The following is an 85,218-nucleotide window of genomic DNA, read 5'->3' as shown; positions in this document are numbered from 1 at the left end:
TGAGAGTTCAGAGCGAGTGACAAAATTGTGTTCTAGGGATTGGGCAAGTGTGACCAGTTAATTTTCCAGTTTGGTATTACAAGGGATCAACCATTCTTTCAGTTATTCGCCTTGAATTAGTTTGCCAAAAAACGTTCTGAGTAGATCAACTTCTTATACTTATTGGTATGATATCGTCGTTTGCAAAATGACAGTTCAAGTCATTATGATGGAACACCGCTTACGCTTAGTGCGTAAGTCCCAGATATCAATGATATTGAACAGTTAGAATAACCAAAGACATATTTAGACTAGTATTGCAGCTTTAGTTACAAGTGCACTGAAAGCATACAAGACTATGCTGTTCGCAGCGGGTGTAGAGCATAGTCATCCGTAACCTCTGGATGCGCTGAAACTCTGAGTCGAACACCTGCTGATACTGATTGCTATTAGCGTGAATGCTTCTACATGACAGGCGTAACGAGCTCATTTTAGTTTATTACTGAATGAGTTGGTTTTTAAGGGTTATATAGTAGGTATTTGGCCTGTAAGTATAAAAGCCACCATTACTGATGGCTTTTATATGTTTGTTACTTAAGGCTTTAATTGGGTCTAGGTTGTTAATTTACGCCGAGAAAGCCTCCTGTTTGGTGTGCCCAAAGCTGCGCGTAGATCCCACCTAAATTGATTAACTCCTGATGACTTCCTTGCTCTAAAATTTTTCCGTCATCGAGCACGATTAATCGATCCATTGCCGCAATGGTTGATAGTCGATGAGCGATAGCAATAACGGTTTTTCCTTCCATTAGCTGATATAAACTTTCCTGAATTGCAGCTTCTACCTCAGAGTCTAGTGCCGATGTGGCTTCATCAAGTAGTAAAATTGGGGCGTTTTTAAGTAGAACTCGCGCGATGGCAATACGTTGACGCTGACCGCCTGAAAGCTTTACGCCTCGTTCGCCAACCTGCGCATCTAAGCCTTGGTTACCTTCAGGATCGCTCAAGTTTTGAATAAACTCATATGACTGGGAGCTTTTTATTGCTTGTTCAAGCTTGTCATCGCTGGCATCAGGATTGCCGTAGAGAATATTATCGCGGATAGATCTGTGTAATAGAGAGGTATCTTGGGTCACCATGCCTATATGCGCACGTAGTGAGTCCTGTTTGACCTGAGCAATATCCTGTTTATCGATGGTGATGCAACCGGACTCCACATCATGAAAACGCATAAGCAAGTTAACTAAAGTCGATTTCCCGGCACCTGAGCGGCCAACCAACCCGACTTTTTCGCCCGCTTTGATATGTAGATTTAACTCATCAATCACTCCACTATTTTCACCGTAGTGAAAACTGACATTATTAAAGTCGATAGCTCCTTTACTTACGTTTAGAGCTGGTGCATTCGTGATGTCATTGATATCGGTAGGCTTAGACAGCGTATTCATACCATCAGTAACTGTACCAATGTTCTCAAATAGTGAGCTTATTTCCCACATGATCCATTGCGACATACCGTTGAGCCTTAACGCTAAACTGATCGCAATCGCAATCGCGCCAACGGTAATCGCATCATCACTCCAAAGCCAAATAGATACAGCTGTAATAGCAAAGGCCAAAAGGTAATTGATAATCTGCACGCTCACGTTAATCCAGGTGACTAAACGCATCTGCCTATACACGGTATGAAGAAAGGATTTCATGCTGCTTTTAGCATACTCAGCTTCTTTTTGGGTGTGCGAGAACAGTTTTACCGTGGCGATGTTGGTGTAACTATCGACAATCCGTCCGGTCATTGTTGAGCGAGCATCAGCCTGCTCAGTTGACACTTTCTTGAGTTTAGGTAGAAACTTAAACTGTAGAGCAATATAAATAGCTAACCAAAGCAGCATAGGAACCATAAGTCGTAAGTCGGCCTTGGCTATCATTACGACCATAGAAGTGAAGTAAACCAAGATATAAACCAATACATCCAATAGCTTGGTAACCGTCTCTCTTACGGCTAAAGAGGTTTGCATCACTTTGGTCGCCACCCTGCCAGCAAAATCATTTTGGTAAAACGACACACTTTGTTTTAGCAAGTAACGGTGGGCCATCCATCGAATAGACATTGGGTAGTTGCCTAATAACCCTTGATAGACGATGAGCGCATGCAGTAACACCAGAGTCGGAATTACAATTAATACGAGCAGCGTCATCCCGAGTAATTTCATGCCTTCTTTTTCAAAAAGGGTATCGGGATCATTATTAATGAGCAGATCAACTAAATCGCCCATAAAGCCAAATAAAGACACTTCAAGAATGGCGAGTAGCGCGGTTAGAATCGACATTATAACCAGTGGAACTTCAAAGCCACGGGTGTAATGGCGGCAAAATGCATAGATCCCTTTAGGAGGCTGTTGTGGCTCCTCATCAGAGAAAGGCTCAACCCAAGACTCAAATCGTTTGAACATGTAGGTACTCAGTTAGGTGTTTTTTTGTTAGAAAAATATGAACAGTAGCTAAGTGTAAAGCTGAGGCATATATATGCAACCAATATTCAGTTCCGTTTTCCGCTAGTGATGACTAGGCTTGTTGCGTAAGATTACATTCATAAAACGATGTCTGGAATGTGGGATGCTAAATCACGACTGCAAGATTGAAAGAGATGCCTGTCGCAAGGCAAGGTTAGCTAGAGATCCTAGGTTTGATGGGCAGTTTTTTATTGGGGTGTTCACCACCAAAATATACTGTAGGCCAATTTGTCCTGCTGTGAGTCCAAAAGAAGAAAATGTACGCTATTTTGATTCAGCTCTCCAAGCCGCCAATGCTGGGTTAAGGCCCTGTTTACGCTGTCGCCCTGATAGCGCGCCGCACTCTTATGCCTGGAAGGGTACACAAACTACCCTAGAGCGGGCAAAGGCTATTATCGATGCTGGCGAACTCTCAGGCTATGATGGCCTTAGTGTAGAGACTCTAGCCGAGCGATTAGGGATTAGCAGTCGCTACCTCAGAAAACTGTTTAGCGAGAAAATGGGGATATCAGTTAAAGGGTATAGCCAATACCGGCAACTGATGTTTGCCAAGCAACTTTTACATCAAACCCAGTTGAGTATCACTCAAGTTGCATTTGCTGCGGGCTTTAATAGTGTTCGACGCTTCAATGAAGCATTTATGCAAGCTTTACAATTAACGCCTTCAGCGCTGAGAAAAACGTCCGTAAAAATGACACCGCCTGATGGAACGCAAGAACAAGGACAGATCGTATTGCGGTTGTTGCTCAGCTATCGACCACCTCTTGCTTGGCAGCAACAGCATAGTTTTTATAAGGTTCGTGCTGTAGAACAGATGGAGTGGCTTGAAGATGAATATAGTTATGGACGGAGTTTCACCTTAAATGGAGTTAGCGGTTACTTCAATGCCAAGGTTGATACAAAGGCGAATTTGTTTGGTGTCGATATCGTATTAGAAAATGAATCAGGCCTTTCACAGCTTAGTTTAATTATTAGTAGCATTCGTAGGGTATTGGACTTAAATGCTAACGTGCTCGAGATTGACAGTGTGCTTGCATCCCTTGACCTTCTTGGAAATCAGATGATACCGGGGTTACGTCTACCTGGGGTATGGTCAACATTTGAAGCTGGCTGCCGAGCAGTATTAGGCCAGCAGGTAAGCATAACGCAAGCCTCTAAGTTACTAAATCAGTTAGTACTTGCCTGCGGGGAGAAGCGCTTAATTGGCGCAAAACAAGTGATACTATTTCCGTTACCCGAGACGATAGCAACAGCTGAGTTAAACGAGCTAAACATGCCTAGAGCCAGAAAGAAGGCGCTCAATGCACTAGGCCAGTTTGTAAGTGAGCACCCTGAAGCTGATATTGAACAATGGTTGTCGATAAAAGGGGTCGGACCATGGACCGTTGCCTATGCCAAAATGCGCGGCTTGAGTTATCCAGATATTTTACTGTGTGGCGATCTTGTCGTTAAAAAACGCATGCAGAGCCTTTATGCTGCAAGGGAAGACAAGCGATTAATATCAAAAGACTATGATGAGTTAATTCAAGCGCTCACTCAAAATGTTGCTCCATGGGGCAGTTATCTTACATTTCAGCTTTGGAACCTTTCATGAATACACTTTTACTGCCGTTAGCTAAGTTGAATTTTAAATCTGAATTTGGCGTACTCTCTCTGTGCGCTAATGCAGAAGGACTCACCCACGTTAACTTTATTCCACAGCAAGGGGATGATTGGCTATCGCGGGAAGTTAACACTAGTCAGTCACTAATTGATGCATGTGATAGTCATGGTTTAGCCAAACAACACCTGTTACAGGCTAAGCTTGAGCTGACGGAGTACTTTGCAAGCACGCGGCGTCAATTTAACGTTAAACTGGCCCCTAGGGGGACAGTGTTTCAATGCCAGGTTTGGCACGCATTAAGTGAGCTTGAATACGGTGAAAGCTGCAGTTACGCCGACATTGCCAGTCGGATTAATCGTCCAAAAGCGGTGAGGGCGGTGGGCACCGCAAACGGAGCGAATCCGATTGCTATTATTGTGCCTTGTCATAGAGTCATTGGTAAAAATGGTGCACTCACTGGATATGCTTACGGCATCGATCTTAAACAGAAATTACTGACACTAGAAGGCTTAGCTTAAAGGGGACTTGTGTGATACAAGGCGTTTTAATGTGTATTAACAATACCTACTTTTAAAATGTCAGCGCTTGTAAGCGTAAAATCAGATCAAAAATAAGCTTTTAAGTGGATATTAGCGTAGAATAAGCGCCTTATTTTTGATTAGGCGTTTACCCGTACATTATGACTCAGTCAGCATCTTCAACAGACCAAGCAGCAACTCCAACTGTGACTAGTAACTCGACTCACAGTGACTTTTCTCAACTAGGGCTCATGCCTGAGTTGCTCGAAACGCTTAAATTGCTGAGTTATACAAGGCCTACGGCTATTCAGTCACATACTATCCCCGCAGTGTTAAACGGCAAAGATGTGCTTGGCGGAGCAATAACAGGTTCTGGTAAAACGGCCGCTTTTGCGCTGCCAATTATCCAAAAAATTGCCCAAGCAAAACCGCGCTCTAAAGAGGGTAACTACGTCTCTAGCCTAATCTTAGTGCCTACGCGTGAGTTAGCTCAGCAAGTCAGCGACAGCTTTATGCGCTATTCCCAGCTAATTAAGCCTAACCTAAAAACGCTAGCGGTATATGGTGGCGTATCAACCAACACTCAAATGTTAAGCCTACGTGGTGGTGCAGATATTTTAGTTGCAACACCGGGTCGACTCATTGACTTAATCTCGAGTAATGCCCTAAAGCTTGATAAGACTCAGACTTTAGTATTGGATGAAGCCGACCGCATGTTGAGCTTAGGTTTTACCGATGAACTTAATGAATTATTGGCTAAGTTGCCGGCCAAGAAACAGACGTTACTGTTTTCAGCGACATTCCCAGAAGAAGTGCGCGAACTTACCCAATCACTACTGAGTAATCCCGTTGAAGTTCAGTTACAGGGTGAAGAAGAAAGTACCTTAGTTCAACGTGTTATTACTGTGAATCGTAATCGCAAAACGGCCTTGCTCGCTGAACTAATCAAACAAAATGACTGGCAACAGGTGCTTATTTTTGCCAGTGCAAAATACAGCTGTAATCGATTGGCTCAAAAACTTGAAAACGCGGGTATTACTGTCGAAGTGTTTCATAGTGACAAAGGCCAAGGTGCACGAAATAGAGTACTTGAAGGCTTTAAAACTGGCGATATTCGCGTGCTTATTGCAACCGATATTGCTGCCCGTGGTATTGATATTGAAAAGCTGCCTATTGTGATCAATTTTGAACTACCTAGAAGTCCTGCTGATTATATGCATCGTATTGGTCGAAGTGGCCGTGCAGGTGAGGCTGGTCTGGCCATGAGCTTGATTGCACACGATGAATATCAACACTTTAAGTTGATTGAAAAGAAAAACAAGCTGAGATTAGAGCGCGAGCAAATCCCAGGTTTTGAAGCTGATTTAGAGGCGCCTATTGACTGTCCTTCACGTGAAGAAAAGCCGATGGCAAAACCAGCAGGTACAGGTAAGAAAAGTCGTAAGAAGTTACCAAAGGCTAATGCAGACCTTTGGTCAAAGAAGTCTTGAACATAGCGATATAGATAACAAGTGATTTCGCTAGCGGGAACATCACTAAAAGGACTCTCAATGAGTCCTTTTTTAACACTGAAAATTAGGATTTTGTGGTATAGCGCTATTTTTAGTCATGTATCACCTCGTACAGCAATAAAGCGATAGCGTAGTATTTCGACATTAGGTATTCTCTGGTCGATTTATGTCGCTTGAAACTCATAATTTATTTAGGAAACACTATGCAGCACCTATTTTGGTTAGTTGAGGGACAAATTGCAGGACGCAGTGGGCCGAATAAAGATCCATGGGATCTTGCGCAATTAAAAGCATCAGGTATCGAAGCTGTCTTATCTGTAAATAACGGTGAGGAATGCAATCAAGATGAGTTTGTCACATTAGGGCTAGACTATCTATGCGTGCCATTTTCTCGCAATATTCCGCCACAAGCAGAAGATCTAGACTATTGTGTCGAACAGGTGCCTAAAGCTCTCGCATTTATTCGAGAGTGCGAGGCGCAAGAAAAAGCAGTACTTATTCATTGCCGATCGGGTAAAGATAGAACGGGCCTTATTATGGCCTACTACCTTATGGATAATGGAGCTGCACCTTTGCATGCGGTTAGTCAAGTTAGGGCTGTGCGCGATATTGCATTTAGCTCAGAGGGTTGGGATCAGTTTGCATTTGATGTGCTTTATGCGTTACAAGATTAATTAAGACTTCGCAATTGAATAAAAGAATGCAAATGGATTGCAGACACTTATTTTTAAAAATCGTTTTATTGTGGGCAGCTGTAGTAGGGTTAGTTGGCTGCCAATCTTCTCCTATTTTTCCTGAAAAACCGATATCGACCAAGCTTGCAGCCCAAGATGAGTGGCCCTTGGTTGAATATGTCGCTGACGATGTTGCAGCTCATCCAGATCAAACGGGTGTTATACCGCTGACAGACGGGGTTGATGCTTTTATCGCGCGGTTGGCTTTAGTCAACGCTGCTAAAGCAAGCATCGATATACAGTATTATATTTACCGCTCGGATGACGCTGGACGACTTCTCACTTGGCACTTAATTGAGGCGGCGCAGCGTGGTGTAAGAGTACGTATTTTACTCGACGACATGGCAATTAAAAACGCCGACGAAGCATTAGTGATGCTGGCTGATCATGAAAACATCCAAGTACGATTGTATAACCCTTCATTTGAGCGAAAATTCCGAAATATTGCCTTTGTCGCTGGGTTTTCTAGGCTGAACCATCGTATGCACAATAAGTCACTAACGGTTGATAACACCATTAGTGTGGTGGGGGGGCGTAACATTGGTAATGAGTATTTTTCTAACGATACCGATGTTGAATTTGGTGATTTTGATTTAATGGCCATAGGTGCTGCGGTAGAGGAAGTGTCGGATCAATTTGACCTTTATTGGAACGCACCACTTACAGTTGAAATCAATGCCCTCAGTTCCCATCGTGTGACTGAACAAGAGATTGCTAAAGCACTATCATTGGTTGAAGCAGAAAAAGCCGCCTATAGCACTAATCCTTATATTGGCAGATTATTAAACAGTGAGCTGATAACAAAGATGGCAAACCGCTCATTGCCATGGTTTTGGGGGACTGCAAAGTTGGTTTATGACCAACCAGATAAGCAGAATCATCAATTGGATTCTGATAATATCCTGTCTGATCTTGGGGCTTTTTTAGAACAAGCAACAGATGAGGTATTAATTGTTTCCCCTTATTTTGTGCCAACGCGAGCGGGGACTCAAAGTATTATCGAGTCGATTAAGAAAGGGGTTGATATTACGGTGTTAACCAATAGCTTAGCCGCAACAGATGTGTTAGCCGTTCATGCGGGTTATCGTCAGTATCGGCAACAGCTGTTAGCTGCGGGGGTTAAAATATTTGAGGTCAAAGCCAATCCGGATGTGAAAAAGACCAGTAGCTGGAGCGGTAGTTCTAAAAGTAGCTTGCATGCTAAAACCTTTGTAACAGATAAGCGTTCTATTTTTGTTGGCTCCTTTAATTTTGATCCACGTTCAGCATGGTTGAATACTGAAATGGGGCTTATTATCGACAACAAGTCGTTAGCGACAAGCATCGTCGATGGTATTGAGGCAAGCCTAGTTAAAAACACCTACCGATTAGGGATAGAAGATCAACAAATTGTCTGGTTTGATGATTTTAATCAACGAAAAATATATGCTGAGCCAGATGCAGGCCTTTGGCGTATATTTCTAGTGGACTGTATCGCATTATTGCCTATTGAATCACAGCTTTAATTGTTTGCTCTGCGTGATTAGGCTAGAGTTTGTTTCATTGAGTTTAAGAATGAGTGGCTGCATAACAAATGAATGCAATAAGTAATAATAAAGTAAAGAGCAAGGCAAGCCAGTCACAAGGTTTACTCCTGTTTCAATTGTCGATGACTCAGTTGTTTGCATTAGGCACTCTGAAAATTCGAGAGTTAGTTCCCTATAGCCCTTTAAGCGCCATTCCGCATTCTCATCCTACAATCTTGGGCGCTGCGACGATTAGAGGAGCGACCATACCGATCATTGATATGGCAGCGGCAGTCGGTTATCGACCTATTTCGCAAGAAGAATTGAAAGACAGCTATATTATTATTACTGATTGCCAAAGAATGGTGATCGGTTTTTTAGTGCGTGCAATCGATAAGATTATAGAATGCAACTGGCGTGACATTGAAAAGCCACCCAGCAATTTAGGAAAAAATGCCTATCTGACAGGCGTGACCAAAATAGAAGGTAAATTGGTACAACTACTCGATGTGGAGCTCTTACTGTCTAAAGTTTTTCCTGCCAGTCCAGAAACAAGTCGAGCTATGCTGACTGATATACAGCGCGAATATTTAAAACCGCTCAATATTCTATTGGTTGATGACTCTAAAGTAGCGCGGAAACAGCTGAGTGATGCATTAGACAGTATCAATATTCCTTATCAGGTTACAGCTGATGGCCGAGATGCATTAATGATTATGGAGCAGGCCGAGCGAGACAATCGAGCCGTCGATATTTTAGTCAGCGATATTGAAATGCCTGGACTAGATGGTTATGAACTGGCGTTTGAAGTGAAGAACAATCCAGCTATTGCCCCCGCCTATATTATCTTGCACACCTCACTTTCTAGCGAGATCAGCGTCAGTCAGGCTCATCAAGTGGGAGCTAATGAGGCGCTAACAAAGTTTTGTGCTCATGAGTTGATTGACGCCATGCTGCGCGGGGCAGAAAAAGCCTTGGACAAGGCCAATCATTAGCACCTTATTAGCAATTTGTTAATCATGAGTAATATCCGAGTCTATTTGGCTGGCAAAGGTGGACAATAGTTGTCACATCCGATACAAACTGTGTAGAAGGGAGATTAATTTTATTTAAGGTTTTACCAGTAAGCCTTAAATAAAATTGCGACATACTATAAAAATGACAGGTTAACTAATGAATCAAAAAACATCCTTGTTTGCCCGTTTGGCAGACGGTAGTTTAGTGCTACAAATTCTCGTGGGTATTATTGCAGGTGCTGTTTTAGCCACCGTATCAAAAAGCGGTGCAGAGAGTGTGGCCTTTTTAGGTGAGCTATTTGTTGGTGCTTTAAAAGCGATAGCACCTATTTTAGTTTTTATCTTGGTGGCGGCATCGATTGCTAACCAAAAGAAAAATGCCAAAACGAATATGCGACCGATTGTGGTTTTATATCTATTAGGCACCTTTTCTGCGGCAGTTACTGCTGTGTTGATGAGCTTTTTGTTTCCTACCACGTTGGCATTATCATTAGACGCGGCTCAGGCATCACCACCAGAAGGCATTGGTGAGGTGATCCATACCTTATTGTTTAAGCTTGTTGATAATCCAGTTAACGCGCTGATGACAGGTAACTATATCGGTATTCTTGCTTGGGGCGTAGGCTTAGGTTTAGCACTGCATCACGCTACGGATTCTACCAAGCAAGTGTTTGCGGATGTTAGCCACGGTGTTTCTCAAATGGTGCGCTTCATTATTCGTTTAGCACCTATCGGCATTTTTGGTCTTGTATCTGCAACATTTGCGACTACAGGTTTTAGTGCTATCGCTGGTTATATGCACTTACTACTCGTGCTGCTTGGCGCCATGGCTATTATGGCGTTAATTATTAATCCTGCGATTGTGTATTTTAAAATACGCCGTAACCCATATCCTTTGGTATTTACTTGTCTGCGAGAAAGTGGCGTGACCGCATTCTTTACCCGCTCAAGTGCTGCAAACATTCCGGTAAATATGGCGTTGTGTGAAAAGCTAAAGCTGCATGAAGATACGTATTCTGTTTCTATTCCGTTAGGCGCGACCATTAACATGGGCGGTGCTGCGATCACGATTACGATTTTGACGCTGGCAGCAGCTAACACGATGGGAATTCAAGTTGATCTACTCACTGCTATCTTGTTGAGTGTGGTTGCGGGCGTTTCAGCTTGTGGTGCATCGGGTGTTGCCGGTGGCTCACTGCTACTTATTCCATTGGCATGTAGCTTGTTTGGTATTTCTAATGACGTTGCTATGCAGGTGGTTGCAGTCGGATTTATCATTGGCGTTATTCAAGATTCAGCAGAGACAGGCTTAAACAGCTCTACTGACGTTATCTTTACTGCTGCAGCTTGTGAAGCGGCAGAGCGCAAAGAAAACGCATAAATACACCGTTTAGCATTAAAGCAAAAGCCCGTTCATAGAGATGAACGGGCTTTTTTGTGGTTAATTGTCTTGTTCTGGAATGTGGTAAATAAACTTTATGGGCTTATGCACCAATGATCCCAAGTGGCTTGCCGGTTTGCCATGTCCCACGAGTGAAATCTGGGAAGTTAACCGAATTACTGCGGTTATTGACGGACTCCTCACTCAGAATATTGACCACTGACCATGAGGCGCCATCATAAACGTCTTGATCTAATGGCTCGGCATTTCTTAAGCAATACACCATGCGCCAAAGCATTAAGAAGTCCATACCGCCATGACCACCGTTGCGCTTAGCTTCTTCTCCCATACGCAGCCATAAAGGGTGGTCATACTTAGCGTACCACTTTTGCATATCCATATCCCACTGGTGATAACTGCCAGAGCCCCCTTCCTCTATTGCTATTCGGTTAGGGAAGCCTGCAAACACGCCATTAGTGCCTTGAATGAGGTTATGGCGACTATAGGGACGTGGAGTGGTAGTATCGTGCTGTACCATGATGGTACGGCCTTTAACCGTTTTGATAAGTGAAGTATTGATATCGCCATTGATGTAGCTAAGTTGATTGCGTTCATGATCCGCTGAAAATTCACGCTTAGCATATTGTGCACGACCTAAGGCGGGGGAACTCATTGAAGTCATGTAATCAAATCTGTCACCGCGGTTGATATTCATATATTGGGAAACAGGCCCTAAACCGTGTGTGGGATACAAGTTGCCGTTACGTTTAGTGTGCCAATAGGTTCGCCATGAGCCAGTTTTTTGATCAATTTCTTTCATCTGCCAACGCAGTTCATGGATATAAGCAGCTTCGGCGTGTAACAGTTCACCAAACAAGCCCTGACGCACCATATTGAGCACCATGAGCTCATCTCTACCATAGTTAACGTTTTCCATCATCATGCAGTTCTTTTGGCTACGCTCTGCTGTATCGACGATTTGCCAGCACTCTTCAACAGTAAGCGCTAATGGCACCTCAACAAAAGCATGTTTACCGCTTTCCATCGTATGGATGGCCATAGGAGCGTGCCACTTCCATGGGGTTGAGATGATGACAATATCGATATCATCACGACTTAATAACGCTTTATAAGCATGTTCACTACCAGTGTATTGAGCGGGTTTAGGCAATCCTTGGGCGTCAATAAATGCGATAGATTTATCTAGTACTTGTTGATCAATATCGCATATGGCTTTGATCTCTACGCCATTGATATGACAAAAATGCTTTACATGACCAGAGCCACGTTGGCCGACGCCAATAAAACCCACTCTAACCGTGTCCATTTTAGGGACCACCAAGCCCATTATAGACTGTGCATTAGCGGGTTTCTTTTGTACTGCGTGAGCGCTGGATAGTGGTAGTTGGGAGGTGATCAATCCTGCTGCGGTGAAGCCTGCAGTTTTTAAAAACAGTCGGCGATTAAATGTCATTTCCACTCCTGTAGTATTGTTATTAATTCTTCAACAAGAGCATAAAGTTATATCAGATTTGGTTTGGAAAAGGTTAAAAACTGATGAGGGGTCATTTGTGCTTGTCTTTTTATGCGTATTTACTAAAGTAATGCATAGAAAGTGATTTATATCGCGTTTTTAATTTTTTAGTGCGATACACTTTATGTTAAAAGGTAGCAGTAACCTTGTGATTGCTTTCTTTGTTTATACTTGATTTAGTAAACAAAAATATTACAAATGCTTTTTAAGGGAGAAAACTAGCAGATGACTCTTGTACGCAATAAGACAGATGAAGTTATTCAAATTGAGAAAGAGGCAAAACTCAAAGAGATGGAAATGTCGGTAGTTGAGAAGCGTAAACGTTTATCTTGGCGAGAGGATGAACTCAATACTCGTGAGGTTGTTGGCCGTTGGATAGATGAAAGGCCTTTGCTAGGAGACAATATAACCCTTTATAAGCAGTCGGGTAGGTATTACCTAGAGACTTGGTATCTTGATGGTTGCCACAGTTTAGATGAAATGACCTCAGAATAAACTGAAGAAGGCATCAAACTTGAAGATAAGGGCGGCAATATTTTTGGTGAATATTTCATGTTTACTGAAGGTAAAGACCTTAAATTTTGTAATTCAAGCAACTGTTATTACACGGCTAAAGTTAATTTAGAAGCGGTATAGAGTTAACACTGCAGCTTTTTGGTCCGGGCAGTTTAATAAAATCAAAAAGGGGCATAAGCCCCTTTTTAGTTTTCAGCCTGAAACCTCTCTCCTGAAATCTACCTCAGAAGGTGATTCTTTTACTCACTAATTTACCGCGGTAGAGAAAGGATGCGCACTGCTAAATAGCATAGATTTACCTGAGTAAGGGTGAGTAAAGCTTAAGCTTTGTGCGTGTAGCTGGAGTCTCTTTGCTGCTTTGATGACGTGCTCATCACCATAGAAATCATCCCCTAAAATGGCATGCCCAAGTGCGAGCATATGCACACGTAATTGATGGGTTCTACCTGTGACGGGTTTTAGCTCAACTAAACTACTTGCAGTCTTTTGAGCCAGCAGTTTGTAATGGGTAATAGCAGATTTACCCGAAGCACTGAGAATCTGTTTAGGCGGGTTGAGTTTATCTGCTGCGATAGCAAGATCAATCACACCTCTTTGCAGGTTCAGTACGCCATCAACTTCTGCTATATAGGTTTTTTGAGTTTGTCTATTTTGAAATTGGGTTTTAAGGCTCGACTCTGCTTTTTTATTACGTGCAAATACCATGATACCTGATGTTGCACAGTCCAAACGATGCACCAATATGGCGTCTTTAAAGCGCTGTTGCAGTCGAGTGAGTGCACAATCGTGGGTGTATTCAGCGATCCCAGGATTAGAAAGTAAGCCTGATGGCTTATTGATAACAATAATATCTCGGTCGATATAGCGGATATCTAACCAAGGAATACTGGGGGGCTGATAGCTAAAAATTTGCATGAGTTCTCCTATTGCGGCGCAATTCTAGCAAATTTGTTCAGCTGAAGCATCGGCTTAATATGATTTATTAATCAGGATTGGATAGGAAGGGGGCATACATTCGAGTGCCATTGCACCCGAATGTAATGATATCGGCTTAGCCTATAAGTATGGAGTACTTAGCGTGTTTTTATAAATACTCAGGCGGGGTATTACGTGTCCACAGACGGCTATAGGCCATCAATTGTGGGTAAAAGGTGCGAAAAGCGATTTCAATTTCGGTGTCGAGCTTTTTAACACTGTCTAGGGCACCGTTAAAAATTTCAGGTTTGGAAACGCGTTTAGCCACTGAGCTGATAGTTTGATTTAGGCCGTTACGAGTCTGATAGGCGACGAGCCAGTTCTCGGAACGGATCTTTGGGGCAATAGCAACGAGCTGCTCGGGTAAATCACGACATTCATCAATGTCTTTATAAGCTTTAACTGCAAATTCTTCGAGGCTTTGATGATGGTATTCGTCCCAGTATTTAGCCAGCATATGGTCAAAACTTAGATCGATAAGGATAGGTGCAGCACGGGTTAACGATTTAGGAAATAGCGATAGCAACTCTTTAGTGATTTCGTGGCTATCGGTTAGCTGATCAATTTGGCGGTGTAGCCATATCCCTTGTTGAAGATGTTTTGGGAAGTGCTCAATGCTGCCTTTAGCAAAATCTCCGGCAATATTGGCAGCCAATGAGGTTTGGCTATTATCTGCTAAGTGCAGGTGTGCAAGGAAGTTCATATTTTATACTTGGTAATACGCATACTTCACGTTATCATGCGCGGTGATGCTAAGGAAATCCTTTCTCGATAAGTTTACATATAAACGCGAGATTTAGGTGTTCTTTAAAGGATGCGCATCATTTTAATGTTATATACCCATCAATTAAACGGTTTGAGGATCAAGGATGATGTGGAACTGGTTAACCCAAAAGCTTGTGAAGAATGATCAAGTTAGACGTAAAAAAGTCAAAATTGATATTCCTTATGCACAGCACAGTTATCGAATTGAAGATTTTGACGTGAAATCGTCGGCTGATGTGACTAAAGAGCAGCCGAGTAAACTAAAATCATTCAATTAAAAATCAAACTTTACTTCTGTAAACGCGCATATTGACGGTTTTTTGAGGTCGGATTGTTGATCTTCTTTTGCTCTGGCCATAGACTAGCGGCCGATTTAGACACAGTTGAGACTTTCCATGCGCGTTGCAGATTTTTCTTTTGAACTCCCTGACGAGTTAATTGCCCGTTACCCTACGGCCGAACGAACAGCGTCCCGGTTATTGTCACTTGATGGTAATAGCGGCGAGCTAGCCGATCTACAGTTCACCGATATTTTAGATCAAGTCAGCTCTGGCGACTTAATGGTCTTTAATAATACTCGAGTGATCCCTGCACGTATGTTTGGTCAAAAGCAATCTGGTGGAAAACTCGAGATCTTAGTTGAGCGTATGCTCGATGATAAGCGAGTGTTAGCCCATGTTCGCTGCTCTAAGTCACCTAAAGTAGATTCGATTATCTGCCTAGATGGTGGATATGAAATGATCATGGTCGCAAGACATGACGCCTTATTCGAACTCGAGTTACAAAGCGATAAAACGATTTTAGAAGTGCTCGAAGAAGTCGGACACATGCCGTTGCCGCCTTATATCGATAGACCTGATGAAGACGCGGATAAAGAGCGTTATCAAACCGTTTATAATCAAAATCCGGGCGCCGTTGCGGCTCCAACTGCGGGGTTACATTTTGACGATGTAATGCTGGCCAAGTTAAAAGACAAAGGCGTCAATACTGCGTTTGTTACTTTGCATGTTGGCGCGGGTACTTTCCAGCCTGTGCGCGTAGATAATATCCTTGACCATAAAATGCATTCTGAATGGGCAGAAGTGCCGCAGAACGTAGTGGACTTAATTGCTGAAACGAAAGCGCGTGGCAATCGTATAATTGCAGTGGGTACAACATCGGTGCGCTCACTTGAAAGTGCAGCGAAGGCTTCTCAAGGCGAGTTACAGCCATTTAGTGGCGACACCGATATCTTTATCTACCCTGGATACCAGTTCCAAGTGGTCGATGCGATGGTGACAAACTTTCACCTGCCAGAGTCGACACTGATTATGTTACTGAGTGCTTTTGCCGGCTTTGATGAGGTAAAAAACGCCTATCAACACGCGATTGCTCAAAAATACCGCTTCTTTAGCTATGGTGACGCCATGTTTGTGACCAAAAAAGCGAACTAATTATCCAAATTGCTTTAAAATACCCAGTTCATATTAATGAAGTGGGTATTTTTTTATCTGCAGATTTAATGCATATTTTGGCATTTTAGGGTTGATACTGAATTGTTTGCCCTTATGTTTGTCATAGTCTTAGACTCAATACTTGAGTTAACTCAGGTCAGACTGTTTATCTGGCGAGGTGAAAAATGAAATTTGAATTAGATACAACTCAAGGCCGCGCGCGTCGTGGTCGCTTGATTTTTGAACGCGGTACGGTTGAAACGCCTGCATTCATGCCTGTTGGTACTTATGGCACTGTGAAGGGCATGACTCCTGAAGAAGTGCGTGAGACTGGCGCAGACATTCTACTAGGTAATACATTCCATCTTTGGCTACGTCCAGGTGAAGAGATCATGCGTAAGCATGGCGATCTTCACGACTTCATGAACTGGCAACGTCCTATTCTGACTGACTCTGGCGGATTCCAAGTATTTAGCTTGGGTGATATCCGTAAGATCACAGAAGAAGGCGTGCATTTCCGTTCACCAATTAATGGTGAAAAGATTTTCTTAGATCCAGAAAAGTCGATGCAAATTCAAGACTCATTAGGCAGTGATGTGGTAATGATTTTTGACGAATGTACCCCGTACCCAGCAACAGAGGACGAAGCGCGTAAATCGATGCAGATGTCACTTCGTTGGGCGCAGCGTTCACGCGATGAGTTTGACAGACTTGAAAACCCGAACTCTTTGTTCGGTATTATTCAAGGCGGTGTGTATGAAGACCTGCGTGACGAAAGCTTAAACGGCTTAGTCGATATTGGTTTTGATGGATACGCTGTTGGTGGCTTAGCAGTTGGCGAGCCTAAGGAAGACATGCACCGTATTCTTGAGCATGTTTGTCCAAAAATTCCAGCTGATAAGCCTCGCTACTTGATGGGGGTCGGTAAACCAGAAGATTTAGTTGAAGGCGTACGCCGCGGTGTAGACATGTTCGATTGTGTTATGCCAACGCGAAATGCTCGAAATGGTCATCTGTTTACCAGTGAAGGGGTTATTAAGATCCGTAATGCACGTCATCGTGATGACACTTCACCACTCGATGATAAGTGTGATTGTTATACCTGTAAGAATTATTCTCGGGCATACCTTTACCACTTAGATCGTTGTAATGAAATTTTGGGTGCTCGATTAAACACCATTCATAACCTTCGCTATTACCAAAGATTGATGGAAGGTTTGCGTGGCGCTATCGAGACAGGTACATTAGACGCCTTTGTTACGGAATTCTATACCAGCCAAGGTCGAGAAGTACCTGAAGTTCCTGAATTATCCGATTAATTTTTACTCAGACAATAAGAAGAGAATACTATGTTTATTTCAAACGCATATGCAGCTGATGCACCTGTTGGCGGCGCTGGTGGCACAATGGAATTGATTTTCATGTTGGTCATTTTCGGCCTGATTTTTTACTTCATGATTTTCCGTCCACAGTCAAAGCGTGTTAAAGAGCACAAGAACCTAATGAGCTCGTTGAGCAAAGGTGATGAAGTGCTAACCAGCGGTGGTATTTTAGGTAAGATCGCTAAGATCAGTGATGAAAACGATTACGTTTTGTTGACTATCAACGAAACCAGCGAAATCACGATTAAGAAGGATTATATTGCGGCCGTATTGCCAAAAGGCTCTATTAAGTCACTTTAAGCCAAGAGGGCAATGGCGTGTTGAATAAATACCCGATGTGGAAAAACCTGATGGTGATAGTCATTATCGCCATCGGTGCATTCTATGCGATCCCAAACCTTTACGGTGAAGACCATGCTGTTCAAGTGGTTGCAACCCGAGGGGCTGAGGTCTCAGCGTCGACTATGTCGACAGTAAATGATGTATTAAAGAGCAAAGGAATCGCTGTTAAGCGTTCTGAGCTTGAAAATGGTCAGTTGTTAGTACGCGTCAATAATGGTGAAGAGCAATTAATTGCTAAAGAAGCGATTAGCGATGCACTAGGCGACAAGTTCACCGTAGCCTTAAACCTAGCTCCAGCTACACCTGAGTGGTTAGAAGCTATGGGCGGTTCGCCTATGAAACTAGGTCTGGATCTGCGCGGTGGTGTTCACTTTTTAATGGAAGTGGATATGGGTGAAGCGATTCGTAAGATGACCGAAGCCAAAGTTGCAGACTTCAGAACTGATTTACGAGCTGAGAAAATTCGCTACGCGGGTATTCGTGATGGCGCCAAAGGCATCGAGATTAAGTTCCGCGATGCAGAGACATTAGCTAAAGCTGAGCGCTTTCTAAAGTCTCGCAGCAATGACATGGTCTTCCAAGACAAGACTGTCAATGATGACTATTTCCTTGTTGCAAATCCAAGTGAAGCTTATTTAAAGCAAGTTAAAGAAGAAGCACTGCAGCAAAACATCACTACACTGCGTAACCGTGTCAATGAGTTGGGTGTAGCTGAACCTGTTGTGCAGCGTCAAGGTGCTGAACGAATTATTGTTGAGTTACCCGGTGTTCAAGATACTGCGCGTGCAAAAGAGATTTTGAGCGCGACAGCATCGATTGAATTCCACATGGTTGATGAAAAAGCTGACGTTCAAGCTGCTATGAGCGGCCGAGTACCTGCAGGTTCTGAGCTTTATCAGCGCCGCAGCGGCGGTCCAGTGGTATTGAAGAAAGCGGTTATGTTGACCGGTGATCATATTCAAGGTGCACAACCAAGCTTTGACGAGTACAGTCGCCCACAAGTTGCTATTAATTTAGATGCTAAAGGCGGTTCAATTTTCTCAAACGTGACCAAAGATAACATCGGTAAGCCGATGGCAACGCTATTTATCGAGTATAAAGATACCGGTGAAAAGAATGCCGATGGTAGCGTTAAGATGAAGAAGATTGAGGAAGTCATTTCGGTCGCTACTATTCAAGCACGTCTTGGTCGTAACTTCGTTATCACAGGTCTAGAGCATGCAGAAGCACAGAACTTAGCGCTATTGCTACGTGCTGGTGCACTTATTGCCCCTGTTTATATCGTTGAAGAACGTACAATTGGTCCAAGCTTGGGTAAGGAAAACATCGAAAATGGTATGCAAGCCATGATCTGGGGTATGGCAGTAGTGCTTATCTTCATGTTGGTTTACTACCGTGGTTTTGGCTTAATTGCTAACTTAGCATTGACGGCTAACTTAGTGATGGTCGTTGGTGTTATGTCAATGATCCCTGGTGCGGTGCTAACACTGCCTGGTATTGCCGGTATGGTATTAACCGTTGGTATGGCGGTTGACGGTAACGTACTTATTTACGAGCGTATTCGTGAAGAGCTACGTAACGGCCGTAGCGTCCAGCAAGCGATTCATGAAGGATACGGCAACGCATTCTCTACCATTGCTGATGCTAACATTACTACCTTTATGACAGCACTTATCTTATTTGCTGTGGGTACAGGTGCAGTGAAAGGCTTCGCGGTGACCCTAATGATCGGTATCGCCACTTCTATGTTTACTTCTATCGTGGGTACTCGTTCAATTGTGAACGCGATCTGGGGTGGTAAACGCGTGAAGAAACTGTCTATTTAAGGGGAAGTTGATAATGTTACAGATTTTAAATGTTAAAGGCACAGTCAACTTTTTACGCCATGCACTTCCTATCAGTATTTTCTCTGCTGTATTAGTGCTAGGTTCGCTTGCGACCTTAGCGACAAAAGGTATTAACTGGGGTCTTGATTTCACCGGTGGTACCGTTGTTGAGCTTGAGTTTTCTAAGCCAGCTGATTTAAATGCGATTCGTACTAATCTTTCTAGTGAAGCCGTGGGCGGCGCAGTGGTGCAGAACTTTGGTTCTAGCCGAGACATACTTATTCGCCTCCCTGTAAAAGACGACTTTAAGAGCGAAGATCAAGTTAATGACGTAATGGATGCAGTGACTCAACTGGATCCATCTGTTATTCAAAAGCGCGTTGAGTTTGTAGGCCCTCAAGTGGGTAAAGAGCTTGCAGAACAGGGCGGCCTAGCGGTTTTAGTTGCCTTGATATGTATTCTTATTTACGTTTCTTTCCGATTCGAGTGGCGTTTAGCACTTGGCTCGGTAGCGGCACTTGCGCACGATGTTATTGTCACTTTAGGTGTGTTCTCTATACTTCAGTTGGAATTTGACTTAACAGTATTAGCGGGCTTGCTAACGGTTGTGGGTTACTCTCTGAACGATACGATTGTGGTATTTGACCGTATTCGTGAGAACTTCCTCAAGCTGCGTAAAAGTACGCCAGAAGAAGTGGTTAATATCTCAATCACTCAAACAATGAGTCGTACCATTATTACAACGGGTACAACATTAGTTGTGGTTGTAGCGCTGTTTCTTAAAGGCGGTACTATGATCCATGGCTTCGCAACTGCATTGCTGATGGGCATTTTCGTCGGTACATTCTCGTCAATCTACGTGGCGAGCTTCTTAGCGATCAAGCTAGGCATTAATCGTGAACACATGATGCCTGTTGAAATCGAAAAAGAAGGTGCTGATCAAGACGCATTGATGCCTTAATCTTTACGTCTGTGAAGAAGCCACCAGTTAGGTGGCTTTTTTTATGTCATATTTATAATACCAATAGCATATTTAGTACGATTTTCATAAGACATTGGTAGCGTGAAAAACTACGCAATAACGTTTAGTTAAGTATTTTCTGCTGTTCGAAAAAGCAGCGCTCGACAGGCTTGATGATTTAGCGTTAGCATGTAAACCTATTTTATAAATAGCGCTTATAGCGTCTTAACCTTAAATTTGCCAAATAGAGCAATAGTTGTAGGAAATAACATGGAAGAGCAAACACGTTTAGTTGCAGCAGGGAACCTGCTTGAGGCTCATACTTGGAAAGGTATGCTCGAATCGAGTGGTATACAAGTTGAGTTAAAAGGAGAAGCGCTATTGGGTGGTGTTGGCGAATTACCAACGGGCATTCAAAATGTTGAGCTGTGGGTTGCACAGAGTCAGTATGAAAATGCTAAGGCTCAAATGGCCTCACTCAATGCACAATGTCCAACATGGAAATGTGTCAATTGTCATGAAATTAATGAATCAAGTTTCGAACTCTGCTGGAATTGCAGCGCCGAACGCAGTGAGAAATACAGTTAATGAAACATAATCCGGCATTCTTAGCCTTAGTGCAAAGTATTTTACCCCACATTACCGAAGTGAGCGTTGAGCAATACCAATCGATGGCTGGCTGGGTGTTACTTGATGTTCGAGAAGACTCAGAGTGGCAACAAGGGCGGTTACCTAATTCGCAGCATCTAGGGCGTGGGATTATCGAGAGAGATATTGAAACGCGTTTTTCCGATAAGCAAACGCCACTGGTATTATATTGTGGTGGTGGCTACCGCTCGGCGTTAGCCGCGAACAACCTTCAAGTTATGGGTTATTCGAAAGTGGTATCGTTAGCGGGTGGTTATAAAGCTTGGCTTGAGCGACAATTGCCGATAGAACACGACTAATTAAGTTGTAAAAAAAATCAGTTGTAAACTATCTAAAGGTGCTGCTCATAAATGCAATATTTTCCGCTATTTGTCGATACTCAATCGCTTAAAGTTTTGATAGTTGGTGCTGGCGACGTTGCTAGCCGTAAGCTTGATTTACTGACTCGAACTGAAGCAAGTATTAACGTCATTGCAACCGAGGCCTGTCAAGATACGCTAAATTATGCACAGAGTAAGCGCATTAGCCTTGCGCTTAGAGCCGTTAATGATGCAGACATTACAGACTGTGATTTAGTTTATCTTTGTACTGCCGATACTGAGCTCAACGAACGCCTTGCTGAAATCGCTAAGGCGCAAGGGATCTGGGCTAATGTTGTCGACAACCCTAAGTTTTGTCGTTTTATTACCCCCTCAATCGTCGACCGAGGGCGCTTACAAATCGCCATCAGTACGGCGGGCGCTGCGCCTGTGTATGCCAGAGAATTAAGGGCGCGGCTAGAGTCTTGGCTGCCGCTCTCTATTACGCCGCTATTTGACTTTATTGCTGAGCGCCGTCAAGAAGTGCAACACCGGTTGCCTGTTTTTAAGCAAAGGCGCATTTTTTGGGAACAGTTTTTTAATCGCAATGGGTCACGTTTTGATGCGAAAACCGAAAGTCACTACGAAACAAGTTTTTCCATGGAGTCGACAGTAGGGGAGTTATTACTCATTGATAGCAGTACGCCAGCTCATTTGCTACCTATTGGCGCCATGCCATATCTACAAAAAATCGAAGTGACATATTCTACACAGGCACTGCCGTTTGAACTTAATGAGTTATTAAGAAGAGACGCCAGTGTGAGTGATGTGTTTAACGATGAATCAATCGCGTTGCAATTGACAAAAGGTGAGTCATGTTTGGTTTATGGCGACATTGATGAAATTCGCCATTTGGCTAAACAATTTCCTGCCGCTAAGTATTTACAGCCTGGCAGTTTTTAACTTTGTTTACTAACAGTCTCAGCCGACTTTGCTCGCTGAGACTGTTCGCGTTCTTATGTTAGCCATTTAAATGGGAAATGAACATTAGTGGCATGATGATGTGTCGCTAGTACTAATTTAAGGTAAACTTGGCGCAAATCCTTTTGTGAAACACTTTCAATGGCCAAAAAAGCTACCGTATATAAAATCGCAATTCAAATCGCTGATATGGATCGTGGCTACTATCAAGATCATCAATTAACTGTTGCACAGCACCCGTCAGAAACCGATGAGCGTATGATGGTCAGATTGCTTGCTTTTGCCATGAATGCCAGTGACTCACTGACATTTAGTAAAGGGCTGTGCGTTGATGATGAGCCTGAGCTTTGGGATAAGTCTTTGTCTGATGAAATCAACCTATGGGTTGAGTTTGGGCAAAGTGATGAAAAATGGTTACGTAAAGCTTGCGGCCGCGCTAAAGAAGTTCAACTGATCACTTATGGTGGTCGTAGCGTGCCGATCTGGTGGAAACAAAATGAAGTGGCATTTGAGCGTTACGACAACTTAACCGTCTGGAATATTCCAGAAGAGTCAGTTAAAGCGATGGGGCAGTTGGTTGGGCGTAATATGTCTTTGCAGTTTAATATTTGTGAAGGTCAAATTTGGATCTCTGATAACGATAACAGCGTGCTAGTTGAGCCTGAATTACTAAAAGGCCATAAGTAAGCTTACTTATACTGTCTCAGTGTTATCGAGTGCCCCAAGCTATAGGTATAAAAAAGCCAGTCACTTGACTGGCTTTTTTATACCTATAGCTTAAATTCGATTCAGATTAGGCCTCTTCAGCTGTAATCTCAATTTCACCTTTGCCTTTGGTTTTTACAATAATCAAACCGGCAATGATCAAGGTTGATACAATACCTGCAACAGTCGAGATAGTCATAGGAAGACCTGCCCCTAGAGTTGGCGAGCTTAGTAAGAAGCTAATCACAACTGTGGTCATAAATATCGCTGGAGCAGTACAGATCCAGTGGAATTTATTATGACGAAGTAGATAAGCTGAAGCTGTCCATAACATCATAACGGCAGTGGCTTGGTTTGCTACACCGAAGTAGCGCCAAATAACACCAAAGTCGACTTGAGTCAGCAAAGCGCCAGCTGCAAACAATGGGATAGCAAACATTAAACGCTTTGGCAGTTCTGTTTGTGGCATCTTGAAAAACTCAGCCAAGATCAGACGTGCGCTACGGAAGGCTGTGTCACCAGAGGTAATCGGTAATACGATAACGCCTAATACTGCTAAGAATCCACCTACTGCGCCTAGAAGACCAGTTGACGCTTCATAAACCACGTTTGCAGGGTTACCCGCCATGCCAGCGTTTAGACCTTCAACACCCCCGAAGAATGATAATGCAATTGCACACCAGATCAGCGCGATAATACCTTCACCAATCATGGCGCCAAAAAACACGAAGCGGCCATTTGATTCGTTTTCAACACAGCGCGCCATTAGCGGTGACTGCGTTGCGTGGAAACCTGAAATAGCGCCACAAGCGATGGTAATAAACAGTGCAGGCCATAATGGCATATCGTTCGGGTTAAGGTTAGTTAGGAAGTCACCCACTTCAACGCCAGGTAATAAGCTGTGTTCGCTTGAAACGATTAATGCGATTGTCAGGCCGACAGACATAAACACTAATAGCGCACCAAAGAACGGGTATAAGCGACCAATAATCTTGTCTACTGGAACGATAGTTGCGATTAAATAATAGAAGAAGATGATGCCAACGAAAATGCTCAAATCCCAGCCTGTCAGCTTAGCTAAAAGTCCCGCAGGCGCTGAGATAAATACCACACCAACTAAAAGTAGTAAGATAATCGCAAACACGTTCATAAAGTGCTTAGCACCTTTACCTAGGTATTTACCGGCAAGGCTTGGTACTGACTCACCATTATTGCGAACTGATAGCATACCTGAAAAGTAATCGTGTACGGCACCTGCAAAAATACAACCGAGTACAATCCAAAGCATTGCCGCGGGGCCATAAAGAGCACCTAAGATAGGGCCAAAGATTGGGCCTACACCTGCAATATTGAGTAACTGAATAAGGTAAACTTTACCTTTTGACATAGGCACATAATCAACACCGTCAGTCTTGGTAAACGCAGGGGTTTGACGCTTTGCATTGATGCCAAACACTTTTTCGACAAATGCACCATAAATAAAATAGCCACCGATCAACAGACCGACACACAGAAAAAACCAGGTCATAATATTAACTCGCTCAACGTAGAATGGCTCGGAGTGTAAACATATTTATGACTTCAGAAAGTGGCAAATGGCTAAGCGGTCAAATAGCTAAGGTTAGCGGTAATATGCTGACCTTAGCGGTTGAACTTTTTATCTCTATTGTACGGAAGTGCTATTTATCTCAAGGCCTATTGAAAACCAAATAGTTGTTTTAGCTGCTTTAAATAGCGCCTTGATACAGGAACTTTGGCGCCTGAGCGTGTAGTGACTTCAGCGCCAGCTTCTTGGATTTCGATTTCAGCAATGGCTGATGGGGCAATTAAATACTGTCTGTGGCAGTAGAGTAATGAGGTTTTTTCGGCTAACACTCTTAATGTCATATGGGTATGAACAAGCTCATTGGCTGTCGCAACATGGACTCCGCTCATATCGCTGTAAATATACTGCACAGAATCTGTTGCAACGACCTTTAATTTGTTACCGCAAAAACAAGGAATATGCTCAAGTTTCTCACTGGCAATTGGGCTCAGTTGTTTTGGTGTCAGATCTTTACGTAATCGTGCCAAGGTATTAATAAAGCGAGTATCATCAATCGGCTTTAACAAGTAATCAAAGGCCTGCTTTTCGAAGGCTGTGATGGCATATTCATCAAAAGCCGTTACAAATACGATTCTAGGAAGATCATCGGGGTCGAGCATCGCTGCGAGTTCAAGCCCAGAGATTTTAGGCATTTGAATATCTAAGAAGACCAGCTGTGGCTTTAATTTGGTTATGGCTTGTATCGCCTCTACGGCGTTACTACATTGAGCTAATATTTCAAAGTCTGGTTCATTCTCAAGGAGTATCGCCAGCTCATCTCTGGCATAGGGTTCATCGTCGACTATGATGCAGCTAATCATGGTTTATGCTCCTATTATCGGTAGATGAATACTGATAGTTGTGAATTTATTGGGCTCAAACTGAGCGTTAATACCAAACTGTGCGCCAAACATATTTTGAATACGTTTATCGACAATATTCATGCCTAAACCTTCGCTATTGGTTTTTGGCTGATAAAGCCCTGCATTATCTGTGACTGACAGTAGGATGGTGTCATCAGCTAATCGCTCACCTGTTACAGTGATCACACCCGGCTCCAGCATGTTTGAAGTGCCATGTTTTACCGCATTCTCAATAATGGGCTGTAGGGTAAAAGCTGGGAGCTTGTGATGGAGCAAAGGCTCTGGAATATCGATGTTAACTGTCAGCTTATCGATAAAACGCGCTTTCTCAATGGTTAAGTACGAATCGATGTGCTCAAGTTCATCGGCGATACTAATTAGCCCAGTAGTCCGCTTTAGATTGATCCGTAAAAACTGAGATAGATTTTGGATCAATTGGCGCGCCGTAGCGGGATCGCGGCGAATGATGGCTGCGATGGTATTTAATGCATTGAATAAAAAGTGCGGATTAACTTGTGCTTGTAAGAGTTTTAGTTCCGACTGAACTAATAGGTTTTGCTGCGCAGCAAAGCGCCCATAAAGGATCTGGTTTGATAATAGTCGTCCTAAGCCTTCGCCTAGGGTTCGGTTGATATTTAAAAATAGCTTCTTCTTGGGCTCATAAAGTTTGATCGTGCCGATAACTTTAGCATCAGATCTTAGTGGGATCACCAAGCAGGAACCTAGTTGGCAGTTGCCGGAAATAGAACATGAATAGGGCATGTTGACGCCATCTGCAAACATAACTTTGTCTTGCTCAATGGCATCTTGAGTCATTTTTGAAGAGATGGGGGTGCCAGCGATATGATGGTCATCGCCTATGCCGATAAAAGCTAGCAATTTATCGGTATCGGTAATCGCCACTGCACCAACTTGTGTTTCCTGTTTTACTATCTGTGCGACTTGTTTACTGGTTTCTTCATTAAAGCCAGTCGATAGAATACCTACGCTTCGTTCTGCAATGCGCAGAGATTGAGTTGAAAAAACCGATGACATCTTGTCGTACATGGCTTTTTGATCGCGGATAATACTCATAAATAATGCCGCGCCAATTGAATTGATAAGTAACATTGGCAGTGCAATTTGTTCAACCAGTATCCATGCATCACCAAATGGCTTTGCTACCGATAAAATAACCAACATCTGCATTACTTCAGCGGCAAACGTAATGATGCACACCATTAATGGAGAGTAGATTAATTCTTGATGGCCTATCTTGCGTAAATAATAGCTAAAAAGTCCCGCGGATAAACCCTCTAGTGTAGTTGATATGGCACATGCTAAGTCGGTAAAACCGCCCATACTGTAACGGTGTAAGCCGCCAGTGAGGCCAACGAGAAAGCCTGTTACTGGCCCACCGAGTAAGCCACCCAACACGGCACCCATCGCTCGGGTATTAGCAATAGCATCATTAGTTTGCTCACCAAAGTAGGTAGCCATGATGCAAAAGCCTGAGAAAATGAAGTAGATATAGACTTTGTGAGGTAAACGAGTCGCCGCTTCGGTGAAGACTTTAAATAAGGGCGTTTTACTCACAAGGTAGACAATAACCATATACAGGCTCATCTGTTGTGTAAGTAACAAAATTAGCGACATGAAAGACTCACTTTAAATAGTAATGTGATTTTAGCTACAGAGGCTGGGTTATTATTGATGTCCCTGCCGCGGGCTAGTTTACGCGGTTTATGCAAAATCAAATACTCAATATAATGTGCACTAAGCCTATTTTTCTACAAAAATTTAGTTGTAATGGCGTGAGTGCAAAGTAGGTCAAAGTTTTGTTATCTCAGATAGCGTATAAAGTGCTTAATATATACATCTTAATGTAGAGGCAATATGTCAGGATCTATTCATGGTCACCAAGTAATGGAGCTAATGCTTGCTCACGGTCAATCATTAACGAAAGAAGCGCTTAAAGCACTTATGCACAAAGAGTTTGGTGAGCAGGTTCATTATCATACATGCTCGGCTCAAGAGATGAATGCTGATGAATTAATTGCTTTTCTTGAGAAGAAGGGCAAGTTTATTCATTCTGAAAACGGTATAGAAACAGCTGCTGATAGGATTTGTAATCACTAGCTCTATGCTTTGAATAGACATTACATACTAAAAAGCCTGCTTATGCAGGCTTTTTAGTATGTAATACCGATTATTCGAGTGCGGTCACAATGGTTTACGCTTTGCTTTCACCACGCGCACTCTTCAACCCATAGAGCTAAAATAACTGCAAAGCAACGTGAAAATGGCCATTATCTAAAGGCTGACAACGGCATACTTGACCCTTAATGGCATTTTCATTGTCTTTATCGTTATTAAAAGTAATAGCGATTAATGTACCAGTAGGCATCGCTTGCTGGCATTGAAGTCGGGCACCGTTTCGAGATAAATCGATGCAAATTGCCTCGGACGGCTTAGTTACAACGGTAACGTCGCTCTGCAGTGTAATAACGACTTTTTCGTTTTCCATATCAACCCGTGCAGAGTTGCGTCTCTCTTCCCGATAGCTTTCCATTTCTGCTCATCCTTTACCGCGTAGTTATGCCTCATCTTAAAGGGGACAATGAGATAATTAAAGTGATTATTACTAAGATGCTGTGAGACAAAGGGGGATGCTATACAAGATAGACGGCGATTAAAAAGATAACCGCAGCGGTTGTTGGGTGTTTTTATACTGATAGGTACTATTAGCGTTGACTGCTGATTAAATGTTACGTTAACGAGTCATTTGATGAAAGAATACCCGAAGCGTGGCTTCGGGCATGTGTATTATAAGTCGTCTTCTTTACGACGTGGGTAGGGCAATTTGAGCTGGCCCCATCGAATAATGATAACCGTTGCGGCAAGTATTAATGTGGCGACGGCAATACCCACAATTCTCCAATCATCCATGGCCTTCATATCTAAGATTAGATAACGGGCTAGTGCAACAATGGCAATATACAATGGCATACGGATGGGCAATTTACCTGATTCAGCGTAATGCGACACCATTGCCAATACTTCGAGATAAATAAACAACAATAATAGGTCGGCAAGTGCTACGGCACCAACCTCAAAGATGTGTTTAATTTCTTGGCCAATTGCCACAACGGTGGCGATTGCGATAATGATTAATACGAGATGTTCAATGGCTTTGATGCTTGTAATGCCATATTTTCGATACATTTTATCCATGATGCTCCCTAATGCAGTCGTTTGATAAAGGGTATCAGCAAATCAAAGAAATGTGACATTATCAATGTGACGTCATTCACAATTGCGTTTGAAAAACTTATTGGTTCTTCCCACTCAGTCACAGGCTGCTGTCAACTTCATAACAACTGCTATATTAACGAAGCTATTTAGTAAACATAGCAGCAAAATGGGTACACATGTCGTTGTTGTTATAGTGTTTGGGAAATAGCCTGCAGACGCTTTAATTCGCGGCGAAAAATGGGCATAAAAAAACCGCCTTAAAAAAGACGGTTTTTATTACCAACTTAAGATGAATTAACGCTTAAGTGCTTCGCTCAATAGTGGGCGGAATGTCTTAACAAGTGCAGTGGTCGTCTTTGGAGTACCAGCAACAATGTTACCTGACACTAGGTAGTTGTGGTTACCAGTAAAGTCAGTAACAGTACCGCCAGCTTCACGTACGATTAGATCGCCAGCAGCGATATCCCATGGCTTAAGACCAATTTCAAAGAAACCATCTAAACGGCCAGCAGCAAGGTATGCAAGATCAAGTGCTGCAGAACCGCCACGACGTAGGTCAGCAGACTGAGCAAATACAGCTGCAAACAGCTTCATGTAAGTTTCAGTGTGTTGCTTAGCTTTGAATGGGAAACCAGTACCAATAATAGTTTCGCTTAATTCATTGTTCTTAACACGGATGCGGAAATCGTTAAGTTTAGCGAATTTACCACGAACAGCAGAGAACAACTCGTCACGAATAGGATCGTAAACAACAGCGACTTCGGTTTTACCTTTAAACTGCATCGCGATAGATACAGCAAAGTGAGGAATACCTCTTACGAAGTTATTAGTGCCATCCAGAGGGTCAACAATCCATACGTAATCTTTATTAGTTCCTTTGTTCTCACCAGTCTCTTCACCAATAATAGTGTGGTCTGGGTAAGCTTTGCGGATCTGATACGTGATTGCAGCTTCAGCTTCCTTGTCTACGTTAGTTACGTAGTCGTTAACACCTTTCGAGGTGACTTCTATACGGTCTAGTTCCGCATAGGCGCGGACAATAGTTTGGCCGGCAGCGCGAGCAGCGCGCACAGCAATGGTATGCATTGGAAGCATTGCAAATCCCCTGGATGTAAAAGAACGGATATAAATTATCGGAGGCGGATTATACCCGATTTGACGGTTATATCAAATGCTGATTTTTGTATAAGCAAAATGAGTCGCTTGTGGTAACATTCTTTCACGTGTTCTCTCAGAAAAATAAGTAGTTTCATGCTCAGCAATATTCGCGTCGTTCTTGTCGGTACTTCCCACCCAGGGAATATAGGTTCTACAGCCCGTGCTATGAAAACCATGGGGTTATCCACTTTATATCTTGCTGAGCCAAAGGTTGAGCCAGATGGTCATTCGATCGCGTTAGCGGCTGGTGCATCGGATATTCTAAAGCATGCGATTACCGTAGGCTCAGTAGAAGAAGCCATTGCAGATTGTAGCTTAGTGATTGCAACAAGTGCTCGTAGCCGTACCTTAGACTGGCCGATGCTTGAGCCACGTGAAGCGGGTGAGAAATTAGTCGGCTCAGCATTAACCGGCCCTGTAGCTATCGTATTTGGACGTGAAAATAACGGCCTAACGAATGAAGAGCTACAGCGCTGTGATTATCATGTTGCTATTCCTGCTAACCCAGAATACACCTCATTGAATCTGGCACAAGCAGTGCAGATTATCTGTTATGAGGCACGGGTAGCCCATCTTGCGCAAGTGCAAAGTAGCGCAGAGCCTGTTCAAACTGTTGATAGTGAGGACACTCTAGTTGATTTTCCATCATCAAAAGAGCGTGAAAACTTCTATGAGCACTTAGAAAATACATTACTAGCCACTAACTTTATTGTTAAAAACCATCCTGGCCATGTAATGATGAAGTTACGTCGTTTATTTAGCCGTACGCGTATTGAGCGTCAAGAGATGAACATCTTGCGCGGGATATTGACCTCGATTGATAAAGTCGTTGCCAAAAATGAGACCAAAGATAAGTAAACAGCGTTAAGCAAAGGAAGTAGCTAAATGGGTGTTATCGCAAGATTGAAAGACGACATAGCCTCTATTTACCATAGAGATCCTGCAGCAAACGGGACGATTGAAATTTTATTCAATTACCCGGGAATGCAGGCAATTTGGATCCACAGGGTGAGCCATAAACTCTGGGTCAGAAATTGGCGACTTTCGGCGCGATGTTTATCCACTTTCTCTCGATGGTTAACGGGTGTAGAAATACACCCTGGAGCGACCATTGGTGATCGCTTCTTTATTGATCATGGTATGGGAGTTGTGATTGGTGAAACGGCTAATATTGGCAACGACTGTACGCTATACCATGGGGTAACGTTAGGTGGTACAACTTGGCAATCAGGTAAGCGCCACCCAACTTTAGGTAATAATGTGGTGATCGGTGCGGGGGCTAAGGTCTTAGGACCTATCACTATGAATGACGGCGCACGCGTTGGTTCCAATTCTGTAGTGGTTAAAGATGTTCCTGCTGATACCACAGTGGTGGGAATTCCTGGCCGCGTCGTTGCGTCGCCATCCGCTCAGTCTAAAGAGACATCCCAGCGCCGCACTGAAATGGCTAAAAAGTATGGTTTCGATGCCTACGCGGTATCGCCAGATAATCCTGATCCGGTTGCTAATGCTATTGGTCAAATGTTAGATCATATGCATTTGATGGACTCTAAAGTTCAAGAAGTCTGCCAGGCTGTACAAACTTTGGGCGGAAGCGTCTGTACTGAAAAATTACCAGAGCTTGATGTGGAAGATTTTAATGATGCAGAAATTGCGGCAGCGCAGAAGCGTCAGAAGTCTTTAGATGAGTTTGATCCCATTATCTAGAATAATGTGCGTTTAAAATCTTAAATGTCATTGAATCTTGCCTAATAAACAGGTTAAATACCCCAGCAAAATGACGGGGTATTTAGTTCCTGTCATGATCCTATTAATACTTGACCAAATTACTAGGCTTTATACTTGACTAAAACAGTCAGGTATGTTGAAATTAGTCTATGCTTTTTTGGGAGACGTAGTAGCATGAAACTTACATCGAAAGGTCGGTACGCAGTAACTGCAATGTTAGACGTTGCCATGCATTCAACTAATGGTCCTGTGCCATTGGCCGATATTTCCGAGCGTCAAGGGATCTCTCTATCTTACCTCGAACAACTCTTTGCAAAACTCAGAAAAAATGGTTTGGTTTCTAGTGTCCGTGGACCTGGTGGTGGATATCGCCTAGGTACAGATGCTTGCGACATTTCCGTTGGAATGGTTGTACGTGCGGTTGATGAGTCCGTCGATGCAACGCGCTGCCAAGGTCAAGGTAATTGCCAGAGTGGAACCCGATGTTTAACCCATTCGCTTTGGGGAGATTTAAGCAATCAGATCTCTGATTTCTTAAATGGCATATCGTTAGCAGGATTGATGCATAAAAGAGATGTGCAGTTTATCTCCGTTAAACAAGATAAATTGCAGCAGGAGCAAAGACTAAGCATTTAGCCGTCTTTGTTATGAATATAAAAATTATTTTTTGTACGTTGTAAGTGGTCTCTACTCGAGGCTACAAAGTACGGAGTGTGTGATGAAGCTACCTATTTATTTAGATTATGCTGCGACGACGCCAGTTGACCCTCGCGTTGCAGAGAAAATGATGCAGTGCCTGACAATGGACGGCATTTTCGGTAATCCAGCGTCTCGTTCTCACCGTTACGGTTGGCAAGCTGAAGAGGCTGTTGATATTGCTCGTAACCAAGTCGCTGATTTGATTAACGCTGATCCACGTGAAATCGTGTTTACTTCAGGTGCGACTGAGTCTGACAACCTAGCAATTAAAGGTGTTGCTCACTTCTATCATAAGAAGGGTAAACACATCATCACCAGCAAGACTGAACACAAAGCCGTGTTAGATACTTGCCGCCAACTTGAGCGTGAAGGTTACGAAGTGACTTACCTTCAACCTGAGCCAAGTGGTCTAATTCCAGTTGCTATGATTGAAGCCGCTATGCGTGAAGACACTATTTTAGTGAGTATCATGCAAGTGAATAACGAAATCGGTGTGATTCAAGATATCGATGCAATTGGTGAGCTTTGCCGTTCACGTAAAATTATATTCCACGTTGATGCAGCGCAAAGCGCGGGTAAATTACCTATCGACGTGCAAACGACTAAAGTCGATTTGATGTCTATTTCTGGTCACAAAATGTATGGCCCTAAAGGTATTGGCGCACTTTATGTCAGCCGTAAACCTCGTATCCGTCTAGAAGCGGCTATGCATGGTGGTGGACATGAGCGTGGTATGCGTAGTGGTACACTTGCGACTCATCAAATTGTGGGTATGGGTGAAGCAGCAGCCGTTGCTAAAGCCGATATGGATGTGGATAACCAGCGTATTCGTCGCTTACGTGACAAACTATGGAATGGTATCAATCATATTGAAGAAACCTATATCAATGGTGATATGGAAAACAGATATTGCGGTAGCCTAAATGTGAGTTTCAACTTCGTTGAAGGTGAATCATTGATGATGGCGCTAAAAGATTTAGCTGTATCGTCTGGATCAGCCTGTACTTCTGCAAGCTTAGAGCCAAGCTATGTTCTACGTGCTCTAGGACTTAATGATGAAATGGCTCATAGCTCAATTCGATTCTCAATCGGGCGTTTTACAACTGATGAAGAAATCGACCATGCAATAGAAACGATTAAAGAATCTATTGGTAATTTAAGGGAAATGTCGCCGCTTTGGGAAATGTTCAAAGACGGTATCGATCTGGACTCAGTCCAGTGGGCACATCACTAACCTTAACTTAATTCACGAATAGATAAATTGGAGTAGTATCATGGCTTATAGCGAAAAAGTAATCGATCATTATGAAAACCCGCGTAACGTTGGCTCATTTGATAAAAACGACCCTTCAGTTGTGACCGGAATGGTCGGTGCACCAGCTTGTGGTGACGTAATGAAGCTGCAACTGCGCATCGACGACAACGGTATTATCGAAGACGCTAAGTTCAAAACTTACGGTTGCGGCAGCGCGATAGCTTCTAGCTCACTAGTAACAGAGTGGGTAAAAGGCAAAACCGTTGATGAAGCGTTAGCGATTAAGAATACTGATATTGCAGAAGAGCTTGCTTTACCACCAGTCAAAATCCATTGTTCTATCTTGGCTGAAGATGCGATTAAAGCCGCTCTAGATGAGTACAAAACAAAGCAATCTAAGTAATACCTGGAGTTAAGATGGCAATTAGTATCACTCCCGCTGCGGCTGAACGTGTTAGAAGTTTTTTAACCAGCCGTGGCAAAGGTTTAGGCTTACGTCTAGGGCTTAAGACATCAGGCTGCTCTGGTATGGCATACGTACTGGAGTTTGTTGATGACCTGAATGACGACGATGAGCTCTATGATATCGATGGTGTGAAAATCATCATCGATGCCAAAAGCTTTATCTATCTTCAAGGGATTGAGTTGGACTTTGTTAAAGAAGGTCTAAACGAAGGTTTCCAATTTAATAACCCTAATGCGAAAGGTGAATGTGGCTGCGGTGAGAGTTTTACCGTATAAGCTATTAAAAGTTAAACTATGAATTATTTCGAGCTGTTTAGTTTACTTCCTTCCTATGATGTCGACACCGCCTTACTTGCAGAACGCTATCGCGATCTGCAAAGGGCGGTTCATCCCGACAAATTTGCTAACGCAAGTGAGCAAGATAAACGTCTTTCTGTGCAGCGCACAGCGCAAATCAATGATGCTTTTCAAACACTCAAGAACCCCATTCAAAGAGCTGAGCACTTGCTTGCATTGAAAGGGCTAGAGTTAAGTCACGAGTCTACAACATTAAAAGATACCCAATTTTTAATGCAACAGATGGAGTGGCGAGAATCACTTGAAGACATTAGCCATAGTAATAATCCAGATGACGAGATCGCCGCGCTTTACGACTCTTTTGAGCAATACGCGAAACAGATCACAGCAGACCTAAAAGTGATGCTGGTGAGTGATCTTGAAGCTGACCATTTGCAGGCAGCAGATCAAATTCGTAAACTCAAGTTTATGGCAAAATTACAAGACGAGTTGACCAGAATTGAAGACGCGTTCTTAGATTAGTCAGCTGGGTTAATTTTATAATATTGTTGGCTCAAGTTGTTGAGCCAACATTTTTTTAAGTTGGATATATATGGCACTTTTGCAGATAGCAGAGCCTGGACAGAGCGCTGCTCCCCACCAACATCGTCTCGCTGTTGGAATAGATTTAGGCACCACTAACTCACTTGTTGCTGCGGTACGTAGCGGCGTGGCGAATACGTTACCAGACGAAGATTCACAGCATTCATTGCCTTCTGTCGTCCGTTATACCCAAGAGGCTGTGATGGTAGGGCGCGAAGCTGAAGCTTTTTCAGCTCAAGATCCGCAAAATACCATAGTGTCAGTAAAACGTTTTATGGGACGTAGTCTCGACGATATTCAATCGGGCGAGCAATCATTTGCTTATTCTTTTGAAGCAAGCGATAACGGCTTACCGATTTTTGTGACCCCTCAAGGTAAAGTTAATCCTGTCCAAGTCTCTGCAGAGATTTTAAAGCCGCTGGTTGCGCGTGCAGAGTCGACACTTGGTGGTACCCTAGAAGGCGTGGTGATCACTGTTCCTGCATATTTTGATGATGCGCAGCGCCAAGGTACTAAAGATGCTGCATCGCTCACAGGCGTTAAAGTATTACGTCTGTTGAATGAGCCTACCGCGGCAGCAATTGCTTACGGCTTAGACAGTGGTCAAGAGGGGGTGATTGCGGTTTATGATCTCGGTGGTGGTACATTTGATATCTCAATTTTACGTTTAAACAAAGGCGTATTTGAGGTGTTGGCAACGGGTGGTGACTCAGCATTGGGTGGTGATGATTTTGATCATCTTTTGCAGGCTTACTTTATCGCGCAGTGGCAGTTATCTGATATTAGCGCAAGCTTAAACCGTAAACTGCAGATCGAAGCACGCCGCGTTAAAGAGGCGCTAACAGAGTCTGATACAACCCAGGCAACAGTGACTGATGATCAGGGACAAGGGCTTTCTTTGACTGTTACTCGTGAGCAGTTTGACAGCTTGATTAGTCAATTAGTTAAGAAAACCGTCAGCAGCTGTCGCCGTGCACTACGTGATGCTGGCGTCAGCAGCGATGAAGTGCTGGAAACTGTGATGGTTGGTGGCTCTACTCGCGTACCTTTGGTGCGCAAAGAAGTTGCAAGCTTTATGGGGAAAACGCCGTTAACCTCTATTGATCCCGACCGCGTCGTTGCGATTGGCGCAGCTATTCAAGCTGATATTTTGGTCGGTAATAAGCCTGAATCAGACCTATTACTGCTCGATGTTATTCCGTTATCACTGGGTATCGAAACCATGGGCGGATTAGTGGAAAAGGTGGTTTCACGTAATACCACTATTCCGGTCGCTCGAGCACAAGAGTTTACAACGTTTAAAGACGGTCAAACGGCGATGGCATTCCACGTGGTACAAGGGGAGCGAGAGTTAGTGGCAGATTGCCGTTCACTTGCTAGATTTACCCTTAAAGGTATTCCACCTCTTGCTGCAGGTGCTGCGCATATTCGGGTGACCTTTCAAGTTGATGCGGACGGCTTACTTAGCGTGACGGCTATGGAAAAATCAACGGGTGTAAAAACCACGATACAAGTTAAGCCATCATTTGGCCTAAGTGATCAAGAAATTGGCAGCATGCTAAAAGACTCAATGGCAAACGCCAAAGATGACATTACACGTCGCATGCTGGCTGAAAAACAAGTAGAAGCGGCTCGCGTTCTTGAGTCATTGAGTTCAGCTCTAAATAAAGACAGCGACTTATTGACTACAGATGAACGTGAAGTGATTCAAGCCAATATGGCCTTGTTGGCTCAGGTAGCTAGCGAAGGCGATGCTGACGCGATAGAAGCCGCTATCGAAACACTAGATACAGCGACGCAGGACTTTGCTGCTAAGCGTATGGATAATTCAATACGACTCGCTCTAAAAGGGCAGTCGGTTGACAATATATAGGTAAGGTTATGCCACAAATTGTATTTTTACCCCATCAAGAGTTATGCCCAGACGGAGCTGTAGTTGAAGCAAACGAAGGCGAAACCGTTTTAGATGTTGCACTGCGCAACGGTATTCATATCGAACACGCATGTGAGAAATCGTGCGCTTGCACGACTTGCCACGTAGTGATCCGTGAAGGCTTTGACGAACTTGAAGAAAGTGATGAGCTTGAAGATGACATGCTTGATAAAGCATGGGGCTTAGAGCCTGAAAGCCGTCTTTCTTGCCAAGCAAAAGTGCCTGCTTCAGATATCGTCGTCGATATTCCTAAATACACGATTAATATGGTTAGCGAAGGTTAGTCCCGCTAACAATCGATATTAAAAATATGTATTTATTAAAAGCCAGTAGCGAGCTACTGGCTTTTTTGTTTCTGAGTTTTAGTGCTTCATATGCAGGGTTAACAAGCTTAAAACCTAGCTCAACTATGCTTTCACTCATTGCGCGCAGCATTGTGCTTTATGTTCTCTACATAGATTAAGGCGTGTTCTCTATTTATGGTGCTCAGGTGCTGCGAATGGCATTTATGCCCGCTTATATCGATTTAGGAAGCTAAGTAACGCGTTAGCCGTTACCGAGGGTGCAAAAGCCGAGGAGCAATGCATGACCTTACACAGCAGTCCAAAATATCGATGAGCGAACACATCTTTATAAGGATAGGTATTATACTGATGATATGACTGTTGAAAGGAGAGCGACAATGAAGCTTAAATGGATAGATTCTTTAGAGATTGCACTGTATTTGATTGATAAGTATCCCGATGTTGATCCTGAGACGGTCCGCTTCACGGATCTCAATGAATGGGTGTTAGCTTTAGACTGTTTTGATGATGATCCTAACCATTGTAACGAGCGTGTGCTTGAAGCTATTCAGGCCAATTGGATAGCAGAAAAATGAGACGAATTGTCTCAAGAATTGTAGAAAGTGTGATCTAAGTCGTATCTGCTTGGGTTGGTGGCTACAAAGGTACTTAGCTTTGATCCGTATCAAATGTATTCTCATAATTTGCTTTAATTTAGAACAGTGCTCGTAATTGAGTTGGCGCAAGTCACGAAATTAAACAAATTATAAAAAGGGATGTTAGCATGCGTAAGTTACTATTATTAACAGCAATAATTTTATCACCAATGACAGTTTTTGCTCATGAAGGTCATGGCGGGGTAGGCCTTTTCCATCATTTTATGGATTTAGCACCTGCATTGGGATTATTAGCCGTGATTGCGGCTGGCTTCATTTGGGTTAAAAGGCGTAAGTAACCGTCCCTAGTGCGACTGGTTAAAGACGTTAGCCAGTCGCTTTAAAGATGCTAATTTATTCAAGTTATTAGGTTAAGCACGCGCAAAAGTGTGACGCAGTCGCTTGTTCTTAATTTCGATACAAGACTTATCTCAACAAGATAGCTGCTTAAGGGTAGGCAATAGGCCTATAATTTCGTATAATCCGCGCGAAAATTAAAACCCCCTATACATAAGAAGGAAGCTTTTCATGGCTATCGAACGTACTTTTTCTATCATTAAGCCTGATGCTGTTGCAAAAAATCACATTGGCGCTATCTACAACCGTTTTGAAACGGCTGGCCTGAAAATCATCGCTTCTAAAATGGTACACCTAAGCAAAGAGCAAGCTGAAGGTTTCTACGCTGAGCACAGTGAGCGTCCTTTCTTTGGTGCACTAGTTGCATTCATGACTTCTGGTCCTATCATGGTCCAAACTCTTGAAGGCGAGAACGCTGTTCTAGCACACCGTGAAATCTTAGGTGCTACAAATCCAGCTGAAGCGGCTGAAGGCACTATTCGTGCTGATTTCGCAGAAAGCATCGATGAGAACGCTGCTCATGGTTCTGACTCAGTTGCATCTGCTGAGCGTGAAGTTGCTTACTTCTTCAGCACTGAAGAGTTATGCCCACGCACTCGTTAATTCGAACGCGTACATAAAGGAGCCTTAAGGCTCCTTTTTTTTGCCTACTAAAACTAAGTAGGGCTTAATATAATACCCATTCGCTGTAGTAGTTTATCCCTTTCTTTTGTTAACCATCTTGTTTAACTTCTTACTTGTTACTTCATCGCTTTTAGTCATTCATCGATGCGACGCGTTTCCTGACTCCCTAAGTATAAACGACATACTTTAGGTCTCGGTAAATAATCGTCTAATTAATAAAGTGTGTTTATTAACCAATAAATTCGCAAGTCGGGTAGGTTTAGTTTGTTTTTTGTTAAATAACACATTTAAATAACACTGATTTAAATTAAACTTTAGATACATGATGAATTAATTGTTAATTATATGTGATTTTTTGGTGTGAATATTTTTGTTTTGCTATTGCTTTAAATAACAGCGGTCAAAGTCCGAGTTTTAGTGTTTTAAGCCTTATTATGTTGTTTTTGTCTTCAGTTTTGATTTATTTTTGAGCGGTTGCATAATGTTTACCGTTAATAACTCGTTAACATTTGAAATGGTGGTTGATACATGTTCTTATCAAAACTAGTACGCATCAAAATTATTCTAAAGCACTGTTTTTGCTTGTTTTTAATTGCTTTCTATTTGTATATTTAAGTATGCTTGTATCAATTGATATCATTCGCGTTATTTTTATGTAATGACTATTGACTTAAAGGTTAAATTTTAACAGTATTTACTGCGAAGTAATTAACTTCCTTTTAAAGAATAATAAATATATCAGTTTCAGTTTTTAACATTCTGGGATTTGAGGGGATAAATATGAACTCAGTAACCTTAACCGCAAAAGCAATACGTCGTAGCTTTATTGCAGCAGCAGCGACAAGTGTAGCCTTATCTGGATTTGCATTTGCAGAAGAAGCGACAACAGATGATAAAGTAGAACGAATCGAAGTAACCGGTTCGCGTATCCAACGAACAGATATGGAAACAGCTTCACCAGTAACTATTTTTAGTGCAGAAGATATCGATAAAACAGGTTTTTCTACTGTTGCCGAGTTTTTGCGTACGACCGCGGCTTCAGGCGGATTTAATGAGTCCTCTACCTTAAGTCAAGCAGCTGGTGCTTCATCGGTTGGTTTACGTGGATTCTCCCCTGATTACACTTTGATTTTGCTAAATGGTCGACGTTTGCCTAAAAATGCTGCTGGTGGCATCTTTACTGACGTAAACCAGTTACCTATTGCAGCGGTATCACGCATTGAGGTTTTACCAGATGGTGCTTCAGCTATCTACGGCTCTGATGCGGTGGCGGGCGTAATTAACATTATTACAAAAACAGATTTTGAAGGCTTAGATTTTTCAGCTCGTTATGGTGCTGCAATTGAGCACATGGATGCTGATGAAGCAAACTTTTCGATAGTGGCGGGAGCCTCTAATGAAAAAAGTAATATTTTATTTGCTGCTGAATATTTCGAGCGTAAAGCTATCCAAGCTACAGATCGTGAATTTGGTAGTACGGCTAACATTCCTGGTAAAGTAGGTGGCAATGGCCAGTCAACTTGGGGCATTCCAGGGTTTACTGCTATTTATGGTAATGAAGGAACTGTTTCTGCTTCTCAAGGAAGCGCACCTTGGTCTGACTGTCCTGCTGATGATGTGCTAAGTAATGGGCGTTGTGCTTATGATTTTGCACCTTTGTATCAAATCCAGCCTGATTCAGACCGCCAGTCTATTTTTACTTCAATTAACCACGAGTTTACGGATGCATTGAAGTTTGACGGCCAATTTCGTTACTCACGCGCTTATACGCGCACTTCAAATGCTCCATCACCTGGTGCCGTAGAGGTAACAAATAGCCCATATCTGAATGATTTCTTAATGAATGACAGATATAAAGATGATCAGGCTACTGGCCAGCAAGTGATTGATGAAATTGCAGCTGGGGAAGCAAGTGTATATGTTGGTCGTCGCTATTTGGATTTTCCAAATCGCGAAAAAGATAATACCAATGAAACTTTTGAGTCTGTGGTTGGGTTAAATTACGATATTGACGATAACTGGTTCTTAGATTATGACCTAGGTTTCTCGCGCTTGACTAACCGTCAGGTTGGCGCAGCAGGTCAGTTATTAATCGAGGGGGTTGAAGAGGCATTTTCTAATGGTACTCTTAATCCATTTATAATTAATGATTGCTCCTCAGATGAGCTAGCTGAAGTTTGTCAAGATTTGCAAGCATCAATTCACCGTACTGGTGAATTCAAGATGACTTTCTCATCACTGGTTTTATCTGGAATGACACCATTTGAATTATGGGGTGGAGACATTGGACTTGCAACTGGTTTAGATTATCGTAAAGAGGAGTATTCAGATCGCTCAGATCCTGCTTCGGTAGCAGGTCAAGTAATTGGTGGCGCGGGTTCTAATGGTGGCGGCAACTCGACCAATTATGCAGGCTTTGCTGAAGTATCATTACCTATTTTAGATAATATGGAAGTGAATCTAGCTGTTCGTTATGATAAAGCTGACTGGGAAGTTAATGATGATGCTAAAACTACCTATTCAGCAAAAGTTGCTTATACACCAATTGATGATTTGTTACTGCGTGCTAGTTACGGTACAGGCTTCAAAGCACCAAGCCTAGATAGTTTGTATTTAAATGAATCATCTGGTGTGCAATTTGCTGTAGACACTAAATTGTGTAATGAAGCTGGCAATAATCCTGACAGTGTTGATTGTAAGCGCTTAGAGCTAAACTCTAAATCAGGTGGTAACGTAGACTTAGAGTCTGAAACTTCAACTTCTTATAATATTGGTGCTGTTTATCAGCTTACAGACGACTTGTCTTTCTCTATTGACTATTGGTCACTGACTGTAGATAACATCATAGGTAGCTTGAGTATCCAGGAAATTTTGGATGCAGAGGCACAGGGTGAATTAACCGACTTAGTTGTACGTAACTCTCAAGGTCGTTTAGATGATTCAGCCCGTACAGGTTATGTTCAGACAAACTTGCAAAACTTAACTGAACAAAGTGCCGCAGGTTTAACTTATGATTTACAATATTCAGGAGACTTTTCATTTGGCGGTATCAGTGCCGTTTTACGTGCGGAGCAGTATCTGTCATATAAAACACAATCTTCAGCTGTACAGCCTCTGTGTGATTGGGCCGAAGATGATGCTATGGAGAAGTGGCGTTTAAACGGTAATGTGTCTTATGAAGTTGGTAATCTTGAAACTACTTTGAATGCGCGTTGGTTACAAGGTTATGATCAATATGAGAAGCGTAATACTGCGAATAATTCTTGTCAGTTAGTTGGATGGTACGATACAGGCTCAGAGCTAGATGCAAATGGTGATTTAGTTGATGCAGGTGATCCGCAACATGTGGCTAGTTATGTGCAGTTTGACCTAACAAGTGTTTATTATATTAATGAGCACAACAAGGTAACTGTGGGGATCCGTAATCTACTTGATCGTCAGCCATCATTTAGCGACCCATACAGCTGGCCTTTCTATGACCAAGGTACATACGACAACATCGGTCGTTTTGCTTACCTTCAATATGATGTTAGCTTTTAAGTTGTAAAATCAAGATCTATAAGTTAATAGAGCGGATTTAATATTGTTTAATTTAAGCAGAAAGTGAGTGTTTAAAATAATGGTTTAAAGCTTAAAAATCCAGTGCAGACTTTGTTTGTACTGGATTTTTTTATGGCTTGCTACTTGAAGGAGCCAAAATACACAATGGGGTGAGTTATCCCTATGGCTTCTATGACATCATAGGTTTTGATGTATAGCGTCATGACATTCTAAGTGTTCGCTATTACCTTCGAGATAACAAAAAACCTCCTTAATTAGGAGGTTTTTTTATGGCTGGCTTTTGGTAATACTAGCCAGTGACTTATCCCGCTATGTTAGTGGTTAAGTCTGAGTTCTTGCCTATGTTGGCGGCTAAAGTGGCCGCTGCAATCGATACAGCGCTGCTCTAAAGGATCTCTGGCTAATTGCTCAGCTTCGATTTGACTTTCACAATCGCTACACACACCGTACAAGCCTATTTCAAGCTGACAACGAGCGGCATCTAGGCGCATCAACTTAAAAAATAATGGATGATCGCATAAGTGAACCTCTGTCATTATTTGAATGAGTTCACAAAGAGAATAATTATGCTGGTCCATTAGCGTGGCTTGCATCTCGGGGAGTGCACCAATCTTGACTCTTAGTTCCGATTCTATATCGGATAAGGTTTGTTTGACTTGGTTTGTACTCACTTAGGTTGCCTACAATTATTGACTTTAAGGCTAGTTAGTCTAAACATGCAGTCATATTTCGTCATGATAGAGATCAATTCCGCGCTATATTTTGCTATTTTTGTGGCGTAAATAGCACTTAACATTGATCTAGTCAGGTAGTTTGGCGCGAGCGAGCTTCAGCACTTGAATGATTTCTTCTGCATTTTTAAAGACTCTAAGCTCTCGAAATAGTTCGTCAGCTTCACTATATTGACGATTTAAATAGCCAAACCATTGCTTGATCCGAGCAGGATAATAGGTGCTTTTTCTGCCTTCTAATTCACGGTCAGTGTATTCAAGCATAAGATCGAGTGATTGCTGCCAAGTATAAGGTTTATCGCCTTTTATACTCGCGGCCAAATTAGGTAGCGATATTGCGCCGCGTCCAACCATGATGCTGTCGCAACCAGTGACGTCCATGCACCGCTGTGCATCTTGCTGGTTCCAGATCTCACCGTTTGCAATAACTGGGATCGGTAACTTAGCATTTATATCTGCAATATATTCCCAGTAAGCTGGTGGCTTATAACCATCAACTTTACTCCGAGCATGCACTGCAAGTTCACTCGCCCCAGCTTCATAAATGGCTAAAGCATTTTCCATATACAGTGACTTATCGTTAAAACCGAGGCGTATTTTAGCTGTAACAGGTTGCTCATTGGGCACCGCATCACGCATGGCTTTAACGACGTTATAAAGCTGTTCAGGGTATTGCAACATGACCGCACCGCCATTGCTGCGGTTGACCATTTTAGCTGGGCAGCCAAAGTTCACATCAACCCCTCTTGAACCAAGCTCTACGGCTCTGATGGCATTTTCCGCCATCCAACCTGGTTCTTGTCCAAGTAATTGAACACGAACGGGCGTCCCAGAGAGTGTTTGCCCGCCTGAATGTAATTCAGGGCAGAGACGATAAAAGACCTTTTCCGGTAAAAGTTGGTCCACGACGCGGACAAATTCTGTGACCATAAGATCATAAGGGTTGATTGCTGAGAGGATCTCTCGCATTAAATCGTCAACAACGCCTTCCATAGGCGCCAAAATTATTCGCACTGACTTGTCCAACATATCGATATTTCGAGGCGCTGCATTCTACCTCATACCCAACAGTCATCCAAATAGACAGGCTATTTTTATCGGAGATAAAAGCACGATTATTCCGTGTCGCACATAATGTTAACGGCTTGTTGTCGTGGTCGTGAGCTTTATTTGTTAAATATTTTAAGTGAAATTACTGATAAAAAAGCGTTAAGCATCGCAATATCAATTGATTTCATCATGCTAATTATTTGCACTATCAGCTTTTATGGGTCATAAATGTGATAGTTGTAGTAAAAATGAAATTATATTGTTGGTTGGCAGGTCTAGTTAAGCAAGCCAGCAAAATGCTTTGTTGGTAACCAATACAAAATTGAGTAAGTAAAAGGATTAAATTATGAAATTAGTAAATAAAACTGCAATCACTGTCGCTGTAGGTGCTGTTGTAATGGGAAGTGCACTAACTGCTAGTGTACAAGCAAGTCCATTTGGTTATAGTGAAATGCAAGCTGGTTACCAACTGCTAGAAGGCGAAGGTAAGTGCGGTGAAGGTAAATGTGGCGCCGAGAAGAAAAATGCCAAAGAGGGCAAATGCGGTGAAGGTAAGTGTGGCGGCGACAAAATGAAAGCCAAAGAAGGCAAGTGTGGCGCTGACAAAATGAAAGCCAAAGAAGGCAAGTGTGGTGAAGGTAAGTGTGGCGCTGACAAAATGAAAGCCAAAGAAGGCAAGTGCGGTGAAGGTAAATGTGGCGGCGACAAAATGAAAGCCAAAGAAGGTAAGTGCGGCGCTGACAAAAAAGCCAAAGAAGGCAAGTGCGGCGGGGATAAGTAATCTGCAATCGGCATAAACACCATAGATATAAATAATTCCGGGTCAGCAGTTGCTGGCCCTATTTGTTAATGAAAACCTATAGTAGGCGCGCAGTATGACAAATAGCAATGAGGTGAATAAGGGGCAAGTTGGCTTAGGTCTTAGACGAGAAATGTTGGACGAGTTTTGTCAAGGAGTGCCAAGTGAAATCAATTTTTTTGAGGTCGCACCAGAAAACTGGATGACTCTAGGGGGCAAGTTTGGCCGTCAATTTAGAGAGCTTACCGAAAGACATGAGTTTTACTGCCACGGTTTATCACTTTCTATCGGCAGTCCGGCGCCATTAGATCTGCAGTTTGTTAAAAACGTCAAAGACTTTTTAGATTTACATCAAATCAAGACCTACTCAGAACACTTAAGCTATTGCTCCGGCAGCGGCCATATGTATGACTTAATGCCTATCCCATTTACGTCTGAAGCCGTTATGCATGTGGCTAAAAGGGTTAAGCAAGTAGAGGACATTATTGAAAGACCTTTAATATTGGAAAATGTTTCTTTTTATGCTGCTCCTGGCGCTGAAATGTCTGAGGCTGAATTTGTCTTAGCTGTTATGCAAGAGGCTGATTGTAAAATGCTACTCGACGTCAATAATATTTACGTTAACTCTATCAACCATCGTTATGACGCTGTTGAATTTTTAAAAGCCATGCCTACCGAACGAATAGCCTATCTACATATTGCAGGGCACTATGAAGAGGCTGAAGATCTTATTGTAGACACTCATGGCGCGGATATTGTCGATCCGGTGTGGAAGTTACTTGATGCCTGCCATGAGTGTCATGGAGTTTACCCAACCCTACTCGAACGAGATTTTAATATTCCACAAACCAATGAGCTGTTACTCGAGATTAATCAAATTCATGATTATCAAAATCGGCATATTGCCAGCTTAAAAAGGAGCGCTTAATGAGCTTTCTCGACGTACAGAAAAACTTCATGGATTACATTAAAGATCCGTCTCAGCCGCTTCCTAACGGTATTGAAGTTCGTCGAATGAAAATATATCGAGAGTTATTTTTTAATAATGTTGATGGCTTTGTGTCAAATGCATTTCCAGTACTAAAAAGCCTTTATAAAGAAGAAGATTGGTTAGCTATAGTGCAAAACTTTTTTGTTACTCACGACTGTCATAGCCCCATTTTTATTGAGATAGCTCAAGAGTTTTTGTTATTCCTGCAAACGGAATACAAAACGACAAAAATCGATCCGCCGTTTATGTTGGAGTTGGCCCATTACGAGTGGTTAGAATTAGTGGTCGCAGTCGCTCAAGATAATCACGAGCATAAGCTGATTAACCTCACTAAACAAAATTTAGAAGCCATCAATCTTAGTGTGTCATCTACGGCTAAAATTGCGCAGTATGCATATGATGTACAAAATATTAGTCCTGACTATCGCCCCAAATCTCCAAGTAAAGCACCGCAGTTTTTCTGTATCTATCGAGATCTCGATGAAGAGGTCTGTTTTTTACAATTAAATCCGTTAACTGCACAAGTGCTTGCTTATATGTCGCAACATACTAATCTTGGTTACACTGAACTGGTGGATTGGCTCGTACAAACATTCACTCATATCGACGCTGATGCCTTAAAGGCTGGGTGTTTACAGCTACTCACAGATCTGAGTCAGAAAGGTATTATTAAACAATTTATTGGTAAATAGGCTTTCTATTAGTGTGATCCACATCTATAATGATTTTGAAAATTGATCTAGATCAATAAATATCGTCAGCAATAATAAGTAGAGGAAGTCATGAGTCAGCCGTTTAAAGACCCATTCAATATTTTTTATTTCATTATTTTTATTCTTGTACTGTTGATCCCAACATTACCGGCTACCCTATCTTGGTTAATGGTCTTGGGCTTAAATTAATCCGCCTTTAAGCCAAGCTCAGGTATACTAGCCACTCAAGTCGAGTGGCTTTTTGGTTTTTTAGGGTAGGTTAATGGCGTTAAAACGTGGCTTTTTTCTGATTATCGGACTTTGTAGTCTAGTCTTAGGGCTATTAGGTATATTGCTACCTTTATTGCCAACAGTGCCGTTTATTTTGTTGGCTGCTTATTGTTTTGCGCGTTCAAGCGACAGACTATATCAGTGGCTAATGAGTCACCCTTGGTTTGCCGATGCACTTAAAAATTGGCAGGCTCAAGGTGCTATTCGTAAAAGCTTAAAGAAAAAGGCATACCTAGTCAGCAGCCTCAGTTTTGTTACTAGCATTGTTATCGTACCGCTAATTTGGGTGAAAGTGATGCTGGCTTGCCTTGGAGCCGGGTTAATTATTTACCTGAGAAGCATCCCTGAAATTGACGGGTGATAGTGCACTGTGTTGGCTCATCATCTTGAAATTTAAGCGCTATTATCGCTCTCTTGCAGAGGTATTTCTCCTTCAGGACAATTGAATGGCAAAATTGCCTAGATTGAGATTACACTTCTGGCGTTAGTAGGTTGCAACTCGCTATAAAGCGGCTTAAGCTTGATGCCGATTTTTACACTTCGATGACATCGATACCGGTTTATTCCAATTGGGACTGGGGATGTCTGCAAACTAAAGTAGATTAAGTAAAGAATTATGGTAATGAATACTGACAGCTTGGCACTAATAAAGAACAGCATTAAAACCATCCCTAACTACCCTAAAGAAGGGATCCTGTTTAGAGATGTGACTAGCTTATTAGAAGATCCACAAGCCTATAAACTCACCATTGGACTTTTAGTGGAGCACTATAAAGATCAAGGTTTTACTAAGGTTGTCGGTACCGAAGCGCGCGGCTTCTTATTTGGCGCACCTTTGGCTCTAGAATTAGGTATTGGTTTTGTCCCTGTACGTAAGCCTGGTAAATTACCAAGAGAAACGATTTCAGAAAGCTACGAGCTTGAATACGGTCATGACGTGTTAGAGATCCATGTAGATGCCATTACTGCTGACGATAAAGTATTGGTTATTGATGACCTACTTGCTACAGGCGGTACAATTGAAGCGACAGTGAAACTGATCCGCAACTTAGGTGGCTCGGTTAATGATGCTGCTTTTGTTATTTCATTACCAGATCTAGGTGGTGAAGAGCGCCTAAAGGCAATGGATCTTAATCTAGTAAGCCTTTGTGAGTTTGAAGGCGAATAAACCATTCTATCTCAGTGATAAATGATGGTTTTAAAGAATAGACAACGTTGTTTATTCTTTATCTTAAAAGGTGAATTTATCACCGCAAAATCGCTCCTCAGTCGCTTGAGATAGCATGTAAAAGCGTTGCATGCTATTGTTCAACGATGTCGAGGAGCGTGCTCCCGAAACCGTATTCATGACACGTTGGGGAGTTCCATGTCATATCAGGTGTTGGCCAGAAAATGGCGCCCTGCCACATTCGAGCAAATGGTTGGTCAGTCGCATGTTTTGCATGCCTTAACTAATGCGCTCACTCAGCAAAGATTACATCATGCCTATCTGTTTTCCGGTACACGCGGTGTCGGTAAAACCAGTCTTGCACGTCTTTTTGCTAAAGGCTTAAATTGTGAGCAAGGCGTAACCGCAACACCCTGCGGTAAGTGTTCCGCTTGTGTTGAAATTGCCGAAGGGCGTTTTGTAGACTTGATAGAGGTCGATGCGGCATCAAGAACGAAAGTTGATGATACCCGAGAGTTGCTAGATAACGTGCAGTACAGGCCGAGTCGTGGTCGCTATAAAGTGTACCTTATTGATGAAGTACACATGTTATCGCGTAGCAGTTTTAATGCACTGCTAAAAACTCTTGAAGAGCCCCCAGAGCATGTAAAATTCCTATTAGCGACAACGGATCCTCAGCGCTTACCAGTGACAGTGCTTTCTCGTTGCTTGCAATTTAACTTGAAGAGTTTGACTCAAGATGAAATAGCCACTCAGCTAAAGCATATATTGACCCAAGAGCAATTTAGTTTTGAAGATGCAGCATTAACTCTGCTCGCTAAAGCGGCTAATGGCAGTATGCGTGATGCATTAAGCCTGACGGATCAAGCGATTGCATTTGGCGCAGGCCAAGTAAAGCTTGAGCAAGTGCAAACGATGCTCGGTAGTATCGACGAAAAGCATGTTCTAGCCTTGCTAGAAGCATTGGCTAAAGCCGATATTATGGATTTGATGCAAGTGACGGCCAAAGTGTTGTCATTTGGCGCTGACCCTGAAGAGGTACTTCGCAGCTTACTAGAGCTTCTGCACCAAATTACATTGACACAGTTTGCACCTGCAGCTGCGCAAATGTCTTTATATAGTGAGCAAATCAGTGCGTTTGCTCAGCAATTATCCGCAGAACAAGTTCAACTATATTACCAGTTGTTATTAACGGGTCGTAAAGACTTGCCCCATGCGCCAGATCCTAAGTCCGGACTCGAGATGGCGTTACTTCGTGCCGTCACTTTCGTACCCGAAAAGCCTGTGACTCGCTGGGCCGTAGCGACTAAGTCTGATATTGCATTGCCAGAGGTAAACACATCATCTGTGCAAGTTACCAATAAGCCTGCCGTTACGACAGATACGACTCATCAAGCTGTAACTCAGCATGCGCCAGAGCCTGAAAATAGCGCTGCCGGTAGAGTTACCGACAGTGAAGTCGCTCCAGTTAAAGTAGATGGTGTTCCTGCTGCGGATGTATCTACAGCTCAAACGAACAATGAGCATCAAGGACCCGCTGACCAGAGCTCACAAGCGTCAACGGCTAAACATGCTGTTGCTGACATGCAGGATGAGCAGCTTGATAGCTTAAATAGTGAAATGGCAGTCATCATGAGCCAGGCTGAAGGGCAGGGCTTTAAAGATGCTACAGAGCAAGTACTGCCTGGCGAGCAGTCAAGCATTCAACCTGATCCTCAATTAAAGACTCCATCAAGCAGTCATTCAGATACTCATTCAGACAGTCAGGCAAATGCACAAGACAATGTGGCGCAAAGTGGCTCACATCAAGCTCAAGTTGCACAAACTAGGCTACCTGATGATGCTGTTCAACATGCCTCTGAACAGGGTGATGTAGAACAAGCTGACGATGATCTCGCCTCATATGCTGATTATGCAGGCGCTTATGGTCACAGTGAGGATGGCGAAGATAACGATTATGGTTTTGAGCATGCCTCATCAAGTTATCAAACAGAACTAACTAGCCAGAATGCAAATCAGTTTGAAAGTCACACCAGTGAAGCGCAGTTAGCCCAATCACCAACATTACCAGAGCAAAATGCTGGAAGTGCTGATCCTACGGGAAGTGATGATATCTTGGATGCGGTCTTAGCAGCCCGAGCGACATTACTTGAGGGACTAGGAGAGGATGAACCTAAGGAGGAATCCTCAAAAAAGTCCTTAGAAGGTCGTAAACCTTTTACGCCTCCAGTAAGAAAGCAGCCTGCTGTTAAGGAGAGCGAAATCAGCTCGCAGCAGAGCCCAGAATCAAGTGAAGGCCAGAATTTAGCTGGCACAGAGGCCAAATCAGAGGTGATTGACCGGCCGCCATGGGAAGAGCCACATGAGCAAGACACTTGCGCGCGATTTGATGAGCCAAATGCAATAGCCCAAGCTGACAGTGAGATAAAGACAACGGATGAAGGTCAAACTCAAGAGGTTGTCGCTAAGCGAGAAGAGGTGAGCGCGATACAAACGGCACTTGATTCATCTCCTGTTCAGGATGCTGAGCTAAACTTACCAACATTACCCAGTGGTGAGCTAACGGGCAATGTGGTCGATTTGAAATGGTATCGGTTTATGTCAGAGCTTGAAGTTGGCGGCCGAGTGCGGCAGCTAGCAGTCAACTCTGTGTGTCATCAGTTTGAACAGCCGTTATCATTACTGCTTAAGCCAGATCAGAAGCATTTAGGCGCTGACATCGCGATTAAACAGCTTGAAGAGGCGATGACAAATGCCTTAGGTGAGCCGTGTAGTATCAGTGTGTCGGTAGGGGTGGACAATGATAGAGAAACCCCGCTTGAGGTGAGAAGACGCTTTCATAAAGAAATTTTAATCCAAGCGCATCATGATTTAATGACCGATGATAACGTGCGTTGGCTTACGCAAAATATGGGCGCACAGATGACGGCTGACTCGTTAACCTATGAACCAGAGTTGCTGGTTCAGAAGGGGAAACTGATTGAGTTGATCAATATTGCGAACTTTAAGCGGTTAACTGAGTCATAATTTTACAATTGAATTTCAGCTTTCATTGCTAATCACTGTTTTTTTAGTAAGATTAGCCCACTTTATTTGTTGTGATACATAATAGAAGAGAATTAGAGTATGTTTGGAAAAGGCGGTATGGGCAACTTGATGAAGCAAGCCCAGATGATGCAAGACAAAATGGCTAAAGTGCAAGAAGAGATCGCACGTATGGAAGTGACTGGCGAAGCCGGTGCTGGCCTAGTTAAAGTCACCATGACAGGCTCTCACAGCGTACGTAAAGTCGATATCGATGCAAGCCTGCTTGAAGACGACAAAGAGATGCTAGAAGATCTTATCGCTGCAGCTTGTAATGACGCCGCTCGCCGCGTTGAAGAGAATCAAAAAGAGAAAATGGCTGAAGTGACTGGCGGTATGCAACTACCACCAGGCATTAAGATGCCGTTCTAAGTTTAAACTGCTGTTTTAATGATGCTTTTGCGCCATTAAATTGGAGGGGCTAACGAATAGTTAGTAGCCAAATCCAAGCGATTAAAAACAAAAAAAGCTCAAGCAATTTGCTTGAGCTTTTTTGTATCCGTATTTAATTCATCAATTAAAATCAGATATCACAGTTACAATTGCTATAAACTCTATACTTTCAATTGGCTACATTATGTGACCTTGCGACATAAGCCGCTATGTGTCAGACTTCGCTCGATTTATTTCCTTTATAAATGCATCATTTTGAATGCTTTTTACTTGTAGACTTGGATAGATAGCGTGAAAGAAAAACTCAAAGGGCTGGGATTTTCCTTAGTCATATTCTTCGTCATTTTCATCTTTAATGCGCTATTTGGCGCACCGCCTATCGCCCTGAGTGGTATTGAAAAATACCCTGAAAAAGTCACAGTGGAAGAGGCGCGCGAGCTCGGTTTTATGTTGTTTAACACTAAGCGCTATCCAGAGGCGAGAGCATTTTTTACGCCTTCTGCGCAGTTAGGTGATGTTGGTAGCCAGTTATCGCTAGGAACACTCTATTTTTACGATTTGACTACTGCTAACAATTACCAGCAGGCGTATCGTTGGTTTAGTCAAAATAGCGATAATGCTTTTGCTCAATACTATTTAAGCTTGTTATACCACTTCGGCTATTACGTACCTCAAAGCCAATTAAAATCCCTATTTTGGCTTGAAAAATCTGCAGCATATTCTTTCCCCGCTGCTCAACATAATTTGGCTGTGTATTATTTTAATCTAGGTGATTATAGCCAAGCTTACCTATGGGGACTTTATGCTAGAAGTAATGATTTTTCCCAATCTCGAAGCCTAGTCAAGCAAGCTATAGAGCACCTAACCCCCCAAGAAAAAGCGAATGCTGACCAGCACTATAGAAATTCGAAGGGTCAACATGAATGGAATGACGACAATGTTCAGGTTGGCGCATTGCTAGAACAGGTATTTTAATCATGAAGATAAGTTCGCTTTCACTGGAGTTCGCCAGTGGTCAGATTCAACAGATGGGGGCGGTGACTAGCCGCACCACATTAAAGCATCGACTCAAAGAGATACGAGACACGGTTATCTTTGACGAGCCGGCACCTGATGGCGAGCAAGTTAAAGGGGATCATTTAGCAGAGGCACTTACTATGCCTATGCTGATAGTTCTGGCTCAGGTTAAAGGCAGTGAGATCACCTTTACTTATGATCTTTTGAGTAAGGAAGAGGGCTTATTAGCGCTGTATTATACCAATGCTAAGGGAGGGCGGGAGCGTCAAAAGGAGTTTGGCTTTGTGAGCCTTAGTGAGCTTGAATCGCATCTACAGCGACTGTTGAGCGAGAGTGAGCACAAGTTTGTCGAATACTATTTCCCGAAGCAAACATGTGTTAATCGGGCTGTAAAAATCTTAGGCATCGCCTACATAACTGCCGCTTGTCTAGGCTTGTTATCGTTTATCTTTTTCTCCGATTTAATCTGGCATGACGATATGTTTCACTCCGCCTATATCGCTGCTGGCGTCACTTATGTCATTACTTTGCCCATATTGCTGCTTAAGGCCTTGTCGCAGGAAGGCAGAGAGCGTGCAGAGCAAGTCGGCCAGAGCACTACTAAACAAGTGTTTGGCATATTAGTGGGTAATATAGTCTTGAGCTTTGCACTGGTTGCTGCTGGCTGTAATTTATGGCACGTTATCAACGCCAAGCCCGCAGAGCTAGACATTACTTTTTCTGATAAAAACCAAGATTATTGGGGAAAAAACTGTAAGGGCGGCGTCAATATCGAACACTTCTCAGGGGCTGTTTGCTTGGAGGATAGATCTTATTGGAAGATTATTCATCCCGGTATGCGAGCTGTTGCACTGGGAGAGTCATCGGTGATCGCTTTTAAGGTGAAGGCCATAGAGCTTAAATAGTCACAGTTAAGACCAGTAGGGCATTTATTTTCAGCTCATGCTTGAAAGAAAGGCCTATAGGGATATATTTATGGCTTTTGCTAAAGCACGATAGAAAGCTCCCTGCTAGAGAGTCTGATTTGCAACAGATAGTAAAGCCACCTTCTTTAGAAAGTGTATTCTTTATTTAGTCTGCACTTTTCACTTTTCCCTAAGTTATTATAGGCCCTTCAAAACTGCTTCATCAGCGTATCAGACTTGTGATTCAAGTCTTGATGGATAAGCGCTTATTAGCGATATCAGCTACCTCACACGGTTTAATTTATCTGTTAGAACCGCTACTTTTATTTTAAATCTGCTTTTAATCAATTCAGTTCATGAAAATGCTTTCTATGCATTTCGCCTATGGTTCAAACATCTGCTTTATATATTCAAAGCCAAATAACTAATTGAAAATGTTTAGTTTGTAAGTATATTTGGTTTTTTGTTTAGCGCCCTTTTTTAGCGTAGCATTATCCTGTGATGTTGCGCATTGGTAATCGCCTTGTTTGTTTTTAGGTTGTTAATGTTGCTACGTGTATACTGGTATGATAGGTTGACTGCATGATGTCGGGATAGCTAGAGATTAGTTGCACTAGAATTTATCGATTCAAAGGTTAGTTACATCAGAAACAGTTGCACATTGAATTAAAACTATAAAACTCAGAGAGGGAAGTTATGAATACCAATCAAAGGATGTTTTGCCGCAGCGCACTGTCATTATGTATTGCTGGATTATTTAGTTCTGCAGCTATAGCAAATGACGCGGAGCAAGAAAGTGACAACGTTGAACGAATTGCTGTAACGGGTTCAAACATTTTTAACGGTTCCGCTAACGCTTCATCATCATCGCCGATTACTGAAATAGGAAGAGACAGCATTGAAGGAGTGGCGGCAATATCTCTTGGTGATGTATTAAATAAAGTCCCTTCCGTGACTGCATCGATTAATGGTTCAAGTGATAATGTTTCTCTTGGTGGCGCAGGTAGTAACGTTGGTGTTTCGACTACTTCACTTCGTAACTTAGGCACTGCTCGAACCTTAGTATTAGTGAATGGTCGTCGTTATGTCTCAGGAGTTTCTGCAAATACAGGTTATGGTGTTGATTTAAACTCGATCCCGCCAGCGATTATTGAGCGCGTAGATGTACTAACTGGCGGGCAATCTGCTATTTACGGCTCTGATGCCATTGCAGGTGTTATTAATATTATCACTAAACAGAATTACGAAGGTTTGGAAATTAATGCTTTTGCGGCCGATTCTTCTGAAGGGGGAGCAGAGAGGCAGAACATTGACTTTACCTATGGTCAGAACTTTGATGAAGGAAATGCATGGGTTTCTGTAGGCTACTCCAATCAAGAGGCTTTAAACTCGTCAGAAAGAGACTTTTCCAGATATGAAATGAGATTTCTTGATACCAATGGTGATGGCATCAGGGACTCTATAGCTAGACGAGATGGCCCTGGTCATGTTGATGGAGCATCACTCGGTTATGGTGATCTAAAAATATTTGGCAATGGGGACCTATTTAATACCAATCAGCCTTTGCTTGACGGCAATTTCCAACCTATGGGCGAATCTGACTGGGATAATCAACATGCTAATCGTACTTTAGTTACCCCGTTCCAACGCTTCAATGTCGCTTCCGGGATGAGTTTCGATGTATCTGAAAATTCAGATTTAAAAGTAGAGCTAAACTACTCACAGACAAAAGCCAGTGTTGATTTAGAAGAAGCGCCAATTGACGTTGTAAACAATATCTTTAGAAAAGGAGATGGTGGTACTACAGGTATCGATGTAGCAACGAGTCCCTTCTTCGTAGGCAGTAGTGCTGGACAGCAGCTTCTTGCTGTCATGGGTGATAATACTTCTCTTGATGGTGTATCGACGAATAGACGTACCTATGAGTTTGGTAATCGATCAACTGAAAATCACCGTGAGACTTTTCGCATTGCAGGTAGCTATAACTATTATTTTGATAATGATTTGGACTGGAAAACGAGTGCTACTTATGGCATCACTTCGCAACAACAGCAAAATAGCGGTGACTTTAGTATCCCTCATATGCAACAGGCTGTGACGATTGAAGACGATGGCAATGGTGGTTATCAGTGTGCCGATGAAATAGCTAGAATTTACGGTTGTTTACCTGTGAATCCATTTGGTACTACTGACAGTTTGGCAGGCCAAGCCGGGATTGTCGGATTTTCTGATGAAGCAATGAAGTATCTTGCTGTTAGCACTGGTCAAACGGGTAAAGTTGAACAATTTGTTATTAACAGTGTTGTATCTGGAGAGTTAGATTTATCTGTTGGTCACGATAATATGGGATTTGCTGCAGGTCTTGAATACCGTAAAGAGTCCGCAGTTGAAAACCCAGATAGTTTTCGTCAGTTAGGCATTACACGCGAAGGCGCGGTGCAACCTATTGACGGTAGTTTTGATGTCGCCGAAGTTTTTGGTGAGCTTTATATTCCTGTTGCTGATTGGCTCAATGTTAGCCTTGCGGGCAGAGTGGGAGATTATTCAACAATTGGCACGACTTCAACATATCGTTTAGGTCTTGATGCTCCAATTAATGATGTAATTCGTCTTCGTGGTAGCCAATCTAGCTCTGTTCGAGCGCCGAATATCAACGATATATTCTCTACCGGTACCACCAGTGTTGCTAACCCAACGATTGATGTTTGTAATGGAGCGAGCCGTTCAGGGACGTCGAATAGAGATGTTAACTGTAGTTCTATTTCGGCTATTGCAAACCGAATGGCTACCGACCCAAGTGGTGAATATGTATTGGTAGGCTCTGAAACCAATAATACACTTGTATTACAAAGCGGCTCACCAGATTTAGAAGAAGAAACTGCAGATTCATTAACTTTAGGTTTTGTTGTTACACCACTGGATAACCTTTACGTTTCACTCGATTATTATGATATTGAAATTGAAAATGGAATAACGACAATTTCACCAGATATTATGGTTGAGCGTTGTTATGATGCTGACCCATCAGAATTCGATGCAAGCTGTGGTGGGAAGGTGATTAGGGATGTTAAAGATGGACCTATTTTAAATATTTATTCAACGTCGATTAACGCTGATACTATTTCAACTAATGGTGTTGATTTAGAGATTTCTTATTCACTAGAAAATTTGAATTTGAATTTTATGGCTAACTACCTTGGTGAGTATGAGATTGATACTCCTACTGGTAAAATTGATAATCTAGGTAAAACATTATTTCCTGAGTTCCGTTATACGATGAATGCATCATATAACATTACAGAAGCCTTCAACCTTTATGGTCAGCTGACATATCGTTCTGAAACTAAAGGCGTACTTGGTGAAACAACATTATCTGATGATCTTAATACCATGGATGCGGTTTACTATGTTGACCTAAGAGCTAGTTACCAAATAAATGATGCTGTTAATGTTTATCTTGGTTCAAATAACTTATTTGATGAGCAGCCAGATATTCAGGCGACGAGTGCGGCAGTCGGTACCAATACCACACCTCAAGCTTACGATGTCATTGGCCGTCAAATCTTTGCTGGTGTTAAATTGACATTCTAATAGCTGAGAAAGGCATGCGATTTTTATAATAATAAATGCCTTGTTGCCGGTGTAATGTCCTAAAACCTAATCAATATTGATTAGGTTTTATTTTACTTAAATGTTAAGGAGTCCCGCTTGAAGCTTACTAAGTTATTTTTTCTACTCATGCTGTTTGTAGTCCTTGCCTGTGGGCAAGTGTTGGCAGTGGAAAGTAAAGCTAAAGCAATAATTCAAGCCAAGGTGAGTTGGGTAAAAGCTGGGCAGCTACCTGCTCCTAAAGGTTTTAATGAATCTATTGGTATTGCAGGTGCCTATAGTGCATTTGTCGGCAATTATCTTGTGGTTGCTGGAGGGGCTAACTTTCCTAGTGGCCATCCTTTTTTTGATAAGGGGATTAAGCAGTATTATTCAGATATTTTTGTCTTTGATACCGCAAATAATCAATTTGAGCTAGTAGCTCATGGGCACTTACCCTCCGCAAGAGGGCATGGTGCAACTGTAGTTGTTGGCAATAGTCTTTATCTTGTTGGAGGTAAAAATAACGTTCAAGCCTTCGACTCTATTCTAAAGCTGACCTTGGATGATAATTTACAGCCATTGGTTACAGCTGTTAATCAATTGCCTTTTACTTGGGATTCTGGCGCGGCGGCCTGGCAAGACGACTCACTGTTTTTATTTGCCGGTAAGCATAACGGCGTAGTGAGTAATTCTGTGTGTCAGTTTTCTTTGAAGCATCAAAAATGCATTAATAAAGATAAGATAGCACCAATCCCTGGACTTGCGAGAGCCGATTTTCCTGCAATACAGCATCAGAAACAATTTTATGTATTTGGTGGTGCCAATCTGCAGGTAGGAAAAGGACGTTATATTTTGACCGACGCTTATGCGTTTGAATTTGAAACATTAAGCTGGAGAACACTTACACCTATTACGGTTAAAGACCAACCCTATTCTGTCGTGGGTGGTGGGGTTGCGGTGATTAATGATGAGCAATTAATTTTACTTGGTGGTGTAAACAGGCAAGTGTTTAACGATGCTATTTTTCAATTGACCACGAGTTCAAAGGATAGGCTATCAAAGTTTAAACAATACTATTTTGCTTTGAATGAACAAGAGGTTAATTTTAGCCGCCAACAGCTTATTTATGATCTCAATAAAGATAACTGGTCAACCTTAAGTAAGGAAGTGCCTTTTACTGGTGGAGCAGGCCCCCTTGCAGTGTCGCAGAAAGATAACCAAATATATTGGATCTCTGGCGAGATAAGGCCGGTTATCCGGACACCTAATGTCTATCAAGCCACAGTCGAACCTGTTCAATAGAGCCGTCGCCTATTTCCCTATCTCGTTTAGTATATTGATATTTATAAGCAGAGTCTTGAGTTGAGACTCGCTTATATCCCCAATCAGCTAAACCAATAATCGCTTAAATTAGTTAAAAGCTTTCTAATAATGGGTTACCTATTTGCACCTTATCTGAAGGTGTAATTTGTAATTGACCTCCCTGTACCTAGCTATATTTGCTCCTATGACTATCATCACTGATCATCTGGTTATACTGTTATACCATAAAGTTCTTGTCTGATTTTTGTGCGCATGTTTGTATTAGTGGTGTGACAGGTTGATATGTGAAACCGTGGGTCAGATATTTGAGTCGCTATTACAGGACTTACTGAGTTCGCGTAAGACTTCAATAAGATAAGAACATGGGTACTTAAGCTGTTTGTAGCGTTAAAGTGGTTCAGGATGTATAGCGTGAGTAAAGGCACCTTTAGATTATCAGCCACTTATTGCTGGCTTTGTCATGGATAACACTTAATTTATAAAGGTGACATTATGCTGAGAACAATTAGATTAACAGCGCTATTTATTGCTTTATGCTCCATGGGCTTTAGTCGTGGATATGCGCAAGCAAACACATTGGTCGCAAATTTTGATGCGATGCATGAAACAAGCCCAGCGAGCCAAGGTTGGAGTGATTTCCTTTCGGGGCAAGCTACGGGAACAGTAGTACAAGATTTAAATGCCGCAAGTTGGAAGTCAACGGGAAGCAGCGGCAGAGCGCAATGGAATATGCTTCCAACTACCGAGCTTAATAATGAGGCTAGTCTAAAAGGTTGGCGAATGAGCTGGACTAGTCGCGTTGAGTCTGGCGGCTATATCACTGATTACTACGCAAATGGTGCTTTACGTTTTCTACCAATATTGAGTATTAGTGCGTCGGGAGATTTAGTCGTAAACCTAGTTGGGGGAGGAGAACATACATTAGTTTCAGGAACGGGAGCGGATAGCTATCATCAATACGTGGTTGAGTATGATCCACTTACTCAACTTGCTAGTTTCAGCTTTGATGGAGTGATAATTGATGCTGCCTGGGTTGGCGAGGCCAGCAATCAAAATATGCTTGCGTGGGGAAATGGTTCATCAAATATTAATGGTGTTGCTTATTATAGAGCTGTCGCCTTTGAGACGCTCAGCGAAACAGTGCCTGAAGAAGCTAAGATTATTGCAACGTGGGACTCATCTGGGATCACTTTTGATGGCGAAAGCCAATTTAAATCGGTTGATACCGAACTTGCATCTGTACAGCAACTGACCCGAGGTAGCATATTTACCAAGTTTAAAGCCACGGGCACAACTGCAACTCTTTTTAGTGCTTCTAATTCAGCCGAAGGTTCAAGTGAGTTTGCGATACTAATTAACGGTGATGGCACATTACGGGTGCATGCTCGAGAAAACGGCAGTTTTGTCAATGACTCAAAAACCGTCACCACATACAATAATAATCAAGATCACAAAGCACTGATTATGGTGGATGCAAACGGTACCCAAATCTATGTAGATGGCCGGTTAGCATTCAGTGGTAATGCAACGAGCTTTCTTGGCGCCATTGCGGGGTTAGATAGCATGAGTATTGGCCGTAACCATGATAACAATGGTGGCCAATGGTATTTCAGCGGCACCATTGATGAAACCCGTATTTATGACAATGTACTGACTGCAAAACAAGCTGAGGACATCACTCGGTTATCGACTGTGGTGGCGACTTTTGATAGTAACCTCAATACTGATCCTGCTTTGGCTGGCTGGACAAATGATAGTGCGGACTCAGGCGCAGGTAGTTTAGTTAATGAACAAGGTCAAGCTGCTTGGCAGGCTAGTGGTATCAACGGCCGAGCCGAGTGGGAAGTACAGCCGAGCGTGCAAGTTAATCGAGATGCGACAACCTTAGGCTGGAAAATGACCACCATGAGTCGAATCGTGTCGGGCAGTGCTATTTCTGATTATTATGCAAACGGTAATAAACGCTTTTTGGCTTTACTAAATATCAATGGCAATGGTGATTTAGTCGCAACGTTGGAGGGAGGCAGTAGTCATACATTAGTGCCAATGACTGGTGCAGATAAGTACCATACCTATGAAGTGATTTACGATGTTGAAACGAGCTTAGCGACGTTTTATTTTGACGGTAATGCAATCGAAACTTGGGCTGGTTCCGCTACCAGTCAGAATGTCATAGTGTGGGGTAATGGCTCTTCTGGCACAAATGGTGTTGCCAATTACCGTTATGTCAACTTTGAGACCTTTGGTAGTGGTCCGGCTATCTTTGAAAGTATTGTTTTTCAAGGAGGTCAAGAAGGCGATGATGGTATGAGTCATTATCGAATACCTTCCATGGTCCAATCTGCAGATGGCTCAATACTGGCGTTTATTGAAGGCCGTCCAAGTGGTGGAGATCCTGGGCAGGTGGGTCAGATTAACATTTCTTTAAAACGTTCAATTGATAACGGACGTAGCTGGCTACCTGTGCAGATTATTCATCAAGATCCAGCGTTTGATTATTCAGATCCCCGTCCATTTGTTGATAAATCGACAAATACGGTTTATGTGTTTTATGTTCAGTGGCCAGACTTATGTGCGCAAAATGGCAACTGTGTCGCCCCAGGTGATGCCAACTATTTGTACTATAGAAAAAGTATTGATAATGGACTGACATGGTCAGCCGCAGTAGATGTCACTTCGCAAGTTAAAGATCCGACTTGGCGCTCAATAAACCCAGGTCCAGGACAAGGGATCCAATTGCAATGGCAGACTTTAGCTCAAGGTGATCACAATGGCAGAATGATTTTTCCAGCCATAGTGCGTGCTGGTAATAGCCTGTTTTATGTTGCGACAGTGTTTAGTGACGACAATGGATTAACTTGGCATAAAGGTGAGTTTACACCTGTTTCTGGACCGACCGAAGCTGATATGGTTGAGCTTAATGATGGAACATTATTATTGTCCGCTCGCAATGATGGGGGCGCCGCAGGTACTCGTTATCACTTCTTGAGTCATGATGGCGGGATCACATGGACGCAAACAAGTCATGACTTGGCTGTTTCTAAGGTTGATATTGGGCTCACTCGATTTTCAGCGATAAGAGCGGGAGATGCTGAAGATCTTATCATTGCTACTGCGCCGATAGGTACAGCATCAGGTCCTAATCGTAATAACTTGGGGATTTGGATCAGTACCGATGAAGGGGCTAATTTTGGCACTCCTCATCAATTAGTTTATGGCATGAGTGCCTATTCTGATGTGGTAAGGTTAAATGACGGCTCTATTGGTGTGATTTATGAGGCGACGGGAAGCACGCTGTTGAAGTTTATAAACTTTGAGTTAACCAGCCTTGAGCGGCAGTAAGCTGGCTGCTTTTACTGTGCTATCCATGGCAGTGAAGCTATGACTATGTATGTGTCGCTATGAAATAGAAACCTAGACTGTTAGCCATGAGTATGGCTAACAGTTTACATTTCGAGCCGTTAAGCTAAGGCGTCGATTTCATCTGCTATAAGCTGTTTGATAACCGCCCAGTGAGACTCTTGCCAGTCCCCCTCATGGGGTAACATCGAGAAATGGTCTGCATTTGCTATACTAATTTGCTTTATATCTTGGCTTGTTTGGTCTTTATAGCGCTTGAGCTGAGCAATTTTGACACAGGTGTCGAGCTCACCATGCACTAATGTTAAGTTAAGGTGCATTGCGGGTAAGTCGCTTGGGTTGCATGCTTGGTAACGCTCAGGAAAATCTTTTACCGTTCCTCCCATTAGCCTATGTATTTGCTGAGGCTGTTCAAGATCATCTGCTGCGGTTAAATCTAGTATGCCGCTAATAGAAATAACGTTTCGAATAGCAAGTGCTTGTGGGCTGAAGAGGGGACTGCTTTGAGATATCTTCGTTCTAGAAGCCGCCCAAGTTGCCAAATGTCCGCCAGCAGAATGCCCGATTAATAGGATCCGGCTTAAGTCCAAACCTTCGTCAAGGCTAATATGTTGAAGCATGTCTATGCCTGCTGCAATATCCTTAAATGTTGCGGGCCATGGCGCCTTGATATTATCGCCGACACTATCCATGCGACGATATTCTAAGTTCCATATTGCGACATTAAAGCCTTGCAAGTAATCAACAATTGCACTGGTAGCATATGTTTCAAGAGTATGATTATCCTTCCAATAACCACCATGAATCACGATAACAACAGCTGTTAGTTTCTCTTTATGACTCGGTGTATAAAGGTGGGCAAACTGTTGACTATCAATACCATAATACACTTTTTTTAGCTGATGCTTATTCATAGTCTTGTATTGATGTGGTTGATAATTGTTCAACGGTATAATAGGTGTACCAAAGGGTCAATGTTTAATGAAAGTAAACCCAAAGTTTACTTTTGCTATCGATGATGCATCTATTTTGGATAATTGTGTATACATTCATAGCACCACTGGTATGATAGCTAGATAGGTATAAAACTTGTTAGGTGCTAAAGGAACTTCGAATGCCAATTACTATTAAACGTCCTGTTGAACGAAAAAAACTTTCAGAAACCGTTGAAGAAGAATTGGAACAGATGATACGCCAAGGTGAAATAGCCGAAGGTGAAGCGCTGCCGTCTGAAAGAGAGTTAATGGCGGCATTTGGAGTGGGCAGGCCTTCAATTCGCGATGCCTTGTCAGCACTTGCACGCAAAGGCTTAGTTAAAATTAGCAGCGGTGAACGAACTCGTGTGAGTAGACCTTCTCCTGAAACCATTATTTCTGAGCTATCTGGAATGTCAAAAGACTTTCTATCGCAGCCTAACGGATTGCAATATTTTGATCAGCTAAGAAGCTTCTTTGAATCGAGCTTAGTGCGCCATGCGGCTGAGTTTGCAACAAGTGAACAAATTGAAGAGTTAGAAAAAGCGGTCGCATTAAATGGCAAAGCAATAGATAACGAAAGCCAATTTAAAAAAACCGATATCTATTTTCACCATGTCATAGCATCAATACCTGGTAATCCCATTTTTTTGGCCATTCACCAAGCGCTAGTTGATTGGGTTATTGATGCTAGACCGGCTAAAACCAACGTTAAAGAGTTAAACGCTAAAAGCCATCAAGACCATGTCGATATTTTAGAATGCATTAAAAATCGTGATGTAGAGGGAGCGGATAAAAAGTTAACTCAACACATACAATATGTATTTGATAAGTATTACGATTAGTAGAGAAATATTTTCATGCTCAAGCAGTCTTTTCAGTAAAGGCTGCTTATCTATTTTTGAGCTTAATTAAAACATGAATTATTCATTCTAAGGGCTATCTTACGATAGCCCTTTTTTATTGCGCGCAGTTTGAGCGCTTTTGAAAATCGAAGCGCGAGGTTGCTTTAGCGTTAAATTAATTGTTGTTTTTTGTGGCCCTGATGTTTCCATGGTGGTATAACAGGTATACAGCTAACCACTAATATTTGAAACATATGACCAACAAACTAATAAAGTTAGCATTCTGTTTGATGTTAATGATGCCGCTACTTGCCGTCGCTGAAACGTTTGTCAGCTGGCAAAAGATCGAGACGGAGCTCTCTGGACCATTTCGTTTAGGTGCTGGTGCGTTCATAGGTGAGCAAGGTGAGCATGTTATTATCTCCTCTGGGTTGGAGTTTGAGCCGTTCACTCAATCGTTCACTCAAGAGCAACCATTAATCGTTGAAAACATGCTGCTAACCGCTAAGCAATCTCAGCTTGTTTATATTGTTACCGCCGATAGTGCAGTGGTACCGACTTCTTTATCGGCGAACGATGGCAATAGAGCCTATGCGGCTACTGCTCCTTTTGCTGGGGGGACACTTGTTATTGGTGGCATTAATGCGCAGCAAGCATCGAATCGAGTCAATCTACTGGTATGGCAACAGAGCGCTTCTGTATTAGAGAGTTTTTTATTACCGCCACTCCCCGTCGCCGTAAAATCGCCATCAGCTGTCATTGTCGAAAACACTGTGTATGTATTAACGGTGATGGATGCAAATAACCAGTTTTTCGCTTTGGATTTGAGCGCGTTAACAGCAGGTAAAAATTTGCTTTCAAACAATCAATTTGATTTTGAACGCTTCGCAGCCAAGAGCGCTTGGCGCGCTTTACCTGCATTACCAAGTGAAAGTACCACTTATCAAAATGGTGTGCAGTTAGCGGTTCAAAATGATGGCAGTGGTGAAAAAATATATGCGATAGGGGGCTATCGTCTATTAAACCAAGAGCCGAATTCAAGCCATATTCCTCTGCCCTTAACGGCTTTTTGGAAGTTTAATCCAGCCATTGAAACTCTCGCTAATCAATGGCAAAAACTCGGCGACATTTCAGAGACGAATAATGACTTTAATCAGCAAGTAAATAGCCTGGCAACATTCGGCCATTCACACATACTCGCCTTTACCGATAAGGGCGATACTTTAGCATTTAATGCGATAACTAATAGTTGGACGCAATATTTAACGGCGAATGATAATCGCAATACTCCAGCCGATTTTAGTGGCGGGATCACTGAAAGCACCATGACTGCAAACGGTTATGTTTATGCACTAAGCCCTAGTCTTGATAACCGCTCTGCATCTACATTATGGCAAGCATCATTAAAGCGACCAGCTAAGGATTTTGGTTGGATCAACATGACGGTACTAGTGACATATTTAGTATTTGTCGTTTTGGTTGGCTTGTTCTTCGTTTTCAAAAATAGAACCACTAATGATTATTTTCGTGGTGGTCAATCGATTCCTTGGTGGGCCGCTGCTTGCTCAATTTATGCCACCATGTTGAGTTCGTTAACTTACGTTGCGTTACCCGCGGTGGTTTTTCAGAGCAACTGGCTATTGTTATTGGGGATCTGGATGATCATTGCTGTCGCCCCTATTGCGATTTATGTTGCTATGCCGTTTTTCCGTCAGATTGATGCAACGAGCGCCTACGAATACCTTTCAAAACGCTTCAATATGAGCGTCAGATTATTTGCTAGTGGTTTATTTACGCTATTCCATGTAGGACGCATGGGTATTGTTATGGCACTTACTGCATTAGCTTTGTCTGCTGTTACGCCGTTATCTCCGAGTGAGAGCGTATTGATAATGGGAGTTCTTTGTCTCATCTATTGCACTATGGGTGGAATTGAGGCAGTGATTTGGACTGATACCTTACAAACCATAGTGTTACTTATTGGTGCAGTGCTGTGCTTTATCGTCATCATTGCAGGGTTAGACGGAGGTATGGCTGAGTTTATTAGTATTGGTCTTACGGATAATAAATTTACCATGGTGGATGTTGATTTTAGCCTCGATAGCATAACTACCTTGTCTATTTGGGTCGTTGTAATTGGTGGTATTGGCCAGAATCTATCAAGTTATACGGCAGATCAAGCCGTAGTGCAGCGTTACATGGTGACTAAGAACCCGAAAGAAGCCAGTCGTTCTATCTGGGCAAATGCCATTATTGCCGCGCCTGCAGCGCTATTGTTTTTTTGTATTGGTACTGGGCTGTATGCGTTTTACCAAACCCATCCTGAGAAGTTAGATCCTACGATTCAAATAGATCAAATATTCCCTACCTTTATCGCGACAGAGCTGCCCGTGGGGCTAGCTGGCTTAATTGTGGCCGGGATATTCGCCGCCGCACAATCCACAGTTTCAACTAGCATGAACTCCATTGCCACGACTCTTGTGACTGACTTTATACGCCCCTTTAATTTGGTAAAAACAGAGCAAGGCTATATGAGCGCCGCACGTTGGCTGACGTTTATTATGGGCGTATTGGGAACCTTAGCGGGCCTTATCTTTATTGACCCTGAAATTCGCTCCTTAATGGAGGCATATTTTAAGATCATAGGCATGTTTATGGGGGCGTTAGGAGGTTTATTTGTGCTGGGAGCATTGACTAAAAAGGCTAATTCATTTGGCGCGATAGTCGGAATTTTAGCTGGCGTTGCAACCATGGTTTCAGCTTGGCAGTTGGGATGGGCGAATGGTTACTTGTACGCCACGATAGGAATCGTGTCTTGTCTAGTGTTTGGCTACCTTGCCAGCTTACTGACACAAAACATGAAAGCCGCGAATAAAGACTTAACTGGGTTAACACTCTACACAATGGACTCAGTCGCCATCAAACCATCGTAAATATTAGGCTTTAACAAGGGGATATGTCAGTGGTAAATAGAGAGTTAGAAAAGCAATTATTATTGTCGTTGAAGCACTCTTTGATTGTTTCTTGTCAGCCAGTAGATGATGGTCCGATGGACAAGGTTGAGCACGTTGTGGCTATGGCGCAGGCTGCCGTGAAAGGTGGAGCCAAAGGGCTAAGAATCGAAGGAGTCGAGAATGTACGAGCGGTGGCCAAGGTAAGCCCTGTGCCAATTGTCGGAATTATAAAAAGAGATTTAGCTGATAGCGCTGTGCGTATCACGCCATATGTTGATGATGTCAATGCGCTAGCAAAGGCTGGCGCAAGTATTATTGCATTTGATGGAACAGACAGGAGCCGCCCTGCATCAATGTTACAGCTATTAGAGGCAATCCACATGGCAGGTTGTGTTGCTATGGCAGATTGTGCTGACTATGAGGTTGGCATAATGCTGGCTCAACATGGTTGTACTTTTATTGGCAGTACATTGTCTGGTTACACCGATAACTCAGCCCCTCCTTTTGAGCCTGATTATAACTTGGTGAGCCGCTGGGTAAGTCAGGGGCTGAATGTAATTGCAGAAGGGCGTTATAACTCACCAGAGCGGGCAGCATGTGCCATAGGGCTTGGCGCGTTTTCAGTTACTGTTGGATCCGCAATTACGCGTGTGGAACACATTACTCAGTGGTTTGTGGCTGGCGTTGAAGCGGGCGGTAATACCAGTGTAGTGGCAAGTGAAAATGCCCAAGACGGTATAGGAGCCTTGGCTACATGATTATCGCAATTGATGTTGGCGGCACCAAGATATCGGCTGCGTTAATCAAGGGGACTAAAGTCATTGAACTCAGGAAAGTTGATTCAATTATCCATCAAGACTTAGCTAACCTTGCAAGTTACCTTGTTAACTTATGTGAAGGTTGGGCAGAGCAGGCATTTACGATTGCGGTAGCCTGTACTGGGCTTGTGGGAGCAGAGCTAGTTAACTTTTTATCTGCAAACGATTCGCTACCGCTAAAGCAGCAACTTGAAATAGGCTTTGGTTTACCTGTTGTTATGTTAAACGATGCTGCCGCTGCAGCCTGGGCTGAATATACCTTAAGGCCTGATAGGTCAGACAATACTTTGGCCTACATTACCGTTTCAACCGGTGTGGGTGGTGGCATTGTTCAAAATGGCAAGTTAGTGATGGCTGATGATGGATTTTGTGCGCACATTGGGCATATGTCAGTGAGTCGGTCAGGTTTGCCTGCAATTGAGTGTCATTGTGGCAGGTTTAACTGTGTCGAGGCCCTATCTTCAGGGACGGCTATCGCTAATCAAGCGTCAACTATTTTAAATAAAGGTGTTAGCTGCAAAACCGTTTTTAATGAGCATTTATCCCATCCAGAAATAGCCCAGCTACTAGAGCAGGCAACTGATACCATTGTTGAGCTTATCGCTAACATTAGAGCCTTAACAGGAACGCGTATCGTGGTGTTAGGCGGCAGTGTCGGCTCTACAAACTTATTCCAAGAGCGAATAAAAACCAAATTAAGGGCACTTCCAAAAATCTACCACGTCGAACTCGTTGCCCCTGTCTCTGGAGAGCATGCCGACCTTATTGGTGCAGCTTTGTATGCCGATTCGGTAATTGGTTGTGATTAATAGATGCCAGTGTTTTACCTTGATATTGGAATTGATATGCAAGTAATTATTTTAGATACCCCAGAGCAAGTTGCCGAAAAGTCAGCGCAATGGGTAACAGAAGTCATTAAACAAAAGCCTGCGGCAGTTTTAGGTTTAGCTACCGGAAGCACGCCAATTAGTCTATATGAGCTTCTGGTGGAGCAATATCGACATGGCGACTTAAGCTTTGCCGATATCACCACATTTAATCTTGATGAGTACCACAATATTGCGGCTGAGAATCCTCAAAGTTACCGTACTTTTATGCAAAAGCATTTATTTGGTCATGTTGATATTGCGCCTAGTCGGACGTATTTACCTACATGTAGCTCAGAGCAAAATCCTCGCCTCCAAGGCGAAGCGTATGAGCAAAAGATAAAAGATAAAGGTGGAATCGATCTGCAAATATTGGGCATAGGTGCAAATGGTCATATAGGTTTTAACGAGCCAACATCGAGTCTGTCATCACGCACCAGAATAAAAACTTTAACCAAGCAAACGTTAACAGATAACAGCCGTTTATTTGGTCAAGGTGAATTTCAACCAACAATGGCTATGACTATGGGGATTGCCACTATTTTAGAAGCTAGTTATGTGTTGTTGATGGCTACAGGAAAAAATAAAGCGTCGGCAGTGAAGCAAATGATCACCGGACCATTAAATGCCATGTGTCCTGCATCAGCGTTACAGTTACATCAGCATGCGATTATTCTTATCGATAAGGCCGCCGCTAGCGAGCTAACTGAGCAAGATTACTTTTTGTGGGCCGATAAAGAGCAGCAAAAAGTGACTGATAGTCACGGACTATTAACAATGTGCTAGCCTGTTTGCGACAGTTAATTTAAGTGCTTCTTTACAAAGCCATATTGTTTAATATGGCTTTTTTATTGCCACAAAATAAGAATAATCAATCGAAAGCGAGTCAACTGTATGAGTTTAAAGAAGGGGATAAATCAATTTTAAATTGAGTTGCTATAGATAAAGAAAAACCATCATCAAGATGATGATGGTTTGATATATAGTGCATTAAATGCGACCTCACTATAAAACACTTAAAATATTGGTGTTTTGCTATATATCGAAAGTCTAAGGAAATCTAGGTGTTAACGAGTTCGGCTTACTATTACTTATTGGGTTGGCCAAATGGGGTGGTTAAAGCTACCGACTTGGCCTTTAAACATAAAAAATAAGCGATAGCATCAGCATCATGCGTTATGAAGCTGTATGCTCCATAAAGCCGGCGGCTTTCATTTGCACGATGACCTCCTCTTTTTCTTGTGGTGATAGAGCTCTAATTGGCAAGCGAGGATCGCCAACATCAATCCCATGTAGTTGCATCGCCGCTTTCCCTGCCGCGACTCCGCCATATTGCACAAGAGGTCGAATAAGGCCAATAACCTTATTCATTAAGTGAGTGACAGTTTGTTGCTCTCCTTTGTTAAACGCATCAATTATGTCCAAATACAACGAGGCTGCGTAATTATAGGTGCTACCAACAGCGCCGATAGCGCCTACAGCGAGCCCGCCTGGCAGTGACTCATCGACACCAAATGGAATATCGAATTTACCATTGGCTACTCGCTTACAGCGCTGAAACTCATATAAGTCGACATGGTTAAATTTTATACCTGCAAGGTTATCAATGACTTTATCTGCTTTGATAAGAAACTGTTCCATATCAAACATGACATTCGACATTCCTGAGTGGTAGTAATAAAAAGCTTTACTTGGCGCCGCGGCCGCGACGGTTGCGCAGTATTTGACAAGGCAATCGACTGAACTGGGTTTAAAAAAGCAAGGTGCAATAACGGATGTTGCAAATACATCAAGAGTGTCGGCGTGCTTAGTTAGCTCTAGCGTGTCAACAATGGATAGGGCACCAGTATGAACTGTAATACTTAGTTTACCTTGTGCGGCATTAACCCAGCGCTCTGCTACCGCTTTTCGCTCATTGACGGAGCAATTGAGGCCTTCGCCTGTTGTGCCGCAAATATAAACACCTTTAACATTTTGTTTGATGAGCAGTGCGGCAATTTGATCGATAACAGGCAGATTAACATCACCATTAATATCAAATGGAGTATGCGGTGCTGCGATTAATCCAGTTAGTTTTTTCATGGTAATCCTTTATTTAAATTAAAATATTTGTTTGCCATCAATCCATGTTTGGTTTACGTGTAAACTTGTTTGGTTTACGTGTAAACTTGTTTGGTTACTCTTTTCAAGTACGGTGAAGTCTGCATTAGCGCCTATTGCAAGTAATTGCGTGGCTGTATTAATGCCGAGAAAGTCTGCTGGATACACACTTGCCATTCTTAGAGACTCTTCTAGTGAAATATCTAGCATAGTTTGGGCGTTGTTGACCGCCGTTATCATATCTAATGCAGAGCCTGCTAATTGACCTGTTTGGCTGGTTAACTTATTAGTGCTGAGTTGTATTTGATGACCATCAAACTCAAATGTTTGTTGGTTGCTACCAATGGTAGACATTGCATCAGTCACTAACATCATTTTTCCATTGCTTTTAACTTTGGTAGCAAGCTTTGCCGTTGCAGGGTGCACGTGATGGCCGTCTAAGATAAGGCCACACCAGCTCTTTTTATCAAGAAGCGCAGCGCCTAGCATATTGGGGTCTCGGGATGTGAGTGGCGACATAGCATTAAATAGATGAGTAAACCCGATTGCGCCAGCATCGAGCGCTGCTTGAGTGAGTTCAAAGCTTGCATTTGAGTGGCCTAAACATACTTTAACATTGTGTGCTATCAGCGATTTTACTTGCTCTGTTGTCACACACTCTGGTGCGATGGTGACCACTTTTATACCTAGGTCGTTACGGCAATACACTGCCATTTCTTGATCACTTAGGGCCCTTATGTGCTGGCTATTGTGGATCCCTTTTTTGGGCTCGCTGATATGAGGTCCTTCAAAGTGAACACCTATAACGCCTGGAAGCCGTTTTTTAATGGCGTCAGCGATAGTATTTGCGGCATTGTTTAATGTAGTTAAATCACTGGTAATTAGCGTTGGAAGTAACCCAGTGGTGCCATAACGACTGTGGGCATGCACCATAGCTTCGAGAGCCGTTAAGTGAGTTTGCTGATTAAACAAATAGCCGCCACCACCATTAACTTGAACGTCAATAAAGCCTGGGGTTAATAATCCTGAAATTTTGAATTCTTTTGCGTTGTTTACGCTATCAAAAGCAATCACTTTACCATCTTGGAAAGTGATTGGCTGATCTTCCAAGATCTCTCTACCATTAAATACTTGCTCGGCTATCACTGTCGTAATCATGATTTATTAGGCTCTATTGCTGAAGACAATCCCACTTGATGCGGTTCTATGATCCGGCGCTGAGTGAGTGTAAGGTTAGCCAGTTGCGCTACCTGTCATAACAGGTATCTCGTCAACCTGTTATACCAATGTACCAGTTGTTTGTTTTTTGTCAAAGAAAAGTTTCGTGTTGATGTGGCTTATGCTTGTTGGGGAGTGAATTGCGCACGAGTCTATTTTGGATTGATGTTATCTCTGTGAGGGTCAAACCCGCAGGCTGATTAGTTAAATTAGATATTGATGTGCAAGCTGTGATGCTATTGAGGCATAGCAGTACTAGCTATGCAAACGAATGTCCATAAACAAAATTGCATCTATACTTACATGGTGGTGTAATAGGTATACCTGTTAGGTTTTTATTATGATAAGGAAAACGATTGATGGAATATATTGTTGGCGCATATGCTACTGCTCCTTCGGCTGCAGGTTGGGAGCCTGAGCTTGAGACACAGTATTATCAACATTTAAAGTCAGAAGAAAACATTATTGGTATTGAACATCCTTTTGTCGGTAAGTTACATCCTTATGATGATGAATGGTTTTTAAGTAATGTCAGTAAGGACTGGCAGTTTGTATTTACCTCTATTCCAGGAGTGATGGGACAGTTAGCGAGTAATCCCCACTTCGGTATAGCGTCAACAAATGAAGCCGGTAGACAAGCCGCATTAGTTTTTTATCAGCAGGCTCAACAAGCGATTATTACATTAAATAATCATCTTGGACGGGAGGCGGTAAGTTTTCTTAAGATTCATACGGCTCCCAAAATATCAAAAAATTCAACATCGTCTGTTACAGCCTTACAATATTCATTAGAGACAATGTTGTCGTGGGATTGGCACGGAGCAAAACTGGTTATTGAGCATTGTGATGCCTATATAGAAGGCCAAGATGCAGAAAAAGGATTTATGCGTTTAGAAGATGAGATCTCGGCTGCACAATACGTTAATAGTAAACTACAGAGTGACCTAGGTATTAGTATTAATTGGGGGCGTTCGGCAATTGAGGCTCGCAGTACTAACGGACCTTTACAGCACATTGAATTGGCTAAGCAGAGCGGATTACTGAAAGGCATTATATTTTCGGGAGCCAGTGATATTGAAGGGCCGTATGGCAAGTGGAAGGATACCCACATGCCTCCTGCTAAAGATCTCTATATTCCAAGTTATGCCGAAGGTTCATTATTGACCTTTAAAGAGATCGCAAATTCATTGCAGGCGTGTCAACCGCACAGCTTGAGCTTTATCGGCGGTAAAATTTCTTTGCAACCAAACCGAGCCGATGTTGAGCAACGTGTTTCATATATAAAAAGTTTACTGACCTTGTTGGATCATGCTTTAGAACCAAATGGAACGTCAGTTTCTTAAAATGGGACTAGGAGCTGTTAGATTTCTAATTAAAGTTAAGTGTTTTTAACGGCAAATTTAGCCGTGAAGCGGTGGGGATTTTAGAGAGTATGTCTGGTTTTATTTAACGTGAAATCACGCTCAAATTCAGGCTTTCTATGTTAACATCCCCAACCAATCTATTTAGCAAAGCTTTTTCCTTTGGCTATTTAATTCAATTTTAGAGGTGTGCAGCACCTTGTTATGCGGAACGTTAAATGAAATTTAGTCCACTCGTTGATGAGCTCATTCAGTCACTTCGTTGTTTACCTGGTGTTGGCCCTAAATCAGCCCAAAGAATGGCGTTTCAGCTGTTAGAGCGTGACCGTAAAGCGGGATCTAAACTTGCTGACTCGCTAGCTAAAGCGATGTCAGATGTCGGACATTGTCAGTCATGTCGTACTTTCACCGAGGAAACTTACTGCCCAATTTGTGTCAGTACAAAGCGTGGTCATTCAGATGTGATTTGCGTAGTTGAAACTCCTGCGGATGTGTTGGCAATTGAGGCTGGCGGTCATTTTTCTGGGCGATACTTTGTCTTATTAGGGCACTTATCTCCGCTTGACGGTGTTGGCCCTGAAGAGTTAGGGCTGGCGCTACTTGAGCAGCATTTAGCGTCAGGTGATATCAATGAGCTTATTTTAGCGACTAATCCCACTGTTGAAGGTGACGCCACTGCGCACTATATCGCCGATATGGCAAAGCGTCACCAACTAACCGTTAGCCGAATTGCCCATGGTGTACCCGTCGGCGGTGAGCTGGAGTATGTTGATAGCACCACGTTAGCGCTTTCTTTTAACGGACGTTTGCCGATTTAATGTTTGTGTGCTTTGCATGATGAAGTGCATATAAAAAACGCAATTAAACCCAGTCAACGCATTGTCGCAGACTGGTTTTTTTTTGTGCAATTGAAACCAATGCAGCATTTCTCCCTTGAAAAGCCATTTTATAGCCCCATCTTATTTGTAAGCTTTATTTAAACTGATTTTTAAAGGGAACATTTCATGTCACAACAAGAGACGCACGGCTTTCAAACTGAAGTCAAACAACTACTGCATTTGATGATCCACTCTTTGTACTCGAATAAAGAGATCTTTTTGCGTGAGTTGGTATCTAACGCGGCAGACGCGGCAGATAAGCTACGCTATGAAGCCCTTACAAACGATGATCTTTATGGCGGTGATGGCGAACTACGGGTTCGCATTAGCACCGATAAAGAGAAAGGTACCGTAACGATTGAAGATAACGGTATTGGTATGACGCGCGATGGTGTGATTGAACACTTAGGCACAATCGCCAAGTCAGGCACCGCAGATTTTTTCAAAAACCTTTCAGGTGACGAATCAAAAGATTCACAGTTAATTGGTCAGTTTGGTGTTGGTTTCTACTCAGCTTTTATTGTTGCTGATCGTGTAACTGTACGCACTCGCGCTGCAGGTCATAGCGTTGATGAAGCGGTACTTTGGGAGTCTGCGGGTGAAGGTGACTTTACCGTTGAGACTATCTCTAAGCAAAACCGTGGTACTGAAATCACATTACATCTGCGTGCAGATGAGCAAGAGTTTGCAGATGACCATCGCCTACGTTCAATCATCACTAAGTACTCAGATCATATCTCTGTACCGGTAGAGATGTATGAAGAAGGCACGCCTGCGGTTGAAGCAACAGAAGAGGGCGCTGAAGCAACGCCAGCAGTTGAAGGTAGCTGGAAGCCTATCAACAAAGCGACAGCACTTTGGACTCGTAACAAGAGCGATGTGTCAGAGGAAGAGTACAAAGAGTTTTACAAATACCTTTCTCATGATTTTGCTGACCCATTACTTTGGAGTCACAACCGTGTAGAAGGTAAGCAAGAATACACGAGTTTACTTTATGTTCCGGCTAAAGCGCCTTGGGATATGTGGAATCGCGATCGTAAACATGGTCTAAAGCTGTTTGTGCAACGTGTATTTGTGATGGACGATGCAGAGCAGTTTATGCCAAGTTACTTACGTTTTGTGCAGGGCCTTATCGACTCAAACGACTTACCTCTGAACGTATCTCGTGAGATTTTACAAGATAATAAAGTCACCACGGCACTGCGCACTGCTGTAACTAAGCGTGTACTGGGCATGCTTGAAAAGCTTGCTAAGAATGATGCTGAAAAATATCAGTCTTTTTGGACCGAATTTGGCCAAGTGCTAAAAGAAGGCCCAGCTGAAGATTTTGCTAACAAAGAACGTATCGCTGGCCTATTACGTTTTGCATCGACGCATACCGGTGAAGCGACTGCCAATGTATCACTGGCAGATTATGTTGAACGTATGAAAGAAGGTCAGTCTAAGATCTATTTCATTGTCGCCGACAGCTATGAAGCTGCTGCAAACAGCCCACACCTTGAATTACTGCGTAAGAAGGGCATCGAAGTGCTGTTGATGTCAGAGCGTATCGATGAGTGGTTGATTAATCACTTAACTGAATTTGACGGTAAGAAGTTACATTCAGTTACACGTGGTGATCTTGAACTGGGTGAGCTTGAAGATGCGGGTGAGAAAGAAGCACAAGAGAAACTTGAAACTGAGTCAGAAGGCTTAGTTAAGCGCGTTAAAGACAGCTTAGGTGATAAAGTGTCTGCGGTTAAAGTGACGACCCGCCTAACTGATACTCCTGCATGTGTGGTTGCTGGTGAAGGCGAGATGTCAACGCAAATGATTAAGCTTATGCAAGCAGCAGGGCAAGATGTACCTGAGTCTAAGCCAACATTTGAGCTAAACCCTGAGCACCCTCTAGTAGCACGTTTAAATGACGAGCAAGACGAGCAGCAATTTGCACAGTGGTCAGAGCTATTATTACAGCAAGCATTGTTGTCGGAAAAAGGCAGCCTAGCTGACCCATCTGCGTTTATTAAGCTAATGAACCAAATGCTACTAGCTAACGTTAAGTAATTAGCAGCTATGATTAAAGAGGCAGTAACACTGCCTCTTTTTTATGGTCCAGATTGGTATAAGTTCAGGCGAAAGCTAAAGGAAAGTTATGGAATCGATTCTAGAACTGACTAAAGAAAATATTCAACAAGTAGTCGATGCTTCGATGGAGCAGGTCGTTGTGATGGCCTTTTGGGCGAGTCAAAGCCCTGAGAGCTTAGCCTTGATGCAGACCCTTGAGAATATTGCACAGCAGCAAGCGGGCCGTTTTGTACTCGCTAAAGTTAACTGTGAAACAGAAATGGAAATTGCTAATTATTTCCAGATCCAAAGTTTGCCAACCACCCTAGTTTTGCATGAAGGTAAACCGGTTGATGGTTTTGCTGGTGTACAAGAAGCGCCGCAAATATTAGAGATGCTAGATAAGCATCTACCCGCTGAGTGGCAACTTAAGCTTAATCAAGCACGTGTATTTTTAGCCGAGCAAAATGCCATTGGCGCTTTGCCTTTGTTAAAAGAGGCGTATAGCGACAAGCAACTGCCAGAAATCGCGTTAGCATTAGCCGATGTTTATCTGTCACTGGGTGTACTTGAAGATGCTCAAGGTTTACTCGACTCTGTAGGCCTGGCTGATCAAGACAGTTATTATCAAAGTCTAAAGGCAAAGTTAGCCTTAGCGTTAGATGCTGCCGATACGCCCGAGATTAGGAAGCTGCAACAAGATGTAGACAATGCCCCTGATAACTTAGCCTTAGCAGTTGAGTTAGCGAAAGCATTGCATCAAGCAGGACGTAACGATGAAGCATTAGCTTTGTTGTTTGCACCGCTGCAAAAAGATGTTTCCGCATTAGATGGCAAGGTAAAGGGACTTTTTTTAGAGATTTTAACCGCGTTAGGGCAAGGCAATAGCTTAGCTAATCAATACAGACGCAAACTCTACACTTTACTTTACTGATTGGTGATGGTTGACCTTTCACGGTTACTTTTGCCGCTGTTTATTGGCTATTTGATAAGGTAAAGGTTATGCCGCTTAGCCATTCTCCACATATAGCCTATAACGCAGTAAAATAGCCAAGAAGCGCGGCGCTTCAATCGTTCTATTGCTGCGTTACACGCTTTTTGCTTAGCTAGCTAATCATCATTGTTTATGCTTTGCACTAAAACGATTGGATCCGAACAAAAGCTAAGCTCGAAAGATTAACAGCCCTAGTATCAAAGATTTTTATTATGACTGATGCTAAAGTCGAATGAAAATAGCTTCAAAATAGCGGCTATTTATGCGAAGATCGCCGCCCTAAACATAACAATACCCATCGACTAGACAGCTTTTTGCTTATTCTAGGCGGATGTTGGTATCACAGTGCGAAATTAAGAGGAAGATTCAGATGCGCATTATGCTATTAGGTGCCCCAGGTGCCGGTAAAGGTACCCAAGCCCAATTCATCATGGAAAAGTACGGTATTCCTCAAATTTCAACAGGCGACATGCTACGTGCAGCGGTAAAAGCGGGCACTCCACTTGGCTTAGAAGCTAAGAAAGTCATGGACGCTGGCCAGTTGGTTTCTGATGAGCTAATCATTGGCTTAGTAAAAGAGCGTGTAGCACAAGATGATTGTGCTAAAGGTTTCCTATTAGACGGCTTCCCACGCACTATTCCGCAAGCAGATGCTATGGCTTCAAGCGGTATTGCACTTGATCACGTGATTGAAATCGACGTGCCTGACGAAGAGATCGTTAAGCGCATGAGCGGTCGTCGTGTTCATTCTGGTTCTGGCCGTGTTTACCACATCGTTTTTAATCAACCAAAGGTTGAAGGTAAAGATGACGTAACTGGTGAAGATTTAGCAATCCGTCCTGACGATGAAGAGTCTACAGTACGTAAGCGTCTTGATATTTATCACGAGCAAACTAAGCCATTAGTAGAATACTACGGCGCAATTGCAGCTAAAGGTGACGTGACTTATAACAAGTTTGACGGCACTCAGTCTGTAGCGACTGTTAGCGAAGAGATCGTTACGGTTCTTGGCTAAAAACAACGCTTACAGAGTATAAAAAATACTCGAGTAAATATGTGTTTATGAGCTAGTTCTCATATTTGAAAAAGCCCATTTAAATGGGCTTTTTTTATGCGTTTTGCAGTGATAGCCTGACGTGAATATCTTACTAAAAAGAGAATTCATGTGAGTGACTCTGTGCCTCCATTTGGCGTGTTGTTAGTAAACTTAGGTACGCCTGATTCACCAACTGCTGCTGATGTTAAAAAATTCCTAAAACAGTTTTTAAGTGACCCTCGCGTGGTCGATTTATCACCGTGGATCTGGAAGCCGATTTTAAACTGCATCATATTGAACACCCGCCCGTCAAAAGTCGCTAAACTCTATCAATCTATTTGGTGGGAAGATGGCTCGCCACTAATGGTGATAAGCCAGAAACAGCGCGATAAACTCAAGATGTTATTAAAAGAGACGCTTGGACAATCTATTCCTGTTGAATTAGGCATGAGTTATGGCAATCCATCACTGCAGACAGGCCTTGATAACTTAACGTCTCAAGGCGTTGATAAGGTTTTCGTTCTGCCGCTTTACGCTCAATATTCCTGCTCTACTGTTGCGCCGGTCTATGATGCGCTAGCCGAGCTATTAAAAGCTGAGCGTAATATCCCAGAAATGCGTATGAATAAGCAGTACTTTGATCATCCCGCCTATATCCAAGCCTTAGCGCAGTCGGTTAAAAACCATTGGCAGGCCAAAGGCCAGGCAGAAGTGTTATTGATGTCGTTTCATGGCGTACCGCTGCGCTACGTGACCGAAGGCGACCCTTATCAACAGCAATGCCAACGAACCGCTGAACTGTTGGCTGAACAACTTGAATTAACTGCAGAGCAATGGCGAGTTTGTTTTCAATCGCAATTTGGAAAAGAGCAATGGATCTCTCCAGCAACTGATCAGTTATTAGAGGACTTACCCAAGCAAGGGATAAAATCAGTGGATATTATGTGCCCAGCATTCTCTTGTGATTGCTTGGAAACACTCGAAGAGATCGCTGAAGAAGGCAAAGAGGCGTTTCTGTCTGCTGGTGGTGAACGTTACGAGTTTATTGCTTGTTTGAATGATTCAGAGCAACATATTCAACTATTAGCCCAAATTGTTCAAAAACAAACTCAAGGTTGGCATTAATTTCTGCTGTATTGGGTGATTTCAGCTAGCGAAAGAGGAGGGTTGTGGTAAAATCGCCCACCTTTTCGTGCATCTAGCCTTTTGAATCTATCTTATAGGCTTGGTTTTTGACTAGGCTATAACGTTGAAGACAAAATTTTTATCGCGTTAGTCGCTAGAAGTGCAGAGTTTGTTTATTCGAATTAGAATAAACAACTTGAGATAACTTACCCGTTTTAATTTATATTTTGCATGGATGCCGAATGAAAGAGAGCTCTATATGAAGTTTCCAGGTCAGCGTAAGTCTAAACACTATTTTCCCGTTAAAAATCGTGATCCTCTGCTTGCGCAGTTGATCCAACAGCCTCTGCCAATTTCAACCTACATCTCTGGTATCGATCAGACGCTTGTAGATATTGAGGCGAAAGTGGAAGATGAGCTATTGACTCGATATGAGTTACCTAAAGGCAACTCAACTTTAATCGATGATGATAGAGCACACGCGCTTTATACCGAGTTGAAACAACAAGAGCTTATCAGTGACGAGTTCGCGGGTGGCACCATTGGTAATACGGTTCATAACTATTCTATTTTAGCTGACGACCGCTCAGTACTGTTTGGCGTTATGAGCCAAAACATTGAAATTGGCAGTTATGCTTATCGTTACCTGTGTAATACCTCTTCTAAAGTCGATTTGAACTACCTTCAGCCAGTCGCTGGCCCAATTGGTCGTTGCTTCACGCTGATCTCTGAGTGCGGCGAGCGTACTTTTGCTATCAGCAAAGGCTCAATGGACAAAATGACGCCGGAATATATCGATAAAGAAGTGGTTCAAGGTGGCTCTGCGTTGATCTTAACCGCGTATTTGATGCGCGCAAGTGGTGACGATCAGATCACTGACGCGGCAATGACGGCGATTAACTATGCTAAAGAAGCTGAAGTGCCTGTGGTGTTAACGCTTGGTACGCGTTTCCTCATTGAAGAAGATCCTAAATGGTGGCAGGAGTTCATTAACGAACATGTGACCATTTTGGCGATGAATGAAGATGAAGGTGAAGCGTTAACTGGCTTTAGCGATCCACTGCAAGCCAGTGAAGCAGCGCTTGAGTGGTGTGACATGGTGTTAACAACGGCGGGTCCTTTAGGGCTTTATACCGCGGGTTACACTGAAGATTCTGAAAAGCGCGAAACCAGCCACACTCTGCTACCGGGCTCTATTCCAGAGTTTAACCGTTATGAGTTTTCACGTCCTAAATTAAAAGTAGATTGTGAATCACCATTAAAGGTGTACGCACATATTTCACCTTATATGGGCGGCCCAGAAATTATTCGTAATACTAACGGCGCCGGTGATGGTGCATTAGCGGCGCTATTGCATGATTTAGCGTCTAACACTTTCCATAAGACCAATGTGCCAGGTTCGAGCAAGCACAAGCGTGATGGCCTGTGTTATTCGTCGTTCTCGCAAATTTGTAAGTACGCAAACCGCGTTGCTTATGAAGTACTCGCGCAGCATAGCCCAAGACTTTCTCGCGGCTTACCAGAGCGTGAAGATAGCTTAGAAGAGTCGTACTGGGAAAGATAAGCACAGCGGCCTTTATGGCCTAATAGCGACATCTTTTTGAAAGGCATAACTTGGTTAATTCGAGTTATGCCTTTTTTGAATCTATCATTTTAATTTAAACAATTAATGATATGAGCGAATACATTAAGAATGTACCGGTAGACTGTATGGTTGGCGGCGTACCTTCGAGAGGATTAAAGAAACTCAATTCTACTGAGCAATCGCTGTAGCTAATGGGCCAGCATTGGCAATGCTATGCCGTAAAGGTTGCAACCTGACGAGTTAGCCAGTAAATAGAAAGTAAAAAGGCATCCATTAGGATTAATGCTATTCGGATAAGCCTATATCCCGCGATTCGATTAAAGGCTTACAATGAAAGAACCCAGCTTTCACTGGGTTCTTTGCTTTTAAACGTTTTAGAATATTAGCTAATTTCTCATTTTACGCTTAAACGATCGGCATTGATCCGTTAGGCTACCTTTTTAGGTTGAACGAATATGTTTATTTGTTCAACTTCATTTCTTCAGCGTGTACCTGAGCGTTAAAGCCTGGAGCGACTTTACCCGCTTGAGTATCGTTGAAGATGTCTTCATTAAACTCGTTTTCAGATTTGGCTATCACGACAGTCGCAACAGTATCACCAGTGACGTTAACCGCAGTACGGACCATATCAAGCAATCTATCCACACCAATAATCAATGCGATACCTTCAACAGGAAGGCCTACTTGGTTTAGTACCATAGCAAGCATGATTAGACCCACACCAGGCACACCAGCAGTACCGATAGAGGCAAGGGTTGCTGTTACCACAACCATAGCGTAATCGGTGATGGTTAGCTCGATACCAAATACTTGAGCAATAAAGACGGTTGCAACACCTTGCATAATTGCGGTGCCATCCATGTTAATGGTCGCACCTAGTGGCAAGGTGAAAGAGGCAATCTTATTGTCAACGCCCATACGGTGCTCTGCAGTCTCAATCGTCACAGGCAATGTGGCATTTGAACTTGCCGTACTGAAGGCAAATAGCTGTACGTCGCGGATTTTACGGATAAAGGTGAATGGATTAAGTCCCGAGAATACTTTAAGCAACACAGGGTAAACAACAAACGCATGGATAAGTAATACGCCAAGTACTACGAAGAAGTATTTAACCACGCTACCAAAGGTTTCCATGCCCAGTGTTAGAGCAAGTTTTGCCATCAAGGCAAACACACCATATGGAGCAAGCTGCATGATTAGCGTAACAACACGCATGATCACTTCGTTAAGGTCGTTAAACAGCGCTGCAACACGTGCGCCACGCTCGCCAATATGCGAGATAGCAAAACCGAAGATCACCGCAAATATGATGATCTGCAGCATATTACCTTCACTCATTGCATGCAGTGGGTTAGTGGGGACAAGGTTAATCAGTACATCTGAAAGGCTTGGTGCCTGTTTGACATCAAACTGCATGCCTTCAGTGACCATACTGGCGTTACCTGGGTGGACTGCAATAGCCACTAAAATGGCCATTGAAAGTGCAATCGCAGTGGTAAACAAGTAAAACGCGATGGTTTTGCCACCGAGTCGACCCACTTTAGAAGGCTCACTCAGTGAACAAGTACCACAGACTAATGAAACAAAAACAAGAGGAACAACAAGCATTTTTAAGCTTGAGATAAAGATGGTACCGATTACATTGAGCACACCCTCTGTGATGTACTCTTTGACAAAGTCACTCTCTGGAAACAGATTGCGTAATAACAGCCCGAGAATAATACCGGTAAACATACCGATAATAATTTTACTCGTTAAGCCGAGTTTTTTGGTTTTCGTAGCAGACATAGTGCTTCCTGTATAATTTTTATGCTTTTCAATTTGCGTCATAAAGCCTAGCAAGAAAGTGTCACCGAGGAAATGGGGTAAAAGTTAAGTTTTGCAGGGTTCTTGCAAATAAATAGATGTTTATTGTGGGAAAGTTATGGGAAAATTGTGTAATGTGAGTTGCTAGGTAGCTTGATAGTTATCAAAAATAATAATCTGAGTAACAGGGAGTCTGACAATGAAGTCAGCTTATAGCATTTTTATTGCTTTTATATGGTCGTTTATTCTCGTTGGTTGTAGTGGGGGAGGAAGTATTTCTGAAGACGGAGACGGTGGTACTAGTCCTGACCCAACGACAATTTCAATAGCGTTAAGTACTACTAATTCACTTATTTCGGTTGCAGAAAATGCGCAGATAACAGCTAAAGTGACCGATTCAAATGGAGCAGCGGTCAGCACGTTAGTTTCGTTTTCATTGAATAATGTAACCTACGGCTCTTTCGATCCAGCTACAGGTGAAGTCTCAACGGATGCTGAAGGCAATGCCGTCGTCACTTTAAGCACGGCCTCTATTAGTACAGGCGCCACGGTCACTGCAACCACTTCTACTGGAGAAACTGCCAGTATTAATGTGACTATGGTTGGTGATGGCGGTGACGCGGGGAATGGTGCATCGGTTGCCATTAGCTTAGTTGATGAAAATGGTCAGCCTACTTCAGGGATCAGTAGTTTATCACCTGGTTTCTTGGTCGCTACCGTTACTGGGCTTTCTAAAGAAACTATTGTGACTTTTACGACAAGTCGTGGTGAAATTCCTATTAATACAGCCGTTACTGAAGATGGAAAAGCGTCGGTACAAATTTTGGCAGGTGCAGAACCAGGAGCTGCTAATGCAATAGTGACATTATTATCTGGTGAAACGGCTAATTTGCCGTTTACGATTGGGGCAACCAACGTCCTTATGGGGAGCGGCACACCGTTTGAATCAGGTGTTGCATCAATTACCCCTGTGAGCGTCTCTGCTGGTGGTACAGCAAGTATCTCGGTCATCTTGCAAGATGATCAGGGCAAGTTATTCACTGAGCCTGCTGAAGTTATTTTTTCTTCTATCTGCTCAGCTAAAGCAACACCAGAAGCTGAAATTAGCTCACCAGTTATTGCCGTTAATGGCGTTGCAACCAGTACCTACCTTGCAAAAGGTTGTGTTGGGGAAGATAGCGTAAATGTGAGTGCTAACGTCGGTGGTAAAGCACTAACAGCATCTGCTAAGTTGACAGTACTACCAGCAAGTGTAGGCAGCATCTATTTTGTTGAAGCATTACCTGAAAATATTCGTTTAAAAGGCACAGGCGGTTCAGAAGCCTCAACTGTTAAGTTTAAAGTACTTGATCGTAATGGTATTCCGGTTACTAATCAGCAAGTAAACTTCTCACTAAATACTGAAACTGGTGGAATAAAAATCAGTCCTCTCGATGCTAAAACTGACGCTAATGGCATTGCTCGGACAGTAGTCAACTCCGGTACTATAGCAACATCGGTCAGAGTGACAGCTGTTGTTGACGGGAAAACACCTGAAATATCAAGTCAGTCAAATTTACTGGTGATTTCAACAGGTTTACCGGATCAAGATAGTTTCTCTTTATCGGTTGATAATGCGAGCCCTGAAGCTTGGGATTACGATGGGACTGAAGTTAATGTCACAGCAAGACTGGCCGATGCCTTTAACAACCCTGTACCTGATGGAACTGCGGTATCGTTCACGACTGAAGGTGGTTCAATTGACCCATCTTGCATAACGTTAAAGGGGACTTGCTCTGTAAAGTGGACTAGTCAAAACCCAAGACCAACAGGTGCAATACTCGATAGTGCTCCCTCGCTAACGCCAAAGTTGGGCCAGCCCTATGGCGGTCGCGTCACTATTCTTGCAACAGCTATCGGTGAAGAGTCATTCCCTGATACCAATGGTAATGGACGTTTTGATGCTGCCGAAGTTTCGGACTTTGAAACCAAGCCAAACGTCTCAGGTAATAGCTATGATCTGGCTGAAGCATTTGTTGATCATAACGAAGACACTGTCTATAACCCTGAAACGACAGGAGAAGACGGTGGTGATTTAGAAACCTTTGCTGACTTTAACAATAATAGTGTATTCGATGCTGCTGATGGTCTATATAACGGCAGTTTATGTGCACTTGATGTAAATGGTACGGGGCATTCAGGTTGTTCAACGGCAAATAAATCATTAAATGTCAGAGCCAGTGCTGTTATCGTTATGGCGGGTAGCCATGCATATTCATCGGCTCCTGTCATTTCAGATAGCTGTACCGATATAGCTGGTGAAGCCGACCCATGTGATGGTCTAAACGATAATAACACTCTCGATATTTTTGGTAAGTCGACAGGTGGAGTATCAATTATCGTCAGTGATTTGCATAATCAGCCGTTACCATCTGGCACAACTTTGACCTTTAAGCCATCAGTTGGTAGCTTGGCAAGTAAAGGCACATTTACTATTGCCTCTACTAATAAAAATGGTGCTTTGTCATACAGTGTAGTGATTAAGGGCGCTGATGACCCGGAATCAGGGACATTAGTTATAGAAGCTGTAACGCCTAAAGGCGATTTAACTCTGATTGCTACAATACCTATGACTATTCATTAATGAATTATCACTATTAACTGTCAACTTATTTCAGGACGGGACAGATAGTATTAGCTAACAAGCCTTGCAATCGCAGGGCTTTTTTTTAGCTGAAATCATGATTTCTATGTTGTAGGTTTTTACCTGTAGGGTTCATAGATAATGGTAAGATCTATTAGTCGTTGATGTGTCTTATGTCATAAAGCACAG

73 protein-coding genes are annotated in these 85,218 nt (G+C 42.7%); 57 read left to right on the top strand and 16 right to left on the bottom strand.

The annotated features are described in order from the left end of the window. Positions 1 to 599: 599 nt before the first annotated feature. A complete protein-coding gene (locus tag ACVBIO_RS08680; RefSeq protein WP_447172418.1) occupies positions 600 to 2,429 on the bottom strand; it encodes an ABC transporter ATP-binding protein in 1,830 nt (609 codons plus the stop codon). 163 nt (positions 2,430 to 2,592) lie between these two features. Between ACVBIO_RS08680 and ACVBIO_RS08675 the strand changes: the two genes are divergently transcribed. The 7 genes from ACVBIO_RS08675 (at position 2,593) to sstT (ending at position 10,757) form a co-directional block, all read left to right on the top strand. Beyond that, complete coding sequence (locus ACVBIO_RS08675) at positions 2,593 to 4,083, top strand: Ada metal-binding domain-containing protein (RefSeq protein WP_447172417.1); 1,491 nt, start codon at positions 2,593 to 2,595, stop codon at positions 4,081 to 4,083. Continuing rightward, a complete protein-coding gene (locus tag ACVBIO_RS08670) occupies positions 4,080 to 4,610 on the top strand; it encodes a methylated-DNA--[protein]-cysteine S-methyltransferase (protein ID WP_447162485.1) in 531 nt (176 codons plus the stop codon). Before ACVBIO_RS08675 ends, ACVBIO_RS08670 begins: the two co-directional genes overlap by 4 nt. 161 nt (positions 4,611 to 4,771) lie before the next feature. After that, positions 4,772 to 6,100 (top strand): DEAD/DEAH box helicase, encoded by a 1,329-nt coding sequence (locus ACVBIO_RS08665; RefSeq protein ID WP_447162484.1) that lies wholly within the window; start codon positions 4,772 to 4,774, stop codon positions 6,098 to 6,100. A 224-nt stretch (positions 6,101 to 6,324) separates the two neighbouring features. Next, positions 6,325 to 6,795: a phosphatase domain-containing protein gene (locus ACVBIO_RS08660; protein WP_447172416.1), complete on the top strand. Its 471-nt coding sequence runs from the start codon at positions 6,325 to 6,327 to the stop codon at positions 6,793 to 6,795. 32 nt (positions 6,796 to 6,827) lie between these two features. Continuing rightward, positions 6,828 to 8,360, top strand: coding sequence for a phospholipase D family protein (locus tag ACVBIO_RS08655; protein ID WP_447172415.1), 1,533 nt, complete (start codon positions 6,828 to 6,830; stop codon positions 8,358 to 8,360). Positions 8,361 to 8,428: 68 nt separating this feature from the next. Next, positions 8,429 to 9,355 (top strand): chemotaxis protein, encoded by a 927-nt coding sequence (locus ACVBIO_RS08650; protein WP_447170319.1) that lies wholly within the window; start codon positions 8,429 to 8,431, stop codon positions 9,353 to 9,355. Between the two features lie 178 nt (positions 9,356 to 9,533). Further along, complete coding sequence (gene sstT, locus ACVBIO_RS08645) at positions 9,534 to 10,757, top strand: serine/threonine transporter SstT (protein ID WP_447162480.1); 1,224 nt, start codon at positions 9,534 to 9,536, stop codon at positions 10,755 to 10,757. Between the two features lie 103 nt (positions 10,758 to 10,860). On the opposite strand, the gene ACVBIO_RS08640 is transcribed toward sstT, so the two are convergent. After that, positions 10,861 to 12,231 carry a Gfo/Idh/MocA family protein gene (locus tag ACVBIO_RS08640; protein WP_447172414.1) on the bottom strand — a complete coding sequence of 457 codons (1,371 nt, stop codon included), beginning with the start codon at positions 12,229 to 12,231 and terminating at the stop codon, positions 10,861 to 10,863. Positions 12,232 to 12,516: 285 nt separating this feature from the next. Here ACVBIO_RS08640 and ACVBIO_RS08635 point away from each other — a divergent pair, with 285 nt between their 5' ends. Then, a complete protein-coding gene (locus tag ACVBIO_RS08635) occupies positions 12,517 to 12,786 on the top strand; it encodes a hypothetical protein (RefSeq protein ID WP_447172413.1) in 270 nt (89 codons plus the stop codon). A gap of 267 nt (positions 12,787 to 13,053) precedes the next feature. On the opposite strand, the gene ACVBIO_RS08630 is transcribed toward ACVBIO_RS08635, so the two are convergent. Further along, complete coding sequence (locus ACVBIO_RS08630) at positions 13,054 to 13,722, bottom strand: RluA family pseudouridine synthase (RefSeq protein ID WP_447163441.1); 669 nt, start codon at positions 13,720 to 13,722, stop codon at positions 13,054 to 13,056. Between the two features lie 169 nt (positions 13,723 to 13,891). Then, entirely contained in the window at positions 13,892 to 14,485 is a 594-nt protein-coding gene (locus tag ACVBIO_RS08625) for an acyl carrier protein phosphodiesterase (protein ID WP_447162476.1), read from the bottom strand. 166 nt (positions 14,486 to 14,651) lie between these two features. Between ACVBIO_RS08625 and ACVBIO_RS08620 the strand changes: the two genes are divergently transcribed. From ACVBIO_RS08620 to ACVBIO_RS08575, 10 genes are all read left to right on the top strand, one after another. Continuing rightward, a complete protein-coding gene (locus ACVBIO_RS08620) occupies positions 14,652 to 14,825 on the top strand; it encodes a hypothetical protein (protein WP_447162475.1) in 174 nt (57 codons plus the stop codon). Positions 14,826 to 14,942: 117 nt separating this feature from the next. Continuing rightward, positions 14,943 to 15,980, top strand: coding sequence for a tRNA preQ1(34) S-adenosylmethionine ribosyltransferase-isomerase QueA (gene queA / locus ACVBIO_RS08615; protein ID WP_447172412.1), 1,038 nt, complete (start codon positions 14,943 to 14,945; stop codon positions 15,978 to 15,980). Positions 15,981 to 16,165: 185 nt separating this feature from the next. Further along, positions 16,166 to 17,299, top strand: coding sequence for a tRNA guanosine(34) transglycosylase Tgt (tgt, locus tag ACVBIO_RS08610; RefSeq protein ID WP_012154721.1), 1,134 nt, complete (start codon positions 16,166 to 16,168; stop codon positions 17,297 to 17,299). A 30-nt stretch (positions 17,300 to 17,329) separates the two neighbouring features. After that, on the top strand, positions 17,330 to 17,662 hold the full coding sequence (yajC, locus tag ACVBIO_RS08605) for a preprotein translocase subunit YajC (protein ID WP_012154722.1): 333 nt from the start codon (positions 17,330 to 17,332) through the stop codon (positions 17,660 to 17,662). Between the two features lie 17 nt (positions 17,663 to 17,679). Further along, on the top strand, positions 17,680 to 19,530 hold the full coding sequence (gene secD / locus ACVBIO_RS08600) for a protein translocase subunit SecD (RefSeq protein ID WP_447172411.1): 1,851 nt from the start codon (positions 17,680 to 17,682) through the stop codon (positions 19,528 to 19,530). A 13-nt stretch (positions 19,531 to 19,543) separates the two neighbouring features. After that, positions 19,544 to 20,491: a protein translocase subunit SecF gene (gene secF, locus ACVBIO_RS08595; protein ID WP_447162472.1), complete on the top strand. Its 948-nt coding sequence runs from the start codon at positions 19,544 to 19,546 to the stop codon at positions 20,489 to 20,491. A 270-nt stretch (positions 20,492 to 20,761) separates the two neighbouring features. Next, positions 20,762 to 21,079 (top strand): putative signal transducing protein, encoded by a 318-nt coding sequence (locus tag ACVBIO_RS08590; protein WP_447162471.1) that lies wholly within the window; start codon positions 20,762 to 20,764, stop codon positions 21,077 to 21,079. Then, positions 21,079 to 21,438 (top strand): rhodanese-like domain-containing protein, encoded by a 360-nt coding sequence (locus ACVBIO_RS08585; protein WP_447172410.1) that lies wholly within the window; start codon positions 21,079 to 21,081, stop codon positions 21,436 to 21,438. The genes ACVBIO_RS08590 and ACVBIO_RS08585 overlap by 1 nt, the downstream gene beginning before the upstream one ends. A 51-nt stretch (positions 21,439 to 21,489) precedes the next feature. Beyond that, entirely contained in the window at positions 21,490 to 22,401 is a 912-nt protein-coding gene (locus ACVBIO_RS08580; protein ID WP_447163439.1) for a precorrin-2 dehydrogenase/sirohydrochlorin ferrochelatase family protein, read from the top strand. 159 nt (positions 22,402 to 22,560) lie between these two features. Further along, positions 22,561 to 23,106 carry a YaeQ family protein gene (locus tag ACVBIO_RS08575; protein WP_447162468.1) on the top strand — a complete coding sequence of 182 codons (546 nt, stop codon included), beginning with the start codon at positions 22,561 to 22,563 and terminating at the stop codon, positions 23,104 to 23,106. A 106-nt stretch (positions 23,107 to 23,212) separates the two neighbouring features. Here the strand turns inward: ACVBIO_RS08575 and ACVBIO_RS08570 are convergent, their stop codons facing one another. The 3 genes from ACVBIO_RS08570 to ACVBIO_RS08560 form a co-directional block, all read right to left on the bottom strand. Next, the gene (locus ACVBIO_RS08570) at positions 23,213 to 24,652 is read right to left on the bottom strand and encodes a carbon starvation CstA family protein (protein ID WP_447162467.1); all 1,440 of its coding nucleotides are present in this window, start codon (positions 24,650 to 24,652) and stop codon (positions 23,213 to 23,215) included. A 167-nt stretch (positions 24,653 to 24,819) separates the two neighbouring features. Beyond that, entirely contained in the window at positions 24,820 to 25,530 is a 711-nt protein-coding gene (gene btsR, locus ACVBIO_RS08565; RefSeq protein ID WP_447162466.1) for a two-component system response regulator BtsR, read from the bottom strand. A 3-nt stretch (positions 25,531 to 25,533) separates the two neighbouring features. Next, the gene (locus tag ACVBIO_RS08560) at positions 25,534 to 27,207 is read right to left on the bottom strand and encodes a LytS/YhcK type 5TM receptor domain-containing protein (protein ID WP_447172409.1); all 1,674 of its coding nucleotides are present in this window, start codon (positions 27,205 to 27,207) and stop codon (positions 25,534 to 25,536) included. A 240-nt stretch (positions 27,208 to 27,447) separates the two neighbouring features. On the opposite strand from ACVBIO_RS08560, the gene ACVBIO_RS08555 reads away from it, so the two are divergent. After that, positions 27,448 to 27,690 carry a YecH family metal-binding protein gene (locus ACVBIO_RS08555; RefSeq protein WP_447162464.1) on the top strand — a complete coding sequence of 81 codons (243 nt, stop codon included), beginning with the start codon at positions 27,448 to 27,450 and terminating at the stop codon, positions 27,688 to 27,690. Positions 27,691 to 27,826: 136 nt separating this feature from the next. Here ACVBIO_RS08555 and ACVBIO_RS08550 read toward each other — a convergent pair whose 3' ends face one another. From ACVBIO_RS08550 to suhB, 3 genes are all read right to left on the bottom strand, one after another. Continuing rightward, positions 27,827 to 28,123 carry a PilZ domain-containing protein gene (locus tag ACVBIO_RS08550; protein ID WP_447172408.1) on the bottom strand — a complete coding sequence of 99 codons (297 nt, stop codon included), beginning with the start codon at positions 28,121 to 28,123 and terminating at the stop codon, positions 27,827 to 27,829. 254 nt (positions 28,124 to 28,377) lie between these two features. Further along, complete coding sequence (locus tag ACVBIO_RS08545) at positions 28,378 to 28,785, bottom strand: phosphate-starvation-inducible protein PsiE (RefSeq protein ID WP_447162462.1); 408 nt, start codon at positions 28,783 to 28,785, stop codon at positions 28,378 to 28,380. A 315-nt stretch (positions 28,786 to 29,100) separates the two neighbouring features. Continuing rightward, positions 29,101 to 29,901: an inositol-1-monophosphatase gene (suhB, locus tag ACVBIO_RS08540; RefSeq protein ID WP_447162119.1), complete on the bottom strand. Its 801-nt coding sequence runs from the start codon at positions 29,899 to 29,901 to the stop codon at positions 29,101 to 29,103. Positions 29,902 to 30,057: 156 nt separating this feature from the next. On the opposite strand from suhB, the gene trmJ reads away from it, so the two are divergent. From trmJ to ACVBIO_RS08475, 13 genes are all read left to right on the top strand, one after another. After that, a complete protein-coding gene (gene trmJ, locus ACVBIO_RS08535; protein ID WP_447162118.1) occupies positions 30,058 to 30,822 on the top strand; it encodes a tRNA (cytosine(32)/uridine(32)-2'-O)-methyltransferase TrmJ in 765 nt (254 codons plus the stop codon). 27 nt (positions 30,823 to 30,849) lie between these two features. Further along, positions 30,850 to 31,671 carry a serine O-acetyltransferase gene (gene cysE / locus ACVBIO_RS08530; protein ID WP_447162117.1) on the top strand — a complete coding sequence of 274 codons (822 nt, stop codon included), beginning with the start codon at positions 30,850 to 30,852 and terminating at the stop codon, positions 31,669 to 31,671. Between the two features lie 195 nt (positions 31,672 to 31,866). After that, on the top strand, positions 31,867 to 32,328 hold the full coding sequence (gene iscR / locus ACVBIO_RS08525; protein ID WP_220770735.1) for a Fe-S cluster assembly transcriptional regulator IscR: 462 nt from the start codon (positions 31,867 to 31,869) through the stop codon (positions 32,326 to 32,328). A gap of 82 nt (positions 32,329 to 32,410) precedes the next feature. Next, entirely contained in the window at positions 32,411 to 33,625 is a 1,215-nt protein-coding gene (locus ACVBIO_RS08520; protein ID WP_447170207.1) for an IscS subfamily cysteine desulfurase, read from the top strand. A gap of 40 nt (positions 33,626 to 33,665) precedes the next feature. Beyond that, a complete protein-coding gene (iscU, locus tag ACVBIO_RS08515) occupies positions 33,666 to 34,049 on the top strand; it encodes a Fe-S cluster assembly scaffold IscU (RefSeq protein ID WP_447162115.1) in 384 nt (127 codons plus the stop codon). Between the two features lie 14 nt (positions 34,050 to 34,063). Beyond that, positions 34,064 to 34,387: an iron-sulfur cluster assembly protein IscA gene (iscA, locus tag ACVBIO_RS08510; protein WP_447162114.1), complete on the top strand. Its 324-nt coding sequence runs from the start codon at positions 34,064 to 34,066 to the stop codon at positions 34,385 to 34,387. 18 nt (positions 34,388 to 34,405) lie between these two features. Next, positions 34,406 to 34,930 (top strand): co-chaperone HscB, encoded by a 525-nt coding sequence (hscB, locus tag ACVBIO_RS08505; protein ID WP_447162113.1) that lies wholly within the window; start codon positions 34,406 to 34,408, stop codon positions 34,928 to 34,930. 70 nt (positions 34,931 to 35,000) lie between these two features. After that, on the top strand, positions 35,001 to 36,863 hold the full coding sequence (hscA, locus tag ACVBIO_RS08500) for a Fe-S protein assembly chaperone HscA (RefSeq protein ID WP_447172407.1): 1,863 nt from the start codon (positions 35,001 to 35,003) through the stop codon (positions 36,861 to 36,863). Between the two features lie 8 nt (positions 36,864 to 36,871). Continuing rightward, positions 36,872 to 37,207: an ISC system 2Fe-2S type ferredoxin gene (fdx, locus tag ACVBIO_RS08495; RefSeq protein ID WP_447162111.1), complete on the top strand. Its 336-nt coding sequence runs from the start codon at positions 36,872 to 36,874 to the stop codon at positions 37,205 to 37,207. A 398-nt stretch (positions 37,208 to 37,605) separates the two neighbouring features. Then, positions 37,606 to 37,803, top strand: coding sequence for a Fe-S cluster assembly protein IscX (gene iscX / locus ACVBIO_RS08490; RefSeq protein ID WP_447163434.1), 198 nt, complete (start codon positions 37,606 to 37,608; stop codon positions 37,801 to 37,803). A 188-nt stretch (positions 37,804 to 37,991) separates the two neighbouring features. Then, positions 37,992 to 38,162 (top strand): hypothetical protein, encoded by a 171-nt coding sequence (locus ACVBIO_RS08485; protein WP_447172406.1) that lies wholly within the window; start codon positions 37,992 to 37,994, stop codon positions 38,160 to 38,162. Positions 38,163 to 38,391: 229 nt separating this feature from the next. Next, positions 38,392 to 38,823, top strand: a complete 432-nt coding sequence (ndk, locus tag ACVBIO_RS08480) for a nucleoside-diphosphate kinase (RefSeq protein ID WP_447162108.1) — start codon at positions 38,392 to 38,394, stop codon at positions 38,821 to 38,823. Between the two features lie 801 nt (positions 38,824 to 39,624). After that, entirely contained in the window at positions 39,625 to 42,384 is a 2,760-nt protein-coding gene (locus ACVBIO_RS08475; RefSeq protein WP_447172405.1) for a TonB-dependent receptor plug domain-containing protein, read from the top strand. Positions 42,385 to 42,719: 335 nt separating this feature from the next. On the opposite strand, the gene ACVBIO_RS08470 is transcribed toward ACVBIO_RS08475, so the two are convergent. Continuing rightward, positions 42,720 to 43,076 carry a TraR/DksA family transcriptional regulator gene (locus ACVBIO_RS08470; RefSeq protein WP_447162106.1) on the bottom strand — a complete coding sequence of 119 codons (357 nt, stop codon included), beginning with the start codon at positions 43,074 to 43,076 and terminating at the stop codon, positions 42,720 to 42,722. 129 nt (positions 43,077 to 43,205) lie between these two features. Continuing rightward, a complete protein-coding gene (gene dusC, locus ACVBIO_RS08465) occupies positions 43,206 to 44,150 on the bottom strand; it encodes a tRNA dihydrouridine(16) synthase DusC (protein WP_447172404.1) in 945 nt (314 codons plus the stop codon). A 382-nt stretch (positions 44,151 to 44,532) separates the two neighbouring features. Between dusC and ACVBIO_RS08460 the strand changes: the two genes are divergently transcribed. The 12 genes from ACVBIO_RS08460 to ACVBIO_RS08405 all read left to right on the top strand — a co-directional run bounded on the left by ACVBIO_RS08460 (position 44,533) and on the right by ACVBIO_RS08405 (position 61,782). After that, entirely contained in the window at positions 44,533 to 44,967 is a 435-nt protein-coding gene (locus ACVBIO_RS08460) for an HvfA family oxazolone/thioamide-modified RiPP metallophore (protein ID WP_447172403.1), read from the top strand. 94 nt (positions 44,968 to 45,061) lie between these two features. Beyond that, entirely contained in the window at positions 45,062 to 45,913 is an 852-nt protein-coding gene (locus tag ACVBIO_RS08455; RefSeq protein ID WP_447162103.1) for an HvfB family MNIO-type RiPP peptide maturase, read from the top strand. Further along, on the top strand, positions 45,913 to 46,668 hold the full coding sequence (locus ACVBIO_RS08450; protein ID WP_447172402.1) for an HvfC family RiPP maturation protein: 756 nt from the start codon (positions 45,913 to 45,915) through the stop codon (positions 46,666 to 46,668). The genes ACVBIO_RS08455 and ACVBIO_RS08450 overlap by 1 nt, the downstream gene beginning before the upstream one ends. A gap of 283 nt (positions 46,669 to 46,951) precedes the next feature. Then, positions 46,952 to 47,320 carry a YbaN family protein gene (locus ACVBIO_RS08445; RefSeq protein WP_447162101.1) on the top strand — a complete coding sequence of 123 codons (369 nt, stop codon included), beginning with the start codon at positions 46,952 to 46,954 and terminating at the stop codon, positions 47,318 to 47,320. Positions 47,321 to 47,575: 255 nt separating this feature from the next. After that, positions 47,576 to 48,127 (top strand): adenine phosphoribosyltransferase, encoded by a 552-nt coding sequence (gene apt / locus ACVBIO_RS08440; protein ID WP_447162100.1) that lies wholly within the window; start codon positions 47,576 to 47,578, stop codon positions 48,125 to 48,127. A 198-nt stretch (positions 48,128 to 48,325) separates the two neighbouring features. Further along, complete coding sequence (gene dnaX, locus ACVBIO_RS08435) at positions 48,326 to 51,154, top strand: DNA polymerase III subunit gamma/tau (protein WP_447172401.1); 2,829 nt, start codon at positions 48,326 to 48,328, stop codon at positions 51,152 to 51,154. Between the two features lie 99 nt (positions 51,155 to 51,253). Next, positions 51,254 to 51,583 (top strand): YbaB/EbfC family nucleoid-associated protein, encoded by a 330-nt coding sequence (locus ACVBIO_RS08430; RefSeq protein ID WP_447172400.1) that lies wholly within the window; start codon positions 51,254 to 51,256, stop codon positions 51,581 to 51,583. A 312-nt stretch (positions 51,584 to 51,895) separates the two neighbouring features. Then, on the top strand, positions 51,896 to 52,579 hold the full coding sequence (locus ACVBIO_RS08425; protein WP_447172399.1) for a tetratricopeptide repeat protein: 684 nt from the start codon (positions 51,896 to 51,898) through the stop codon (positions 52,577 to 52,579). A gap of 2 nt (positions 52,580 to 52,581) precedes the next feature. Next, the gene (locus ACVBIO_RS08420; protein ID WP_447172398.1) at positions 52,582 to 53,526 is read left to right on the top strand and encodes a hypothetical protein; all 945 of its coding nucleotides are present in this window, start codon (positions 52,582 to 52,584) and stop codon (positions 53,524 to 53,526) included. A gap of 696 nt (positions 53,527 to 54,222) precedes the next feature. Next, entirely contained in the window at positions 54,223 to 57,117 is a 2,895-nt protein-coding gene (locus ACVBIO_RS08415) for a TonB-dependent receptor domain-containing protein (RefSeq protein WP_447172397.1), read from the top strand. A gap of 117 nt (positions 57,118 to 57,234) precedes the next feature. Then, a complete protein-coding gene (locus ACVBIO_RS08410; protein ID WP_447172396.1) occupies positions 57,235 to 58,419 on the top strand; it encodes a cyclically-permuted mutarotase family protein in 1,185 nt (394 codons plus the stop codon). A 513-nt stretch (positions 58,420 to 58,932) separates the two neighbouring features. Further along, positions 58,933 to 61,782, top strand: a complete 2,850-nt coding sequence (locus ACVBIO_RS08405; RefSeq protein ID WP_447172395.1) for an exo-alpha-sialidase — start codon at positions 58,933 to 58,935, stop codon at positions 61,780 to 61,782. 119 nt (positions 61,783 to 61,901) lie between these two features. On the opposite strand, the gene ACVBIO_RS08400 is transcribed toward ACVBIO_RS08405, so the two are convergent. Then, positions 61,902 to 62,714, bottom strand: coding sequence for an alpha/beta hydrolase (locus ACVBIO_RS08400; RefSeq protein WP_447172394.1), 813 nt, complete (start codon positions 62,712 to 62,714; stop codon positions 61,902 to 61,904). A gap of 200 nt (positions 62,715 to 62,914) precedes the next feature. Here ACVBIO_RS08400 and ACVBIO_RS08395 point away from each other — a divergent pair, with 200 nt between their 5' ends. From ACVBIO_RS08395 to nagB, 5 genes are all read left to right on the top strand, one after another. Beyond that, complete coding sequence (locus ACVBIO_RS08395) at positions 62,915 to 63,619, top strand: transcriptional regulator NanR (protein ID WP_012154766.1); 705 nt, start codon at positions 62,915 to 62,917, stop codon at positions 63,617 to 63,619. Between the two features lie 254 nt (positions 63,620 to 63,873). Then, a complete protein-coding gene (locus ACVBIO_RS08390) occupies positions 63,874 to 66,552 on the top strand; it encodes a sodium:solute symporter family transporter (protein WP_447172393.1) in 2,679 nt (892 codons plus the stop codon). A 23-nt stretch (positions 66,553 to 66,575) separates the two neighbouring features. Continuing rightward, positions 66,576 to 67,331 carry an N-acetylmannosamine-6-phosphate 2-epimerase gene (locus ACVBIO_RS08385; protein WP_447172392.1) on the top strand — a complete coding sequence of 252 codons (756 nt, stop codon included), beginning with the start codon at positions 66,576 to 66,578 and terminating at the stop codon, positions 67,329 to 67,331. Next, on the top strand, positions 67,328 to 68,200 hold the full coding sequence (locus tag ACVBIO_RS08380) for an ROK family protein (RefSeq protein WP_447172391.1): 873 nt from the start codon (positions 67,328 to 67,330) through the stop codon (positions 68,198 to 68,200). Before ACVBIO_RS08385 ends, ACVBIO_RS08380 begins: the two co-directional genes overlap by 4 nt. Positions 68,201 to 68,236: 36 nt before the next feature. After that, the gene (nagB, locus tag ACVBIO_RS08375; protein ID WP_447172390.1) at positions 68,237 to 69,043 is read left to right on the top strand and encodes a glucosamine-6-phosphate deaminase; all 807 of its coding nucleotides are present in this window, start codon (positions 68,237 to 68,239) and stop codon (positions 69,041 to 69,043) included. A 390-nt stretch (positions 69,044 to 69,433) separates the two neighbouring features. Here nagB and ACVBIO_RS08370 read toward each other — a convergent pair whose 3' ends face one another. Together ACVBIO_RS08370 and nagA are read right to left on the bottom strand one after the other, a co-directional pair. Then, a complete protein-coding gene (locus tag ACVBIO_RS08370; RefSeq protein WP_447162087.1) occupies positions 69,434 to 70,339 on the bottom strand; it encodes a dihydrodipicolinate synthase family protein in 906 nt (301 codons plus the stop codon). 18 nt (positions 70,340 to 70,357) lie between these two features. Next, positions 70,358 to 71,515 (bottom strand): N-acetylglucosamine-6-phosphate deacetylase, encoded by a 1,158-nt coding sequence (nagA, locus tag ACVBIO_RS08365; RefSeq protein WP_447172389.1) that lies wholly within the window; start codon positions 71,513 to 71,515, stop codon positions 70,358 to 70,360. A 419-nt stretch (positions 71,516 to 71,934) separates the two neighbouring features. Between nagA and ACVBIO_RS08360 the strand changes: the two genes are divergently transcribed. From ACVBIO_RS08360 to ACVBIO_RS08330, 7 genes are all read left to right on the top strand, one after another. After that, the gene (locus ACVBIO_RS08360; protein ID WP_447163424.1) at positions 71,935 to 72,918 is read left to right on the top strand and encodes a DUF4862 family protein; all 984 of its coding nucleotides are present in this window, start codon (positions 71,935 to 71,937) and stop codon (positions 72,916 to 72,918) included. Positions 72,919 to 73,154: 236 nt separating this feature from the next. After that, entirely contained in the window at positions 73,155 to 73,754 is a 600-nt protein-coding gene (recR, locus tag ACVBIO_RS08355) for a recombination mediator RecR (RefSeq protein WP_447162084.1), read from the top strand. A 186-nt stretch (positions 73,755 to 73,940) separates the two neighbouring features. Beyond that, positions 73,941 to 75,860: a molecular chaperone HtpG gene (gene htpG / locus ACVBIO_RS08350; RefSeq protein WP_447172388.1), complete on the top strand. Its 1,920-nt coding sequence runs from the start codon at positions 73,941 to 73,943 to the stop codon at positions 75,858 to 75,860. Between the two features lie 88 nt (positions 75,861 to 75,948). Continuing rightward, positions 75,949 to 76,794: a co-chaperone YbbN gene (locus ACVBIO_RS08345; protein WP_447162082.1), complete on the top strand. Its 846-nt coding sequence runs from the start codon at positions 75,949 to 75,951 to the stop codon at positions 76,792 to 76,794. A 430-nt stretch (positions 76,795 to 77,224) separates the two neighbouring features. Continuing rightward, positions 77,225 to 77,869, top strand: coding sequence for an adenylate kinase (adk, locus tag ACVBIO_RS08340; protein WP_447162081.1), 645 nt, complete (start codon positions 77,225 to 77,227; stop codon positions 77,867 to 77,869). Positions 77,870 to 78,019: 150 nt separating this feature from the next. After that, a complete protein-coding gene (gene hemH, locus ACVBIO_RS08335; RefSeq protein WP_447172387.1) occupies positions 78,020 to 79,015 on the top strand; it encodes a ferrochelatase in 996 nt (331 codons plus the stop codon). 259 nt (positions 79,016 to 79,274) lie between these two features. Beyond that, the gene (locus ACVBIO_RS08330; RefSeq protein ID WP_447162079.1) at positions 79,275 to 80,579 is read left to right on the top strand and encodes an inosine/guanosine kinase; all 1,305 of its coding nucleotides are present in this window, start codon (positions 79,275 to 79,277) and stop codon (positions 80,577 to 80,579) included. Positions 80,580 to 81,059: 480 nt separating this feature from the next. Here the strand turns inward: ACVBIO_RS08330 and ACVBIO_RS08325 are convergent, their stop codons facing one another. Further along, positions 81,060 to 82,388, bottom strand: a complete 1,329-nt coding sequence (locus ACVBIO_RS08325; RefSeq protein ID WP_447163422.1) for a dicarboxylate/amino acid:cation symporter — start codon at positions 82,386 to 82,388, stop codon at positions 81,060 to 81,062. Between the two features lie 217 nt (positions 82,389 to 82,605). On the opposite strand from ACVBIO_RS08325, the gene ACVBIO_RS08320 reads away from it, so the two are divergent. Continuing rightward, entirely contained in the window at positions 82,606 to 85,029 is a 2,424-nt protein-coding gene (locus tag ACVBIO_RS08320) for an Ig-like domain-containing protein (RefSeq protein ID WP_447172386.1), read from the top strand. Positions 85,030 to 85,218 lie beyond the last annotated feature (189 nt).

Source organism: Shewanella sp. 0m-8 (assembly GCF_052977265.1).
Note: the sequence above shows the minus strand (reverse complement) of the source record. Positions and strands in the feature narration are given on the sequence as shown.

What these genes read in the sequence shown, in the direction of transcription:
- ACVBIO_RS08670 (WP_447162485.1), top strand. Translation starts at nt 4,080, where the DNA reads ATGAATACACTTTTACTGCCGTTAGCTAAGTTGAATTTTAAATCTGAA.
- ACVBIO_RS08545 (WP_447162462.1), bottom strand. Translation starts at nt 28,785, where the DNA reads ATGGATAAAATGTATCGAAAATATGGCATTACAAGCATCAAAGCCATT.
- ACVBIO_RS08460 (WP_447172403.1), top strand. Translation starts at nt 44,533, where the DNA reads ATGAAATTAGTAAATAAAACTGCAATCACTGTCGCTGTAGGTGCTGTT.
- ndk (WP_447162108.1), top strand. Translation starts at nt 38,392, where the DNA reads ATGGCTATCGAACGTACTTTTTCTATCATTAAGCCTGATGCTGTTGCA.
- nagA (WP_447172389.1), bottom strand. Translation starts at nt 71,515, where the DNA reads ATGATTACGACAGTGATAGCCGAGCAAGTATTTAATGGTAGAGAGATC.
- ACVBIO_RS08675 (WP_447172417.1), top strand. Translation starts at nt 2,593, where the DNA reads ATGCTAAATCACGACTGCAAGATTGAAAGAGATGCCTGTCGCAAGGCA.
- ACVBIO_RS08415 (WP_447172397.1), top strand. Translation starts at nt 54,223, where the DNA reads ATGAATACCAATCAAAGGATGTTTTGCCGCAGCGCACTGTCATTATGT.
- secF (WP_447162472.1), top strand. Translation starts at nt 19,544, where the DNA reads ATGTTACAGATTTTAAATGTTAAAGGCACAGTCAACTTTTTACGCCAT.
- ACVBIO_RS08620 (WP_447162475.1), top strand. Translation starts at nt 14,652, where the DNA reads ATGATGTGGAACTGGTTAACCCAAAAGCTTGTGAAGAATGATCAAGTT.
- suhB (WP_447162119.1), bottom strand. Translation starts at nt 29,901, where the DNA reads ATGCTTCCAATGCATACCATTGCTGTGCGCGCTGCTCGCGCTGCCGGC.
- ACVBIO_RS08430 (WP_447172400.1), top strand. Translation starts at nt 51,254, where the DNA reads ATGTTTGGAAAAGGCGGTATGGGCAACTTGATGAAGCAAGCCCAGATG.
- ACVBIO_RS08650 (WP_447170319.1), top strand. Translation starts at nt 8,429, where the DNA reads ATGAATGCAATAAGTAATAATAAAGTAAAGAGCAAGGCAAGCCAGTCA.
- ACVBIO_RS08320 (WP_447172386.1), top strand. Translation starts at nt 82,606, where the DNA reads ATGAAGTCAGCTTATAGCATTTTTATTGCTTTTATATGGTCGTTTATT.
- nagB (WP_447172390.1), top strand. Translation starts at nt 68,237, where the DNA reads ATGCAAGTAATTATTTTAGATACCCCAGAGCAAGTTGCCGAAAAGTCA.
- ACVBIO_RS08630 (WP_447163441.1), bottom strand. Translation starts at nt 13,722, where the DNA reads ATGCAAATTTTTAGCTATCAGCCCCCCAGTATTCCTTGGTTAGATATC.
- ACVBIO_RS08680 (WP_447172418.1), bottom strand. Translation starts at nt 2,429, where the DNA reads ATGTTCAAACGATTTGAGTCTTGGGTTGAGCCTTTCTCTGATGAGGAG.
- hscB (WP_447162113.1), top strand. Translation starts at nt 34,406, where the DNA reads ATGAATTATTTCGAGCTGTTTAGTTTACTTCCTTCCTATGATGTCGAC.
- ACVBIO_RS08345 (WP_447162082.1), top strand. Translation starts at nt 75,949, where the DNA reads ATGGAATCGATTCTAGAACTGACTAAAGAAAATATTCAACAAGTAGTC.
- ACVBIO_RS08325 (WP_447163422.1), bottom strand. Translation starts at nt 82,388, where the DNA reads ATGTCTGCTACGAAAACCAAAAAACTCGGCTTAACGAGTAAAATTATT.
- ACVBIO_RS08555 (WP_447162464.1), top strand. Translation starts at nt 27,448, where the DNA reads ATGTCAGGATCTATTCATGGTCACCAAGTAATGGAGCTAATGCTTGCT.
- ACVBIO_RS08380 (WP_447172391.1), top strand. Translation starts at nt 67,328, where the DNA reads ATGATTATCGCAATTGATGTTGGCGGCACCAAGATATCGGCTGCGTTA.
- ACVBIO_RS08455 (WP_447162103.1), top strand. Translation starts at nt 45,062, where the DNA reads ATGACAAATAGCAATGAGGTGAATAAGGGGCAAGTTGGCTTAGGTCTT.
- htpG (WP_447172388.1), top strand. Translation starts at nt 73,941, where the DNA reads ATGTCACAACAAGAGACGCACGGCTTTCAAACTGAAGTCAAACAACTA.
- ACVBIO_RS08370 (WP_447162087.1), bottom strand. Translation starts at nt 70,339, where the DNA reads ATGAAAAAACTAACTGGATTAATCGCAGCACCGCATACTCCATTTGAT.
- ACVBIO_RS08445 (WP_447162101.1), top strand. Translation starts at nt 46,952, where the DNA reads ATGGCGTTAAAACGTGGCTTTTTTCTGATTATCGGACTTTGTAGTCTA.
- ACVBIO_RS08520 (WP_447170207.1), top strand. Translation starts at nt 32,411, where the DNA reads ATGAAGCTACCTATTTATTTAGATTATGCTGCGACGACGCCAGTTGAC.
- ACVBIO_RS08485 (WP_447172406.1), top strand. Translation starts at nt 37,992, where the DNA reads ATGCGTAAGTTACTATTATTAACAGCAATAATTTTATCACCAATGACA.
- iscU (WP_447162115.1), top strand. Translation starts at nt 33,666, where the DNA reads ATGGCTTATAGCGAAAAAGTAATCGATCATTATGAAAACCCGCGTAAC.
- btsR (WP_447162466.1), bottom strand. Translation starts at nt 25,530, where the DNA reads ATGATTAGCTGCATCATAGTCGACGATGAACCCTATGCCAGAGATGAG.
- ACVBIO_RS08665 (WP_447162484.1), top strand. Translation starts at nt 4,772, where the DNA reads ATGACTCAGTCAGCATCTTCAACAGACCAAGCAGCAACTCCAACTGTG.
- ACVBIO_RS08585 (WP_447172410.1), top strand. Translation starts at nt 21,079, where the DNA reads ATGAAACATAATCCGGCATTCTTAGCCTTAGTGCAAAGTATTTTACCC.
- ACVBIO_RS08450 (WP_447172402.1), top strand. Translation starts at nt 45,913, where the DNA reads ATGAGCTTTCTCGACGTACAGAAAAACTTCATGGATTACATTAAAGAT.
- ACVBIO_RS08395 (WP_012154766.1), top strand. Translation starts at nt 62,915, where the DNA reads ATGCCAATTACTATTAAACGTCCTGTTGAACGAAAAAAACTTTCAGAA.
- ACVBIO_RS08590 (WP_447162471.1), top strand. Translation starts at nt 20,762, where the DNA reads ATGGAAGAGCAAACACGTTTAGTTGCAGCAGGGAACCTGCTTGAGGCT.
- ACVBIO_RS08635 (WP_447172413.1), top strand. Translation starts at nt 12,517, where the DNA reads ATGACTCTTGTACGCAATAAGACAGATGAAGTTATTCAAATTGAGAAA.
- adk (WP_447162081.1), top strand. Translation starts at nt 77,225, where the DNA reads ATGCGCATTATGCTATTAGGTGCCCCAGGTGCCGGTAAAGGTACCCAA.
- ACVBIO_RS08385 (WP_447172392.1), top strand. Translation starts at nt 66,576, where the DNA reads ATGTCAGTGGTAAATAGAGAGTTAGAAAAGCAATTATTATTGTCGTTG.
- ACVBIO_RS08660 (WP_447172416.1), top strand. Translation starts at nt 6,325, where the DNA reads ATGCAGCACCTATTTTGGTTAGTTGAGGGACAAATTGCAGGACGCAGT.
- ACVBIO_RS08625 (WP_447162476.1), bottom strand. Translation starts at nt 14,485, where the DNA reads ATGAACTTCCTTGCACACCTGCACTTAGCAGATAATAGCCAAACCTCA.
- tgt (WP_012154721.1), top strand. Translation starts at nt 16,166, where the DNA reads ATGAAATTTGAATTAGATACAACTCAAGGCCGCGCGCGTCGTGGTCGC.
- ACVBIO_RS08420 (WP_447172398.1), top strand. Translation starts at nt 52,582, where the DNA reads ATGAAGATAAGTTCGCTTTCACTGGAGTTCGCCAGTGGTCAGATTCAA.
- ACVBIO_RS08575 (WP_447162468.1), top strand. Translation starts at nt 22,561, where the DNA reads ATGGCCAAAAAAGCTACCGTATATAAAATCGCAATTCAAATCGCTGAT.
- ACVBIO_RS08640 (WP_447172414.1), bottom strand. Translation starts at nt 12,231, where the DNA reads ATGACATTTAATCGCCGACTGTTTTTAAAAACTGCAGGCTTCACCGCA.
- ACVBIO_RS08655 (WP_447172415.1), top strand. Translation starts at nt 6,828, where the DNA reads ATGGATTGCAGACACTTATTTTTAAAAATCGTTTTATTGTGGGCAGCT.
- ACVBIO_RS08330 (WP_447162079.1), top strand. Translation starts at nt 79,275, where the DNA reads ATGAAGTTTCCAGGTCAGCGTAAGTCTAAACACTATTTTCCCGTTAAA.
- ACVBIO_RS08400 (WP_447172394.1), bottom strand. Translation starts at nt 62,714, where the DNA reads ATGAATAAGCATCAGCTAAAAAAAGTGTATTATGGTATTGATAGTCAA.
- dnaX (WP_447172401.1), top strand. Translation starts at nt 48,326, where the DNA reads ATGTCATATCAGGTGTTGGCCAGAAAATGGCGCCCTGCCACATTCGAG.
- ACVBIO_RS08405 (WP_447172395.1), top strand. Translation starts at nt 58,933, where the DNA reads ATGCTGAGAACAATTAGATTAACAGCGCTATTTATTGCTTTATGCTCC.
- ACVBIO_RS08570 (WP_447162467.1), bottom strand. Translation starts at nt 24,652, where the DNA reads ATGACCTGGTTTTTTCTGTGTGTCGGTCTGTTGATCGGTGGCTATTTT.
- cysE (WP_447162117.1), top strand. Translation starts at nt 30,850, where the DNA reads ATGGGTGTTATCGCAAGATTGAAAGACGACATAGCCTCTATTTACCAT.
- ACVBIO_RS08390 (WP_447172393.1), top strand. Translation starts at nt 63,874, where the DNA reads ATGACCAACAAACTAATAAAGTTAGCATTCTGTTTGATGTTAATGATG.
- sstT (WP_447162480.1), top strand. Translation starts at nt 9,534, where the DNA reads ATGAATCAAAAAACATCCTTGTTTGCCCGTTTGGCAGACGGTAGTTTA.
- trmJ (WP_447162118.1), top strand. Translation starts at nt 30,058, where the DNA reads ATGCTCAGCAATATTCGCGTCGTTCTTGTCGGTACTTCCCACCCAGGG.
- recR (WP_447162084.1), top strand. Translation starts at nt 73,155, where the DNA reads ATGAAATTTAGTCCACTCGTTGATGAGCTCATTCAGTCACTTCGTTGT.
- iscX (WP_447163434.1), top strand. Translation starts at nt 37,606, where the DNA reads ATGAAGCTTAAATGGATAGATTCTTTAGAGATTGCACTGTATTTGATT.
- yajC (WP_012154722.1), top strand. Translation starts at nt 17,330, where the DNA reads ATGTTTATTTCAAACGCATATGCAGCTGATGCACCTGTTGGCGGCGCT.
- iscA (WP_447162114.1), top strand. Translation starts at nt 34,064, where the DNA reads ATGGCAATTAGTATCACTCCCGCTGCGGCTGAACGTGTTAGAAGTTTT.
- fdx (WP_447162111.1), top strand. Translation starts at nt 36,872, where the DNA reads ATGCCACAAATTGTATTTTTACCCCATCAAGAGTTATGCCCAGACGGA.
- ACVBIO_RS08580 (WP_447163439.1), top strand. Translation starts at nt 21,490, where the DNA reads ATGCAATATTTTCCGCTATTTGTCGATACTCAATCGCTTAAAGTTTTG.
- ACVBIO_RS08360 (WP_447163424.1), top strand. Translation starts at nt 71,935, where the DNA reads ATGGAATATATTGTTGGCGCATATGCTACTGCTCCTTCGGCTGCAGGT.
- ACVBIO_RS08560 (WP_447172409.1), bottom strand. Translation starts at nt 27,207, where the DNA reads ATGTCGCTAATTTTGTTACTTACACAACAGATGAGCCTGTATATGGTT.
- hscA (WP_447172407.1), top strand. Translation starts at nt 35,001, where the DNA reads ATGGCACTTTTGCAGATAGCAGAGCCTGGACAGAGCGCTGCTCCCCAC.
- ACVBIO_RS08475 (WP_447172405.1), top strand. Translation starts at nt 39,625, where the DNA reads ATGAACTCAGTAACCTTAACCGCAAAAGCAATACGTCGTAGCTTTATT.
- queA (WP_447172412.1), top strand. Translation starts at nt 14,943, where the DNA reads ATGCGCGTTGCAGATTTTTCTTTTGAACTCCCTGACGAGTTAATTGCC.
- iscR (WP_220770735.1), top strand. Translation starts at nt 31,867, where the DNA reads ATGAAACTTACATCGAAAGGTCGGTACGCAGTAACTGCAATGTTAGAC.
- apt (WP_447162100.1), top strand. Translation starts at nt 47,576, where the DNA reads ATGGTAATGAATACTGACAGCTTGGCACTAATAAAGAACAGCATTAAA.
- ACVBIO_RS08550 (WP_447172408.1), bottom strand. Translation starts at nt 28,123, where the DNA reads ATGGAAAGCTATCGGGAAGAGAGACGCAACTCTGCACGGGTTGATATG.